A 95,001-nucleotide genomic window follows, 5' to 3' on the forward strand; every position below is an offset into this window, starting at 1 on the left:
TCCGTGCCTTTCATGAGCTTCTGCAACGTGCCTCTGCACCACGCTGTGGGCACCTCGGCGGCCCTCGGCTTTCCCATTGCCGTGGCCGGCGCCCTGGGCTACGTCATTGGCGGCTGGGGCCGGCCCGACCTGCCCGCCCTCTCTCTGGGCTTCGTGAACCTCTGGGCTCTGCTGGGCCTGGCTGCGGCCAGCTTTCTTACCGCGCCCCTGGGCGCCAGATTGTCGCATTCCCTGCCCACCGCAAAACTCAAGCGCGGCTTTGCCTGCTTTTTGATCCTTGTCGCTCTGAAAATGTTGTGGGGCATTTTGTAAGCCAGGCATGCAACTTTATACCTACAACTCTAAGCTGGCCGAATCTGTCTGGTGGAACCTGCTCTTGCTGACGCTGGGTTCCCTTCTGATGGCCGTCTGCATTCAGTGCGTGGCCGCGCCCCATGACTTCCTGGCCGGGGGCGTCATGGGCGTGGCCCTGCTCATCGCCTATTGGAGCGACACACTCACGCCTTTGCTCTGGTATATGCTGCTCTGCCTGCCCATCTACATTGGCGGCTGGTTCCTCGTAGGGCGGCGTTTTCTGCTGTACACGGCCTACGGCACGTTCTGCACCACGGCTTTCGGGATGTTCATCAACTTCCAGATTCCCCTTTCCGCCGAAATTTACGCCGCGGTGGTGGGCGGCGTGCTGCACGGCGCCGCCGGGGGCATCATGCTGCGCACTCTGGGCAGCGGCGGCGGCACGGACATTATCGCCGTGCTGCTCAAGGAACGCTGGAGCATCCCTATCGGACAGTTCAACTTCATCTTCAACGCCCTGCTGTTTCTGCTGGGCGCGTTCCGCCTTTCTCTGGATATTATCGTGGCCTCCATGCTGATGATGTTCATCTCCTCCAACACGCTGGAGTATGTGCTGGGCATGTTCAACCGGCGCAAGCTGGTGATGATCATTTCCGACCACGGCGAAGAAATCAGCGAAGCCATCCTGGTTACGGAGCGTTTCGGGGCCACCATGCTGCGCGGCAAGGGGGCCTATTCAGGATCAGACCGCGAAATCCTGCTCACAGTCACCAGCAATGTGGCCCTCAGGCGTCTGGAGAACCTGGTTTATGCCATTGACCCCCACGCGCTCTTCATTGTGGAAAATACCTTCTATGTGTCCGGCGGGCAGTTCGCGCGCCGAAATCACTGACAGGGGAGCGCATGGACGCCTCCATCCTGGCCATACGGGCCAAAACCATCGTGCCCCTGAGCGGGGAGCATCCGGCCAGGGGGGCGCGGCTTTTCGCCGCCCTGAAAAAAATTGACAATGCCGTGCTGCTGGTGAGCAACGGGCTGGTGGAGGATGTGCTGCCCTGGAAAAGCGCCCGCCTGCCCGCCGGCGCGCTGGTGCGCGATGTGGGGCCGGTCTGTCTGATGCCGGCCTGCGTCAACGCCCACGCCCACATCCAGCTTTCATGGCTGGCTGGGCGTACGCTCTGGGGCAAGGGCTTCGCGGCCTGGCTTGCCAGCATGATTCCCCAACTGGGCGCGGCCCCGGCCAGTGAAGTGGCCGCCGCCATTGAAAACGCCTGTGAAAGCCTGGCCGCCGCGGGAACCTCGCATGTGGGCGATGTGGGCGGCTCCCTGCGCGGCGCTCTGACCCTGGTGGATCGCAACTGTCGCGCCGCCGGCGTGGGCGTCAGCCATTTTTGCGAATGGTTCGGCTTCGGCCCGCCCTTTATGGACGACAAGGGCCCCTGGCCGCCGCGCTGCCGCGACGAATTGGCGGCGGCCACGGAGCTGGCCGGGCGTTGCGTCCCGGCCGGACACGCCCTTTACTCCACCGCGCCGGAAGCGCTGCGCGCCGCGCGGGAATACTGCGCCCGCAACAATGCCGTTTTCAGTTTTCACCTGGCGGAATCACCGGAAGAGAGCCAGTTGCTGCTCACCGGCGACGGCCCCCTGTATGACTGCTACGCGGGCGCGGTACTGCCCGATGGCTGGCGGCCGCCGGGCATGCGGCCCCTGGCCTACGCCGCCAGCCTGGGCCTGCTTGGGCCGGGCGCGCTGGCCGTGCATGGCGTTCAACTGGATGCCCAGGAAGTGGAGGCGCTGGCCGCCGGGGGCGCGGCCCTCTGCCTTTGCCCGCGCTCCAACCGCAATCTTGGCGTGGGCGCGCCGCCGGCGCGCGCTCTGATGGAGAGCGGCGCTCTGCTTTGCCTGGGCACGGACGGTCTGACCTCCAATACCGACCTGGATGTGCGTCGGGAAGCCGTCTACCTGCGCGAAAGCCTTGATGTGCCGCCCGAAGCCCTGATACGCCTGCTTACAGTCAACGGCGCGGCGGCTCTGGGCCTGAGCGACGCCGGGGTCGGACGCCTTACGCCGGGCGGCCCGGCGGCGTTCTGCATCCTGCCGGAGACCCTGACCTATTAGGGGCAGGCCCTATTACTGGCTGCCCCTTCATGCGGTTGCCCCGGGAGGGGCGGACACGCCTTGACAGGCGCACGCACAAAGCATATCAAAGTGCATCTTGCGCGCCCGTAGCTCAGTTGGATAGAGCGTTGGCCTCCGGAGCCAAAGGCCGTGCGTTCGAATCGCGCCGGGCGCGCCAAAATTCAGGGCGGCCAGCTTCGCAAAGCTGGCCGCTCCCTTATTGATGACAAACCCCGCTTTGCGGTGTTTGCGCCGTCTAAGACGCTTGCGCGGCTTGACGGAAAGACACGAAAATCAGTCGCTTATGGCGCGGCAAAGCCGCGACCTGCTCCTGATTTCCGGGGCTGCTGACCTCTGGCAGCAGCCTCAGGGCGGCCAGCTTCGCAAAGCTGGCCGCCCTGAATTTTGGCCTTCTGGCCGAAGAGGCGGGGCCTTCACCTGAATCTCTTTACAAAAAATAGTTGTTCAACACTGAGCGATCCGGCATGTTTTTCAGAGGCAGTTCCTCGCGAACCCGCCGCCAGTTGCGACTTTCCGCCAGGGTTTCCTCTGCCAGATCACGCAGGGCCATATAACTTTCCGCCAGGCTGAGACGATCCGTATCAATAATGCGGTCGGCTCGCGCGGGCTCGTCAAAAGCGTCGGAAACGCCGGTCAGCAAATCCATTTCACCGCGCGCGGCGCGGGCGTAAAAGCCTTTGGTGTCACGCTCCACCAGCGTACGCAGGGAGCAACGCACCCAAACTTCGCGGTACAGAGGAAGCTGGTCGCGGTTTTTCTGACGCATGCACTCATACGGGGTAATGGCCGCCACAATGCAGATTTTGCCCTGCGCGTGGGCCTGCAGCACATGCTCGCGCATGGCGTCGATATTGCGCAGACGGTCTTCAGGCCGGAAGCCGCCGAAGCCGAACTGACGACGGAAGCGGTCGCCATCGACGAACTCGACCTCATGGCCCTGCGCCTCCAGGTACAGACGCAGAAGAGAGCCCAACGTTGTTTTGCCGCTGCCGGAAAGCCCCAACAACCAGAGAATAGGCATCATGCGAACCTCGCTTTGACATGGTGGCCCGGCATACAGCCGAATGCCGTTGTGACCGAACTTGTTATTCGCATTATGCAAAAAAAGGGCCACAGCTCGATTTTTGTGGTGAATCAAGGTATTGCCCGGCGAACGCGCAAGGCGGGAGGAAGTTTTGACAGCCATGCGGTAAAAAGGGAGATTTTCCGCTCGCCGCCCGAAGCGCAGCGAAGGGCGGGGGCTGTCGCCACACGAATTCCCAAAAACAGGAATTTTTTGTACTGGCAAGAAAATGGGCGATTTCTGGCGGGAGTGCGCTCATGCACATGACCGACAAAAATCGCCCAGTGACGCGGCCAGCGCGAAAAAGACCGTTTTTGACGGATAATTTCCGCGCGGAATTCCGCGAAGAATTTTTCCGGGATCGTTCGCGAAAAAATGCGGTTTTTCACAAATGAACCCGGCTACGCCGCCGCAAAATTATTGCGGCTTTTGGAGTGTCCACTTTTGCAAGTAGACGCTAGAAACGCTTGATCACTATTTCGTTCAACGGGCGTTTGGGCACATGGTGCACGCCCTCCTCGTCACGCCAGTAGCTGAGGGAGCCGTCGGCGGGCACGGGAGCCAGCGCGCGTTTTTCCCTGGCCACGCCAAGGCCGAGCACCAAGGCGATTTTCATGCCGTCGGGCGCGCCCAGCAATTCCGGCACGGCCTTGTGATCAAAGACCTGGATGATGCAGCAGCCCCAGCCCCGGCTGGTGGCCGCCAGTTGAATGGTCTGGCAGGCGATGCCCGTATCGTAGCAGACCAGTTCCTTGCCGTTTTCGGGCACAAGCACGGCGATGAAGGCCGTGGGGCGTTCGCCGGGGTGGGGGCCCCCCCAGTCCTTGAGCGCGCCGGCCCAGCGGGTCAGGCTGAACAGTTTGCGGCAGGTTTCTCCCGGCCCCACCAGAATGAAGCGCAGTTCCTGGGCATTGCGGGCCGAAGGCGTCATGCGAGCGCAATCCGTCAGCCATTCCAGATCGGCCATGGTCAGGGGTTGGTTCTCTTCAAAACGGCGGCAGGTGCGGGCGGCTTTCACCAGTTCTTTGAAGTCCATATGCCGTACTCCTTGGTTTTAAGGTCACATGAAGCGCGGCGGCGGTCAGCTTTCCCCGCCGGAGGGCGGTACGATAGGCCGATCGCTTCGGCCTCACAGTGTTGCCAGCAGAAAGCACAACTGCCCAAGCTCAATGGCCGCGCCCAGAAAATCGCCGGAAAGCCCGCCCTGGCGACGGGCCGTGGCGGCCAGGCGGCGTGTGAGCCACCATTGCGCCCCAAGCAGAAACAGGCATTGCCACGGGCCGAGGCCCCACGCCGCCAGAAGGCAGACCAGCAAAAAGGCCGCCAGGCAGTACAGGCGACGCACGGCTGCGTCAACTCCGGCACAGGTCAGCCCGCCCAGAGAGGCGGGGTTATGGAACGGGGCGGACGCGGCCAGCCAGACCGCGCAGGCCCGGCCCCAGGCCGGAGCCAGGACGAGCAGCGGCCAGTGCCCGACCGCCAGATGCCAGGCCAGGGTCAGCCATTGGCCGCTGAAGACCAGCAGCAGGCTCAGCGCGCCGAAGACGCCCAGACGGCTGTCTTTCAGAATTTCCCGGAACCGCGCCCCGCTTGCGCCGCTGCCGCAGGCGTCACCCAGATCGGCCAGGCCGTCCCAGTGCAGACCGCGTGTGGTCCACAGCTCCAAAGCCAGCCAGAACCAGGCGGCCAGCGCAACGGCGAACCAGGCCGACAGGCCGGAAAAGAACGCCGCGCCCGGCGACGCAAAAAAAAGGCGCAGAAACAGCCAGGCAGCCATTGTGTACAGGCAGCCCAAAACCAGACCCACAGGGGCGAACCACGGCACGCAGGCGGCCAGAGCCCGCGCATTGCGGGGCCGGGGCGGCGCAAGGCGGCTCAGAAACGCCAGGGCATCCAGAAAACGGCCCCCGGCGCTGATCAGTCGCGCGGCGTGTGGCTTCAAAAACGGGCCTGGGTATGATTGAAGGCCAGCGCGTACAGATGGTGGAAAAAGTCCACATATTCCACATGAACGCGTTCCGGCGTCTTGATTCGCGAAGTGGTGAAATTGAGAATGGAGGTCAGGCCCGCGTCCACCAGATGCTGGGCCGCGCGCTGGGCCCGCTCTGGCGGGGTGGTGATGATGCCGATTTCAATGCCGAGTTCGGCCACCATGTTTTTGAGATCCTTGGTGCAATGCACCTCCAGGCCATGCACGATTTCACCTATCTTGAAGGGGTCGCAGTCAAAAATACCCACAATGTTGAAGCCGCGCGCGCGAAATTCGTCGTGGTTCAGGATGGCCTTGCCCAGGTTGCCCACGCCTATCAGGGCCATCCGCCATTCGCAGTCCACGCCCAGCGCCGACGTGATGGCCGCGATGAGCGAGGTCACATGATAGCCCACGCCACGGATGCCGAACTCTCCGAAATAGGCCAGATCCTTGCGCACCTGTGAGCCGTTGACGCCGCAGGCTTCGGCCAGGGGATTGGATGAGATGACTTCCACATCGTCACGGGCGAAATTTTCAAGCACCTGCACATAGGTGGCAAGACGCTGAATGGTGGCGCGGGGAATATGCTTGCTTTTGGGTTGCGTGGCCATGCCGATGCCTTTGCTGCTCGCAATGGATTTAAATAATTGCCTTGCGGAATAAAGTACTGCTCAGAATACTTGAAAACAAATCGCAATGCAAGCGGCCTCTCCCGTAAGCCTGACGAGGCGTGCGCGCCTTGCGACTGCGGCTTTGCGAAAAGCCAGAAGATATACGGCGCAGCATGTTCAGGGCCATAAAAAAAAAGGAGGCCGAAGCCTCCTTTTTTGTGACCGCGAAAAACGCGCTACGCGTAAGGGTTGGCGTAGAGCAGGATGAAGCTGATAACCAGAGCGTAAATGGCCAGTGATTCGATGAAGGCGAAGGCCAGAATCATGGTGCCGGTGATCTTGCCGCTCACGTCGGGGTTGCGGGCGACGCCTTCGCAGGCGCCCTTGAGGCCCAGGCCCATGCCGATGCCGCAGCCGAAAGCGGCGATGCCGATGCCCAGGGCGGCGGCCAGGCAGGTATAGCCCAGAGCGGCGGAATCAAGCTGGTTGGCGGCAAAAGCCATGCTGGCCAGGCCCAGCAGGGCCACGGTGTTCAAGGCGATCATCAAAAATTTGCGCATGAGAGCACTCCTTCCACTGGTTTATTGTTGGGTCGCGCGCGACCATTCCCCCAAAATGCGGGCAGTCATGGCCTTTTCGGGCCGCGTGCCCAGGCGGCCCGAGCTTTGCCCCCGCGGGGCGAAGCCCGTCCGTTTTAGTGTTCAGGGCCTTCCAGAGCGCCCTTGATGTAGAACATGGTCAGCATGAAGAACACAAAAGCCTGCATGGTCTTGCCCAGCAGAAAGAGGGCGTAGATGGGCAAAGTGCCCAGCAGGGGAGCCATGACAAAAAAGAGAATCATGACGATTTCCTCGCCCCGGATGTTGCCGAAAAGACGAAGGGAGAGAGAAACCGGCCGCGAAAGGTGCGAAACCACTTCCAGCGGGAGCATGAGCGGAATGAGAAATTTGGACGGCCCGGTGAACTGATGGATGTAATGGGCCTTCCAGCGCATCAGGCCCACGGCGTTGTAATAGACCAGCACAAAGAGCGCCATGCATACCGTGGTGTTCAGATTGGCTGTGGGCGCGTCGAAACCGGGGATCAGACCCATGAGGTTCATGCCGAAAATATAGATGAACATGCCGGCCAGCAGGGGAACGTATTTGCGCCCCACCTCGCCCATGGTCGAGCAGACGAAGCGCTCAATGGTGTCGATGAGCGCCTCGAAGAAATTTTGCAGACCTCCCGGCACAAGGGTCAGGCGGCGGCGCATGATGAAGGCCGCCACAAAAAGAACGGCCATGCAGACCCAGGAATAAAAGACGTGTTTGAATTCGATCACCTGTCCGCCCAGGGTGATCTCGTCCATGCCCATAAATGTGGAGAGCAATACCGGATGCGGCAAACCACCTGCCATGAGCCAGCCTCCTGTGTGAAACGAGCTGAACCGTGTTTTTCAAGACCGCGCGGCGGCATGCCCGCAGCCTTTCCCCCAAAAATGCCGCCCTGTCCGGCCCCCGCGTCGCGGCGTTCAACCCCGGCCGGTAGCGCCCCCTGCCTCGCGCGAAACCACGGCGAAGGTGAGCAGGGCCGTGACCGCCCCGGCGGTCAGGCCGCCCAGGATGGCCGTCACCGGCGCTTGCCAGACCGCCAGGGCCAGATAAAGCAGCCCGGCGAAAAGCAGCAGCCTGCCGCCCCAGCGCAAGAGCACGACACGCAGAAAAGCGGCGCTGTATTCGCCCAGGCCCGTGCGCAGAAAAAAGCGCGCCAGGCTCCAGAACGTCAGGGCCATGATGCCCAGGCCCACTCCAAACCACAAAAACCAGGGCGTTATGCTAAAGACGATGCCGCCGCACAGCAGAGAAAGGGCCGTCAGCAACACTTCGTTGCGCACCAGCGGCCGGATGACCGGATGGCGGACGCCCCGTCGCCAGAGCCAGGCATCAAGGCTGTGCATCATCGTTCGCAGCGCCCGCACGGCCATCACTCTCTCCGCGTTGTCGCGCTTTCGCCGCCCGCCGCGCCGCGTGAGCCTCATCCGCGGACGGCGTATGGGGGGGCGCGGCAAGGCCCTTGCGGCGGGCGTCTTCGACCGCCATTTTTTTCAAAAGATGCCGCGTGTCGCGGTAGACATTCAAAAAACCGGCGGCAATGCCCAGCAGAAGAAAGGCCAGCTTGCACCAGGGGCCTGTGTTCAGCCAGCTGTCCAGGCCGTAACCCATGGCAAAACCCACCAGCGGCCCGCTGACCAGGTGCAGACCAATGACCCCGGTGGTGGCCAGGGCTTCCATGCCGCTCTGTTGTTGTTTGAGAATGTCTTTGAATGACACCGCCGCCTCCGCCAATGTCAACGGCGCGTACATTCCGCACGCTGCAAAACCCCTAACGCTGTGTAAATTATCACAGCCCTGACGGCGCGTCAACGGCTTTGCGCGGAAACATTCGGCCTCTGCGCTCATTTTGTCGAGCGTTCAGGCCCGAAGCCGCCAGAGGCTGAGGCATTCCAGGTGCGGCGTATGCGGAAAAAGATCCACCCCCGTCAGGCGTTCCAGCCTGTAATGCTCCTGAAGCGTCTGGGCGTCCCGCCCCAGCGTGGCCGGATTGCAGGATATGTAAAGGATGCGCCGGGGGCGCAGCTTCAGCAGACTGGTCAGAACCCGCGGCGTCAGGCCGGCGCGCGGAGGGTCGGCCAGCGCCGTATCCCAGGCCGCGGCGCGGTCGCGCCGCGGCCGCTCCAGCAGGGCCGCCGCGTCTCCGGCCTCGTAACGGCAGTGATTCAGCCCGGCCCGCTCCGCATTGCGCCGGGCCAGCGCCACGGCGCGCCTGTCGTGCTCCAGGCCCAGCAGGCGCTCGAAGGCGGGCGCCTGCAACTGGCCCGGCGCGCCCACGCCGCAGTACAAATCCAGCAGAGATGAACTTTTTTTCACACAGTCGCTGCCGAGCGCCTCCGTGACCAGACGGGCCAGTTCCTGCGCCGCGGCGGTGTTGACCTGAAAGAAGGAGGCCGCGTCCAGACCGAACAGGCGGCCACCCAGAGGCAGGCGCAGCAGGGCGGCTTCGGCGTCTTCCCGCCCCTGTTCGTCCAGGCAGAGAACGCGGCGCTCCCCGGCCGCCAGAGCGTCGGGTCGTTGCCGTTCCTCATGAATGAAGGCGGCCACGGCCGGAAAGCGTTGCAACAGGCGTTCGCCCAGGGCGCGCGCCGCCGCCCGGCCCGCGGCGCCGCCGGCGCTGGTGACGCATAAGGCCCACCAGCGCGGCGCCGGGTCGTCGCCTTTTCGCCCGTGCCGCAGAATCAGAAAACGCCAGAAGCCATGCGACGCGGCGTCAGCCCCCGCGCCCCGTCCCGTATCGCGCCCCGTGTCGCGCCTGGGCGCGGGCGCGACATACGGCGGCAGGCCGCTTTCTTCCGCCATGTCGCGAACCGCCTCCAGAATGTCCCGCGCTCCGGCGGGCGGCAGAACGCAGCCCGGCACGGCCACAACCCCCGCGCCGCCGCGACGGCGCAGACCCAGCGCCATGCCGCCGTCCGCGCCCGGCCCGAAGGCGAATTCCATTTTATTGCGAAAGGCCGTGCGGGTCGGCGAAGGTTGCGGGGCTTCCCACGCCATGTTGAGCAGCGCGCGGTCCAGGCGTCCGATGCGGTGCAAGGCTTCCAGAGCCAGAGATTCTTTCCAGCGCAACTGCGCGGAATAGGGCATGATTTGCAGGGGGCAGCCGCCGCAGACCGACTGATGCGGACAGAGCGGCGGCACGGCATCCGGAGCCTGGCGCAGCACGTCCAGCAGGTCGGCTTCCAGCAGCCGGGCCTTGCGCCGGACAATCCGCGCCCGGACGGTCTGCCCCGGCAGCGCGCCGGCCACAAAGAGAACCGCGCCGCGTCCGCTGTCGCCGTTTTCCGTCATGCGGGCGATGCCGCGCCCGTCATGGGCCAGGCCGCTCACGGTCACAGTGAGAATATCGCTCATGCCGGCAGAATAGCAGCGTCGCCGCGCTTTTGCCAAGGCCGCGCGCAGGGCCCGCCTGAAATGATTGAGATCGGGCCTTGACATTTTTTGTCTGATCGGGCAGATATTCCTTTCTCTTTTTGGAGGTTGAGCATGTACGCGATTATCGAGACCGGCGGAAAACAGTACCGCGTCGAAGAAGGTTCCAAAATCGTTGTGGAAAAGCTCGCGGCCCAGGCCGGCAGCGACGTGACTCTGGATAAGGTGCTGATGATCGGCGGCGCGGATTGCAAGGTCGGCGCCCCCTATCTTGCCGGCGCCGCCGTGACGGCGGAAGTGGTGGAACAGGGGCGCGGCCCCAAGGTCATGGTGTTCAAGCGTCGTCGGCGCAAGGATTCCAAAACCTTGCGCGGGCATCGTCAGGACTGCACCACCATTCGCGTCAAAAGCATCAACAGTTAGGCTGCCGTTTCGGCGCGTGTCCGCTTTTTCCGTTTGCATCCGGCGGCCTCCAGGCAAGAGGCGGCGGGCGCGGACGAAAAATCCGACGGGCGTCCGGGCGCTTCAGCATTCAGGAGGCTATCATGGCTCATAAAAAAGCAGGCGGCTCTTCGCGCAACGGTCGCGACAGCGCGGGTCAACGTCGCGGCGTCAAGCGTTTCGGCGGTCAGCGTGTGCTGGCCGGCAATATTCTCGTGCGTCAGTTGGGCACCGTTGTGTACCCCGGCAATAACGTGGGCATGGGCAGAGACTTCACCCTTTTCGCCAAGGTGGAAGGTGTGGTGCGCTTTGAAAAATACATCCGCAAGCGCCGCGTGCTGACGCGCGTGCATGTGGAATCCGCCGCGCAATAGCCTCACGCTTACGGGTTTTTTTTCAGGGAAGAAGCCGTACTCTGGCGCGGCTTCTTCCTTTTTTGCGTTTTGGCGGGCATGCTGAAGCCGTTTGCCGCCGCGCGGCGGGCGGTTGCGGGCCATGCGCCGACGGGGCCGCCATGCTTCGCGAATCAGCTGAATCAGGCGGATCAGAGGGATGTCATGCGATTTGTGGATGAAGCGAAAATACAGGTTCGGGCGGGCAAGGGCGGTCACGGCTGCCTGTCCTTCCGGCGTGAAAAGTTTGTGCCGCGCGGCGGCCCGGACGGCGGCAATGGCGGCGACGGAGGTTCCGTATACCTGCGTGCCGACAGCCGTCTGCTCTCCCTTTATGATTTTCGCCTGAAGCGGCTTTATGAGGCCCGCAACGGCCAGCCCGGCCAGGGCGGCCAGTGCGACGGCAAAAAGGGCGAAGACCTGGTACTGGGCCTGCCGGTGGGCACACTGGTTTTTGCCGAAGGGCCGGAGGGCGAACGCCTGCTAGCCGACCTCAGCGAGCCGGACAGCCTTGTGCTGGCGGCGCGCGGCGGGCGCGGCGGCAAGGGCAACGAGCATTTCAAGTCCTCCACCATGCGCGCGCCGCGTTTCGCCCAGCCCGGCGAACCCGGCGAGGAACTGACCCTGCGGCTGGAGCTGAAGATTCTGGCCGACGCCGGGCTTGTCGGCCTGCCCAACGCGGGAAAGTCCACGCTTATCTCGCAAATCTCGGCGGCACGGCCCAAGATCGCGGCCTATCCCTTCACCACGCTCACGCCCAATCTGGGCGTGATGATTGATGCGGTGGACCCGGACAGGCGCATGGTCATTGCCGACATCCCCGGGCTCATTGAGGGGGCGCATGCCGGGCAGGGGCTGGGGCATCGCTTCCTCAAGCATGTGGAACGCACCCGCTTTCTGGTGCACATGCTGAGCATTGAGGATGTGGATGACGCGGACCCCTGGGCCGGATTTCAGCTGGTCAATGAGGAATTGCGCCATTTTGACCCGGCGCTGGCCGAACGGGGCCAGATTGAGGTGATCAACAAGGCGGATCTGGCGGAGCCGGAGCGCCTGGAGGCCCTGAAAGCCCGCGCCGAGGCCGATGGGCGGAGGATATTTTTCATCTCCGCGCGGGAGGGGCAGGGCCTGGACGCGCTAACAGACGAACTCTGGCGGCTGCGTGATGCGCTTGCCCGGCATGAGCCGCTGCTGCGCCTCCAGCGGGAAGAGGCGGAAGAGGACGAGGAATTTTCGGATATTGAGGTGATTTACACGCGCGAATGAGACATGCGAATCGGAAAGCGAGGCGGCCCCATACGCTTTTGGGGCGGCAAAAGAGCTTGAAAAAGCATGAACTTTCAAACAATGCTCTGCCCTGAGCGCGATTGCAGTGGAGGCGGCGATGGAAAGGCCGGAGGACTGGCGGCGGGAGCGGGCGCATGTGCTGGCGCATGCCCGCGTGGTGGTGATCAAGGTGGGCAGCGCCGTGCTGACCGACGCTCAGGGTCTCAGCCAGGCGGTGCTGGACGGTCTGGCCGGGCAGTTGGCCCGCTTGGCCGCGCCGGAAGAAGCTCTGCCTGACGGGCGGCGTCTGGTGCTGGTATCCTCCGGCGCGGTGGCCGCCGGGCGCGCGGCCCTGGCCGGGCGCGGCAGGCAGGCGGACACCACGGGCCTGGCGGCCCGGCAGGCGGCTGCTGCTGTGGGCCAGAGCCGTCTCATGCAGGCATGGGATGCGGCTTTTCACATGTATGGCGTGCCCACTGCCCAGGTGTTGCTGACCCGCGACGATCTGCGTTCGCGCCAGCGTTTTCTCAATGCCCGCAATACCTTTGCGGAATTGTTGCAGTGGCGCGTGCTGCCCATTGTCAATGAAAATGATACGGTATCGGTCAGCGAACTCAAATTTGGCGACAATGACTGCCTGGCCAGCCTGCTGGTCAACCTTACCGGCGCGGATTTGTTCATCAACCTGACCTCCGCGCCCGGCGTGCTGGCCGCCAACCCCCAGCGGGAAGTCGACGCGCCGGTGCTGGAACATATCGACGACGTGGCCGCCCTGGACCTCGGCCGGCTCTGTGGCGGCAAAACCTCGGCGGGCACGGGCGGCATGTATTCCAAGCTGCTGGCCGCGCGGCGCGCCGCCCAGATTGGCGTGCCCACCCTGATTCTGCCCGGTCGCGCCCCCGACGTGCTGGGCCGCGCCTTTGCGGCGGCGGGCGGCGGCCCCTGCGCGACGCCGCTTCCCGGAACCTGGGTGCGTCCGGCCGGGCATGCCATACCGCGCCGCAAATTCTGGTTGGCCTATCAATCGGAACCCGCGGGGGGGGTGTGTGTGGACGCCGGCGCGGCGCAGGCGCTGCTGCGCAAGGGCGGCAGCCTGCTGCCCGGCGGCGTGCGACAGGTGGAAGGCGCCTTCCAGAAAGGCGCGCTGGTGCGCGTGCTGCACGAAGGCCGCAGTCTGGGAGTGGGCCTTTCCAACTACAGCGCGGCGGATCTGAAAAAAATCATGGGCCTCAGGCGTCATGAGGTGGCGGCCATTCTGGGCGACGCCCATTATCCCGAAGTCATCCACAGGGACAATCTTTTGCTGGACGCGGCCGTATAGCCCCGGCCCGGGGCTGGAACCCAGACTTTTTCCTTTACAAAGAACCGCAGCGCGCCTAACATTTTTGCCCATGAAGTTATGTAAAGCCCATGCCTCGCGCCGCTCCGGGCTGCCGCTCGTGTTCCGGCCCGCCCGACCGCGCGTTGTTCTGTTCCCCGTTGGTTTCAGCGGGGCTTTTTTTTAACTTTCAGTCCACACGCCCATGAATACCGACAACCGCTATCACTGGCAGCACAAGGATCTGCTGGACGTGACCCAGTTGAGCGGCGAAGATGTCCGCCATCTGCTGGATCTGGCCGCCAGCTTTCAGGAAATCAACCGCCGTCCGGTCAAGAAGGTGCCCACGCTCAAGGGCAAGACCGTGGTGCTGTTCTTTGTGGAGAACAGCACCCGCACCAAGACTTCCTTTGACGTGGCGGGCAAGCGCCTTTCCGCCGACACCTACTCCCTGGCCAAGTCCGGTTCCAGTCTGAACAAGGGCGAAAGCCTCAAGGACACGGCCCTGACCTTGCAGGCCATGGGGCCGGATGTCATTGTCATCCGGCATTCCAGCAGCGGCGCGGCGGCCTTTCTGGCCGATCTGCTGCCCTGCGGCGTTGTCAACGGCGGCGACGGCTGGCACGCCCATCCCACCCAGGCCCTGCTGGACTGCTTCAGTCTGCGTCAGACCTGGGGCGACAGTTTCGCGGGCCGCAGCCTGCTGATTCTGGGCGACATCGCCCACAGCCGGGTGGCCCGCTCCAATGTGCATCTTTTGCATCTGCTGGGGGTCAAGGTGCGGCTCTGCGCGCCGCGCACCCTGCTGCCCGCCGGGGTGGAAAACTGGCCGGTGGAGGTTTTTTCCGACCTCGGGCGCGCGGTGCGGGATGTGGACGCGGTCATGTGCCTGCGCCTGCAGCTGGAGCGCCAACAGGCCGGACTGCTGCCCGATTTGGCGGAATATTCGCGCCGCTTCTGCCTGGGCGCGTCCCATCTGGCGCTGGCCCGGCCCGGCGCCAGGGTGCTGCATCCCGGCCCCATGAATCGGGGGCTTGAAATTTCCGATGAGATTGCCGACGCGCCCGCCAGCCTGGTGCTTGACCAAGTGGCCGCCGGCGTGGCCACGCGCATGGCCGTGCTCTATCTGCTGGCCACGCGCAATGACGGAGGAAACGCATGACGCTTTGCATCACAAACGCCCGCCATCTGGAAGCCCCGGTGGATTTGCTGGTGGACGGCGACAAGATAGTGACCATGACCCCGGCGGGCCATCATGCCGCGCCCGAGGGCAGTGAGCTGTTCGACGCGCGGGGGCTGGTGCTGATGCCCAGCTTTATCGACGCGCATGCGCACCTGCGCGAACCGGGCTTCGAGTACAAGGAAGACATCGCATCGGGCCTGACGGCGGCGGCCCGCGGCGGCTTCGGCGCGGTCATGTGCATGGCCAACACCAGGCCGGTCAATGACGCGGCGACCGTGACCCGCTTTATGCTGGAACGGGCCCGCCTGAGCCACCCGCACGGCCCGCGTCTGTACCCCATTGCGGCGGCCACTGTGGGGCTCAAGGGAGAGGAAATGGCCCCTCTGGCGGAGCTGAGGGACGCGGGCTGCGTGGCCGTATCCAACGACGGCCGCCCGCTGGAAAATGCCGAATTGCTGCGCCGCGTCATGGAATACGCGGCGGACCTTGAACTGACCCTGATCGACCACTGCGAAGACCCTCGCCTGGGCCGGGGCTGGCTGATGAACGAAGGAGACGTGAGCGGCCTTCTGGGCGTCAAGGGCCAGCCCGATGTGGGCGAGGCCGCGCAGGCCGCGCGCGATGTCATGCTGGCCGGATATCTGCGCCTGCCCGTGCATATCGCGCATGTCTCGAGCAAGCTCACCGTGGATGTCATTGCCTGGGGCAAGGCGCGCGGCGTCAGGGTCAGCGCTGAAACCTGCCCCCATTACCTGCTTCTGGACGAGAGCGCGCTCAGGGGGTACAACACCGCCGCCAAGGTCAGCCCGCCGCTGCGCCGCCCTGAAGACCGCGAGGCCCTGCGCCGCGCCGTGAAAGAGGGCGTCATTGATATGCTGGTTACGGATCACGCCCCGCACGCGGCCCATGAAAAGGAAGGCACGCTGGACGAAGCCCCCTGCGGCTTCACCGGCCTGGATCTGGCCGTGAGCCTGAGCTGGGGGCTGGTGCGCGAGGGCGTTCTGGCCGAGGCTGACCTTCAACGCCTCTGGTGCCGCGCCCCGGCGGAGATTTTTCACCTGCCCTGGAATGGCTTCGCCCCCGGCGATCCGGCGGATTTCTTTCTGCTGGACCCGGACGAGGTCTGGGCGCCCGGCCCTGAAACCATGCACTCCAAAAGCCGCAATACCCCCTTTCTGGGGCAGAGCTTGCGCGGGCGCGTCAAACATCACTGGCTCGGCGGCAGAATGCTGTTTTGAACCCGGCGCGACGCCGGATGACATCCATGAGGTTTTTCATGCCTGAATCCATGCTTGCCGTTTTGAAAGACCGCGGCCTGTTCCGCCAGCAGTGCCTGATCAACGGCCAATGGCGCGACGCGGACGACAAAAGCGCGCTGCCTGTGACCAACCCGGCCAATGAAAAACAACTGGGCGTCGTGCCCGGATGCGGCGCGGCCGAAACCCGGCGGGCCATTGAAGCCGCCTCGGCGGCCTTTCCGGCCTGGCGCGCGCTCACCCCCCTGCAACGCGGCGCGTACCTGAAGAGCTGGGAACAGGCCATCAGGGATAATCTGGAGGATCTGGCCAGGATTCTGACGCTGGAGGAGGGCAAGCCTCTGGCCGAGGCCAGGGGCGAAATTCTGCAGGGCGCGTCCTATCTGGGCTGGTACGCCGAGGAATGCCGCCGCATCTGCGGTGACGTGACGCCCCCGTTCCGGCAGGGCACGCAATGCCTCACCCGGCATGAGCCAGTGGGCGTGGCGGCGGCCATCACTCCCTGGAATTTCCCCTTCGCCATGCTGCCGCGCAAAACCGCTCCCGCCCTGGCCGCGGGCTGCACCATTGTGATAAAACCGGCGGGCCGCACGCCGTACAGCGCCTTGGCTCAGGCCGAGCTGGGCATGCGTGTGGGCATTCCCGCCGGGGTCATCAATGTGCTGACCGGTTCGGCGGCGGAGATCGGCGGTGAAATCGCGGCCAACCCCACAGTGCGCAAGGTCAGCTTTACCGGCTCCACCGAGGTGGGCAGGCGGCTGGCCGCCGACTGCGCGCCCACCCTCAAGCGCATGTCTCTGGAGTTGGGCGGCAACGCGCCCTTTCTGGTTTTTGATGACGCGGACCTCAAGGCGGCCCTTGACCTGGCGATGGCCTGCAAGTTTCGCAATGCCGGTCAGACCTGCATCTGCGCCAATCGCATTCTGGTTCAGAACGGCATCTATGAACGCTTTGTGGAAGGGCTGGCCGGGCGTATCAGGGCATTGCGCGTGGGCGACGGCCTTGACCCGGCCACGGACATGGGCCCGCTGATCAACGCCCGCGCCGTGGAACGGGTGGACGGGCTGGTGCGCGACGCCGAGGCCAGGGGGGCGCGCCTGCTGGTCGGCGGGCACGCCCACGCGCTGGGCGGCAATTTTTATGAGCCTACCCTGATTGCCGGCCTGAAGCGGGACATGCTGATTTTTCAGGGCGAAATTTTCGGGCCCGTGGCCGCGGTCATGCCCTTTGCCACGGAAGATGAGGCCGTGGCCCTGGCCAACGACACCACATACGGTCTGGCCTCCTATGTCTGCACCCGCGACCTGGCCCGTTCCTGGCGTTTGTTTGGCGCGCTGCAGTACGGCATGCTGGGCGTCAACGACGTTACCCTGGCCTCGGCCGAAACGCCCTTCGGCGGCGTGAAGTTCAGCGGTCTGGGGCGCGAGGGCGGCAGAGAGGGGCTGCTGGAGTATATGGAGACGCATTACCTGCTGCTGGGCGGTCTGGCGTAGGCGGAACGGCCTGATGCTGATTCGCCGCCCTGTGGTGGCCGGGCGTTTTTACCCCGCCGCCGCCGAAATTCTGGCGCATGAGGCGCGCGCATATCTGGAGGAAGGGGCCGCTTCGGCCGAAGGGGGCATGGCCGCCTCGCCCTGGGGCCTGATGCTGCCCCACGCGGGCCACATTTATTGCGGGCGCGTGCTGGGCGCGACCCTGGCGGGGGTGGCTCTGCCGCGCACCCTGGTCATTCTTTGTCCCAACCACACGGGACAGGGGCGGGCTTTGGGCGTCTGGCCCTCTGGCGCGTGGCTCACGCCTCTGGCCCCACTGCCCGTGGATGCCGAGCTGGCCGCCGCTCTTGTTGAAACGGACGGCGGCTTTGTGGCGGACACCCGCTGCCATCTGGGCGAGCATGCCATTGAGGTGATTCTGCCCTTTCTGCAAGTTGCGTCGGGCCCTGAGCGGCCTTTGCGCATCGTGCCGGTCTGCGTGGGCACGCAACGGGCGACGGCTTTGCGCGACGCGGGAAAGGCGCTGGCCGCCGTGCTGGCTGAGCGACAGAAAAAAGGGGAAGCAACGGGCGTCATCGTCAGCTCGGACATGAATCACTACGAAGATGAATGCCGCACCGCGCAGAAGGACGCCCTGGCGCTGGAGCGCGCCCTGGCCTGTGACCCCGAAGGTCTGCTGGCAACGACGGAGCGCGAGCGCATCAGCATGTGCGGGGCCGGGCCGCTGGCCCTGACCCTCTTTGCCGCCCGGCGGCTGGGCAAACCCAGAGCGGAATTTGTCATCCATGACACTTCGGCCGCCGTGTCGGGCGATACGGAGCGTGCCGTGGGCTATGCCGGCTTGCGTCTTTTCCTGTCCTGAAGGATGACGCTGCCGCCATCCGCAAGCCGCTGACGCGGCAACGGCCAGTGTGTACATGCCCTAGCCGGCATGGGCCCGCGCATGCTGCGCGGACTGGCGGCCCTGACGGGAGGCGCGCTGCCTGGCGCCTTTGCGGGCCTTGTGCTGTCCGTTGCCGACGGCCTTGCCCTGCCCGCGCATGTCGGGTCTGGCCCGCGCGGCTTGCTGCCGGGCCGCCTCGCGGGCGTTTTTGCGCGGGTTCAGGCGGTAGTTTTCCAGAGGCATCAGCGTCAGGGCGGCGGCCACCGACACAGCCTGATTGCCGCAGACCTGAAAGCCGGCGTCCAGCAGACGGCGGGCTTCGCTGCCGCGTACGCGATCATCGGGCGCGCCCAGAATCACGGCCAGCAGGCGCTTTTCTCCACGGCTGGCCGTAAAAATCAGATTATAGCCCGATGCGGTGATCCAGCCTGTTTTCAGGCCATCCGCGCCTGGGTACTGGCCCAGCAGAGGATTTTTGTTCCAAGAGATCCGCCCCTGATGGTTGAGCGCCTGGGTATTATGAAATCTGAGCGCCCAGGGGTAGGCCTTCAGATAGGCCCTGGCCAGGGTGAGCATGTCGCGGGCCGTGGTGTACTGCCCCTGGGCGGGCAAACCGTGCGGATTGCGGAAGCGGCTGTCGCGCATGCCCAGCCTGCGGGCCTTGACGTTCATCATGTTCACAAAGGCCGGGGCGGAACCGCCCACGAACTCGGCCACGGCCATGCTGGCGTCATTGCCGGAGGAGACGGCCATACCCATGAGCAATTCCTCCAGGGACGTCCTTTCGTTGTTTCTGAGCCCCATGCGCGAACCGCCGGCGCGCGCGGCGGCGCGGCTGACGCCCACCACGCTGTCAAAGGAGGCGTGCCCGGCGCTGATGTGATCCAGAGCCAGGAACATGGAGAGCACCTTGGTCAGCGATGCCGGGGGAATGCGCTCGTCGGCGTTCTGCTCAAAGAGAATGGCGTCGTTGTCCAGATCATACAGAATGGCTGAGCGAACGCTTACAAAATTGTGAGCCGGCGCGTCCGGCGCGGCGGCGCGGCCTGTTCCGGGAGGGAGCGCGGCCAGACAGAGCAAAGCGACAAGGAACAGCAGGCGGGCCGAGGCCCGGCGCGGCAGGGGACGGAGAATGCGCGGCATGGCAAACCTGTGGTACTGGATGCAAAATTGTTAGATAAATTCTAGATATGCCGTGTCGCGGCCAGGCGCAAGAAAATTTTGCCTTGCGGAAACATTTGAGAGGCCAGGCATGCCTTTTTGCCGGGAACGGCACGGGGCGAAAAGGGCCTTTTCACCGTCAGAAAGGCCCTGACCGGCGGACGGCTGGCTCTCCTCCCCGCCGGGCTTTTACTGAAAGGGCCGCCCCCAAGGACGGCCCTTTGTCAACAGCGGAATGTTCCGACGAAGAAAAGGCTTACCTGCCCAGCACTTCCAGCGTGGCCAGGGCGATCTGCAATTCTTCGTTGGTGGGAATGACCAGCACGGGAATTTTGCTGTCCGGCAGGGAGATGGTTCGCGCGCCGGGCTTGCGGGTGTCGTTTTCCTTGGGGTCCAGCTTGATGCCGAAGTTTTCCAGTCCGTCACAGACGGCGGCGCGCACGATGTTGTCATTTTCGCCGATGCCGGCGGTGAAGACCAGGGCATCCACCTTGCCTTCCAGCAGGAAGACGTAGGAACCCAGAGTTTTCTTGATGCTGCGCACCAGCATTTGCAGGGTCAGGGCCGCGCGCTTGTCGCCCTTGTCCACCTGGGCGTGCACGTCGCGCATGTCCGTATAGCCGCACAGGCCCAGCAGGCCTGATTTTTTGTTCATCAGGGTGTCGGCCTCGGCCGGGGAAAGACCCTTCTTTTCCATCACAAAGGGCACGATAGCCGGATCAATGCTGCCGCAGCGCGTGCCCATGATCAGCCCTTCCAGGGGGGTCAGGCCCATGCTGGTGTCAAAGCATTTGCCTTCCCGCACGCAGCTCATGGACGAACCGTTGCCCAGATGCATGGTGATGGAGCGCAGCTCGCCAAGGGGTTTGCCCAGGTATTCCGCCGTCTTGCGGGCAATATACTTGTGCGAGGTGCCGTGGAAGCCGTAGCGGCGTATCTTGAGTTCTTCATACAGTTCGTAGGGCAGGGCGTACATGTAGGCTTCCGGGGGCATGCCCATGCCGAATTCGGTATCGAATACGGCCACATTGGGCACGCCGGGGAAAAGCTTTTCGGCCACTTCAATGCCCATGAGATTGGCGGGATTGTGCAGGGGGCCAAGCAGGAAGCAGTCTTTGATGATGTCCTTGACGCGCTGATCCACCCGCACCGGGTCTGTAATGGATTCGCCGCCGTGCAGCACGCGGTGTCCGATGGCGAAAATTTCGCTCTTGTCCTTGATGACGCCGACTTCGGGATCGGTCAGCAAAGCGATGACCAGCTCCATGGCCTCCACATGGGTGGGAAAGGCCGCCTCGCGCACCAGCTTGTTCTCTTTATCCGTGTCAGGGGCGATCTTGTGGGTCAGGCGACCGCCGGCCTGGCCGATGCGCTCGGCAAGGCCGGAGCAGAGCACGCTTTGCGTGTCCATCTCCAGAAGTTGATATTTGCACGACGAGGAGCCCGCATTAATCACCAGTACTTTCATATGTCGTCCTTTTTCCTGCCTTGGCGTTGAGGGAAAATGCCCGCGCGGGCGCGTTTCGGCCGTCCCGCCGCGGGCCCTGCTCTGGCGCAGCGTTGTCTACTTCTTGTCTTTTTTTTCCGCAGCGGCCTGCACGGCGGTGATGGCCACCGTATTGACAATGTCCGGCACGGTGCAGCCGCGCGAAAGGTCGTTGACCGGCTTGTTCAGGCCCTGGAGCACAGGGCCGATGGCCACGGCCTGAGCGGCCCGCTGCACGGCCTTGTAAGTGTTGTTGCCGGTGTTCAGATCAGGGAAGATGAATACCGTGGCCCTGCCGGCCACCTTGCTGTCGGGCATTTTGGTTTTGGCCACTGTGGGGTCAATGGCCGCATCGTACTGCAGGGGGCCTTCCAGGGCCAGATCAGGGGCCATTTCCTTGGCTATTCTGGTGGCTTCCACCACCACGTCCACATCCGCGCCCTTGCCCGAGGTGCCGGTGGAGTATGAGAGCATGGCCACGCGCGGTTCAATGCCGAAAACTTCGGCGGTGCGGGCCGAGGCCACGGCGATTTCCGCCAGCTGCTGGGCCGTGGGATTGGGATTCACCGCGCAGTCGCCGAAGGCCAGCACGCGGTCTTTGAGGCACATCAGAAATACCGAGGAAACCACGGAATAGCCCGGCTTGGTCTTGACGAACTCAAAGGCCGGGCGGATGGTGTGGGCCGTGGTGTTCACCGCGCCGGAAACCATGCCGTCGGCGTCGTTCTTTTTGACCATCATGGTGGCGTAGTATGTGGCGTCGCTCATCACGTCGCGGGCGTGTTCCAGGGTAATGCCCTTGGCCTTGCGCAACTCGTAGTAGGTTTGGGCGTACTCGTCGAATTTGGGCGAGTTCACCGGGTCGATAAGCGTGGCCTTTTCGACTTCCAGGCCCAGTTCGCTGGCCTTCTGGCGGATGGCGTTCACATTGCCCAACAGAATGATGTCGGCCACATCCCGGCGCAGCAGAATATCCGTGGCGCGCAGGATGCGCTCTTCCTCGCCTTCGGCCAGAACAATGCGCATCTTGTCGCTTTTGGCCCGCTCGATGAGTTCAAACTCAAACATCATGGGCGTCATGCGGCTGCTGCGCTTGCATACCAGACGGCTGGCGATTTCCTTGCCGTTGACATGATGCTCGTACAGGCCCAGCACCGTGTTGATCTTGCGCAGGTCGCCGGGTTCGATGAGTCCGTAAACCCCCTGCAGGGCCGTGATGGTTCTGTAGGTATGGTATTCGGTGAGCAGGATGGGCAGGGGCGCGCCGGTCCAGCCTTCGATGAGCTTGCATACTTCTTCCGACGGCCGCAGGCCGCCGGTAAGCAGCACGCCGGCGATGTCCGGCTTGGCCGAGGAGAGGCGCGAGGCGATGGCCGCCAGCAGAATGTCCGAACGGTCGCCGGGCGAGATGATCAGCTGGTCTTTGGCGATGTAGCGGAGAAAATTGTCCACATGCATGGCCGCCACCAGGTAGTCGCCCACCAGGGTGTCCATGCGGTTTTCTCCAAACAGCACCTCGGCGTTGAGCCCCTTTTTCACGTCGCCCATGGTGGCCCGGCCGATGGTGGGGTCATTGGGCACGGCGTAAATCAGGGCGGGATGCCCGTCTTCGCTGAACTGGCCGCGCAGCTCGTCCAGGTCTGTCTGGGAGAGCTGGCTGCGGTTGATGATGGTAGCCACCACGTCCAGCGAGTAAGGCTCCAGGCTGTCCATGGTCATTTGCAGAGACTGGCGAATCTCTTCGGCGCTGGCGTCGTCGCCGCTGGTCACCAGCATGACCGGGCAACCCAGGTTGGCCGCGATTTCGGCGTTCAGCTCAAATTCAAAGACCGGATCCTTGCCCAGAAAATCCGTGCCCACACAGAGAACAAAATCGTGTCGCAGAAGAATTTTTTTGAACTTCTGGATGATGTTTTCCAGCAACAGGTTGCGTGAACCCTGATTGATGATTTCACGCGCCTCGGCATGGGTGTAGGCGAAGGTGTCCGCATAATCCATGTTGATCTTGAAATGCTCAAGCATCAGATTGATGTCAGGATCGCGGTCGTCCAGTTGCGGTTCGTTGATGATGGGCCGGAAGAAGGCCACATTGCGCATGTGGCGGCTGAGCATCTGCATGGTGCCCAGGGCGATGGCGCTTTTGCCGGTCAGCGGCCCCGTAGCTGTGACGTAAAGTGCGTTGTGTTTCATAGGAACTCCTTGACCAGCGCCGGAAGCCGGCGACAACGGGGCTGGCGCGAGCGCGCCCCGTGATGTGAAAAGGGGCGCGGCTTTTCCGCCGCGCCCTGTCTGTTTCGTCTGCCTTGCGCCGCCCGTGTGCGGGCCGCGCCTCATGTCTGCCGCCCGCGCGTCCGGCGGGCTAGCCCCGGACGCGCGACGGCCGGTTGCGCGTTGCTATTTCTCATCCACCTGGGGATAGGGCAGGTCAGCCAGCTGCTTGAGCAGGGCGTAACGCTCCGCATAGGCCTGGGCCAGATCGCTCTTCAGCCGCTTGGAGGCTTCGGGGTCGGTCTTGTCCAGAGAGGCGTAGCGGGTTTCGCCCGCCAGGAATTCGCCCAGATCGGCGCTGGGGGCCTTGCTGTCGAGCTGGAAGGGATTTTTCTTTTCCTTGGCGAGGTCGGGGTTGTAGCGGTACAGGGGCCAGTAGCCGCTCTGCACGGCCATCTTGGCTTCTTCCATGCTCTTGCCCATGCCCCTGCGCAGGCCCTGGTTGATGCAGGGCGCGTAGGCGATGATGATGGAGGTGCCCTTGTAGGCTTCGGCCTCGCGGAAGGCTTTGAGCACCTGCTGCTTGTCCGCGCCCATGGCCACGGAAGCCACATAGACGTAACCGTAGGTCATGGCCATGCGGCCCAGATCCTTCTTGCCGGTGCGCTTGCCCGCGGCGGCGAACTGCGCCACCGCGCCCAGGGGCGTGGCCTTGGAAGACTGGCCGCCGGTGTTGGAGTACACTTCGGTATCCATCAGCAGCACATTGACGTCATCGCCGGAGGCCAGCACATGGTCCAGGCCGCCGTAACCGATGTCATAGCCCCAGCCGTCGCCGCCGAAGATCCAGACGCTCTTCTTGGTGTAGAGATCGTCCATATCCCAGAGGTCCTGGGCCAGCGGGCTCGCGAAGCCGTCCAGATTGGCCAGAATCATCTCGCCGTACTTGCGGGAGCCTTCGGGGTCGTCCTTGTTGTCCAGCCAGCCCTTGAGGGCGGCCTTGAGCTCGGCGGAAGCGCTTTCGTCCTTGAGGGCCTCTTCCACGATCATGGCCAGGCGGTTGCGGCGCTGCACATAGGCCAGGCCCATGCCGCAGCCGTATTCGGCGGCGTCTTCAAACAGGGAGTTGCCCCAGGCCGGGCCGAAGCCGTCCTTGTTGGTGCAGTAGGGCGTGGTGGGCGAAGAGGCGCCCCAGATGGACGAGCAGCCCGTGGCGTTGGCGATGAGCATGCGTTCGCCGAAGAGCTGCGTAAGCACCTTGACGTAGGGGGTTTCGCCGCAGCCGGCGCAGGCGCCGGAAAATTCATGCAGCGGCTGCTGAAGCTGCGAACCCTTGAGGGTGTCGCGCGGCAGCAGATTGTCCTTGAGGCTGACATGCTCTTCGGCAAATGCCAGATTGGCTTTCTCGGCTTCCATCTGGCTGTCCAGCGGCTTCATGACCAGAGCCTTTTCCTTGGCGGGGCAGACTTCGGCGCAGGAACCGCAACCCAGGCAGTCTTCGGGATAGACCTGAATGCGGAACTTGAGGCCCTTGAGCTCCTTGCCGATGGCGTCCTTGGTTTCAAAGCCGGCGGGCGCGCCTTCCAGCTCCGCCTCGGAGGCCACCACGGGCCGGATGGCGGCATGCGGGCAGACAAAGGAGCACTGGCAGCACTGGATGCAGTTGGCCGCCTGCCATTCGGGAATATTGATGGCCACGCCGCGCTTTTCGCAGGCCGTGGTGCCCAGGGGCACGAGGCCGGCGGGCTCCATGGCCGAGACGGGCAGCTTGTCGCCCTGCTGGGCCAGGATGGGCCGCACGATGTCGCGGATGTAGTCATCGTCGTCGCAGTGGCAGACCACCGCGCCTTCGGTGGTGTCGGCCCAGGAGGCGGGGTACTTGATCTCTTCCAGAGCGCCGCTGGCCTTTTCGACGGCCGCGATGTTCATGTTCACGACCTTGTCGCCCTTGAGGCCATAGGTCTTCTGGATGGATTCCTTGAGCAGCTCCACGGCCTTGTTGAAGTCGATGACGTTGGCCAGCTTGAAGAAGGCCGTCTGCATGATCATGTTGATGCGGCCGCCGAGGCCCACTTCCTGCGCCACTTTCACGGCGTCGATATTGTAGAATTTCAGCTTCTTGCGGGCGATGGTCCGCTTCATGGAGGCGGGCAGGTGCTTCTCCATGTCGGCCAGTGACCAGTTGGAGTTCAGCACGAAGGTGCCGCCTTCCTTCACGCCTTCCAGAATGTCGTACATGGTCACATAGGCGGCCTTGTGGCAGGCGATGTAGTCGGCCTGGGTGATCAGGTAGGAAGAGGTGATGGGCTGCTTGCCGAAGCGCAGGTGCGAAACGGTGAAGCCGCCGGACTTCTTGGAGTCATAGGCGAAGTAGGCCTGGGCGTACATGTCGGTGTTGTCGCCGATGATCTTCACGGCCTGCTTGTTGGCGCCCACGGTGCCGTCCGCGCCGAGGCCGAAGAACTTGCACTGCACGGTGCCGGCGGGCACGGTGTCGATTTCCTCTTCCACATCCAGGGAGAGGTGGGTCACGTCGTCGTTAATGCCCACGGTGAAGTGGTTCTTGGGCTGGAGGCCCAGCATGTTGTCAAACACGGCCTTGGCCATGCCCGGCGTGAAATCTTTGGAGCCCAGACCGTAACGGCCGCCCACGATGGTGGGGGCTTCGCCCTTTTCGAGGAAGGCGGTGCAGACATCCTGGTAGAGGGGTTCGCCCAGGGCGCCGCATTCCTTGGTGCGGTCCAGCACCGAGATGCAGGTCGTGGTGGCCGGAATGGCGCGCAGCAGGTGCGCGGCCGAGAAGGGACGGAACAGGCGCACCTTGACCAGGCCCACGCGCTGGCCGAGGCCGTTCAGGTAGTTGACCGTCTCCTCGACCACCTCACAGGAGGAGCCCATGCTGATGATCACGCGGTCGGCTTCCGGATGGCCCACATAATCAAAGAGGTGGTATTTGCGGCCCGTGATGGACTCCACCTTCTTCATGTTTTCAACCACGATGCCGGGCACGGCGTCGTAATAGAGGTTGGAGGCTTCGCGGTTCTGGAAGTAGATGTCGGGGTTCTGGGCGGTGCCGCGCACATGGGGGTGTTCGGGGTTCATGGCGCCGGCGCGGAACTCGGCCACCTTGTCCCAGTTCACCAGGCTCTTGATGTCTTCGTAGTCGATGACTTCGATTTTCTGCACTTCATGGGAGGTGCGGAAGCCGTCAAAGAAGTGGCAGAAAGGCAGGCTGGCGTCAATGGCCGAAAGGTGGGCCACCAGGGCCATGTCCATGCACTCCTGCACCGAGGAGGCGCAGAGGAAGGCGAAACCCGTCTGGCGGGCGGCCATCACGTCCTGATGGTCGCCGAAAATGGACAGGGCGTGGGAAGCCAGGGCGCGGGCCGCCACATGAAAAACGCCGGGAAGCAGTTCGCCGGAGATTTTGTACATGTTGGGGATCATCAGCAGCAGACCCTGGGAGGCCGTGTAGGTGGAAGTCAGCGAACCGCCGGCCAGCATGCCGTGCACAACGCCCGCGGCGCCGGCTTCGGACTGCATTTCACGCACGATGACCGTCTGGCCCAGCACGTTCTTGCGGCCCCTGGCGGCCATTTCGTCCATCACCTCGCCCATGACCGAGGAAGGCGTGATGGGGTAAATGGCCGCTGTCTCGGAGAGCGCGTAGGCAATGTGCGTGGTGGCGTTATTGCCGTCCATGGTTTTCATTTTAGCCATCTGTTCCTCCTTGGCGCCGCGCTGGCGCGCAATGTTGTTTCCGTATCGGCTCCGGGCCGCCACGAACGACCCGGCAAGGCGCGTGATCAATGAAAAAACCGCGCAAAAGGCAAAGCGCCTTCGGCGTCGGGGCGCCGCCCGCCGTTCTGTGAATCATGCTGGGGCGTGTGCCGCGGGATGAGACAGTTTAACTGATCCGCCCCTGTTCGTCCACAGAAGATTGCCCTGGCGGGCGCTTGTCGCCCGGTCGGCGGGCCGCGGGCAGGCGGGCCCGGTGAAAGCCGGATATGCCTCGGATATGCCTCTTTGCCCCTGACTTCAGACAGGAAGCCTAGCATAAAATTGTTTGATTGAACAGTTAAAAAGCGTGGCGATTGTGAAAAATATTTCTCTTGCCGCCCGTGGTCGGGCGGCTTGGAAACGCGGAGGCGGGGGCACGGACGACACGCGGGGGCAAAAGAGGCGGCAAGGCGGGAAAAAAGGGCCCCGCGCCGTGTTCCTGAGGCGCGGAACCCGTGAATGCCGGACGCGGGTCGCGTCTTACGGTTTCAGGCCCATCTTGGTCACGGCCTGCATGCCGCCCGTGGAGTTGACCACATCGGCGACGCCGTTGCGGGCCAGGATCAGCAGGCTGTCATAGGCGCGCAGGCCCGTATTGCAGATGAGGGCCACCGGCCGGTCTTTGGGCACTTCGCCTGCCCTGGCCGCCATTTCCTCCAGCGGAATGGAGTGCCATTCCGGATGTTCGGCCTGCACGGCCTGGCCGGCCTTGGCCGGGCGCGCGTCAATAAAGAACACATGGTTCTGGCCGCGATTTTTCCACAGCTCCATAAATTCGTCGCCGGTCACGGGCCTGAAGCGCCCGGACAGCACATTGTCCGCCACGTTGGCCACCACGTTGACCACGTCCATGGCCGAGGCGAAGGGCGGCGCGTAGGAAATTTCCAGGTTGGAAATGTCCTCCACCGTGGGTTTGGCGTATTGCAGCACGCCAGCCACGGCGTCCACGCGGGCCTTGAGGGCGTCGCCAGCCGAGCAGGCCCCCTGGATGCCCAGCACGCGGCGGGTGGGCTTATCCACCACCAGTTCCAGGCTCATCATGTTCTTTTCAGGGTAAAAGTGGGCGCGGTCCAGTTGTTCCACGCTGACGCCAATGGCGTCAAAGCCCTCCTTCCGGGCGCGCTCCACGGTAAGGCCCGCGCCGCAGAAGGACAGGCCGAACAGTTTCACCGCCCAGGTTCCCACATAGCCGGGGAAGGTGGCGTCGCCGCCCGCCAGATTGGTGCCGATGACCCGGCCCTGGCGGTTGGCCATGCTGCCCAGGGGCAGATACCCCGGCTTGCCGGTGATGATGTTTTTGATGCACACGCAGTCGCCGCCCGCATAGATGGCCGGGTCGGAGGTGCGCATGCGCTCGTCCACCACCACCGCGCCGAAGGGGGCCACTTCAAGCCCCGCATCCTTGGCCAGTTGCCCGTTGGGGATGAAGCCGGCGGCGAAAATCACAAGCTGGGCGGGCAGTTCGCGCTTGTCCGTGACCACCTTGGCCACCGCGCCGTCCTTGCCCTCCAGCCTGAGCACCTTCTCTGAAGCGTAGACCCGCACCTTGTGGCTTTCGCAGTCATGCGCGGCCATTTTCGCCAGGGAATGAGAAAGCACGCCCGGCAGAATCTGATCCATCATTTCCACCACGCTGACCTTGACGCCCCACATGTCGGCCAGGGCCACGGCCGCTTCCAGGCCGATGAAGCCGCCGCCCACGATGACGGCCTCGCTGACCTTGCCCTCCTGGCAGGCCGCGCGAATGGCGCCGGCGGCCTCCAGGCGGGTGAGCGAAAGCACGTTGCCCAGGTCTTTGCCCTCCACCGGCGGCACGCGCGGGCTCGCGCCCGTGGCCAGCACCAGTTTGTCGTAAGGCAGTTTTTCCTCCCCGCCGCTGACAACATCCCTGACCAGCAGGGTTTTGGCCGCGCGGTCAATGGCCAGGGCGCGGGTCTGGGTGCGCACGGTAAAGCCCTTCATGGCGCGGAAAAACGCGGGGTCGCGCAATGTGTGGTAGGGCGTGGAGCGCAGGTCGTCCAGATTCTGGATTTCGCCGGAAACATAATAGGGGATGCCGCAACCGCCGTAGGAGATGTAGACGTTTTCATCCACAAGGGTCACTTCGGCGTCGGGCATCAGCCGCATGCAGCGGGAGGCGGCTTTGGGCCCCAGGGCCACGCCGCCCACAACAACAATTTTTTCAGCCATAAGAACACTCCTGATATTTATAGATGCTGCCACAGACGCTACAGCCAGCGGGCGAACGGCATGTCAGCGCCCCCGGTAGCGGCGCTGGTCGCCAACCCGCACGGTTATCCGCGTATTGTCCATGTATTCCAGCAGAGCGATGAGATATTTGCGGGACAGGCCCAGCATTTCCTTCAGGCCGCCCACATCCAGGTTTTCATGATCGGCGAACCAGCGGCGCACCTGTTCCAGAACGCCGCCCAGCGCGACGCCGTCATAATAAAGGCCGTCCCTCACCCTGACCAGAGCGCCCTCCTCGCAGAGCAGGCGCAGCACGGGCGCGGCCTCCTTGGCGCTGACGCCCAGCTCTTCCAGCGCATCCTTGAGGTTGGGCGGGGTAAGGCCCGCGCGCTGGTGGGCTTCCAGCAGGCGTTGCCGCAGGCCGGCCTGATCCGCCGCCAGGGTGACTTTATGCTCCGGCAGGCGCAGGCCCTCGCCTTCCACGGCCAGCCGGCCCTGCCTGAGGGCCGCGTCCAGCAGCTTCTGAATCAGTCGCGGCGGCAGATTTCTGCCCCAGCCGGCCCACAGGGCGTTGCGTGAAAAGGCCGGTTTGAGCGGATCCTTGCGGTGCAGGTCCGCCGCGCGCGTCAGGCAGGCCGTCAGCAGATCCGTGAAGGCCGTCTGGCTGATCCAAAGGCGGCTCTCCCTGTCCCAGCAGAGAGCCTCGCCCCTGGAAGACAGCAGATTCAGGCCGGATTCCAGGGCGGACGCGGACAAGGCGGTGAGCGCCTTGAGCCGGGCCTCGTCGGCCCCCTCCCTGCCGCGCAGCAGCAGAACGGCGCGAACCAGGGCCGCGCGCTCCTCGGCCTTGCCGTTGCAGGCGCGCTCGTGCAGGCCGGGCAGGCTTTGCAGCAGGTTCAGCTTGTCGGTCAGCGCCGGATCCTTGCGGCGCAGCTCCGGCGGCAGAGGGCTGACCAGCGTGCCTCCGGCCACGGTACGCAGGGGCGAATAGGCCCGCAATACGCAATGATCGCCAAACACGCCCACCATGTCTTCGGCAAAACGCGCTTCGGCCAGGGCGGTTTCACCGGGGGCCAGCCTGTCGCGGTCGCGAAAAACCACGCGGGCCGGGCATTCGCGCGTGCCATGGTGAAAATGTATTTCCACCCGCTGGCGCAAGGGCCGCGGGGCGGAGGCAAGACAGGTCAGGCGAAGCAGCCAGCGCCGGGAGGGAAAAAGCTCGCCGGGCCGGGCCAGCACAAAACCGCGCTCGATTTCCGTGACTTCCAGGCCCTGCACGTTGACCGCGCAACGCTGGCCCGCGTCCACCGCGTTTACGGCCCTGCCATGCCGTTGCAGGCCGCGCGCGCGGGTGGGCAGGCCCGGCGGCATGAAGCAGGCTTCATCCCCGCTGTGAACCGTGCCGGAAATCACCGTGCCGGTAATGACCGTGCCGTGCCCCTTCATGCTGAACACGCGGTCCACGGGCAGACGAAAAATGTCGCCGCGCCGTCGCGGCGGCGTCTCGGCGGCGCATCGCAAAATGTGGGCCCGGAGGGCGTCCACGCCTTCGCCCGTTGTCGAGGAGACGGGAAAAACAGGCGCGTTTTCCAGAAAGCTGCCTTGCAGAAAGCGCTGAATGTCCTCCCTGACCAGGGCGAGCCAGTCGGGCTCGACCATATCGGTTTTGGTCAGGGCCACAAAGCCGTCGCGGATGCCCAGCAGAGAGCAGATTTCAAGATGTTCGCGGGTCTGGGGCATGACGCCCTCGTCCGCGGCGATGACCAGCATGACCAAGTCCACGCCCGCCGCCCCGGCCACCATGTTTTTGACGAACCGCTCATGGCCGGGCACATCCACAATGCCCAGACGTTCGCCGCCGGGCAGATCCACCCAGGCAAAGCCCAGTTCAATGGTGATGCCCCGGCGCTTTTCCTCTTCCAGGCGGTCGCAGTCGATGCCGGTGAGGGCGCGCACCAGAGATGTCTTGCCGTGATCAATGTGTCCGGCCGTACCCAGAATGACTGCCATAGTTGTCGCTCCTGTCCCGACCGCGCCGTATTCAGGGTCAGCATACACCGGGGCATGCGTCATTGCAAGCGGGGATGGAACAACAGCAATTGATTACAGATATTTTTTGACATCAGCCATGCACTGTCTGGCGCGGCGGCCCCTGCGCCGCTGAACGCGGGCATTTGCCAGCCCCCTGCTTTTATGGGAAAAGCAGAAGACCGGATGAAGAACGGCAAGGAGAAGAAAAACATGCGCGACATTCTGGTGGGCGTCAGCGGGGCCAGCGGCATGCCCCTGGCTTTGTGCGTGCTGCGCGGGCTGGCCGCCATGCCGGATGTGCGAACCCACTGCGTGGTTTCACAGGGCGCGCGCGCCGTGCTGCGCGCCGAATGCGGGGCCGGGGCGGAGCTGCTGACCGCGTGCGCCGAGCATTCATATGAGCCGGACGATCTGGCCGCCGGGCCGGCCAGCGGCTCCTGGTGGTACGGCGACGAGCCAGCGGCCATGCTGATTGTGCCCTGCTCCATGGGCACACTGGGCGCGCTGGCTTCCGGAGCCACGGGCAACCTGCTCCAGCGGGCGGGCGATGTGGCGCTCAAGGAGGGCCTGCGCCTGGTGCTGGTGACGCGTGAAAGCCCTCTTTCGGCCGTGCATCTGCGCAATATGCTGACCCTGCGTGAGGCCGGGGCCGTCATCATGCCTTTTTCTCCCGGTTTTTATCTGCGGCCGCGCAGTCTTGAGGAGATGCTTCTTCAGACCAGCGGGCGCATTTTTGATCAACTGGGTCTGGCGCACAATCTGACGCGCTGGGCTGAAAAATGCATTGAAAATGAGGCAAGAGCATGAGCGAAATTACCTGGTACGGCCATTCGGCCTTTAAAATCAGCGCCCCACAGGCGCATGTGCTTGTTGACCCCTTTTTCGCGCCCGCTTCCGGCGTGACTGTGGAAAGTCTGGGAGCCGTGGACCTGGTGCTGGTCACGCACGACCACGGCGACCATGTGGGCGAAGCCGCGCCAATCTGCCGCGCGACCGGAGCCATGTTGGGAGCCGTCGTGGGCACGGCGTGCAAACTGGCGCAAGCCGGCGTGCCCGAAGCGCAGATACTTAACGGCATTGGCTTCAACATGGGCGGAACCATGGAGCACAAGGGCATCAGGGCCACCATGACCCAGGCTTTCCATTCCAGCGATTCCGGCGCTCCGGCGGGCTACATCATTGAAATGCCCGACGGTCTCGTGGTTTACCACGCGGGCGACACCTGCATTTTCAGCGGCATGGAACTCTGGGGGCAACTTTATTCCATTGATGTGGCCCTGCTGCCCATTGGCGGCGCGTTCACCATGGACGCCCGCCAGGCCGCTCTGGCCTGCAAGCTGCTGGGCTGCAAATCGGTCATTCCCATGCACTGGGGCACTTTTCCTGTGCTGGCGCAGAGCACTGAGGATTTTCAGGCGCAACTGGCCAGGGTCTGCCCCGGTTGCGACTGCATGGCCATGCGGCCCGGCCAGAGCCTGTCCCTTGCATGAGCGGCGCATGCGTTCCATTGCCGCCGCCGCTTCCGCCGTCATGGAAAAAACGCCCCTGATGACGCCATCGCGGAGCAAGCCCGCGACTTGCGCTTATCATGACTCGCGCGCAAAGGCAGGAGCGACTTTTCACGTTGAAAGGCCCGCAGCGCGACAGGCAGGCCGTTCCGCCGCCCAGGCCGCGCCGGTCTGCGGGCCTCCCGCGCGGCTTCTGGATGCGAATGTGACCGGGCGGCTTCACCAGAGCATAATCCACGCCCGCCATATTTTTGCGCTGATATTGATAATAAATCTTATCTTGTCAGAAGCCGCCAAATGGGGTAGGCTGACCTTCCATTGAAGCAGCAATAGCGGAGCGAGGCATGGCCTGCAAAAAAAATATCTCTGTTTATCTCATCGCGTTTTGTCTCTTTCTGGGCGGCGTGGGTTATCTGGCCTATTCCGGCTTTTCGGAAAACAGCGTTTATTTTCTGAATGTGTCCGAGGCCAAGGCCGCCACGCCGGAAAAGCTGACCGCCGCCCGCCTGTTTGGCACTGTGGCTTCGCAGGGCATTGAAAAACACCGGGGAGGGCTGGGCGTCACCTTCAGCCTTGAAGACAAGGACAACGCCAGCCAGACCATCGTGGTCAGCTACAGCGGCGTCGTGCCTGACACCTTCAAGCCCGGGGCGGAAGTCATTGTGGAAGGGGGCATGGGGTCGGAGGGCCGCTTCACGGCCAAAACCCTGATGACCAAATGCCCTTCCAAGTACCAGAAAGAAAACCGCACCAGCTAGCCCACGCGGCCAGGCGCCCCCAGGGGCGCTCCGCGGTCCCGCCGCGAAGCCCGCCCGGGCCTCGCGCCCCTCATGCACGCGTTAAAGGAGCCACATGTACGTTTTTGCCTATGCCATGCAACTTCTGGCCCTGCTTTGCGCCCTTGGCGGCGGCGGCATGGCTTTGCTCCAGCTCTGGCAGGGGCGCGGCGACAGCCCGCGCCTGGCGGAAAAAGCCCACTGGCTCATCAGCGGCGCGCTGCTGCTGGCGTCGGCCCTGCTGCTGCACGCGCTCTTCTGGCATGATTTCAGCCTGCAATATGTGGCCAGCTACACGGACAGGATTCTGCCGGTCTTCTACCGCCTGACCGCCTTCTGGGCCGGTCAGCCCGGCTCCATGCTCTTCTGGGCGCTGGCCGTGGCCCTGAGCGGCAGCATTTTCGCCTGCACCCGGGCCTGTCGCCGCCTGAGCCCCGCCACCCGCCTCTGGTACTGGACCTTCTTTTACACAATCATGGCCTTTTTCACCCTGATTCTGACCAACTGGAGCAACCCCTTCCTGATGCAGAGCCCGGCCCCGGCTGACGGCAACGGGCTGAACCCCCTGCTTCAGAATCCGGGCATGATTTTTCACCCGCCCCTGCTCTTTCTGGGATACGGCGGTTTTACCGTGCCCGCCTGTCTGGCCCTGGCCCAGGCGCTTTCCCACGGGAAGGACAGCGAAGGGCCCTGGTTTCGTCTGACGCGGCCCTTCATCATCCTGGCCTGGCTTTTCCTTACGGCGGGCATCGTGCTGGGCGCGTGGTGGGCGTATATGGAGCTGGGCTGGGGCGGCTACTGGGCGTGGGACCCGGTGGAAAACGCCTCCCTGATTCCCTGGCTCATGGGCACGGCCGCCCTGCACACCCTGATCGTTGAAGAACGGCGGGGCAAGCTGGGCCGGGTCAATGTCGCCATGATGTCCCTGACCACGGTATCGGCCTTTTTCGCCACCTATCTGGTGCGCAGCGGGGTCATTGATTCGGTGCACGCCTTTGGCGACGGCAGCGTGGGCACGCCCCTGACCGTTTTTGTGCTGGCCGGGCTGGCGGTCACCTTCTGGGCGGCCTGCGCGGCCCCGCGCGAGGGCGGGCCCCTGGCCGGGCTGGACAGCCGCGAGGGTTTGCTGACTCTGGTGGCCTGGGTGCTGCTGGCTCTGGCGGCCATTATTCTGACCGCCACCATGTGGCCGGTGATCAGCAAGCTCTGGACCACAGCCCCGCGTGGTCTGGACGCCAATTTTTACAACCGGGTCTGCCTGCCCCTGGGCGCGCTGCTGCTGGTCATGATGGCGGCCTGCCCCTGGCTCGGCTGGAACGGCGGCCTGCGCGACAAGGGGCGTTTTTTCGCCGTGCTGGGCGCCTTTGCGGCCGCCGCCGCGGTCATCTGGGCGCTGGGCTACCGCCGGCCCACGGCTCTGCTGAGCGCATCCGCCGCCATTGGCATTGCCCTGGGCGTGGCGCTGCTGCTGGCTGACAGCGCCGTCCGCCGCAGGCCCGCCAGCCTGGGCGCGCTGGGCGCGCATCTGGGGCTGGCCCTGGCCGCGCTGGGCATCGCCTTTTCCGGCCCGTACACGCAAGACAAGGAAATGCTGCTGGCCAAGGGCCAGAGCGAACAGGTGGGCGGCTATGTCGCCACTCTGCTGGACATTCAGGACGGCCGCCAGCCCGGTTACGAGTATATCGCGGCCCGCCTGCAAATCAGCAAGGACGGCAAAACCCTCGGCGTCATCGCGCCGGAACGCCGCATATACGACAAGTTCGGCAACATGCAGTTCTCCGAGGTGGATGTCATTCCGGGCCTCGGCAATGAGATTTACGGCTCCCTGCTGGGGCTGGACGAGGATTTGCGCGTGCTGGTCAAGGTCAGCGTGGAACCGCTGGTCAACTGGATATGGATCGGCGGCGCGCTGATGTGCCTGCTGCCCCTGCTGGGCCTGCGCCGCCGGGCTTTCCCTACGGAAAAGCCCGAAGACAGCGGCGGGCCGGATGACGGCAGGCCCTGAAGCCGGGAGGCCCGCCCATGCTTGAGCTTGACCGCGTCGCCAAACTCTACGGCGCCAAAGTGATCTTCAAGAATGTGAGCTGCGCCTTCACGGCGGGCAGCGTCTCGCTGCTGGTGGGCGCCAATGGCGCGGGCAAGAGCACCCTGATGCGGATCATGGCCGGGCTTTCCCGACCCAGCGCGGGCAGCGTGCGCCTGGCGGAATCCGGTCGGGGCGCGGACGGCCCGCGCCTGGGCTATCTGGGGCATGCCACCTTTCTTTATCCCGGCCTCACGGCTCTGGAAAATCTGGCCTTTTGGCGCGCGGCTCACGGTCTGCGCCTGTCCCAGGCCGATCTGGCGACCATGCTGGAGCGGGTGGGGCTGGCGGCTCACGCCCACGAGCGCGCGGGCGTTTTTTCGCGCGGCATGGCTCAGCGTCTCAATCTGGCGCGCGTGCTCATGCTGGAGCCGGAACTGCTGTTGCTGGACGAGCCGGGGGCCGGCCTGGACGCGGCCTCTCTGGCGCTTCTGCGCCGCGAGATAACGGCCGCCCGCCAGCGGGGGGCCTGCGTGGCGCTCATCAGCCATGATCTGGCCGGGGATGCGCCCCTGGCCGACCGCCTGCTGCTTCTGGCCGACCGCAGGCTGGCCTATGACGGCCCGCCGGCGGCCTTTGCCGGTTTTGACGCGCCCGCTGACGCTGGCGAGGAGGCCGGCATATGCTGCGCCTGACCCTGGCCGTGGCCCGCAAAGACCTCGCCCTGACCCTGGCCAGGGGCAGCGGTCTGATTCAGGCGCTTTTGCTCGGTCTGCTGCTGCTTTTTGTGTTCAGCCTGTCGCAGGGCATCGGCGAACGCCTGAGCCCGCAGGCCGCGGCGGCGGTGTTCTGGCTGAGTTCGGCCTTCTGCCAGGTGCTGATATTCAATCAGCTCTATGCGCTGGAAGAGGTCAACAACGCCCGCCTGGGCCTGCTGCTTTGCCCCGCGCCCATTCAGGGCGTCTGGCTGGGCAAGGCGCTGGCCGGCCTGCTGCTTTTGCTGCTGGCCCAGGTCATCTTTTTGCCCGCGTCCGTCATTTTTCTGGGGCAGGAGATTGGCGGGCCCCTTCCGCCGGGTCTGGCGGTTCTGCTGCTGGCGGATGTGGGCATGTGCGCCCTGGGTTCGCTGCTGGGGGCTTTGGCGCAGGGCCAGGCGGCGCGCGAGTCATTGCTGAGTATCGTGCTTTTTCCTCTGCTCACGCCCCTGCTGCTTGCCGGCATCGGCGTGGGCGCGCAGACCTTGGGGGCCGCCTCGCCGGACGGGCCGGGCGGCTGGCTGGGCGTGGCCTGCGCCTTTGACGCGGTTTTTGTGGGGACCGGGCTGCTGTTGTTCAGCTTTATTTACACGGGGGACGAATAAATGCCGCAACTTCTGGCCCTGCTGGGCGGGCTGGCCTTTGCCTGCTGTCAGTGGCTGATCTATGTCTACGCCCCGGAAGAGGCCACGCTGGGACTGATCCAGAAGATTTTCTACATTCACCTGCCTCTGGCCTGGTGGGCGCTGATCAGCTTCTTTGCGGTCTTTTTGGGTTCCGTGGCCTATCTGCTGCGCCGCAGCGCCGGCGCGGACAGGCTGTGCGCCGCCGCCGCCGAGGTGGGCGTGCTGTTCAGCGGCCTGGCGCTGATCACCGGCATGCTCTGGGCGCGTAAATCCTGGGGCGTCTGGTGGACCTGGGACCCGCGTCTGAGCACCACCCTGATCATGTGGTTCGTCTATGCGGGCTATCTGGTGCTGCGCGGTCTTGACCTGCCGCCGCAGCGCAAAAGCCTGGTCTGCGCGGTGGTGGGCGTGGCGGCCTTTCTGGATGTGCCGCTGGTCTTTGTTTCAGCCCGCATCTGGCGCTCCATCCATCCGGCGGTATTCGCCGCCGAAGGCGGAGGGCTGGAGCCGGAAATGAGGCTCACGGTCATCGCCTGCGCGCTTTCCTTCGGCCTGTTCTGGGGCGGGCTGGTCTGGCTGCGCAAACGCCAGCTTGACCTGCGCGCCCGACTTGAGGCGCTGGCCGTCCGCGCCGACAAGTCCGCCGCCTAACGCGCTTTTCACGGAGGATATATGGATACCCTTGCCTGGATCATCATCGCCAACGCCGCCGTCTGGATCGGCCTCGGCGCGTACCTGGCCTTTCTGGCCGCGCGGCAGCGCGCCCTGGCCGCCCGCCTGAGCCAATGGGAGACGCTCAATCATGACTGATCTGCCCAAGCTCAACGGCCCGGCGCGCGCCCTGGTTCTGTTGCTGGCCCTGGCGCTGGCCGCCATGCTGGCGATTTCTCTGGCGGAGCGTTTTCGCAATCCGCACCTTACCGTGCAGGTTCGACAGACGCCCCAGGCTCCCGCGGGCATGGGCGACGCCGTGGGCGCGCTCATGCAGGAAGTGGCCCAAAACCCCAAAAACATGGAGGCCATGATCCGCCTGGTTGAGGCCCTGATGAGCGTCCAAAACTGGGAAGCCGCAGAAACCTTTGCCCAGCGCGCCATGACCCTGAACCTGAACAACCCCCAGCCCGTTTATCTGCTGGGCGTCATCAGGCACAATCAGGGCAGACACAAAGAGGCCGCCGAACTTCTGGAAAAGGTGGCCGTCATGCGCGACAGCGCCTCGGTGCGTTACAGCCTGGGCGTGCTCTACATCCATTTTCTCAACGATTCCAGGCGCGGCGTGGAGCATCTGAGCGCGGGGCTGCGCGACCCCGCGGCCAGCGAAGAGCTTAAGAAGGGCATCCGCGAAGAGCTGGAAAAAGCCCCCCCGCCGCATGTGGATGAGGCCGGCGCGACGCCGGAGCCGGGGCCGCGTACGCAAACGGCCAGGCCCGCCACGGGCGGCAAAAAGGCCAAGGACGGCGGCGGAAAGGCCGCGCGCCCCTGACCTCGCCCCTGTTCCGTTGTCAGGCCCGCTCCTTGTTCACAAGTTGCGGGCTTGCCTCTTTTTTTCTCAGGTTGTAGGTTGACCGCAAAAAGCATGGACATTTCCCGACCGGCTGGCGTCCTTCAAGCCTCCGGCGTCGTACTGACCAGCACTGAGGAGCATATGGCCCGCCGCAAAAGCAAGAAAAGCCCCAAGCCCGCGCCTGTGAGCGGCGCGCCAGGCGTCGCCGTTTCCGCGTTGCGGGACTGCCCAGACACGCCCCGGACAAGCGCGCCCTCCGGCATGGTGCGCAAAAGCTCCTGCCTCATGGGCATGCTGCTGGCTCTGGCGCTGGGGCTTTGTCTGGGCAGTTTGCTGCCCGGCCTGCTCACGGATCGCGCCCCGAACGGGCCCCCGGCGTCTCCCGCGCCGCAGGCGGCCCGCCCCGCGCAGGAAAATCCGCAGCCCATCCCTCAGGAATTGCTCCAGAAGATCAGCGAGCTGGAAAAAGCCCTGCAAAACAGTCCCGAAGACGCCGCGCGCTGGGCGGCTCTGGGCAATCTGTATTTTGACGCGGGGCAGGTCCGGCAGGCCGTTGCGGCCTATGAGCGATCCTTGGCGCTCGCGCCGGGCAATCCCGACGTGCTTACGGATCTGGGCATCATGTACCGCGAGAGCGGGGCTTACGAACAGGCCGTGAACAGCTTTCGCAAGGCGACGGACGCCAGCCCCGGCCATGAAAACGCCCTGTTCAACGAAGGCGTGGTGCTCTATTACGATCTGCACCGCAAGGAAGAGGCCACGCGGGCCTGGCAGCGCCTGCTGAAGGTCAACCCCGGCGCCCGCTCGCCCGATGGGCAGCCGGTGTCCGAGATGATCAAGCATCTGCATTAGGGTGAACTGCCTTTGCAAAAGGCGTGAGCTTCCGGCCGGTCGCGAGTTCGGACGTCCGTGCCGGGTGAGCCTGAAAACGCGTTTTTCGGGCGCTTGCCCCGCTCTGCGGGGAAATGCGACGCCGCTTTTGAAAGTGTGGCGTTCAAAAGCAAAATACTCTAGTGTCCAATTGCAAAAATTCTTCGCAGAATTCTGCGCAGAATTTTTGCAATCGGACGCTATATCCGTTGCGCCGCAGGCGAGCAGCGCAGAAAGGCGAAACGCCTCCGCGGCGCCGCGGAAAGCCAGCTCACATGACAGGCGGAAACATTATGGCATACCTTCTTTCCGGCACGGCCCGCCTTCGGGTTCTGCCCGTCGTTTTTCTGTTGTGCGCGCTCTGCCTCGGCTGGAGCGGGGATCCGCAGGCCCGGGCCATGCTGCCCGCGACGCCGGGCGCGCCCAGCGCCCCTCTTTTGCCCTATCTGGACTATCTGCTGGATGAAACCGGCACCCTGGATGTGGAGGAGGCCGCCGCCGCGGACAAAGCCGGAGAATACCGCCCCCTGGCCCTCAAGGCGCTGCCTCGCGCAAGCGGGGTCGTGTGGCTGCGCTTCACGCTGGCCCCCCTGACCGGAGACGCCAGGCCCGCCACCCTGCTGCTGGATATGGGCGAAAGCGTGCCCGGCATGCCCCTGCTTTACGAGCCTGTGGTCAACAGCCTGAGCGGGGCGCCGGAGTGGCGCGAATCCGCCCCGGCCCAGCGTAATGTGCTGCTCCTGCCTGAAGCGGACAAAGAGGCGCAGACGTGCTATATCCGTCTGGACGGTCTGCCCGGCCTGTGGTTTGCGCCCATGATGCGCACGCCGCAAAACGCCGCCGGCAACTGGGGCGGCCTGTCGAGCACGGCGGCCAGCCTGGCCCTGGGCGTGGTCATGCTGCTCTGCCTTTTGCGCGGCCTGTCCGAAAAAGGCCAGTGGCGCGTCTGGACGGCCCTGTATGTGGCCGTTGCGCTGGCCCAGGGCATCATGGGCATGCCCGCTTCCGGCTCCGGCCATATCGGGCTGGGCCAACTGGGGGCCGTGCTGGCGCCGGGCATGGCCCTGATGCTGCTGCCCCATGTGGGCCGCCATTTGATGCGCACGCGAGAGCGCTCGCGCGTGCTGGACATCCAGTTGCTGCTGCTCTCTTTGCCCGGCGCGGCCCTGGCCCTCCTGCCCCTTCTGCCGGACTTCGCCTGGCTGACCCGCTATCTTGACCTCTGGCCTCTGGGCGCCCTGATTTTCGTGCCCACCGCGCTGGGGGCCTGGATCATGGGCCTGGGCGGGGCCAAGCGTTTTCTGCTGGGCTGCCTGCTGCCGCCGCTTTTTGTGGCCTGCGGCATTCTGGGGCTGGACAGCGGCATTGCTGACGCCAATTTGCTGGCTTCGACCCCGCTTTGGGGCACGGCGCTCAGCGCGTTGCTCATCGCCGCCACCAGAGCGCCGCACGACATGGCGGCGGAACAGCCCGACGCGGATACAGCGGTCGAAAAGACGCAAGCCGGGCCTGACGACGCCATCACGCTGGATCAGCCGCTGGATGACCCCAATCTGCGTCTGGCGCCTCCGGCCATGCCCGCATCTGTTCCCCCGTCAGCGCCGGACGGCGCGGAAGATGCGCGGGCAAACGCGCCGTCTCCGCTGCCGGAAAGTCTCGCCCCCAACCCGCTGGAAAACGCCCTGCGTTCGCCCCTGGATCGCCTGATGCGCGAAGGCGCGGCCCTGGGGCATTGCTCTCTGCCTCCGGCGGTGCGCCAGTATGCGGAAAACATGCTGGACGCGGCCCGTGAAATGGCCGATATCATCAGCAACCCCCGGCAATCGGAGAGGCAAGACGGCGCGACGGAAGGCGTCGCGCCCTTCAACCTTCAGCACCTGATGCGCGAAGCCCATGACGCCGTGGCCCCGGCGGCGGAAAGCGCGGGCATCGGCCTGGCCTGGTATATGCCGCCCCATCTGGGCCATATGTACGAGGGCGCGGGCGCAACCCTGAAAGAAACGCTCTGCCTGCTGCTGGAAAGCGCCGTGCGCGCCACCCGGCATGGGGCCGTGCATTTTTCGGCGCGTCGCGTGCCTGAAAGCGCCGACGCCGGCCATCTGCTCTTTACGGTTACTGACAGCGGTTCGGGCATGCCCCCGCAGGATCGTTCCAGCCTGGCGCTGACGCGCGCCTGGGAGCTGGCCGGCGCGCACAAGGGCTTTCTGGGCGTGGAATGCAGCCCGCACGGAGCCGCCATAGCCTTTACCCTGCATCTCAAATGTCTGGAGGCCGATGAAAGCGAGGCCGCGCCCGATGCGCGCGGGCAAGCCCTAGTGCTGGTCGCGGCGGAAAACGCTCTGGATCGCCAGACCCTGACCCGGATGCTGGCGAACCTGCCCTGCCGCAGCGCCGAGGCGCGCAGCCTCGCCGAGGCCCTGCAACTGCACCGGGCTGAAGCCGCTCTGCTGCTGGTGGCGCAGGGCCGGCTGGCCTCGCCTCTGGCGGGCGACATGCTGCGCCAGTTCCGCGCGGCGGCCGATGAGGCGGGTTTGCCTTTGTTCAAAGCCCTGGCCGTCACGGAAGACGACAGCCAGTGGGATCAACTGGCTGACGCCGGCTTTACCCACGCCCTGGTGGAGCCTGTGGACGGTGAAGCCCTCTGCCAGACCGTGCGGGAAATTCTGGAGGCCGCGTCGGCTGAAGGCAGGTTCCATGCTGAAGACGCCCGCGCGTCCGCCGCCGGCGCGCGGCAATCTGACGCGGAGAAAACCTCCCCCGCGCGCGACGTCGTTGCCGCTGACGCCAGCCAGGCGGCCGCAGGGGCCGCCGGTCGGCCGCCTTTGCCGGATCTGTTCGGCAGTGACGACAAGCACGGCGCTTCACCCCTGAAAATCCCCAATCTCACCGCCCTGCCCGATCTGCTGAGTTTTGCGGAATCCCTGCGTGACCCTCTGCCCGGCGCGGGAAGCGGCGGGAAAGAACGCAAAGCTGAAGACGGGCCGTCCAGCGGGCTGCCGGAAAGCGGGACTTCTCTTCCGGCTATGGATCCGCCCCCGGCTGAGGCCGCCCCGGCCCCCGGCCGCGGTCAGGACGCCCCCCCGACCGCCGCGCCCATGCCGGAAGACGGCCCGGCGGACTCCCCTGCCCCGGACGCTCCGGCAGATGAGCAGCCCGATGCCGCAGCGGAGGCCTTGGAATGCGGCGGGGCGGATGCCGCTTCCGACATTGCGGATGTTGCTGCGCGGGAAGAGTTCTCCGCCGTCGCCGGATTGGAAGGCCCGGTCTGGAGCGGGGAAGACCCGGCGGAGACGGCGGACGCCGTTTCGGATCATGCCGCGTCCGCGCGGGGAAAGCGGGCCGAAAAGCCTGAAGAAAACCATGCGGAGGCCGCAAGCGCCGCTGTGGCGGAAACTGTGCGGGACGAGGCAGAAAGCGCGCCGCAAGCCGAGTCGAAAGCGGTCGCCGACACGCCGGCATTTGCCGCTGAAGAGGGCGCTTTTATGGCTGGGGTCGATGAATCCGGCGAATCCCTTCCGCTAGTCGCGTCTGAAGCGATGGAGGCAACAACGGCCGCAGCGGACGAAACGTCCGCGCCAAACCCCGCCCCCGCACAGGCGGCGACGCCGGAAGCGCCGGAAGAATCCACGCCGGCGGAAGCGCCCCGCAAGACGGCCTTTCAGCCCGTTGGCTTTGCCGCGCGGCCAGGCGCGACCATTGTTCCCGTTCGCGCCAAAAACGCGCCCGCGCCCGAAGCCAGGGCAAACGCGACAGCCGGCGCGGCCGTCTACACCAGCCCCAGCCTGAACGCCCCCGGCGAGTGGGTGGGGGAACCCATGCCCATTGGCAGTCCCCTGGCCGGCCGCCGGCAGGAGCGGGACAGGGAAGCCGCCCCCCGGATGGAAAGCCCGTTCCGGCGGAACGGCTCTCACGATGCGCCAAAAAGCGTCTATACCAGCCCTGGCCTGCGCGCCCCCGGCGAGTGGGTGGGCGAGCCCATGCCCATTCCCCCCAAACCGGCCCCCGCGCCCTCCTCTCCCGTGACGAGGGAGGCGCAGACAACGCCGCTCTCCCGGCCTGAGCCGCCGGACACTCCCGCGGCCGCGCCATCCGCAAACGATGACGCCGCGCTGGAGGAACGCGCTTCGGGTAATTCCATCATGGACTTTATCGCCGGCGCTGAACCCGTAAAAAAAGACGCGCCTTCCCTGGCGACCCTTGTGGCGGAAGTTTCCGGCCCGGCGCGGCCCGCGACGCCCGTTCCCGCGCCGCCTCCGGCGGAGCCGGCAAACGCCGCCCCGGCGGCTTTCGCATCCGCGCCGGATTCCGCAAGCGCGCCGCGTGTTTCGCAAGCCGCCCCGGATGAAACCATCCTGCGGCTGGTGGAGCGCCTGGACGCGGCCATGGAGGACGCCCAGCGGGCCTTCCAGAGCCGTCACGGCTCTCTGGTGGGCGAGGCCGCCGGGCGCATCGCCGCTGAATCGGACGCCTTCGGCTTTCGTGTGCTGGCCCGCATGGCCCGTTGCGTGGAACAGGCCGCCAAGGCCAACGACATGAACGCGCTCAAAGATCTGCTGCCCGAACTGGCCGTGGCGGTGGAACGCAACCGCATTGCGTTGACCCCGCGCAGGTGAGGGGGCGCCTGAAGCGTTTTGCCATGAAACGCTCCCCGCTTCAGTTCTTACGTCGCCAGCAAGCGAAAAAACGCGCTTTCCCGCTTGCTGGCGACGCGCTCGCCCGCCCTCGCCCTTGCCTGAGCGAACGCCTTTTTCAATGGCGGGCTCTAACTGTGTCTCTGAATCTGGAGCGGCCTGAAACCCGCCGTGAGGCGGAAGGTAAATCCCATGTCGCACACTATCCGCCGCCGCAAGGTTGTGGCTGTTGTTCAGGCCCGGCTGGGTTCCAGCCGCCTGCCCCTGAAATCCCTGCTCTGCCTGCGCGACCTGCCGGTCATCGACTGGGTGACGCGGCGTCTGGCGCAAGCCCGCCGCCTGGATGGAATCATGGCGGCCGTGCCGGACACGGAGCTGGATCAGGCCCTTCTGGACCATCTGCGCCGGCGGGGCGTGCCCTGCATGGCCGGGCCGGAAGACGACGTGCTGGCCCGCTTCTGTCTGGCGGCCCGGCAGGCGGAGGCCGACCTTGTGGTGCGTGTCTGCGCGGACAATCCCCTGATCTGGGGCGAGGCCGTGGATCGGCTGGTGGCGTTCTATGAAACGGCGGGCTGCGATTACGCCTACAATCATATTCCGCGCCATAACCGCTGGCCCGACGGCCTGGGGGCCGAAATTCTGTCGCGCGACCTGCTGGAAAGACTGGACGCCGAGGCCGGGCAGACCTCGCAACGGGAACACTGCCTGAATTACATCTGGGATAATGCCGACAGTTTTCGCATTGCCACCTTTGATCCGAAAGAGAACTGGCTCTGCCGCCCGGATATCAAGCTGGATATGGACCGGCCCGAAGACTTCCGGCGGCTGGCCCTGCTGCCCCTCACGCCGGACATGGACGCGCGGGCCATTGTGGAGGCGTGCGGGAAACCTCAGCCCCAGAGCGCCCGGCACTGACACCGCAAGATGCGGCCGCCCGGGAACAAGCGCCGCTCCCGCTTTACATCCGCAGTGATCCGGGCTAGCTTGAAACCCATGAACCTTCTGCGCAAAGCTCTGCAACGGTGTCGAACCCCAAGCAATACCATCAGTTGTCTCTGCCTGGAAACCATGCGCCTCTGGGGCGTCTGTTTCGGCACCCTGCGCCTGCGCTGCAAGGCCGCTCTGCTGGGCGTTTCCCTGGGGCCTGGCGTGCGCGCCCACGGCCCCGTGGGCCTTTTGCGCTGGCCGGGCGGCAGCATCAGCATCGGCGCGCGAGTCATCATGACTTCCTCCTGGCGGCGGGCCTCGGCCGCCAGCCTGAGAGCGCCCGTGCGGCTGCGCGTCTTCGGGCCGGGCGCGTCCATTGAGATCGGCGAAGAGACAGACCTGAACGGCACCTCCATCACCGCGCGTTCACAGCGCATCCGCATCGGTCGCAGCGTCATGCTGGCGCCCAACTGCGTCATAGTGGATTCCGACTTTCATGCCCTGTGGCCGCCCGAAGCGCGCAAGACCAATCCCGACTATAAGCGGGATGCGCCGGTCACAATCGGGGATTACGCCTGGATCGGCATGAACTGCCTGATTCTCAAGGGCGTGAGCATTGGCGAGGGGGCCATGATCGGCGCGGGCAGCGTGGTCACGCGCGATGTGCCGCCCTTTTGCCTGGCCGCGGGCGCGCCCGCGCGCGTGCTGCGCCGCCTGGGGCCGGAAGACGAAAAAAAGCGCGCGCCAGGCCCCCAGCCGGCCGGGAGCCTGACATAGACCTTACGGCGGCCCGGCCTTCGGGAGTGGGCGAATACATCGCCGCGCTGCTGGCCTCCGCGAAACTGGGCCATCAGGTCACGCATCATCGGCTGCTGCCCGGCGCGGAACCCGTTTTCGCGCCCAACCGCCTGCCCTGGCCGCGTGCCGTGGAACGGCTGCTGGAGGAGCGCGGCATCCGCTTATACAGCCATCAGGCTCTGGCCACGGATCACATCCGCGCCGGGCATGCCGTGGTGGTGGCCACCCCCACAGCCAGCGGCAAAAGCCTGATCTACAATCTGCCCGTGCTGGAACGCCGCCTGCACGACCCTGAGGCGCGGGCTTTGTATCTTTTTCCGCTCAAGGCCCTGGCCCAGGATCAGCTGGCGGCCTTCGCGGCCCTGACCGCCGCCTGGCCCCAGGCGGCCCGGCCCGCCGCCGCGCTGTACGACGGCGACGCCAGCGACCACTTCCGGCGCAAGATTCGGCGCGACCCGCCTACGGTGCTGGTCAGCAATCCAGAAATGCTGCACCTGGGCATTTTGCCCCACCACGAACAGTGGGCCGCCTTTCTGGCGGGCCTGAGCTTTGTGGTGGTGGACGAGGCCCACACCTATCGGGGCGTGTTCGGGGCGCACATGGCTCAGGTTTTCCGGCGGCTGAACCGGCTGGCCGGGCGCTACGGCGCCCGGCCCACCTATGTGCTCTGCACGGCCACGGTGGGCAACCCCGGCGAGCTGGCGACCGGGCTCATCGGCATGGACGACGCTACAGGCCACGGCCAGGCCGCGCCGGTGGTCATTGATCAGTCCGGCGCGCCGCGCGGGCCGCGGCATTTCGTTTTTCTCAACCCTGAGCAAAGCCCGGCCACGGCGGCCATTGATCTGCTCAAGGCGGCGCTGGCCCGCAATCTGCGCTCCATCGTTTACTGTCGTTCTCGCCGGATGACAGAGCTGATCAGTCTTTGGGCGGGCAGCCGATCCGGCCCGTACAAGGAGCGTATTTCCGCCTACCGCGCAGGTTTTTTGCCTGAAGAGCGCCGGGCCATTGAAGCCCGCATGGCATCGGGCGAACTTTTGGCCGTGGTCAGCACCAGCGCTCTGGAACTGGGCATCGACATCGGCGGCCTGGATATCTGCATTCTGGTGGGCTATCCCGGCACGGTCATGGCGACCCTCCAGCGCGGCGGGCGGGTAGGCCGGGCGCGGCAGGAGTCGGCGGTCATTGTGGTGGCCGGGGAAGACGCCCTGGATCAGTATTTTGCCCGCAATCCCGATGACTTTTTCAGCCGACCGCCGGAAAAGGCGGTGGTCAATCCAGACAACGAAGTCATCCTGGCCCGCCATCTGGAATGCGCGGCCGCCGAACTGCCCCTGGCCGCTGACGACCCCTGGCTGCGCTCGGCGGGCGCGCGCCGGGCCGTGCGCGAGCTGTGCGCCAAAGGTCTGCTGCTGCAATCCGCCGACGGCGCGCAATGGCTGGCCGCGCGCAAACGGCCCCAGCGCCTGGTGGACCTGCGCGGCACGGGCCAGAGCTACAGCATTGAAAATCAGGACGGCGCGATAATCGGCTCGGTGGACGGTTTCAGGGCCTGGCGCGAGACGCATCCCGGCGCGGTCTACCTGCACCGTGGCCGCACCTATGTCATTGAAGAGGTGGAGCCTGGCCGGGCAAAAATTCTGGCCAGAGAGGCCAGGGTTTCCTGGTTCACGCGCACCCGCGGCCAGAAAAGCACGGATATTCTGGAAGAGACGGAACGCCGCCCCCTGGGCCGGGCTCTGGTCTGCCGGGGCAGACTGCGCATCACCGAGCGGATTACCGGCTACGAAAAACGATCCGCCTCCGGCAACCGCCTGCTGGGCATTGTTCCACTGGACGCGCCGCCCCAGGTTTTTGAAACCGAGGGCCTCTGGTATGTGATTCCAGACGGCATCCGCCTCAGCCTGGAAGAGCGCTTCCTGCATTTCATGGGCTCCATCCATGCGCTGGAACATGCCGTCATCGGTCTGCTGCCCCTTCAGGTCATGGCCGACCGCAATGACTTCGGCGGCATTTCCATCCCCCTGCATCCCCAGGTGGGCCTGCCCTGCGTTTTTGTCTACGACGGCCTGCCCGGCGGCGCGGGCCTCACCCGTCAGGCCTTTGCCGGCGCGCGCGACCTGCTGGAAGCCACCCGCCGCGCCGTGAGAGCCTGCGCCTGTGAAGAGGGCTGCCCCTCCTGCGTGCACTCGCCCAAATGCGGCTCAGGCAACCGGCCCATCAGCAAACAGGGCGCGCTGGCCTTGCTGGATGCGCTGCTCGCGCCGGGCAATGAAGGTGAAACGCTTTTCCGCAAGCTGCGCGTCAGCCCGCCCCCGGAACGGCGGGAACTTCAGGAAACGCGTCGGGCAAATCAGGGGAGCATGCCTGCGGCCACACGTCCGCCGCGGCCGGAACATGAGGAACGCATGGACAAGACTTCCGTCGCGCAGGGGCTCACGGCGCATGCTCCGACGCCGCCCCGGCATTATGTGGTTTTTGACGTGGAAACGCGGCGTTCCGCCGCCGAGGTGGGCGGCTGGCACAAGGCCGGGCAAATGGGCGTAAGCGTGGCCGTGCTTTACGACAGCCTGGCCGACGAGTATTTTTCCTACAGCCAGGACGCGTTGCCCGGCCTGTTCGACCGCCTGCGCGCCGCCGATCTGGTGGTGGGCTTCAACAGTCTGCGCTTTGACTACGCGGTGCTCGCGCCCTTTGCCCCCTGCGCGCTGCGCGACCTGCCCAGTCTGGACCTCTTGCAGCGCGTGCAGGAACGTCTCAATTACCGGGTTTCGCTTGACAATCTGGGTCAGGCCAGCCTGGGGGAACCCAAAAGCGCCGATGGCCTGCAGGCCCTGCGATGGTGGAAGGAAGGCCGCTGTGAAGAAATCGCGGCCTATTGCCGTAAGGATGTGGAGCTGACCCGCCGCCTCTACCTCTTCGGGCTGCGTGAAGGCTATCTGCTGTTCAGCAACAAGGCCGGACAACGCGCGCGCGTGCCTGTGGATTTTCGGAAACGGCCATGAACGAATGTCTGCGGGCGCGACCGGGCGCGCTCTGGCTAACGGCTGCCCGCCTCGACCCCCACGATGGTCTGGCCCCTGGCCCGCACCTGCGCGTTCTGGCCGCAGGCGGCCAGCAGCATTGCCAGGCAAAGCAGCGGAATCAGACGGCGAGTCCAGTTACGCATGCGGTTTCTCCTGCGAAATACGGGCGCCGGCGGGCACGTCGTCGGTAATCCAGACATTGCCGCCGATGACCGCGCCGGAACCGATGGTCACCCGTCCCAGAATGGTGGCCCCGGCATATACCGTAACATTGTCCTCCAGCACCGGATGCCGGGGAATGCCCTTGGTCAGGGTGCCGTCGGCATTTTTGGGAAAAGACAGCGCCCCCAGCGTCACGCCCTGGTACAGGCGGCAACCGCGCCCCAGAACGCTGGTTTCGCCGATGACCACGCCTGTGCCGTGATCGATGAAGAAATCTTCGCCGATGGTCGCGCCGGGGTGAATGTCAATGCCCGTGCGCGAGTGGGCCATTTCGGAGATGATGCGGGGAATCACCGGCACTTTGAGCCTGTAGAGCACATGCGCGATGCGGTGGTGCAGCATGGCGCGCATGGAAGGATAGCAGAAAATTGTCTCGCCGGGGCTGGTGGCCGCCGGGTCGCCCTCATAGGCGGCCTGGGCGTCGCCCGCCAGCAGGCGGCGGATTTCGGGCAGGCTCTCCATGAAGCCCAGAGCCTCGGCAGCGCCCCTGTTTTTGCAGGCCGCGCAGGGCTCGGACGCCTGCCCGCCCTCGCAGGAAAAGCAGAAGCCGCGCATGATCTGCTCGCTCAGCAGGTGATAAATGGAATCCAGATTGGCCGAAAGATGATAGCGCATGGATTCGCGCCGTACCCTGGCGGGGCCGAAATAGCCCGGAAAGATGGCCGCGCGCAGACGTTCCATGATTTCCCGCAGCGCGTCCAGCGAAGGCATGGCCGCGCCCTGGGCCGGACGGTGCCAGACAATATCCAGAGAGGATGGATGGCAAAGACGTTCCACCACCGCATCCAGTTCCGGCATGGTCACGGCCTTGTCGTCATAATTTTTGCTCATGGGCGATATCCTGTTGTTTTTCCTCTTGTACACGGCCTGCGGCCCGCCCGCAACGGCTTTGCCGCCACCGGCGGAGTTCGCGCCGGAGCAGGCCGGGGGGCGGGCCCGCCGGCCGCATTTGCCCGTCCGGCGCGAGACGTGTATGCTGAGGATTGAGGAATTTATCCGCAACGCGACAAAAAGGTTGAAACCGCTTATGAAGCAGGTTGTCATTCACACCGACGGCTCCTGCCTGGGCAATCCCGGCCCCGGCGGCTGGGCCGCCGTGCTGCGTCTGGAAGGCACGGAACACCGCAGGGAACTGTCGGGCGGCTTCCGCCTGACCACCAACAACCGCATGGAGATCACCGGCGTGCTGGAAGCCCTGGCCGCCCTCAAAGAACCCTGCGCGGTGGAACTGTATACGGATTCGCAATACGTCCGCAATGCGGTTGAAAGGGGTTGGCTCAAATCCTGGCAGAAAAAAAACTGGGTCAAGGCTGACAAAAAGCCGGTCAAAAACGTGGATCTCTGGCAAAGGCTGCTGCCCGAGCTGAACCGTCACGCGGTGCGTCTGCACTGGTTGCGCGGGCACACGGGCCACGCCGAAAACGAGCGCTGTGACGCGCTGGCGCGCGCCTTTGCCGGGCAGAGGGGCCTGCCGCCGGACCCCGGCTTTCGGCCTGAAAACGTCTGACGCCGCCGCGCCATGCTGCCGAACCCCGACGCCCCTCTTTCCCTGGCAGCCCTCTGGCATGCCCTGTTCTGGCCCATGCTGCGCCTGCTGCTGGGGCTGGCCGCGGGCCTGCTTGTCGCCAACCTGCTGGAGGCCCTGCGCTGGACGCGCCATCTGGCCCGCCTGGCCGCGCCCCTGGCCCGCGCGGCCCATCTGCGCGACGTGGCCGGGGCCTCTTTTTCCCTGGCTTTTGTTTCGCCGGCGGCGGCCAACGGCCTTTTATCCGACAGCCATGCGGCGGGCGAGATATCGAGCCGCGAACTGATGCTGGCCAATCTTTTCAACAGCCTGCCCGCCTATCTGGTGCACGCGCCCACCATTTTTCTGCTGACCTGGCCGGTGCTGGGCGCGCCCGCCGCGCTGTATGTGGGCCTCACCCTGCTGGCCGCCGCCGGGCGCACCGGCTTTACCGTGCTGCTGGCGCGCCGCCTGCTACCGCCGCCCGCGCCGGGCCGCCTGGTCTGCAAGACAGGCGATACGGCGCGAACGGACTGGGGCGCCGCCCTGCGCAAAGCCTGGGGGCGTTTTCTCCGCCGTCTGCCCAAACTCGTGTATTTCACGGCGCCGGTCTATGTGCTGATGTACCTTTTGCAGCGCTACGGCTTTTTCAGCCTGGCCGAGGCATGGCTGGCCGCGCATATGGGCTGGCTTTCCTTTCTCAAGCCCCAGGCCATGGGCATCATCGCGCTGCATCTGGCCGCCGAACTGGGCGCGGCGCTGGGCGCGGCGGGCAGCGTGCTGCAGGCCGGCGGGCTTGCGCCGCGCGATGTGGTTCTGGCCCTGATGGTGGGCAACATATTGTCCACCCCCATGCGGGCCATCCGGCATCAGTTGCCGTCCTATACGGGTTTTTTCCGGCCGGCTCTGGCCCTGCGCCTGGTTCTGGCCAACCAGGGATTGCGCGCCGCCAGCATGGCGCTGGCGACGCTGCTGTACTATTATCTGTCATGAAAGGGAGCGCGCGTTCAGGCTCAAAACCGCAACGGAACGGCCTGTCGCCCCTCCACGGCACGGCGCGAAGCATGCTCATTCCTTGTGGGCGCAACGGAGAAAACAGTATGCCGATATCTGAAACGGAAACACGGATGCGAATCGTCAGACCGGAACATGCGGGGGCGCGCGTGACGGTGCGCGTGCAGCCTGAAGAGAGCCTCCTTTCCCTGCCCCGGCCCAAAACCGCCCGGCAATTGCTGGAGGCTCTGGGTCTGGCCGAGGAAAGCGCCCTGGTGGCCCGACAGGGCCAATTGCTCACGCCTGACCGCCGCATCTGGCCGGGCGATGAACTGCTCGTGCGCAAGGTGGCCTCGTCGGGCTAAGGCGCATTGCATTCGCTTCCGGCGGTCGCGAGAGCTGGCCGCCGCGCGTCGGCCCCGCCCCGGCCTTCGGAATCCGCTTTCGACCCCCAGAACATAAGGAGGCGCGCCATGCCCCGTTTTGCCGCCAATCTCACCATGATGTTCACGGAACTGCCCTTTCTTGACCGCTTCAGCGCGGCGGCGGATCAGGGTTTTCAATGGGTGGAATATCTTTTCCCCTACGAATTTGCGCCTGAGCATCTGGCCCGCGCGCTGGAGCGCAACCGGCTCAGGCAGGCCCTGTTCAATCTGCCGCCCGGCGACTGGGCGGCGGGGGAACGCGGCATGGCCTGCCTGCCCGACCGGGAAAAAGACATGGATGCCGCACTGGAGCGGGCATTGACGTATGCGGCGGCCCTGCATTGCCCGCGCGTGCACCTCATGGCGGGCAACCGCCCCCCTGGCGTCGACGCCGCGCGCCTGGAACAGACCTATCTGGGCAATGTCCGGCGGGCCGCCCAGCGTCTGGCCGACGCGGGGCTGGAGCTTTGCCTCGAACCCATCAACCACTACAGCATGCCGGAGTATTTTCTGCGCACCCAGGAGCAGGCCGCCGCGTATATTGAGAGGCTGAACCTGCCCAATCTGCGCCTGCAATTCGACTTTTTCCATTGCCAGATGGAGCAGGGCAACGTATCGGGCCGCTTGCGGCGCTTTTTTCCGCTTATCGGGCACTGCCAGCTGGCGGGCGCGCCGAACCGGCACGAGCCGGATCAGGGCGAGCTCAATTATCCGCATCTGCTGGCGCTGCTGGATGAACTCGGCTACCAGGGCGTGGTGGGCTGCGAGTACAATCCGGCGGGCAGAACCGAGGACGGGCTGGGCTGGATACGCCCCTGGGGCGTGCTTCCCGGTCGTTGCCGGGCGAGCTGAACAGACGTTTTCCCATATGTGAAGGAGGATGCTATGCCGCAACGGACATACGCGGTCGTGGGCCTGGGGGCCATCGGCCTGGGCATGGCGCAGTCTCTGCTGCGCGCGAACCTGAAAACCATTGGCTGCAATCGCGGCCCCAAACCCCTGGCGGCCTTCGCCGCCGGCGGCGGGCAAACCACCCATGCCCCGGCGGAAGCCGCCGCCCGTGCGGATGTGCTTTTTCTGGCCGTGGTCAACGCCGCCCAGGCGGAGGATGTGCTCTTCGGCCAGGGCGGGGCGGCCAGGGCCATGCGGGCGGGGGGTCTGGTGATCAACTGCGTCACGGTCAAGCCCGCCTTTGCCGTGGACATGGAGCGGCGTCTGGCCGGACTGGGCCTGCTGTATCTGGATGCGCCGGTTTCCGGCGGCCCGGCCCAGTCCGCCGCCGGAAAGCTGAGCATCATGGCCTCTGGTTCGCCAGACGCCTTCGCCAAAGCCGAAACCGGCCTGAAGGCCGTGGCGGCCGTGGTTCACCGCCTGGGCGACGAAGCGGGCAAGGGTTCCGCCATGAAGGTGGTCAACCAGCTGCTGGCGGGCACACATATCGCCGCAGCCGCCGAGGCCATGGCTCTGGGCCTGCGCATGGGCCTGGACGCCGGGGATGTCTACAAGGTCATCACCAGCGCGGCGGCCAATTCCTGGATGTTTGAAACCCGCATGAAACATGTGCTCAGCGGCGACTACACGCCCCTGAGCGCGGTGGATATCTTTGTCAAGGATATGGGCATCGTCAGCGAAACCACACGCGAGCAGGCCATGCCCGCGCCATTGGCCGCCGCCGCGCTACAGCAGTTTGTGGCCGCGCAGGCGCGGGGTCTGGGGCGCGAGGCCGATGCGGCGGTGATCAAGACCTTCCCCGGCATAGAGTTGCCGTCCAAAAACGGCTAAAGGCATTGGCTCCGGCGGGCACGGCTTTTGAAATGGTAACATTTCAAAAGCAAAAAGCTCTGGGGTCAGGCTTGCCCGGCGACGCCGCACCCCCTCATGCTTCCTGGCCGGCATCCCGCCGGGCAAAGCTGTAGCCGGCCTCCAGGGCCTGGGCGTTGACCGGAATCAGTCTGGAGTAATGCGCGCTGACCACGCGCTTGAGCGCCTCTTGCACCGCCGCCAGCGGCAGAGCGTCCGTAGCCTTGAGCCAGGCCCCCAGGGCCACCATGTTGGCCAGCTTCACATTGCCCAGCCCATGGGCCATGTCATTGGCCGGAATGCAGACGCTGCGCAGCCTTTTGTCCAAAAGGCCCTCTCTGATCAGCGAGGCGTTGACGACCTGCACGCCGTCCTTGCGCAAGCGCGGCTGAAACTTGTCCAGCGACGGTTCGTTGAGCACAATGACGGACATGGGTTCACGCACCAGGGGCGAAGCGATGGGGCGGCTGTCCAGCACCACGGTGCAGTTGGCCGTGCCGCCGCGCATTTCAGCGCCGTAAACAGGAATGAAGCTCACTTCCAGGCCGTGCTCCATAGCGGCCTGCGCCAGCAGATTGCCGATCAGCATCACCCCCTGACCTCCGAAACCGGCCATGATCACGTCCTGATACTCAGCCACGGGGAGCCTCCTTGGCCTGTCCGGCGTCCGCCGGCCCGGTCGCGGTCGCGTCCTTGAACACGCCCAAGGGAAAGACCGGCATCATCGCCTCGGCGATGCGCCTGTTGGCCGCCACCGGGTCCAGATGCCAGTTGGTGGGGCACCCCGAAAGCAGCTCCACAAAACCGAAGCCCAGACCGTCGAGCTGCGCTTCAAAAGCCTTGCGCATGGCCCTTTTGGCCGCGAGCACATGCTTGACCGAATCCAGGGCGCAACGCTCGGCATAGGCCACGCCGTCAAGCTGCGCCATGATCTCGGCCAGACGCACCGGCCCGCCCTCATTGCTCAGAGAGCGGCCCTGGCATGTGGTGGTGGTTTTCTGACCCACCAGGGTGGTTGGGGCCATCTGCCCGCCGGTCATGCCGTAGACCGTATTGTTGATGAAGATGGCGGTGATCTTTTCGCCCCGGTTGGCCGCGTGCAACGATTCGGCCAGACCGATGGCGGCCATGTCGCCGTCGCCCTGATAGGTGAACACCACAGCGTCGGGCCTGGCCCGGCGCACCCCCGTGGCCACGGCGCAGGCCCGACCGTGCGGCGCCTCCAGGCCATCCACATTGAAGTAATCATAGGTAAAGGTCGCGCAGCCCACCGAGGCCACCAGTATGGCCCTGTCGGCCACGCCCAGTTCATGCAGCACTTCGCAGACCAGACGGTGGGCGATGCCGTGATGGCAGCCGGGGCAATAGTGGGTGGGCCTTTCGTTGAGAACAGGGGTGACGTCAAACGCCAGGCGTTCGCCCGGCCGCGGCCGCAGCGCGTCGGCTGATTCTGAAAGCCGGTTCATGATTCTTTCTCCTTGAGAACCCGGAGGATGGGCTCCGTCAGCTCGTCCGCGCCGATGAACAGGCCGGGCATGACCCCGTGCCAGGAGACGGCGGCCTTTCCGCTGAGCGCCAGAAGCACGTCTTCGACCATCTGGCCGGTATTCTGCTCGATAACCAGAAAGCGCCGTCCCGGCGCCAGGGCGCGCAGGGCTTCAGCGGGAAAGGGGTAAAGGGTCACGGGCCGGAACAGACCCGGCTTATGCCCCTCGGCGCGCAAACGGCGGATGGCGCCGCGCGCGATACGGGCCACGGAACCGAAGGCCACCACGATCAGTTCGGCGTCATCCGTATCCGTCTGCTCAAAGGCGCATTCCGCGCGCATGGCCGCGTATTTTTCCATCAGCAGGCGGTTGCGCCCGGCCAGAGCCCCCTCGGCCAGATACACTGATTTGAGCAGACGCGGGGCCGCGCCTTCGCCGCGCCTGCCATAACCCTCCAGCCGCCAGTCTCTGGACAGCGCCCGGACGGCTTCGGGAGGCAGGGCGTCTTTGGGCGGCTCGCGGCGCACGGGCTCCTTGATCTGGCCCACAATGGCGTCGCCCAGCACCATGACCGGGTTGGCGTATTTGAAGGCCAGGGCGAAGGCCCGGAACATGAGGTCGTAGCACTCCTGCGCCGTGGCCGGGGCCAGCACCAGATTGCGGTGGTCGCCGTGCCCGCCGCCCTTGACCGCCTGAAAATAATCGCCCTGAGAGGGGCCGATGTCTCCCAGCCCCGGGCCGCCGCGCTGCATGTTGACGATGACGCCCGGCACATGACTGCCGGCCATGTAGGAAATGGCCTCCTGCATCAGCGAGATGCCGCAGCCGGAGGACGATGTCATGGCCGGGACGCCGCAGGCCGCCGCGCCCAGCAGCATGTTGGAGGCGGCCACTTCGCTTTCGGCCTGCACGAAAGACCCGCCACGCTCCGGCAGCAGCACGGAGAGAGCCTCGGGGATTTCATTCTGCGGCGTGATGGGATAGCCGAAATAGCAGCGGCAGCCCGCGTCCACCGCGCCGAAAGCCACGGCCTCATTGCCCTTGATCAGCACGCGTTCCGTCTGGGGCGCGCTCATGCCGCGCCCCCTGTTGACGAGCTTTTGCCCTTGACGCTTCTGAAAACCCGGATGGCCGCGTCCGGGCACATGACGGCACAGGCGGCGCAGCCCGCGCACTGGCCGTCCATCAGCATAATTTCATATCCCTGGCGGTTAAAGCGGCCCGACGGGCGGATAATATGCACGGGGCACGCCTCCACGCAGAGACGGCAGCCCTTGCAGCGCTCTTCCAGAAAAACTATTCGCGACATATGTTTTTTGCGCTCCTTGCGGCGTCTTCGCCGGCATTGCGCCCGCAACGGACGGGGCCGGAGAGTTGGCCGGGCTATTTGATAAGCATGGCGTCCCCATAGGAGAAAAAGCGGTAGCCCCTGGCCACGGCTTCGGCATAGGCGGCCAGCGTGCGCTCACGCCCGGCAAAGGCTGAAACCAGCATGAGCAGCGAAGACTCCGGCAGGTGAAAGTTGGTCAGTATGGCGTCCACCACGCGGAAGCTCCTGCCGGGATAGAGAAAAATGTCTGTCCAGCCCGTATAGGGCTGCACCCGGCCGCAGAGTTCGGCCACACCCTCCAGGGCCCGCACGCTGGTGGTGCCCACGGCCGCCACGGGGCGGCCCCTGGCCCTGGCCCTGGCCACGGCCTCGGCGGTGGCCTCCGGCACTTCCACATATTCGCGGTGCATGCGGTGGCCGCGAATGTCTTCGCCGCGCACCGGGCTGAAGGTGCCGTACCCCACATAAAGGGTCACTTCGGCCCATTCAAAACCCCGCGCCTCCAGTTTTTCGCGCATGGCCGGGGTAAAATGCAGGCCGGCCGTGGGCGCGGCCACGGAACCGCTTTTGTCGTCCCTGGCGTAGATGGTCTGGTAGCGGCTGCCGTCCTCCTCGCCGTCGGCGCGCTTGATATAGGGCGGCAGGGGGATGTGCCCGGTGGCCGCGAAGGCCTTGCCCAGATCGCCCCGCCAGGCCAGACGCACCCGGCGTTTGCCGAAGGGGCCGGATTCCAGCACCGTGACGCGAATGCCCGCGCCGAAGGCAAGGGTTTCGCCCTCGCGCACGCTGCCGCCGCAGCGCACCAGCCCTTCGGCCTCCGCGCGAAAGGCGTCCGCGCCGCTGGCCTTGTCTGGCGCGGCCCGCTCCATGACCAGGGGCAGGGGCGTGAGCAGCAGAAATTCCACCTTGCCCCCCGTGGCGCGCAAGCCCAGCAGACGGGCCTGGAGAACGCGCGAATTGTTGGCCACGATCAGCGCGTCGGGCGGCAGCAGGTCGGGCAGATCACCGAAGGCGGCATGGCGCAGTTCGGAGCGCGGATCAGCAGCGCCCTCGCGCGGCATGACCAGCAGGCGCGACGCGCCGCGTTCTTCCGGGGGAAACTGGGCGATCTGCTCCGGCGGCAGATCAAAACGGTAGCTGCTCAGAAAAAAATCGGCTTCTTCGGGGGTCATGGCTGCGGCGGCCCTCGCTGCTGCGCCCGGCCCGCCGCCGGGCTTGTCAGGGCGCGGCGGAGAGGCTAGGCTGTGTTCCTGAACCCGGACGGCCTGAGCGTCCGGGGCAAGGAGTATAGCCATGCGACGCACGCTTGTCACCCTCACTTTGGGGCTGGTTCTCGCCGCCGCCCAAGGCTGCGCCTCCGTGGGCGTCGGCAATCCTTTTTCCAATGATCCGCTCACCGGCGGCGTGGACGCGGCGTCCAGCCATCTGCTGGGCGTGCCCCTGCCCGCCGGCATGCAGCGCTACGCCTCGCACGGCTATATGAATTACGGCGCCGGCGGGGGCCGCGAGGGCCTGGAAACCCTGCGCGGCAATGTGGACGCCGCGCAGGCGGCGCAGAGCATGTTCACGGCCCTGCAGGGGCAGGGCTGGCAGTTGCGCCTCTCTCTGCGCAAGGGGGACCGCTCACTCTATTTTTACGACAAGGGCAACAGCCTGGCCGTGCTGGCTTTTCGCCGCCAGACCGTACTGACCATCCTTGAAATCTGGACGGGAGAGCGCCTGCCCGACGGTTCGGCCCTCAGCCTGCCCGGCGCCGCGGAAAACGGCGTCGAATTGCCCGCCGAGGAATACCCTCCCATCAGCGACGCAGCGCCGGGAGGGCCAGCGCCGGGCGCCACCGAACACTGGGGCGGGGGCGTCGATCAGGGCGGCGGCCCCGGCGCTTCCGGCTTGCAGGAGCGCAATCTGTGAACCGCCCGCCCGTGTCGTTTGCCGCGCCGTTTGACCAGAGCACGCGCTTTGCCCTCAAGCGCCTGCATCTGGGCGTCTGCGGTTCGGTGGCCTGTTACCGGGCCGCGGATCTGCTGCGGGCCTGGCTCAAGATGGACATCCATGTTTCGGTCACGCTCACGGACGGCGCACGGCGTTTCGTCACGCCCCTCCTTTTTGAATCGCTGGGCGCGCTGCCGGTCTATGGCGGCATGTTCGATCAGGGGCAGGATATTTTCGCCCATCTGGAACCGGGGCAGCGCGCCCAGGCCATGATAGTGGCTCCGGCTTCGGCCGACGCTCTGGCGCGTCTGGCCCACGGCGCGGCTTCGGACATGCTGGCGGCGCAGGCCCTGGCTTTTGACGGTCCCCTGGTTCTGGCCCCGGCCATGAACCCGCGCATGTGGAAGCACCCGGCCACCCAGGCCAATGTGGCCCTGCTGAAGCGACGCGGCGCGCGTTTTGCGGGGCCGGACTGCGGCGGCACGGCCTGCGGCGACGAAGGCCGGGGAAGGCTGGCGGCCCTGCCCGAAATTTTTCTGGCCGCCTTGCGGGCTCTGGCCCCGCAGGACATGGCCGGGCTGAAGGTCATGGTCACGCTGGGGCCCACGCGCGAGGCCTGGGACGGGGTGCGCTTCTGGTCCAATCCCTCCAGCGGTCTGATGGGCGCGGCCCTGGCCGTCTGCGCCTGGTTGCGCGGCGCCGAGGTGGCGGCCGTCTGCGGGCCGGGGGTCACGGCCTTTCTGCCGCGGGGCGTGCGCCGCTTCGACGTGACCGGCGCGCGCGAAATGCGCGACGCGGCGCAAAGCCTCTGGCCGGATATGGATATGGGCATGTTCACGGCCGCCGTGGCCGATTTTTCGCCCGACCCCCCGGAAGGCGGGCGCGGGCTCAAATTCAAGAAATCCGAGGCGCCAGAAGGCTTCAGCCTGCATTTCAGCCCGAATCCGGACATCCTGCAAAGCCTGGCCGACGCGAGCCGCCCCGGCCAGAAAGTGCTGGCTTTCGCGGCGGAAACCACCCCGGACATGGACGCCCTCTTGCCTCTGGCGCGCGCCAAGCTGCGCCGGAAAAAGGCGAACCTGCTGGCGGCCAACCGCGTCAACGCGCCGGGCGGCGGCTTTGGCGCCTCCACCAACAGCATGGCCGTGGTTGACGCGCGCGGTCGCGAGGAGATCTGGCCCTCGCAAGGTAAGGCCGATGTGGCCTGGGAGCTGTGCTCATGGCTTTTGCGGATATGAATCCGCTGGGCGCGCTCTGGCAAGGCCACGGCCTGCGTTGCCTGCTGCTGCCCGGCGATGTCCCGCCGGAGCGCTCGTTCAGCGCCGTCTTGCCGCAGCCGGCGCGCCGGAATCCGCCACCGGGCCGCCCGCTTCATCCGGCTGAGCCGCGTCGTCCGCCACGCGTGGAGCGCGCCCCCGCCCCGGCGCGGGCTGTCGCCGAGGCGGATCGGCCCGCGCCCTCCACAGCCGCCCGGAACGACGGCCGCTGGCGGCCCCTGCCGCCGCATGCGTGGTCCGCGCCCTGGCAAGAACGTCTGGCGGCCACCCGGCCCGGGCTGGTGGTCTGGACCTACTGGAATCTCGGTCGGGATATCTGCGACGCCGGAGGGGGCGACAGGCAACGCCAGGAGCGACGCGCCTTTCTGCAACGCCTGCTGGGCGATCTGGCCCATCCGGCGGGCACCCACACCTTCTGGCCCGCCTGTCTGCCCGCCCAGACGGAAGGGGCGGACGCGGCGGGCGCGGACGGCTTTGCGCCCCATGCCGACGCCTTTTGGTCCGGCGTGCGTCAGCTGGGCGCGCGCGGCGTGGTGGTCATGGGCTCGGCGGCGACCAGGGCGCTGGCTCTGCCGGCCGGTCTGCGGCCCCTGCAACAGACTCGCCATCACGGCCATCTGGTCTGGGTGCTCTGGGATGTGGAATATCTGCTGCACGAAGAGCGGCGTTACACGGCCATGCTGGCTTTTTTGCGGCAGGCCCTGCGCCAGGTGGTTCGGGCCTGACAGACGGTCGGGCGGGCGCGCCTGGGGCAAGCCGTCGCTTGGGAGGATGAGGAAAAACTTTTTCGCGCCGGCAGTTGAAACGCAGCCCGGTGTTTTTCAACGGGGCCAGAATCTGGGGAAATGTAAAAATGTTCATAGCTATCGGCCTGATGCTGCTGGGCATACTGCTGGGGCGGCTTTTGCGGGGGCGGAGCTGGCTTGGCGCGCTGAACCGCTGCATATCGCCCGCCATCATGCTGCTGCTTTTTTTTCTGGGCGTGGCCGTGGGCGGCAATGAGGAGCTGATGCGCAATCTGCCCCTGCTGGGCGGCAAGGCCCTGCTGCTGAGCCTGGCCGGCGTGGCCGGTTCTCTTTTCTGCGCGGCCGCGATCCGGCGCTGGTTCCGCGATTTTCCCCCGGTTCACGGCGCTGAGGGTTCTGCCCAGCCGCCGCGCGGCGGCTAACGAGCCGGAGCGTCCCCCCATGTCTGGAAGCCTGCTCATTCTGGCCTTTTTCGGCGCGGGGCTGGGGCTGGCCCGGCTGGGCCTGATCCCCCGCTATTTTGTGGAGCATGACCCCACCCTCCAGGTGCTCTGGCTGCTCATGGCCCTGGTGGGCCTGTCCATCGGCTCGGACCGGCGGCTGGGCGAAATTTTGCGCACACTGCGTCCGCGCGTGCTGCTGGCGCCGCTGGCCACCACTGTGGGAACCTTCGCGGGCGTGGCGGCGGCCAGCCTTTTTCTGACCTACAGCCTGGCGGACTGCCTGGCCGTGGGCGCGGGCTTTGCCTATTATTCCCTGTCTTCCATTTTCATCACCCAGTACAAGGGGGCTGAGCTGGGCACCGTGGCCCTGCTCAGCAATATTTTACGCGAAATCCTGACCCTGGTGGGCACGCCGCTGCTGGTGCGCCTGCTGGGGCCGCTGGCCCCCATTGCCTGCGGCGGGGCCTCCACCATGGATACCACTCTGCCCGTCATCGCCCGCCACGCGGGCCGGGACTGGGTTTTCATCTCCATCGTGCACGCCATGGTTCTGGACTTCAGCGTGCCGTTCTGGGTCATTTTTTTCTGTAGCCTGTAGCCCGGCGGCGGGGCGCTTCGACCACTTGCCGGATGCTGAAAAAACCGTAATTCTTGTGAAAACACGTCAGCCCCGCGGAGGAAAGCCATGCCCCGGATGCGTTCGGCCAAACAGCAACTGAAGCGATATTTGCAGAGTCCGCAATGGCGGGAGCATCTGCATGACATCGCCGCGGGCGGCGCGACCCATGTGGGGCCGCTTTTTTCCTTTCTGCCGCTGGATTCGCAGACCATGCACCGGGCCGCCGTCGCCCTGGGGCTGACCACGGCGCGCCTGGCCGAAGACGAGCCCGAGGCGGCCCGCAACATCATCCGCCGTTTCATGTGGCATCTGAACGAGGAGTCCGGCAACATCGGCTGGGGCATTCCCGAAGCCTTCGGCGAAAGCCTGGCCGCCAGCCCCCTTCTGGCCGGGGATTTTCACCGGGTGCTGATCTCCTACATCATTAACCTGGGCCGGGACGACAATTATTGCGACAACGACATATTGCGCCGTTCCTGTTACTGGGCCGTCGGCCGTCTGGCCAGGGCCCGGCCCCAGCTCTGCGCCGCCGCGCGCCCCTGGCTGCGCAAGGGGCTGGACGACAAGGACGTGATCTGCCGGGGCATGGCCGCCTGGGCTCTGGGCGGCCTGCCGCCGGATATCATGGACGCGCCCGCTCTGCGCCGTCTGGCCGCCGCCGGGCACGACGAATGCTGCGAGCTTTTCGACGGCGACAGGATTCATGAAAAAAGCGTGAGCGATCTGGCCCGCGAGACTCTGGCGCAAATCGCGCCCGCCGGCGCGGCATAGGCAGAAGCCGCCCGCGCGAACGCCGGCGCGGCGTGGACTTTGCCGGGCTTTTCGCCTAAAATTTTCTTTTTTCGTACCCCGCAGCCCTTGCAGGACACGCCATGCCCACACAGGATCGCATTCGCAATTTTTGCATCATCGCCCATATTGATCACGGCAAATCCACCCTGGCCGACCGCATTCTGGAACTCACGCGGGTGGTCAGCGCGCGCGAAGCCCGACAGCAGTATCTGGACAAGATGGATCTGGAGCGTGAGCGCGGCATCACCATCAAGGCCCAGACCGTGCGCATCCCCTATGTGGCCGCCGACGGGCTGGAATACGAGCTCAATCTCATCGACACGCCCGGCCATGTGGATTTCAACTACGAGGTCTCACGCTCCCTGGCGGCCTGCGAGGGCGCGCTCCTGGTGGTGGACGCCACCCAGGGCGTGGAGGCCCAGACCCTGGCCAATGTGTATCTGGCGCTGGATCACGACCATGAAATCATCCCGGTGCTGAACAAGATTGATCTGCCCAGCGCCGAGGTGGATCGCGTCAAGGCCGAAATAGAAGAAAGCATCGGCCTTGACTGCGCCGACGCCCTGCCGGTTTCGGCCAAGACCGGCATGGGCGTGGATGCGGTGCTGGAAGCCGTCGTGCAACGCCTGCCCGCGCCCCGGGGCGATCCTGACGCGCCGCTCAAGGCCCTGATTTTCGACTCGTGGTACGACAGTTATCAGGGCGTGGTGACGCTGTTCCGGGTGATGGACGGCGCGGTGCGCCTGGGCGACCGCGTCCGGCTGATGAGCACGGGCAAGGAATACGAGGTGCTGCGGCTGGGCGTGTTTTCGCCCGAAGCCACAGACGTGAAAGAACTGACCGCCGGCGAAGTGGGCTTTTTGTGCGGCTCCATCAAAGAGCTGGGCGACGCCCGCGTGGGCGACACCCTCACCCTGGCCGGCAACCCGGCCCGCGAGCCTGTGCCCGGCTTCAAGGAAGTCAAGCCCATGGTTTTCTGCGGGCTTTATCCCACAGAGTCCGACGAGTACGAAAGCCTCAAGGCCGCCCTGGAAAAGCTTCAACTCAACGACGCGGCCTTCAATTTCGAGCCGGAGACCTCCCAGGCTCTGGGTTTCGGCTTCCGTTGCGGCTTTCTGGGCCTGCTGCACATGGAGATCATTCAGGAGCGCCTGGAACGCGAATTTGAGGTGGGTCTCATCGCCACCGCGCCTTCGGTGGTCTACAAGGTGGACACCGTGGACGGCAAAACCCTGGAGATCGACAACCCCAGCCACCTGCCGGACCCGACCAGAATACGCGCCCTGTATGAACCCTATGTGAGCATGGACATTCATGTGCCCAACGAATATGTGGGCAATGTCATGAAGCTTTGCGAGGAAAAACGCGGCGCTCAGAAAAATCTGCACTATCTGGCCGCCAACCGCGTGGTGGTGACCTATGAAATGCCCTTTGCCGAAATTGTCTACGACTTTTTCGACCGGCTCAAATCGGCCACGCGCGGTTACGCCTCCATGGATTATCAGCCCGTGGATTACCGCGATTCCGATCTGGTTCGCCTGGACATCATGCTCAACGGCGAGCCAGTGGACGCGCTGGCCGTCATTGTGCACCGCGACAAGGCCTATGCCTACGGCCGTTCCCTGGCTCTCAAGCTCAAGCGCACCATCCCGCGCCAGCTCTTTCAGGTGGCCATTCAGGCGGCCATCGGCCAGAAAATCATCGCCCGCGAAACCGTCTCGGCTTTCCGCAAGGACGTTACCGCCAAATGCTACGGCGGCGACATCACCCGCAAGCGCAAGCTGCTTGAAAAACAGAAGGAAGGCAAAAAACGCATGAAGCGCATGGGCAATGTGGAATTGCCGCAGGAGGCTTTTCTGGCCGCCCTCAAGGCGGGCGACGACTAGTGTCCGCTTGCAAAAAAGCAGACATTACAAAACCCGCGAGTGAGCGAAAAACCACGTTTTTTCGCCAACGATCCTGAAAGATTCCGCGCGGAATTTTTGCAATCAGACACCAGGCATAATGTTCAACAACTTGTTCCCCCGCGCCGCCGCGTTGACAAATCCGCTTCCCGTACCTTGGCGCGGCGCGCGAGTTCAGGCGCAATACACTCGAAAGGAGCGCATGCCGTGAAAATTCTTGTAACCCCCCGTTCCTTCGGCAAAAACAATCCCGAACTTTTTGACGCCCTGCGCGACGCCGGGCTGGAGGTCGTCCGCAATGACAGCGGCGGCATACTCTCCGAAGAAGCCATCAAGGAAAAACTGGCCCCGTGCGAAGGCGTCATTCTGGGCGTGGACCCCATGAACGCCGCCGTGCTGGCCGCGGCCCCGAAGCTGCGAGCCATTGCCAAGTACGGCGTGGGCCTGGACAATATTGATCTGGAAGCCTGCAAGGCGCGGGGCATTGCCGTTTCGCGCACTGTGGGGGCCAACAGCAATGCCGTGGCGGACTACGCCCTGACCCTGATGCTGGCCGTGGCCCGCAAGGCGACGCTTATTGACCGGCGCTGCCGCGAAAGGGACTGGAGCAAGATCACGAGCATTGACCTTTACGGCAAAACCCTGGGCATTGTGGGGCTGGGGGCCATCGGCAAATGCGTGGCCCGCCGGGCGCGCGGTTTTGACATGAAAATTCTGGCCCACGACGTGGCCTGGGATGAGGTCTATGCCCGTGAAAACGGCATTGAACGGGCCGATGTGGATCGCATTTGCCGCGAGGCCGATTTTATCAGCCTGCATACGGTACTCACGGAGGAAACCCGCAACCTGATCGACGCCGGGCGGCTGGCCGCCATGAAAAAGACCGCGGTGCTCATCAATACGGCACGCGGCGGGCTCATTGACGAGGGCGCGCTGCTGGCCGCCCTGCGGGAAGGGCGCATCCACGGCGCGGGTCTGGATGTTTTTGAGCGGGAGCCACCGGCGGACCCGGCCTGGTACGCGCTGGACAATCTGGTCATGGGCTCGCATTGCTCTTCTTCCACCGCCGGCGCCACCGAACAGATGGGGCGCATGGCCGCGGGCAATCTGCTGCGCGATCTGGGCCTGCGCTGAACGCGCGTTTTACGGTCGCCGGGCCAGCAGCTTGGCGGCAAAGGCCGCAGCGCCGAACCCGTTGTCAATATTGAGCACAGCCACGCCGGGCACGCAGGAGCAAAGCATGGTGGAAAGGGCCGCGAAGCCGCGCGCGCCCACGCCGTACCCCACCGAGGCGGGCACGGCCAGCACCGGCGCGGGGGTAAGCCCCGCCAGAATACCGGGCAGGGCCCCTTCCATGCCGGCCACCGCAATAATCACCCTGGCGCTGTGCAAAGCCTTCAGGTGCGGGCTCAGGCGGTGCAGCCCGGCCACGCCCACATCGGTGACGCAGCCGCAGTCGTAGCCCCAGAACGTCAGCGCGCCGAAAGCCTCCAGGGCCACGGGCATGTCCGCCGCGCCGGCGGAAAGCACCAGGGCTTCTCCGCCGGAAGGCCAGGGCGGGGTCATGCGCCGGCTCATGTTTTCCGGGCCGCCCAGAGAAAACAGCCGGGCTTCGGGCCAGTGCAGACCCGTGGGAAAGCGCTCACGCAACGACCGGGCCTGATCCGGCGCGACGCGGCTGACCAGCACCGGCCCATGACGGGAAAGACCTTCCACCGCGGCCAGCAGAACGGCCTCGCTCTTGCCCTGGGCGAAAACCACTTCCCCCAGGCCGGCGCGAAGGGCGCGCTGCGGGTCAAGATTCAGGCCGTGCAGCGTGTCCTGCGCGGCTGCAAAACCCAGTTGCTCCACTGCCTTGTCAGGCTCAAGGCCGCCTGCGGCCACCTGAGCCAGAATATCTCGAATGGCGCTTTCTTGCATAAGGCCTGTATACGCCAGGCCATGTCCGTTGTCAGCTTTTTTCCCGGAACTCGCGCCGTAATTCGGTTCAGGGCCGAATTGTGAAGCACGCTCGCCCAAAAACGCGCTCCCTGGCGCACTCATGGGCCTTCGCGCCGCGTCGAATCTCGTCGGCGCCGGCGGTCATGTCGTGCGAAGCATGAAATGACTTCCAGTCATCAGGCTGGGTTCAGGCCATGCTGTTGCATTGTGGCACGCGACACGATACAAAAAAGCCCATGTCAACCCGCCGTCTCCTCTTTCTTGCTCCGGCCCAGGCCATAACCGCCATCTTTCCGCCCTTGCGGGATGCCGGCTATGAACTGGGCATCGCCGAAAACCTCAAGGGCGCCTCGGTATTTATCCGCAAATCCGGCCCCGGCGTGATTTTCGCGCGGCCCACCCTGCCCGGCTTTCGGGTGGAAGACCTTCTGGCCGTGAGCGCGGAAGACCCCAATTTTCCGCCGGTCATCGTCACCACCGACAAGGGCAGCCCGGAAGAAGCGGAACGCCTGCTCAGCCTGGGCGCGCGCGATTACTGGCTGGAGCCTCTGGATGTGGAACGCATCATGGCCGTGGCCCGCGAACCGCGCAAGAGCGCGCCCGTGCCGCCTTCCAGCACACTGGGCGGGCACAGGCCGCAGTATGCCGAGGGTCAGGGCGGCCCGCGCATCGTGGGGCGGCATCCGGCTATGGCCAGGGTATTGCAGTTGGCAAGGCAGGTGGCGGCCTCCAAAGCCACGGTGCTGATTACCGGCGAGTCGGGCACGGGCAAAGAAATGTTCGCCCGCTACCTGCACGCCATGAGCAAACGGGCGCGCGGCCCCTTTGTGGCCGTAAACTGCGCGGCCCTGCCCGAACACCTGCTGGAAAGCGAACTGTTCGGCCACGAAAAGGGCGCTTTTACCGGGGCCATCGCCCGCAAGCTGGGCAAGTTTGAGCTGGCCACGGGCGGAACCCTGCTGCTGGACGAAATTTCAGAAATGGACATGGCCCTGCAGGCCAAGCTGCTGCGCGTGCTTCAGGAAGGCGAGATCGACCGGGTGGGCGGCGCGGAAACCGTGCGGGTGGATGTGCGCGTGCTGGCCACCACCAACCGCGATCTGGAAGACTGGGTCAAACAGGGCAGGTTTCGTCAGGATCTGTACTTCCGGCTCAATGTCATTCCGCTGCGCCTGCCCTCCCTGCGCGAGCGCGGCGATGACGTGCTGGAACTGGCCCGCTTTTTTGTTGACATGTATGCGCGCGAGTACAGGTTGCCGCCCGCGCCCCTGAGCGACGCCGCGGTGAGCTGGCTGAGACAGTATGAGTTTCCCGGCAATGTGCGCGAACTGCAAAATCTTATGGAACGCGCCGTGCTGCTGGCCAACGGCCGCCCGGTGGAGCCCCGCCATTTTCTGCTGGAAAACGATGCCTGGCCCCTGTTTGAGGAAGACGCGCCGGAGGTTGCGGGCGCAAGCGCCGCCGAACCGGCCGTGACGGCGGCCGCCGCGAGCGCCGCGCCGGCGGGCCCGGCGACGCCCGCAAGCGGGGCAACGCCGGAGGCTGCCGCGGGGCAGTTTGCCGGGCCCGTGATTCCGCTGCATGAAATGGAGCGAATCATGATCATCAAGGGCCTGGAAGCCACTTCCGGCAACCGCACCCAGGCCGCCGAACTGCTGGGCATTTCCGTGCGCACGTTGCGCAACAAGCTCAACGAATACCGCTCCCTGGGCCATCCCGTTGACTGACGGCCCTCGGCCTTTTGCCTTCCTTTCTTCCATAACAAAGCCCGGTTTCCGCATAACGCGGAAACCGGGCTGCTGTTGGGGCCCCGCCGGAGACGACGAGGTTTTTTGCCCCCCGGCGGGTGTGCCCCGCCCGCCGGGGCATCCCCGTCCCGCGCACAGGATCGGAGACGGGGATGTCCTTGGCCGCCGCGCCGCGCGTGGTTTGCGCTCGGGACATGGGAGGGCGCGGCGCGGCGACTTTTGGAACACGCTTTAGGCGCTTTCGTACAGGCGCGTCATGACAAATTCACGATGGCCCAGGGCCTCGGCGCTGGTTCTGCGGCCGTTGCAGGTGCGAATCATCATGTCAAGCAGCTTGTCGCCGGCCGCGTTCAGGTCATATTCGCGCTGAAGCAGGCCGGTAACATCCACATCGATATGCTCGCTCATGGTGCGCACGGTGCGGGGATTGGCCGACAGTTTGATGACCGGCAGAATGGGATTGCCGATGACATTGCCCTGGCCCGTGGGGAAGAAGTGAACCACAAAGCCGGAGGCCGCCGCCAGAGTAACCATTTCCGCCGCGGCGGATGAGGAATCCATAAACCAGAGCCCAGGCCCGGTGGGGCTTTCGGCCTTGTCCAGGCAGCCAATCACCGGCGCCTTGCGGCCGATTTTCTGGATGTTGCCCAGGGCCTTTTCCTCAATGGTGGTCAGGCCGCCCTCAATATTGCCCTTGGTGGGCTGGGAATCACAAAGGTCATTGGTTTTGTGGTCGTCCACCACCTTGGCGTAGCGGTCGAAAAAGTACATGAACTTTTTCTTCACATCCTCGTTGACGCAACGCGCGGCCACCAGATGTTCGCCGCCGGTGATTTCAGTGGTTTCGCCGAACAGGGTGGTCGCCCCGGCCTCCCAGAGCTTGTCAAAGGCGTTGCCCACCGTGGGGTTGGAGGCGATGCCCGACGTGGTGTCCGATTCGCCGCATTTGCAGGATACCCAGAGCTCCTTGATGTCGCATTCCACGCGCTGGTAATCCGAGACCTGCTGGAGAAATTCCTTGGCCTTGCGGGAGGCCGCGGCAATGGTGTTCAGATCGCCGTTCTTTTCAATGGAGAACCCGGCCACGGGCTTGCCGGTTTTGGCGATGCCGTCGACAATCTGCTGCGTCCAGACCGGCTCAATGCCGATGACCACCACGGCCGCCACATTGGGGTTGCAGCCCGCGCCGATCAGGGTTCTGAAATGCAGGTCCAGGTCTTCGCCGAATTGCAGGCGGCCATAGTGGTGCGGCAGGGCCAGGGTGCCCTTGATGTTGTTTTCCACCGCCTGGCAGGCCGCGTTGGACAGGTCGTCCAGAGGCAGCAGAATGACGTGATTGCGGATGCCCACACGGCCGTTTTCTCGTCTGTAACCCCAGAATTTTCTGTTCATCGCTCTACCACCTCTTGGTTTTGACGTTGTGCACATGCAGATGTTCGCCCTGCTTGATGGGTTGCACCACCTTGCCGATGTCCGTGCCGTATTTGATGACCGTGTCGTTGACCGCGAAATTGTGCAGGGCCACCTTATGGCCGATGGGGATGTCGTCCAGAATCTTGAAGGTGACCAGTTCGTCCTCCTGCATGATCCAGCCGGTGCATTCCTGCCCCTTTTTCAGACCTTCCACGACCACAACGCCCACGCCGTCGCCTTTTTCGTGAACAACAAAATCAACGCCCATATGTCCTCCAGAAAGGTTGCGCATGCTCCGGCCGCCACGCATGCCGCTGTTCGGAAAATATCCGCCCTGGCCGGCGGGCATGGATCTCTGCCTACAACACGCCGAGTTTGGCGTAGATGCCGGGCAGTTTTTCCCTGATGCTTTCATTGACGCGCTCGTAGAGGTGCACGCCGTGACTGTCCATAGCCACGGTCAGCGGCCCGAAGTTCTTCACCCGGAAACGGTAAAGTGCTTCTGGGTGCAGCTCTTCAAAGTAGACCTGCTCCACCTCTTCAATCTGTTCGGTTTCCAGAGCGGCCGCGCCGCCCACAATGGCCAGATACACGGCGCCGTATTTTTTCATGGCCTCCAGGCTGTCCTGATACAGGCCGCCCTTGCCGATGATGGCCCGCACCCCGTACTGGCCGATGAGCCCGGGCGTGAAGCGCTCCATGCGGGTGCTGGTGGTGGTTCCCACGCAGATTTTTTCCCACTTGTCGCCGTTTTTGCGCAGGCTGGGCGCGGTGTGGATGCAGGGCATGCCCGCCAGACTCACCGGCGGGGGATTGTTGTGGTCGAAGATGTGAATCTGTGTCAGGTCGCGGATGCCGAACAGAGGGCCGTCAAAGTAGACGATATCCCCGGCGTGCAGGCCCCGGATGACCTCTTCGGAAAAAGGCGACGTGAGATGGTGAACTTCGCTCATGGTTGCCTCCTTAGTATCCGTAAGCCACCTGGCCGGCGGGCGTGATGACGGCGCGGGCCCGGCGCGCGGGCCAGCACTGGGTGTTCACGGCCACGGGGTTCTGGGTGATGTGGGTATAGGCGCTCTCAATGTGCACGGCCAGGCAGGACACGTCGCCGCCCAGGCCCATGGGGCCGCGCCCCGTGGCGTTGATGGCCTCTTCCAGCTCTTCTTCCATTTCAGCCAGCATGGGATCGGGGTTGCGCTGGCCCACGGGTCGGGCAATGGCGTCCTTGGCCAGTTTCATCACCAGGTCGGCGGTGCCGCCCAGGCCCACGCCGATAATGCCCGGAGGGCAGGGGTTGGCGCCGCTTTCAATGACAGCGTCCAGAATGAACTTCTTCACGGCCTTGATGCCGTGCTGGGGGTAGAACATCTTCATCTGGCTCATGTTTTCCGAGCCAGAACCCTTTGGAATCATTAAAATATCCAGGTTTTCGCCGTCTCCGTCAAAGTCAAAGTAGGTCACGGGCAGGCCGGGCCCCACCGAAGTCTGGGGATTGACCCGCGTGATGGTGTGGGTGGCGCTGCTGCGGAAGGGAAATTCCTGCGTGGCGCGTTTGGCCCCCTCATAAAGGGCGGCCTTGATTTTGGCGCCGTTCCAGGCGTAGGCCGAGCCGATGCGCACCTTGTAAATGGGCAGGCCCGTGTCCTGACAGAGCAGCGTCTTTTTTTTGTCCGCGATTTCAATGGCCTTGAACATGGCTTCGAAAACACTGCGGGCGGCGGGCTTGGTTTCCCTGTCATAGGCTTTTTTCAGGGCCGCGCGCACATCGGGCGGCAGATCGCAGAGCGCCTTGATGTAGCATTGCTTGGCCGCTTCTTCCACGATGGCGTAATCAAAGGTATCCATACAGATTTCCTCCTTAGGAAGCGGGCGCGGCGGTCGCCTCGGCGCCTGCTTGCTGCTCGGGTACGGCCCGCCCGGTTTTTTCCGTTCCCAGAATCTCGCTGACCGGTTTCGTCACGGGCTTGGCGTCCCTGAAATCCAGGGACAGCAGGAAGGCCGCCATGTCCTTGAGCTGTTCGGGCGTCAGGTCATAGGCCGGCATGGTGGACGAAGCGTATATCTTGAGCGGATTTTTGATGTAATCCGCCAGATACTGCTCGTTTCTGCCTTTTCTGACCATATTGCTCATGTCCGGCCCGGTGCGATGCCCGCCCTTGCCCATGATGTTGTGGCAGTAGGAGCATTCGCGCTCCGCATACAGGAACATGCCGCGTCGGGCCTGTTCGCTCATGGGCTTGTCCGGCAGCGTCAACAGCTTGTTGTAGGGCGCGGCCTCGGAGTAGGCCATAAGCGTGAGGTAAACGATGCAGACCATGAAGGTGGCGGCCACAGCCAGAGACACGGGCCTGTTGCCCACGCCCTTGAGCCTGCTTTCGCTGAAAAAGGGCACGCCGAAGAGCATGACCAGGCCGCCGCCGAAGAGAAAGAGACTGCCGATCATCTCCCAGGAGCCCGTGAAGTAGGTCAGCAACTGGAAGAGCCACATATAATACCATTCAGGCCGGGGCAGATAGTCGGGAATGAAGGTGCCGGCCCTGGCTTCCACATGCGGCGGGGCATAGTTGGCGGCCAGCAGCAAGCCCGCAAAGACAAGGCCGAAGGCCAGGGTGCTGCGGTGGATGTGTTCGGGGTAGAAGCGGTAGGGCTTGCCGTTGGAAGGCGGCAGAACCTCGCCGGCCAGACGCTCGCGCGGGTCGGAGATATTGTGGATGCGAATCAGATAGATGTGCACGGCCATGAGCAGAAGCAGACATGCGGGCAGAATGAGGGTGTGCACGGAATAGAAGCGCGAAAGCGTAAAGCCCGATATGTCGTTGCCGCCCAGGATGAAGCGGGTGATGTAATTGCCCACGCCGGGATACTGGTTGGGAATATTGGCCCCCACCACCGTGGCCCAGTAGGCTTTCATGTCCCAGGGCAGCAGGTAGCCGGTGAAGCCCAGACCCAGAGTGACCAGAAAAAGGCAGACGCCGGTGAGCCAGGTGAGCTGGCGCGGTTTGGCGTAAGAGCCGTGCATATAGGTCACCATCAGATGGCAGAAGACCAGAAAGACCATCAGGCCCGCGCCCCAGTGGTGCACGCCGCGCAAAATCTTGCCCAGGGGCACTTCATTGCTGATGTACTGCACGGAATCCCATGCCTTGTCCGGCGACGGCACATAATAAAAGGCCAGAATCATGCCGGTCGCCACCAGGACAATGAAAGTCAGCGCGCAGAGGGTGCCCAGCACGGCGCTCCAGCCGGTGCGGTCCGGCAGCCTTTTGTACAGGAATGGCTTGAGATACTTGTCCCAGCCGATGTCGTTCCGGAAGCTCATTAGACCACCTCCACCTTAAGAATGCCGTTTTCCAGCTTCCAGGGCAGCCGGGGCAGAGGCGACGGCGGCGGCCCGGCGATGACCTTGCCGTCCCGGTCAAACGCCCCGCCGTGACAGGCGCATTTGAAGCGCCGGGAAAGTTCGTCCCAGCTCACGGCGCAGCCCAGATGCGGGCAACTGCTGCTGAAACAGATGAAATCCTGCTCCGAATCGCGGCGCACCAGCACGGGCACTTCCTTTTCCTCAGAGTGGAAAGCCTGGGTGCGCTTGTAATGCAGGGTTACGCTGGTGATGCCGCCCACCGGAAAGTCCTTTTCCGCTCCGGCTTCCACCCACTGGCTGGGCTGATCGCCCAGCGTGGGGCCCACGGCGCTGACGCCCAGCACCGTGCCCAGAGAAGCCACAATGCCCGCTCCCACCAGCCCGCCGGCTCCCTTGAGGAAGGAGCGACGGGAAGCGTCATGGGCCTGGCAGGCGCATGAATCAACGGCTTGCGCCTCCCTGGCCGGCTCCTTCTTTTCAGCCAGCTCGGCGGGATGCGGCGGCAGAGGTTTGACGGACTTGAGGTTTTTCAGGGCCAGGCGCTGAATATACTTGATGGCGCGCGTGCCGCTGATGGATTTGGGGCAGACCTCGGTACAGTTGAATTCGGTGCGGCAGTTGTAGCAACTGTCCAGAGCTTTGGTCAGGCGGGCCTCAAAGAGCGCGTCGCGCTCGTCGGCCAGCAGGGTAAAGGCGCGGTTCAGGGCCGCCGGGCCGCAATACCCCTCGTGGTTGTCCACCATGGTGCAGCTCGACACGCAGCAGCCGCAGGCAATGCAGTCTGTGGCCATGCCGATGTCCACGCGTTTCTGGTCGTCCGGCCTGATAACGTAGGGTTCGTCGCGTTTTTCCTTGGGTTCAAAGAAGGGCAGCGCGTCTTCATACTTGGCGAAAAACGGCCCCATATCCACCACCAGGTCCTTGATGACGGGAAAATGGTTCAGGGGCCGCAGGGTGATATCCTGCCCGGCGGGCAGGTCACAGACATTGGTTTTGCAGGCCAGGCCCTCGCGCCCGTTGATGACCATGCCGCAGGAACCGCACATGTTCACGCGGCAGGCGAAACGGAAGGCGATGCTCGGGTCCTGTTCCTTCTGGATGCGCAGCAGCACGTCCAGAATGGTGGTGGTGTCGGGATCGGGAATGTCCAGGCTATAGCTCAGGAAACTCCCTTCCCCGCCCTTTTCCGGGTCATAGCGGAATATCCTTACCGTGCGCGTATTGCTAGATTGCATGGCTTCCTCCGTTTAGTAGATGGCAAACCATGCGATCAGCGCGGCGGTAAGCCCCAGGCCCAGCGTCCAGGGCACCAGGCGGCGCGCCGAACTTATCTTGGCAAGGTTGAAGTCAAGCAAAATGACGCGGATGCCCAGCGAGGCGTGCAGGGTCACGGCCAGCAGCAGAAGAAACTGCACATAGGGCTTGTAGGTGAAACAGAGGTGCAGAATCAGCAGCAGCACGATAAAAACGGCGCTGACCCGCTGCAGCAGCCAGGCCCACATGCCCACATGCGCGCGCCCGCGCCGGTACGGATCAATTTCCCCCCACTGCATGGGCTTTCTGTAGTCAAGTTCGGGCGTATTCATCATTTCCCCCATTGTTTGCGTGTGGAAACTTATTTTTTGTGTTTCTGGCAGGCTTCAAGCGACTTGTGCTTGAAGACCACTTCCCGCTTTTCAAAGAGCGGCAGTCCGTCCTCGCCGCGCCACATGAAGGTGTTGAACAGACCGTAGTCGTCGCGCTGTTCCGGGAAATCCTCACGGGTATGCGCGCCTCTGGTTTCCTGACGCTGCAGGGCGGAAGTCGCGGCCATAACGGACACGTCAATCATGTTCAGGGTGTCCAGATGGGTATTGAACTGCATGTTGTAGGCCCGCTTTCCGTGCACGCCGGCCCGTTCCACATCCTGGCGCAGCGTGGCGAAATCGGTAAGGGCCTCAGCCAGGGCGGATTCTTTGCGCACCACGCCCACCTTGACCCAGTTGGTCTCCTGAATTTCACGGCGGTTGTCGAAAGGCGAGGAGCCGCCCTTGCGGCTGAACGGTTCGCTGATGCGGGCCGCGGCTTCTTTGGCCATGCCCGGCGCGCTGTCCTTGATGCGGCGGTTTTCCGGCTTGGAGAGATAGGCCGCAATGGATTTGCCGGCCAGACGGCCGTACACGCAGGATTCGCCGATGCCGTTGCCGCCCAGGCGGTTGGCGCCGTGCACGCCGCCGGCGTCCTCGCCGGCCACGAACAGCTTGTCCAGAGAGGCCCGGCAGTCCACGCCGATGGCCGCTCCGCCCATGAAAAAGTGGGCCGAGGGCGATACGGGCACCATGCCGTGGGCCAGGTCGTACTTGAACTGGGCGCAACGCTCGGCCATGCCGGGAAAGCTTTTGAGCACGAAATCCGCGCCGAGGTGGGCCGCGTCAATGCGCACGCCGCCTTCGGGGCAGGCCCGCCCGGCCATCATTTCCAGGTAGGCGGAGCGGCTGACCACGTCGCGGGTGGCGCGCTCGGCCACGTCCGGCGCGTATCTGAGCATGTAGCGTTCGCCCTCGCCGTTGTAGAGGTGGGCGCCCGCGCCGCGCAGGCCCTCTTCCAGCAGGGCCCCGGCCACCACACTGCCGGGAATGATCAGGCCCGTGGGGTGAAACTGGATCATTTCCATATCGCGCATCAGCGCGCCCGCCCGATAGAGCATGGCGATGCCGTCCGCGGATTTTTCCGGGCCGGGGGCGTGAAAACGATACTGGGTGGGGCCGCCGCCCGTGGCCACCAGAGTGGCCGCTGCCTCCACGGTAATGAAGGCGCCGGTGCGCATATTGTAGAGCAGCGCGCCGGTGACGGTGCTTCCCTCGGCGTCCAGCAGCAGTTCCACGGCGCGGGTTTCTTCCAGCACCGGAATCCGGCGTTTGAAGATCTGTTCCGTGGTGCGGCTGATGATTTCGATGCCCGTCAGGTCGCCCTTGTGCACCGTGCGGTCAAAACACTGCCCGGCAAAGGCTTTCTGATGAATCTGTCCGTCCGGGCGGCGGTCGAAAAAACAGCCGCAGACGGTTTCCAGTTCCTTGACCGTGGGGGTGGCCTGTTCCACCAGAGCCAGGGCCAGGTCCTGATCATTGATGTACTGACCGCCCTTGAGCGTATCCATGAGGTGTTTTTCATGGGAGTCGCCGGGGTCAAGCACCACGTTAAAACCGCCCTGAACCATGCGGCTGCAGCCGCCCTTGCCCTTCAGCGCCTTGGTGGCGATGAGGATGTTCAGGTCAGGATCCGCGTCATGGGCGTAAATGGCGGCCAGTTGCGCCGCCGCGCCCATGCCCAGCACCAGCAAATCCACTTTGTAGTCCGCATTCATAAGATTTCCCCTGTAAGACATTGCGGCAGCTGCGTTGCCCTGAATCAGCAAAGATCGCGCCAGTTATCTTTCAGTTTATAACATATTGAATTTTCACCATTTATATAAACCACTGCCATTGGCGCCCTTGCTGTCCGCCCAAATAAGAGCTTTTTACAGCCCTCGTTTGGGCAAAAATGCCCGAATTCCCGTTATGGCATAAAAGGCCACACGCGCGGGATAATCAGCACGGAAAGAGCAAACGCCACGATCTGCCAGAAAAAGCCGTAACGCACATAATCCCCGAAGGTGTAGTTGCCCGGTCGCAGCACCAGCGTGTTGGAGGGCGTGGCGATGGGCGTCATGAAGCAGGCCGCGGCGTTCATGGCGATGCCCATGACAAAGGGCAGGGGGCTCATGTGCGCGCCCAGGGCGATGGGGATGACCAGGGGCACCATGATGGCCGTGGTGGCCGTGTTGGACATGATGTTGGTCAGTACGGCAGTCACCAGCATGAGCGTGCAGAAAAGCACATAGGGGTCGGACACATGGCTGACGACAAAATCCGCAATCAGCTTGGCCGCGCCGGATTTGTTCATGGCGAAGCTCATGGAGAGCATGCCCGCGAAAAGCCAGACGGTGGTCCAGTCAATGCCGTCCTGGGCCTGCTTCAGGCTCATGCAGCGGGTCAGGATGCAGAGCATGGCCCCCAGCATGGCGGCGGAGGTCAGCGGAACCAGCCCCGTGGCCATGCAGATGATGACGAGAAAATAAATGCCGCCCGCGATCCACATGTGCACGCCGCCGTCGGGAATTTCAATTTCCTTGAGTTCGGCCACGTCCTCACGGGCCGGCGGAATCAGAAAACGGGGGAACAGGGCGAAAAGAGCCGTGCCGATCAGCGTCAGCGGAATGCCGTACCAGGCGAATTCAAAGAAGGCGAACTGCCCGTATTCCGGCGCCATTTTGGCCAGAATGCCGTTGGCCACCATGCTCGGCGCCTGGCCCACCAGCGAGATGCAGCCGCCGAAACTGGCCGCGTAGGCTGTGGGCAGAAGGATGCGCGAAGGCGAAAGGTGCGCCTTGCGGGCGATGGAAATAATCATGGGCAGGGTGATGGCCGTGACGCCGGCATTGTTCAGAAAAGCCGACATGAAGGCGATGAGAAGAATGGCGAAGACCAGAAGGCGGGTTTCGCTCTGGCCGGCCTTGCTGATGATCATGGTCGCCACACGCTGGGCGAAACCTGTGGCGAAGGTGGCCTCGCCCAGCATGAACAGGCCCACAATGGTCAGTATGCTGGTGTCGCCAAAACTTACCCAGGCCTCCTTGACCGTGATGACGCCCAGGGTGGAGAGCGCGCAGGGCACCAGTATGGAGGTCACGGCCAGCGGTATCCATTCCGTGAAAAAAAGCACCGCGGCCACAATCAGCACGCCAAACACAATGTAGACATGCGGCATGTTGATGGCCTGCGGCGGTGACGCGCCCGCGCAGGCCATCCCAGGCAGAAACAGAACCAAGAAAGGCAGAACGGCAAGGAGTTTTTTCATGAGCTTTCTCCGTGGGTAAGGGTGGAGTCCCGAGCAGCAAAAATGAGGTGATGCTTGTATGAAAATAAAATCTGATTCAATCAGACGCATAAAGAGACAGAAGTAAGAAATATGAAGCAGAGAACAATTTTTCTGAATAGCGCATGATTGCATTTTTTATTGATAATATTTCCGAAATACGAGCCAAGCAGTATTACTGGAACGGCTGTAAGTACCCTGAGTAATGATTCAATGCTTAGAATATCAATATATATATACGATATTGTCTTGCAGATATTGGTGATGAAGAAAAGAATGATGGTGGTGCCCACAAAAACGCGCCGGTCGCGCGCGGCCGTGATAAGATACAGGGACCAGACAAGCCCCCCGGCATGGGCCAGCACTGTGGACAGGCCGCCCAGAAACCCATACGCGTATGCGCCCAGCTTGCGGTCGGTCTCGCCGCCCGCGCAACGCGCGTTGAGCCCGCTGACAAGCCTTTTCAGCGCGACGGCCGGCGGAAAGCCGGGCCAGAGCAGGCTCAGCGCGTAGCACGCGCCGAACAGGCCCACGCAGACGCGGAATGTCCTCCCCGGAATCAGCGGCAGCAGCACGACGCCCAGAACCAGCCCGGGCAGGGCGGCCAGAAAAAGGCGCCCCAGCTCCACGCGGGGCAGCCATTGCTTCCAGTAATAGCGCAGGCCGATGACATCCGAGACCAGCATCATGGGAGCGCCCAGACCCAGGGCCACTTTGGCGGGAAAGGCCAGCGCCAGGGTGGGCAGCAGAAAAATGCCCGCCCCCACGCCGACGCCTGTTTTGATGATGCCAGAGAAGAAACCCGCGAGAGCGATGATGATAATGTCCGACGTGAGCACAGTCATACCTCGCACAGGTCAAGAGTCATGATTTGCCCTTAAAACAATAACATAATAATAATAATAATAATATAAGTTATATTATAATATCTATTGCTATGCGGCGTATTATACTGTCAATGGAAAAGCGATTTGTTGTTTGGTATAAGCAAACCCTGTGCCATATCAGAGCCATCCGGTAATCATGTGGACTTATTATTCTTTTTTTCACAATACTGATTGTGCTTTCAATGAATGGGCGCAAGATGTGGGCGCTTTTGCTGGCATTTCAGTAAAAATGTCCTTATACGGGCAAAGGAGAAGAAGTCATGCCGGAACGGAATAACGACGCCTGTCTGGGCAGCCCCCTGCTGGCCGCGGCCCAGATCATCCATCGCCTGTCCAGGCTGGTCGCGGGCAATACGGACCGCAGCGGGCTTTTCAACTTTCTTTCCAAGGAGTTTCGCCTGCTCTTTCATTATGACCGCTTCAGCATCAACCTCTATGACGCCGAGCGCGAGTTTCTCAACTCTTTCGCCTCGGCGGACGGCACGGTGGTGGAGATGTTCTCCAACACGCGCATTGCCCATGATACCGTGGCCTGGCAGGCCATCCAGAGCCGCAAGCCCGTGGTCATCAATGATTTGGCCTCGCGGGGCTGGGGCGGCGGCGCATCAGCCCTGGCCGCCGCGGGGCTCAACGCCACCATCGTCCTGCCCCTGATTCTGAACCGGGAGGTCATCGGCACCCTGCACGTCTCTTTTGTGCGCCAGCCGGACAATGTGGCGGCGCTGCTGAATTTTCTGCTGGAGCTGACCCCGGTGCTGACCATTTTTCTGTTTGTGGTGCTCACCGAAGAGCGCCGGGCGCGGGACAAGGCGGCGCAACGGGCGGCGCTGAACCCGGCGGACGCGGGCGAGGCGGACGGCAGCGCCACGCGACTGGTGGACCGTCTGCTGGAAACCCAGGACATGGCCGGGGTCATGTCTGTGGCGCGCAAGGTGGCCAAGCTGCATATCCCGGTGCTGATCGTGGGCGAAACCGGCACGGGCAAGAGCATGCTGGCCCGCTGGCTGCACCGGCGCAGCCCCCGGCGTGGGGAAAACTTCATCAAGGTGAACTGCCCGTCCCTGGCGCCCACCCTGTTTGAAAGCGAAATGTTCGGCTACGCCAAGGGCGCTTTCACCGGAGCCTACGCCAAGCGCATCGGCAGAATAGAAATGGCCCAGAACGGCACGCTGTTCATGGATGAAATCGGCGAGCTTTCGCCGGACATGCAGAGCAAGCTCCTTCAGGTCATGGAGGAAAACTCCTTCGAGCGGGTGGGCGAGGCCCGCTCCATCGGCGTGGACATCCGCGTGCTGTCCGCCACCAATATTGATCTGGAAAAGGCCCTGGCCGAAGGCCGGCTGCGGCGCGACCTTTTTTACCGCCTGGCCTCGGTCATCCTGCGCCTGCCGCCGCTGCGCCAGCGCAGAAACGACATCCCCATTCTGGTGGAACACTTCATCGGCCAGTTTTCCCGGCAGTGGGATCTGCGCCCGCCGCGCCTGACCGCCAATGTGCTGCGCAACCTTTGCGAGCACGACTGGCCGGGCAATATCCGCGAACTGCGCAATGTGGTCAGCCGTATTTTGCTGCACTCTCTGGACGCGGCCGTTACCGAAGGTTTTGTGCGCGAGGTTCTGCACGAGTGGGAAAGCCCGTCAGCCCCCGCGCCCGGCGCGCCGGCGTCACCGCCCGATGACGACCTCCCGCCGGCCTCGCCCCCGAAGCGGGCTTTGCCCTCGCTGGAAGAGAATGAACGGGCCCATATTCTGGAGGCCCTGCGCCTGACCGGCGGGCGGCTGTCCGGCCCGCGCGGGGCCGCAGCCCTGCTGGGCGTGCCCCGCTCCACCCTGCAACACCGCTTGCGCAAACTGGGCATTACCGTATAGCCCCGCAACGGGCGGCGCGCACGCGCCTCAACGGCGGGGCCGCAGCTTTTCTTGAGTTTCGGCGCAAAGGCGCTTATACTTCCGTTTCTGTCAGCGCCCCCGTTTTCGGCGAATACCGCCGGAAAAGGGAGGACAATTCGGCATTTCGGAGTACGCATGCTTGATTATATCCGTTCCAACGCGCAGTCTTTCGGCGTCAAGGCGGCCTTTGGCGTCATCATTCTGGTCTTTGTCTTCTGGGGCGTGGGCAGCTTCAATGACAGGGATTCCATCAACGTGGCGGCCGTGGTCAATGGCGACCCCATCCTGGCCCAGCAGTTCGAGCAGGCCTATCATAACGCGGAGGAATCGCTGCTGCGCGGCAACCCCGGCATCACCCGCGAACAGCTCAAAGAGCGGCATCTGGGCCGCCAGGTGCTGCGCGACCTGATTCAGCGGACGCTGCTGCTTCAGGAGGCCGCGCGCGTCGGCATCAGCGTGACCCCGCTGGAACTGCGCCAGGCCGTGGGCGGCATCAGGGCCTTTCAGGACGCTCAGGGTCGCTTTGACCCGGAGGCCTATGCCCGCGTGCTGGCCGCCCAGCGCATCAGCCCCGCCCAGTATGAAAAAGACATGAGCGACCAGCTGCTGCGCGAAAAAATATTCGCCCTGATTACGGCGCCGGCCTGGGTGGACCCCGATGAAGCGCAAAACCGCTACAACTTTTTGGGGGAACGCCGCGTGGCGGACTACATCTTCATTCCGGCCGCCGGCTTCGTCGCTGACGCCAAAGTGTCGGATCAGGAAATCAGCGCCTATTATGACGCCCACAAGCAGGATTTCGCCATCCCGCCCAAGGTGGATGTGGCCTATGTGAGCGTGTCGCCCGAAACGCTGATCACGCCGGAAAGCGTCAGCGAGGCGGATGCGCGACAGTGGTATGAGGCCAACAAAAAGCGCTTTGAAGAGCAGGAACAGGTCAGGGCCGCGCATATTCTGGTGCCTCTGGCTGACAACGCGCCGGCTGAGGCGGAAAAAAAGGCCCGCGAGGATGTGGCGCAAATTCAGGCCGAACTCAAGAGCGGCAAGAGTTTCGCGGATGTGGCCGACGCCCGCAACGGCCCCAATGCGGCCGGCCCCGGCGGCGCGCTGGGCTGGATCACGCACGGCAAGACCGTGAAGCCCTTTGAAGACGCCGCATTCGCCCTGGAAGCCGGGCAGATTTCCGGGCCGGTTCGCAGCCCCTTCGGTCTGCACATCATCAAGGTGGAAGAAAAGAGGCCCGGCGGCCTCAAACCCTTCAAAGACGCGCTTCAGGAGGCGCGCCAGGGGCTGGCGCAAGAGCGGGGCGCGGACAGGCTGCACGATGTGCTGGACAGCCTGATTGAAGACAACATCCTGGGCAAGCCCCTGGCCGAAAGCGCGGCCCGTTTCGGGCTGAAGGCCGAACAGAGCGGCCTGCTCAGCCAGAGTGAGGCTGAGCAAAAGCTGGGCGTGACCCCCGGCGGGGCAGCCGCCCTCATCGCCGCGACGCCGGGCGCGCCCGTGGATACGGCCCTGGAAGCCGGCGACGCGTATCTGGTGGCCAGGGTGGTCAAAGCCGAGCCAGGCTCCATTCAGCCCCTCAGCGCGGTGAAAGAGGCCATCGCGGCCAGGCTGACCGCCGAAAAGGCCCTCAAGGCCGCTCTGGAAAGCGCCTCGGCCCGCCGCAAGGAACTGAAGGACGGCCCCTTGCCCGGCGCCCTGAAAGCGAGCCTGAACATCAAAACGGCTCCGGTTATGGGGCGCGGCGACAACCTGGCGGATTTCGCGCCAGACGCGGCCCTCTCCGAAGCCATTTTTGCGGCCAGACCCGAAACCTGGCTGCCCGCGGCCTATGCCGCGGAAGGCAAAAGCGAAGGGCCGGGCGCCCTGCTCTGTCGCGTGGCCGCCGTGCGGCCGCCCGATCCGCAAGAGTGGGACAGCGCGCGCGATCTGATGACCGGCAGCGTGTCCCGCGAACGGATGGACGGCCTGTACCAGCTTTTCATGCAGAATCTGGCCTCCAGGGCCAAGGTGGAGATATTGAACCCGAATATCGTGGATCGCGTGAACATGTAGCGCGCCTCGCGCAAGCCGGGCCGAGCCGGGGCGGTCTTGTGCCGGATGCGCCCGGCTTCAAGGACGGTTTCTGGCCCCTTCAAGGCCCCTTTCGCGCCGCGCCGGGTTCTTGTCCGGCGCTGGAAGTCATTTCTGCGAATCATGAAGCGTGAACACCTCGCCATGCGCGGGGTTTTGCCGGGAGAAACAGCCTATGTGCGGCATTATCGGTTATGCGGGGCATCGGCCCGCCGTGCCCGTGGTGGTGGAGGGCCTGCGCCGTCTGGAATACCGCGGCTATGATTCCGCCGGTGTGGCCTTTGTGCGTCAGGGCGGCCTGCGCGTGATGCGGGCCAAGGGCAAACTGGCGGCCCTGGAGGAAAAGCTGGCGCGGGAGCCGGTTTCCACAGCCACCTGCGCCATGGGCCATACCCGCTGGGCCACGCACGGCGTGCCGGCAGAGCGCAACGCCCACCCCCATCTGAGCAATGACGGTTCCCTGGCGCTGGTGCATAACGGCATCATTGAAAACTATCAGGAAATCAAGGCCGAGCTGGCGGCCAAGGGCTATGTTTTTCATTCCGAAACCGATACGGAAGTGCTGGTCAATCTCATTGCCGAACGCCGCAAAAGCGAATCCGACCTGCTGCACGCCTTCGCGGCGGCCCTGCGCGAGGCCCACGGGGCCTACGCGGTCTGCCTCATGGACAACGCCGAGCCGGAAACCATTTACGCCGCGCGCATGTCCGCGCCGCTGATCTTCGGCCTGGGCACGGGTGAAAATTTTGTGGCCTCGGACATTCCGGCCTTTCTGCCGTATACCCGGCGGGTGATCTTTCTGGAGGACGGCGAAATAGTGCGGGCCACACCCGCGCGCCATGAGATTCTGCGCCTGTCGGATCTCACCCCTGTGGAACATGAGGCGCAGACAATCCAGTGGGACATGCAGGCCGCGCAAAAGGGCGGCCACCGCCATTTCATGCTCAAGGAAATTTTTGAGCAGCCGCGCGTGATCAGCGACGGCCTGACCGGCAGGGTCAACGCCGCGCGCGACGCGGCCCTGCTGCCGGAACTGGACGCCCTGCCCGCGCCGCGCCGCCTGCATATCGTGGCCTGCGGCACCTCGTACCATTCAGGGCTCTGGGGCAGGCATCTGCTGGAGCACTGGGCCGGGGTTCCGGTGCAGGTGGAAATAGCCTCGGAGTTTCGCTACCGCGACAGCCTGCTTCTGAATCAGGAAGAGATGGCGCTGGTCATCAGCCAGAGCGGCGAAACCGCCGACACCCTGGCGGCCCTGCGGGTCGCCCGTGAGCGCGGCGTGCCGGTGCTGGGGCTTTGCAATGTGGTGGGTTCTTCCATCGCGCGCGAATCCTCGGCCGTGATCTACACCCAGGCCGGGCCGGAAATCAGCGTGGCCTCCACCAAGGCCATGTGCAGCCAGATGCTCACCCTGGCTCTGATGGCCCTGTACTGGGGCGGCCGCCGGAACATCCTGCCCGAAGCGCGGCGACGTGAGCTCATCGGCCTGCTGGAATCCCTGCCCGCCCTTCTGGACGACCACCTGCCGGCCATGCACGACAGGGCCCGCGAGCTTTCGCGCAAATACGCCCAGGCCCGCGATTTCTTCTATCTCGGCCGTGGGCACTGTTACCCCCTGGCTCTGGAAGGGGCGCTCAAACTCAAGGAACTGTCCTACATCCACGCCGAGGGCTATGCCGCGGGCGAAATGAAGCACGGGCCCATCGCGCTTATTGATCCGGCCTTTCCCACCTTTGCCCTGGCCCTGGACGACGCGCTTTTTCCCAAGGTCAAATCCAATATTGTGGAAGTGCAGGCCCGGCAGGGCAAGGTCATCGCCCTGACCAATCCGGGGCTGGAACTGGCTGTGGACGACCCCTGGATCATCCCCGCCCTGCCCGTGCCCCTGGCCGCCTTCATGGCCCTGCCCGCGCTCCAGCTTTTCAGCTATGAAATGGCGGACTATCTGGGCAAGGATGTGGATCAGCCGCGCAATCTGGCCAAAAGCGTCACTGTGGAGTAAGAACGGCCGGGTCATGACCAGAACCCGCAGTGCGGGCCGGGAACCTTCTTGCCCGCGCAGGCGCGATGGGCTATCCTGAGCGCATGCGTTCCATGCCGCCATCTGCGCCGAAACTCTTTTTGCCCGCTGATCTTTACGGCGTGACGGGCTGGCCCCTGGCCCAGACCCTTTCCCCGCTGCTGCACAACACCGGTTTTCAGACCCTGGGCATTCCGGCGGTCTATCTGCGCTGGGAAGTGCCGCCGGAGCGCCTGCCCGCCTTTGTGGACAGCGTGCGCCTGCTTGGCGTCAAGGGCTGCTCGGTGACCATTCCGCACAAGATGGCCCTCTTGCCCCTGCTGGACAGGGTCAGCCCCCAGGCCGGGCTGGCCGGCGCGGTCAACACCATCTATTGGGACGGCGCGGCCCTCTGCGGCGAAAATACCGACGTGAGCGGTTTTCTGGCCCCTCTGGCGGGCATGCCCCTGGAAAATATGGACGCCCTGCTGCTGGGCGCGGGCGGCGCGGCCCACGCCGTGGCCGCGGGGCTGCGTCTGCGGCGCTGCCGCAAGGTCTTTGCGGCCACGCCCTCCAACCGCAGCCATCTGCCCCTGGCCGAGCGCTTCGGTTTTACGCCCGTACCCTGGGAGCAGCGCCACGATGTGCCCGCCGGCCTGATCATCAATGCCACGCCTCTGGGCATGCGCGGCAAACATGAGGGCGAAAGCCCCTATGATTTCAGCCTGTCCGCCCCCGTCCGCGCGGCGGGCGTCACAGGCGCGGCCAGCGGAGACGCCCGCGTTGACACGGCTCCCGTCGCTTACGATATTGTGTACAATCCGCTGGAAACCCGTTTTCTGCGCGAGGCGCGCCGGGCCGGGCGACGTTGCGTCACGGGCCTGGAGATGTTTTTCGGCCAGGGCGACGCCCAGTTCCGGCTCTGGACCGGCAGGCCCCTGCCCCCCGAAGCCCGCCGCAATCTGGAAAAGGCGCTGTACGGCGCGCCATGACGCACACTCACACCACAGGGCGCATCCATGAACATTCTGATCCTGCACGGCGTCAATCTGAACATGTTCGGCAAGCGCGACCCGGCCCATTACGGCACGGCCACGCTGGCGGACATCAACGCGGCCCTGACGGGCCTGGCCAAAACGCTGGGCGCGGGCCTCGTCGCCTTTCAGACCAATCATGAAGGTGAAATGGTGGAGCGCATCCACCGCATCCCCGAGGAAGACATCCAGGCCGTGGTCATCAACGCCGGCGCCTGGACCCACTACAGCCACGCCATTGCGGACGCCCTGGCCATTCTGAGCGTGCCCGTGGTGGAGGTGCACATGTCCAACGTGCACGCGCGCGAAGCCTTTCGCCACAATTCCGTGCTGGCCCCGGTCTGCGCGGGCAGCATCGCGGGATTTGGCGTAAACAGCTATCTTCTGGGGCTGCGCGCCGCCTGCGACATGGCGCAAAGGGCGCCGGCAGAAAAAAAATAACTTGATATTTTTTGATATGGGCAGACCCCAGTGTCTCATTGCAAAAATTCCGCGAAGAATTTTTGCGGGATCGTTCGCGAAAAAACGTGGTTTTTCGCGAATGAACCCGGCTACGCCGCCGTAAAACCCCGCGGGTTTTGCAGTGTCCGCTTTTGCAAGCAGACACTAGATTTTTGGCCTATTCTCCTGTAGACACAAAAAAAAATTTAACTTTTCCCGCTTCTGTCCGTCAGCTTCTAACCAGAGAGTTGCCATGAACGACGCCATTAACCTGAGCCGGATGCGCGACGCCGCCTTTACGGCGGAAGTGGAGGCGCAAAGCGGCCAAAACGTGTCCACCTGCTACCAGTGCGGCAATTGCACGGCCGGCTGCCCGGCGGGTTTCGCCTATGACCGGCAGGTCAACCAGATCATGCGCGGCGTGCAGCTCGGCCTGAAAGACGAGGTGCTCAACTCGCGCTCCATCTGGATGTGCCTGTCCTGTTCCACCTGTTCGCTGCGCTGCCCCAACAATATAGATGTGGCGGCGGTCATGGAAACCCTGCGCCACATGGCCCGCAAGGAAGGCCGGGTGGCCGTGCCCAAGGTGGAGAAGTTCTGGTTTTCCTTTCTCGACACGGTGCGCGCCTTTGGCCGCTCCTATGAAATCGGCACAATGGCGCTGTACATGATGCGCTCCATGCGCCTGTTCACGGATCTCGACCTCGCGCCCGAAGCGCTGAAAAAGAAAAAGCTGGGCTTCAAGCCCCACGTCATTCCCGGCGGCGCCGACGCGGTGGCCCGGATCATGCAGCGCTATAAAGAGCGCGCCAGGCGCGAGGGGGTGCGGCCATGAAGTTTGCCTACTATCCCGGCTGTTCCGCCAAGGGTTCTTCGGCGGATTATGAAAAATCCACCCAGGCCGTGTGCGCGACCCTGGGCCTTTACCTTGAGGAACTGCCGGGCTGGAACTGCTGCGGCTCCACCCCGGCCCATGCCGTGGACGCCGAGCTTTCCGCCGCGCTCTGCGTGCGCAACCTGGATATCGCGGCCCGCGAGCAGGTCGAAACCGTGCTGACGCCCTGCCCCAGCTGCCTTTCCAACCTGCGCCACGCGGCCAGGCGCATGGAAAATCCGCGGTTTCGCGCGCGCGTGGACGAGCTGCTGGACAGCCCGGCGGCGGCGGCGCGCCTTCCCGAAGTCACCTCGGTGATGCAGGGCCTCGCGCGGGTTTACGACGCCAGCGCCATTGCCGCGCAGGTGAAAAAAAGCCTCAAGGGCGTCAGGCTGGCCGCCTATTACGGCTGCCTCATGAGCCGCCCGCCCGAAATCATGAATTTCGGCGACCCGGAAAACCCCACGCTCATGGAAAGCCTGCTCTCCGCCTGTGGCGCGGAAATGGTGGATTTTCCACTCAAGACCGCCTGTTGCGGCGCGTCATTCGGCATTCCGGAACGGGCCATGACCGCGCGCAATTCGGGCCGCATTCTGGAGCTGGCCACCCAACTGGGCGTGGATGCCGTGGTGGTGGCCTGCCCGCTCTGCCAGATGAATCTTGATCTGCGCCAGAAGCAGGCCGCCAAGGAGGCTGACGCCTTCTTCCGCATGCCCGTGCTCTACTTCACGCAGGTGATGGGCCTGGCCTTCGGCATTGCGCCTGAACATCTCGGGCTTGAAAAACTCCGCGTCAGCGCCGATGAACTGCTGCGCAAGATCGACGCGCAGGCCGGCGAAGGAGACAGATAATGAGAATAGGCGTCTTTATCTGCCATTGCGGCAGCAATATCGGCGGCACTGTGGACTGCGCGAAAGTGGCTGAAATCGCCCGCGGTTTCCCGGATGTGGTGTATGCCGACGACCCCATGTACACCTGCGCCGAGCCGGGCCAGGCCGCCATTGAGGCGGCCATACACGAACACAGGCTGGACGGCGTGGTGGTGGCCTCCTGCACGCCGCGCATGCACGAGCCCACCTTCCGCCGCACTGTGGAGCGGGCCGGGCTCAACCGCTACATGTTTGAAATGGCCAATATCCGCGAACATGTCTCCTGGATCGGCCGCGACAAGGAAGCCAATACCAACAAGTCAGCCGAGCTGGTGCGCCTGGCTGTGGAAAAGCTGCGCAACAACAAGCCCCTGACGGCCAAATCCTTCGACGTGACCAGAAAGGTGCTGATCATCGGCGGCGGCGTGGCGGGCATCCAGGCCGCGCTGGACTGCGCCGACGGCGGCGTGCCCGTGATTCTGGTAGAGCGCGAAGCCACCATCGGCGGCAAAATGGCCAAACTGGACAAGACCTTTCCCACGGTGGACTGTTCGGCCTGTATTCTGGGCCCCAAGATGGTGGACGTGGCCCAGCACCCCAACATCACCCTCTACGCCTATTCGGAAGTGGAGGACATTTCGGGCTATGTGGGCAATTTCACGGTGAAAATCCGCAAGAAGGCCACCCATGTGGACTGGAGCAAATGCACCGGCTGCGGGGCCTGCACCGAAAAATGCCCCAGCAAAAAAACGCCCGACGCCTTCAATGAATTTACCGGCCCCACCACGGCCATCAGCATCGCCTTTCCGCAGGCCATTCCCAAAAAGGCGGTCATCAACGCCGCGCACTGCCGTCAGCTCGTCAAGGGCAAATGCGGCGTCTGCGCCAAGGTCTGCCCCACGGGCGCCATCAGCTACGACATGCAGGATGAAATCGTCACCGAGGAGGTGGGCTCCATCGTGGCGGCCACGGGCTATGACCTCATGGATTGGAGCGTGTATGAGGAATACGGCGGCGGCAAGTACTCCGACGTGATCACTTCGCTTCAGTACGAGCGCATCATGTCGGCCTCCGGCCCCACGGGCGGGCATATCGTGCGGCCTTCCGACGGGCGCGAGCCGCAGAAGGTGGTCTTCATCCAGTGCGTGGGCTCGCGCGACAGGTCCGTCGGCCGCCCCTACTGCTCCGGCTTCTGCTGCATGTACACCGCCAAACAGGCCGTGCTGACCAAGGATCACATTCCCACTTCCCAGTCCTACGTCTTTTACATGGACATCCGCGCGCCGGGCAAGATGTATGACGAGTTCACCCGCCGGGCCGTGGAGGAATACGGCACGGAATACATCCGCGGCCGCGTTTCGCGTATTTACCCCGACGGCAACGGGCAGTATGTGGTCATGGGCGTGGATACCCTGCTGGGCGAACCTGTGGAAATCAGGGCCGACCTGGTGGTGCTGGCCGTGGGCATCGAGGCCAGCAAGGGTTCGCCCCAGCTGGCCGAAAAGCTGCGCATCTCTTACGATCATTACGGCTTTTTCATGGAAAGCCATGTGAAGCTCAAACCCGTTGAAACCAATACCGCCGGCGTATTCCTGGCCGGCGTTTGTCAGGGGGCCAAGGACATTCCGGCCTCCGTGGCCCAGGGTTCGGCGGCGGCGGCCAAAGTGCTGGCCCTGTTCGCCAGGGACAAGCTGGAGAGCGACCCGCAGATAGCCCAGGTGGACATCCGCCGTTGCGTGAACTGCGGCAAGTGCATCCGCTGCTGCCCCTTCGGGGCCATCAAGGAAGTGGAAATCCGGGGCGAAGGCAAGGCCCAGGTCATTGAGACTGTCTGCCAGGGCTGCGGCCTGTGCACGGCCACCTGTCCGCAGGGCGCCATCCAGCTCTCACACGCCACCGACAACCAGATTCTTGCGGAGGTGAACGCGCTATGCCAGTGCTGAAAGGCAAAGAACTGCGGATTGTGGGTTTTCTCTGCAACTGGTGCTCTTACGGCGGCGCCGACACGGCCGGGGTCGCCCGCGCCGGGCAACCCACGGATCTGCGGATTATCCGTGTGCCCTGTTCGGGCCGCGTTGACCCGCTCTTTATCGTCAAGGCCCTGCTCAACGGCGCGGACGGCGTGCTGGTTTCCGGCTGCCACCCGCGCGACTGCCACTACGCCGCGGGCAACTTCTATGCCCGCCGCCGTCTGGAAGTGCTCAAGCAATTTCTGCCCGTGCTGGGCATTGACGACCGGCGCTTTGAATACACCTGGGTTTCGGCCTCGGAAGGGCAGCGCTGGCAGCAGGTGGTCACGGTATTTACCGAGCGCATCCACAAGCTGGGCCCCGCGCCCCGTCTGGAAGACGCCGAACCCCTGCTGAAAATCGCCGACATGGCCCTGACCGCGTTGCGTCCCCTGGGTACCGGGCAGACGGCCGCCCTGGATCAGCTCAAGGAGGCCATCAAGGCCAAACTGCCGGAGCTGGATTGCGTCATCGGCTGGCGGCAGGGCTACGACGGCGCGCACACCGTGCCGCTGTTCATGAAAACCCCGGAAGATGTGGACAAGCTGGTCTGGGGGCCCTTCAACGTCAATAACCCCGCCGTCTACCTGCCCTCGTTCAAGGGCAAGAAGGTGGGCATTGTGGTCAAGGGCTGCGACTCGCGCTCGGTGGTGGAACTGCTGCAGGAAAACCTGATCAGACGCGAAGACGTGACCATCTTCGCCCTGCCCTGCGAAGGCACGCTGGACATGGCGCGGGTCAATCAGGAGCTTGGACGCTACAGCAAAATCGACAAGGTGGCCTATGACGAGGCCGGCGTAACCATAACGGCCGACGGCAAGGAGCGCCGCTTCTGCATGGCCGACTTCGCGCAGGGCAAATGCTACGGCTGCACCACGCCCATGGCCGTGCTGGCCGACGCCCGCGCGGGCCAGCCGGTCAGGGTTGAGCCCGGCCCCTACACGCCGCCGGAGCTGGCCCTGCTGGACTCCATGAGCCTTGAAGAGCGCATGGCCTTCTGGCGCGGCCAGATGGAGCGTTGCCTGCGCTGCTACGCCTGCCGCAACGCCTGCCCCATGTGCGTCTGCCGTGATTTCTGCGTCTCCGACAGCCGCGACCCGCACTGGATGAGCCAGGAGGACAGCACGCGCGAAAAACTCTTTTTCCAGACCATCCACGCCCTGCATCTGGCCGGGCGCTGCACGGGCTGCGGCGAATGCCAGCGGGCCTGCCCGGTGGGCATTCCCATCCTGGCCCTGCGCCAGCAGATAGCCCGCGCCGTGGGCCAGCTCTTTGACTACAAGGCCGGTCTTGATCCCGCCGCCGTGCCGCCGCTGCTGGGCTATGAACTGGAAGAAAAGAACATTCATGAGAGGGACTGGAAATGAGCATGACCCGCTTTGTCACATCCGACGGCCTGCCCGGCTTTCTGGCCTTCCTCTCGCAAGATGGCCGGCGCGTGCTCGTGCCGGTGGAAAAACCGGCCAACAAGCGTTCCGTGGTCTTTGAGCCGTGGAGCAAGGGCATGCCCTTCACCCTTGAAAAGGCCACCGTGCCGCCCAAGGCCGCCGTACTGCCCCAGAGCGAAACCCTGGTGCGCTACAAAAAAACAAAAGACCCGGAAAATCCCGAACGCGTGACCATCAGCCTGGACGACAGCATCGAGGCTCAGCCCACGGTGGTCTTTGCCTGCCGCCCCTGCGACGCGCGCGGCTTTGCCGTGCTGGATCGCCCCTACATGCAAGGCCCCTTTGCCGACCCCTATTACAAGGCCCGGCGCGAGGCGCTCACAGTGATCGCCATCACCTGCCCCAGCGGCTGCAATACCTGTTTCTGCCACTGGGTAGGCGGCGGCCCCTCGTCGCCCGAGGGTTCGGATGCGCTGATGACCGAGGTGGAAGGAGGCTATGTGCTTCAGGCCGTGACGCCCCGGGGCGAGGCGCTGCTGGCGGCTTCGGGCCTGCCTGACGGCGCGGAACAGTTCCCCCTGGCCGAAGCGGCGCGCAAGGCCGCCTGGGCCACGCTGGAGCCCGCTCCGGCCATCAAGGACGCGCCTGAAAAACTGGCGGCCCTGTTCACCAATACGGAGTTTTGGCAGAACTGGACCGACCGCTGTCTGTCCTGCGGGGCATGCACCTATTTCTGCCCCACCTGTTACTGCTTCAGCATTACGGACGAAGGCGAGGGCCTGAGCGAAAAAGGCGGACGCCGCCTGCGCAGCTGGGACAACTGCATGTCCTCGCTGTTCACCCGCGAGGCCAGCGGTCACAACCCGCGCATGCTCAAGGCTTTCCGCATGCGCAACCGCGTATCGCACAAGTTCTCCACCTATCCTGAAAACTGGGGGGCTTTCTCCTGCAACGGCTGCGGCCGCTGCATCAGCAACTGCCCCGTTTGCCTGGATATCCGCGCCATAGTGCTTGCCGCGCTCAACGCAGACCAGGCCACCGCCGAGTAGAGGAGCTGACGCATGGCTACCAAGAAAACTTCCGGCAAAGCCAAAACCGCATCCAAGGCGGCCCCCAAGGCCGCGCCCAAAACCGCGCCCAAGAAAGCTCCCGGAGAGGCCACGCCCAAAAAGAACGTGACGCCCAAGCCCAAGGCCGCCGCGCCCGTGACCGCTCAGCCGGTTTCACCGGCCGTGCGCCCGGACGCGAAGCTTGTGGCGCGTGAAGAGCGCGCGCCCGTCATACGGGAAGAAGGCGAACTGGCCGTCAGGGAAAGCGCCGCGCCCGCCACGGTGGAAACGCCCGCCGCAGCTCCGGCTTCGGCCCCCAAAACCAGGGGCAAATCCGCCGGGTCTTCCCAATCGCCCGCCAGGGCCAGGGGCATGCTGCGGGAAATCCCGCCCAGGCCAAAGCCGCAGGGCAATCCCTACAAGCCCATGCCCGCCACAGTGGCCGAAGTCATCCAGGAAACCGGCAACATCAAAACCCTGCGGGTCATTCTGGACAACCCCGAAGACATGCAGTCCTTCACCCATGAGCCGGGTCAGGTGGGCCAGCTTTCGGTGTTCGGCGCGGGCGAGGCCACCTTTGTCATCAATTCCCCGCCGTCCATGAAGGAGTATCTGCAATTCTCCGTCATGCAGGCCGGTGAAGTGACCGCCGCCATCCACCGCGTATCGCCCGGCGACAAGGTGGGCGTGCGCGCGCCCCTGGGCAATTTCTTTCCCTACAACGACTGGAAGGGCAAGAACGTCTTCTTTGTGGGCGGCGGCATCGGCATGGCCCCCATTCGCACCATCATGCTGCACCTGCTGGAACACAAGGCGGATTACGGCAAGATCAGCCTGCTCTACGGGGCGCGCACGCCGCGCGACATGGCCTACAGCTATGAGCTGGACGACTGGCTGCGCCGCCCCGATCTGGACTGCACCCTGTGCATTGACGCCCCCTTTGAGGGCTGGAAGCACAAGGTGGGGCTGATCCCCAATGTGCTGCTGGAGCTGAACCCCGACCCGGCCAATTGTGTGGCCGTGCTCTGCGGGCCCCCGATCATGATCAAGTTCACGGCGCAGGCCCTGCAAAAGCTGAACTTCGCGCCGGAAAACATTGTCACCACCCTGGAAAAACGCATGAAATGCGGCATCGGCATTTGCGGGCGATGCAATATCGGCGGCCGTTACGTCTGCGTGGACGGGCCGGTGTTTACCTGGAAGGAATTGCAGAACCTGCCGCCGGAGCTGTAGGCCGTCAGCCGCCTGCGCGCCCTGCCGGGGATGCGGTCGTCGGAAATTGCCCGGCGGCCGCTTTTAGCGCCTGTTGGCAGGCGCGGGCTTGTGGATAATGAAAAAAATGCGTTGCTTCAGCCAAGGAGAAAGAATGAAAAAAATGCTTCTTCTCTGCTGCCTTATGCTGAGCCTGCCTGTGGCGGCCCGGGCGGCGGACGAAAAAATTGACCCGGCCACCTATATTTGCGCCGAACTGGTGGCGGCCAGCGTTTCCGGCCAGCCGCCGCTGTTCGAGGGGCTGCAGATCGACGGCTACGCCGCCGCCGCGCAGGGGCAAACCGTGGCCGACCCCGCGATCATGGCCCCGCTGCTGGAGCAGGTCTATGCCGCCTGCCAGGCCAAGCCCACGGAAAAGATGCTCACCCTCTGGCAGGAGGCCCGCAAAAACCATCCCGCGCCCGACGACAGCCCCTGGCGCGCGGACAAAACCACCTGCAAACAGTACAGCGACAACGAAGACGACGGCAGCGGTTTTGTAATCTGGCTGGACGGCTATAACCGCCAGAAGAGCGGCAAGCCCGGTTCGGTGCTGGAAAGCGACGCCGCTCTCAACGCCTATCTGGAGGCCTGCGCCAAAAAGCCGGAAAGCCTGATGCTCGACGTCATGCGGGAAAGCCTCAACTAGTGTCTAATGGCAAAAATTCCGCGCGGAATTCCGCGAAGAATTTTTGCGGGATCGTTCGCGAAGAAACGTGGTTTTTCGCAGATGAACCCGGTCGCGCCGCCGCAAAACCCTTATGGATTTTGTAGCGTCTGCTTTTGCAAGCAGACGCTAAGGAATCTTGCTGATGAAAATATCTGTAAGACAGATATTTTCATCAGCTTTCGCTGCATTTCGGGGAAAGCGCGGCTTTTCGCCTTATTACGGCGCGGGCGTCTGCTCCCGCTTCGCTCCAGCCGTTGCGACGAAGAAGCCGCGGATGGAGACGGCAATCAGCTACCGCGACAGGCGGCCACCGGAACCGCTGGCGCTCTCCGTAAGCAGGCAGGGCTTGTTAACGGCTACCGCCGCCGGAGCGTTTACGCAACTCCATTGCGAAAACGCTCCTGAACAAATTGACTTTCATATTTTACAAATCTGAAAGTCTGCGACGCCCCGCAGCAAAGAAATGACAGAGCGTTTTGCCGAAAATGGGCAAAACGCTCTGTCAAAGTATCCCCAAACGCTGTGGGCCGCGGTGCGAGCGCCGTTTGTCAGTGTGCTGCGCCGCCCGTCTGATGTTGCGCGGAAAGGGCGGCGTCTGCGCCTAAAAATTTCTGGGCTTGCAGAGAATCTCGTTGATCTTTGTTTCCAGAATATTGTTGGCGTGCGCCGGATGCATGACAACGGCGGTATCAGCCCCTCTGCCGCTGCCCGCCACCACAATGACTTCCTCGCCGTATGGAATCAGGCCCGCGTCCAGCGCCATAACCGCAATCTCAACGCAAACTTTGACGCCCTGCCCCAGCATGCGCAGAGCGTCAGCCATAAGTTCCACCGGGCTTATGCCGCCATGTTTTCTGCTGATGCCCCGTTCGGCGCCGCTGAGCGCATGGGTGGCGCTCAGCACCCGAATGCCCGCGCGTTCCAGCTCTTCCCTGACCGCATCCGTCATCTTCGCCCTGCCCGGCTCCCTGAAGCCGTAGGCATAGGTCACGCAGACCACCTTCGCCGCGCCGACCCCGGCAAAAAGCCTGGCCGTATCGCCGCTGCCGCTGGCCACCACAACATGCCGGATATTTCTTTCCGCCGCGGTTTTTGTGGCCATATCCACACACGCTCTGGTATTGGCCGCGCCCTTTTCCTCAAAATACATTGCAGACCT

At 64.3% G+C, this 95,001-nt stretch carries 87 protein-coding genes and 1 tRNA gene (1 of these 88 cut by a window edge); 53 read left to right on the forward strand and 35 right to left on the reverse strand.

What is annotated here, in order from left to right; all coding sequences use genetic code 11:
- The 4 genes from ACQRA4_RS01065 to ACQRA4_RS01080 all read left to right on the forward strand — a co-directional run.
- Positions 1-312 carry the end of a sulfite exporter TauE/SafE family protein gene (locus tag ACQRA4_RS01065; RefSeq protein WP_427821222.1) on the forward strand. It extends 486 nt beyond the left edge of the window, so only the last 312 of its 798 coding nucleotides appear in the window; its start codon lies beyond the left edge, outside the window; it ends in the stop codon at positions 310-312.
- A 7-nt stretch (positions 313-319) separates the two neighbouring features.
- Positions 320-1,186 (forward strand): YitT family protein, encoded by an 867-nt coding sequence (locus ACQRA4_RS01070; protein ID WP_427821223.1) that lies wholly within the window; start codon positions 320-322, stop codon positions 1,184-1,186.
- An 11-nt stretch (positions 1,187-1,197) separates the two neighbouring features.
- Complete coding sequence (locus tag ACQRA4_RS01075) at positions 1,198-2,412, forward strand: amidohydrolase family protein (protein WP_427821224.1); 1,215 nt, start codon at positions 1,198-1,200, stop codon at positions 2,410-2,412.
- Positions 2,413-2,513: 101 nt separating this feature from the next.
- Positions 2,514-2,590 (forward strand) — tRNA-Arg (locus ACQRA4_RS01080).
- 270 nt (positions 2,591-2,860) lie between these two features.
- Here ACQRA4_RS01080 and ACQRA4_RS01085 read toward each other — a convergent pair.
- From ACQRA4_RS01085 to ACQRA4_RS01130, 10 genes are all read right to left on the reverse strand, one after another.
- Complete coding sequence (locus tag ACQRA4_RS01085; RefSeq protein ID WP_427821225.1) at positions 2,861-3,457, reverse strand: adenylyl-sulfate kinase; 597 nt, start codon at positions 3,455-3,457, stop codon at positions 2,861-2,863.
- 110 nt (positions 3,458-3,567) lie between these two features.
- A complete protein-coding gene (locus ACQRA4_RS01090) occupies positions 3,568-3,885 on the reverse strand; it encodes a hypothetical protein (protein ID WP_427821226.1) in 318 nt (105 codons plus the stop codon).
- A 68-nt stretch (positions 3,886-3,953) separates the two neighbouring features.
- On the reverse strand, positions 3,954-4,532 hold the full coding sequence (locus tag ACQRA4_RS01095) for a nitroreductase family protein (RefSeq protein WP_427821227.1): 579 nt from the start codon (positions 4,530-4,532) through the stop codon (positions 3,954-3,956).
- Between the two features lie 93 nt (positions 4,533-4,625).
- Positions 4,626-5,438, reverse strand: a complete 813-nt coding sequence (locus tag ACQRA4_RS01100; protein WP_427821228.1) for an adenosylcobinamide-GDP ribazoletransferase — start codon at positions 5,436-5,438, stop codon at positions 4,626-4,628.
- Positions 5,435-6,079, reverse strand: coding sequence for a redox-sensing transcriptional repressor Rex (locus tag ACQRA4_RS01105; RefSeq protein WP_427821229.1), 645 nt, complete (start codon positions 6,077-6,079; stop codon positions 5,435-5,437). Before ACQRA4_RS01105 ends, ACQRA4_RS01100 begins: the two co-directional genes overlap by 4 nt.
- A gap of 236 nt (positions 6,080-6,315) precedes the next feature.
- Positions 6,316-6,639 carry an ATP synthase F0 subunit C gene (gene atpE, locus ACQRA4_RS01110; protein ID WP_008682519.1) on the reverse strand — a complete coding sequence of 108 codons (324 nt, stop codon included), beginning with the start codon at positions 6,637-6,639 and terminating at the stop codon, positions 6,316-6,318.
- A 134-nt stretch (positions 6,640-6,773) separates the two neighbouring features.
- Complete coding sequence (gene atpB / locus ACQRA4_RS01115) at positions 6,774-7,478, reverse strand: F0F1 ATP synthase subunit A (protein ID WP_427821230.1); 705 nt, start codon at positions 7,476-7,478, stop codon at positions 6,774-6,776.
- Positions 7,479-7,592: 114 nt separating this feature from the next.
- Complete coding sequence (locus ACQRA4_RS01120) at positions 7,593-8,021, reverse strand: hypothetical protein (RefSeq protein ID WP_427821231.1); 429 nt, start codon at positions 8,019-8,021, stop codon at positions 7,593-7,595.
- Complete coding sequence (locus ACQRA4_RS01125) at positions 8,005-8,391, reverse strand: AtpZ/AtpI family protein (RefSeq protein ID WP_427821232.1); 387 nt, start codon at positions 8,389-8,391, stop codon at positions 8,005-8,007. Before ACQRA4_RS01125 ends, ACQRA4_RS01120 begins: the two co-directional genes overlap by 17 nt.
- 141 nt (positions 8,392-8,532) lie before the next feature.
- A complete protein-coding gene (locus ACQRA4_RS01130; protein ID WP_427821233.1) occupies positions 8,533-10,026 on the reverse strand; it encodes a class I SAM-dependent RNA methyltransferase in 1,494 nt (497 codons plus the stop codon).
- Between the two features lie 132 nt (positions 10,027-10,158).
- Between ACQRA4_RS01130 and rplU the strand changes: the two genes are divergently transcribed.
- The 8 genes from rplU to amrB all read left to right on the forward strand — a co-directional run bounded on the left by rplU (position 10,159) and on the right by amrB (position 18,255).
- Positions 10,159-10,467 (forward strand): 50S ribosomal protein L21, encoded by a 309-nt coding sequence (rplU, locus tag ACQRA4_RS01135; protein WP_297828335.1) that lies wholly within the window; start codon positions 10,159-10,161, stop codon positions 10,465-10,467.
- A gap of 122 nt (positions 10,468-10,589) precedes the next feature.
- The gene (rpmA, locus tag ACQRA4_RS01140; protein WP_427821234.1) at positions 10,590-10,859 is read left to right on the forward strand and encodes a 50S ribosomal protein L27; all 270 of its coding nucleotides are present in this window, start codon (positions 10,590-10,592) and stop codon (positions 10,857-10,859) included.
- Positions 10,860-11,042: 183 nt separating this feature from the next.
- On the forward strand, positions 11,043-12,143 hold the full coding sequence (gene obgE, locus ACQRA4_RS01145) for a GTPase ObgE (RefSeq protein ID WP_427821235.1): 1,101 nt from the start codon (positions 11,043-11,045) through the stop codon (positions 12,141-12,143).
- 118 nt (positions 12,144-12,261) lie between these two features.
- A complete protein-coding gene (gene proB, locus ACQRA4_RS01150) occupies positions 12,262-13,464 on the forward strand; it encodes a glutamate 5-kinase (RefSeq protein ID WP_427821236.1) in 1,203 nt (400 codons plus the stop codon).
- Positions 13,465-13,666: 202 nt separating this feature from the next.
- A complete protein-coding gene (locus tag ACQRA4_RS01155) occupies positions 13,667-14,623 on the forward strand; it encodes an aspartate carbamoyltransferase catalytic subunit (protein ID WP_427821237.1) in 957 nt (318 codons plus the stop codon).
- Positions 14,620-15,882, forward strand: coding sequence for a dihydroorotase (locus ACQRA4_RS01160; RefSeq protein WP_427821238.1), 1,263 nt, complete (start codon positions 14,620-14,622; stop codon positions 15,880-15,882). The genes ACQRA4_RS01155 and ACQRA4_RS01160 overlap by 4 nt, the downstream gene beginning before the upstream one ends.
- Before the next feature lie 38 nt (positions 15,883-15,920).
- Positions 15,921-17,393, forward strand: coding sequence for an NAD-dependent succinate-semialdehyde dehydrogenase (locus ACQRA4_RS01165; RefSeq protein ID WP_427821239.1), 1,473 nt, complete (start codon positions 15,921-15,923; stop codon positions 17,391-17,393).
- Between the two features lie 13 nt (positions 17,394-17,406).
- On the forward strand, positions 17,407-18,255 hold the full coding sequence (gene amrB, locus ACQRA4_RS01170) for an AmmeMemoRadiSam system protein B (RefSeq protein WP_427821240.1): 849 nt from the start codon (positions 17,407-17,409) through the stop codon (positions 18,253-18,255).
- Positions 18,256-18,315: 60 nt separating this feature from the next.
- Here amrB and ACQRA4_RS01175 read toward each other — a convergent pair whose 3' ends face one another.
- The 6 genes from ACQRA4_RS01175 to selB form a co-directional block, all read right to left on the reverse strand.
- The gene (locus tag ACQRA4_RS01175) at positions 18,316-19,419 is read right to left on the reverse strand and encodes a D-alanyl-D-alanine carboxypeptidase family protein (RefSeq protein WP_427821241.1); all 1,104 of its coding nucleotides are present in this window, start codon (positions 19,417-19,419) and stop codon (positions 18,316-18,318) included.
- 274 nt (positions 19,420-19,693) lie between these two features.
- Complete coding sequence (locus ACQRA4_RS01180) at positions 19,694-20,905, reverse strand: acetate kinase (protein ID WP_427821242.1); 1,212 nt, start codon at positions 20,903-20,905, stop codon at positions 19,694-19,696.
- A 96-nt stretch (positions 20,906-21,001) separates the two neighbouring features.
- A complete protein-coding gene (gene pta / locus ACQRA4_RS01185; protein ID WP_427821243.1) occupies positions 21,002-23,113 on the reverse strand; it encodes a phosphate acetyltransferase in 2,112 nt (703 codons plus the stop codon).
- Between the two features lie 204 nt (positions 23,114-23,317).
- On the reverse strand, positions 23,318-26,851 hold the full coding sequence (nifJ, locus tag ACQRA4_RS01190; RefSeq protein WP_427821244.1) for a pyruvate:ferredoxin (flavodoxin) oxidoreductase: 3,534 nt from the start codon (positions 26,849-26,851) through the stop codon (positions 23,318-23,320).
- A 540-nt stretch (positions 26,852-27,391) separates the two neighbouring features.
- Positions 27,392-29,101 (reverse strand): FAD-dependent oxidoreductase, encoded by a 1,710-nt coding sequence (locus ACQRA4_RS01195; RefSeq protein WP_427821245.1) that lies wholly within the window; start codon positions 29,099-29,101, stop codon positions 27,392-27,394.
- 63 nt (positions 29,102-29,164) lie between these two features.
- Positions 29,165-31,111, reverse strand: coding sequence for a selenocysteine-specific translation elongation factor (gene selB, locus ACQRA4_RS01200; protein WP_427821246.1), 1,947 nt, complete (start codon positions 31,109-31,111; stop codon positions 29,165-29,167).
- A 231-nt stretch (positions 31,112-31,342) separates the two neighbouring features.
- On the opposite strand from selB, the gene ACQRA4_RS01205 reads away from it, so the two are divergent.
- The 14 genes from ACQRA4_RS01205 (at position 31,343) to ACQRA4_RS01270 (ending at position 48,555) form a co-directional block, all read left to right on the forward strand.
- The gene (locus tag ACQRA4_RS01205) at positions 31,343-31,939 is read left to right on the forward strand and encodes a UbiX family flavin prenyltransferase (protein WP_427821313.1); all 597 of its coding nucleotides are present in this window, start codon (positions 31,343-31,345) and stop codon (positions 31,937-31,939) included.
- Positions 31,936-32,622 carry a metal-dependent hydrolase gene (locus tag ACQRA4_RS01210; RefSeq protein WP_427821247.1) on the forward strand — a complete coding sequence of 229 codons (687 nt, stop codon included), beginning with the start codon at positions 31,936-31,938 and terminating at the stop codon, positions 32,620-32,622. Before ACQRA4_RS01205 ends, ACQRA4_RS01210 begins: the two co-directional genes overlap by 4 nt.
- A gap of 362 nt (positions 32,623-32,984) precedes the next feature.
- A complete protein-coding gene (locus tag ACQRA4_RS01215) occupies positions 32,985-33,398 on the forward strand; it encodes a cytochrome c maturation protein CcmE (protein ID WP_427821248.1) in 414 nt (137 codons plus the stop codon).
- A gap of 94 nt (positions 33,399-33,492) precedes the next feature.
- Positions 33,493-35,421, forward strand: a complete 1,929-nt coding sequence (locus tag ACQRA4_RS01220; RefSeq protein ID WP_427821249.1) for a heme lyase CcmF/NrfE family subunit — start codon at positions 33,493-33,495, stop codon at positions 35,419-35,421.
- Positions 35,422-35,438: 17 nt separating this feature from the next.
- Complete coding sequence (gene ccmA / locus ACQRA4_RS01225) at positions 35,439-36,134, forward strand: heme ABC exporter ATP-binding protein CcmA (RefSeq protein WP_427821250.1); 696 nt, start codon at positions 35,439-35,441, stop codon at positions 36,132-36,134.
- Positions 36,122-36,799 carry a heme exporter protein CcmB gene (locus ACQRA4_RS01230; RefSeq protein ID WP_427821251.1) on the forward strand — a complete coding sequence of 226 codons (678 nt, stop codon included), beginning with the start codon at positions 36,122-36,124 and terminating at the stop codon, positions 36,797-36,799. Before ccmA ends, ACQRA4_RS01230 begins: the two co-directional genes overlap by 13 nt.
- Positions 36,800-37,471: a cytochrome c biogenesis protein gene (locus tag ACQRA4_RS01235; protein WP_427821252.1), complete on the forward strand. Its 672-nt coding sequence runs from the start codon at positions 36,800-36,802 to the stop codon at positions 37,469-37,471.
- 21 nt (positions 37,472-37,492) lie between these two features.
- Positions 37,493-37,630 (forward strand): CcmD family protein, encoded by a 138-nt coding sequence (locus ACQRA4_RS01240; protein ID WP_427821253.1) that lies wholly within the window; start codon positions 37,493-37,495, stop codon positions 37,628-37,630.
- Positions 37,623-38,303, forward strand: a complete 681-nt coding sequence (locus tag ACQRA4_RS01245; RefSeq protein WP_427821254.1) for a tetratricopeptide repeat protein — start codon at positions 37,623-37,625, stop codon at positions 38,301-38,303. Before ACQRA4_RS01240 ends, ACQRA4_RS01245 begins: the two co-directional genes overlap by 8 nt.
- A gap of 162 nt (positions 38,304-38,465) precedes the next feature.
- Entirely contained in the window at positions 38,466-39,176 is a 711-nt protein-coding gene (locus tag ACQRA4_RS01250; RefSeq protein WP_427821255.1) for a tetratricopeptide repeat protein, read from the forward strand.
- Between the two features lie 311 nt (positions 39,177-39,487).
- Positions 39,488-43,807, forward strand: a complete 4,320-nt coding sequence (locus ACQRA4_RS01255; RefSeq protein ID WP_427821256.1) for a response regulator — start codon at positions 39,488-39,490, stop codon at positions 43,805-43,807.
- Positions 43,808-44,017: 210 nt separating this feature from the next.
- Positions 44,018-44,740 carry a cytidylyltransferase domain-containing protein gene (locus ACQRA4_RS01260; protein ID WP_427821257.1) on the forward strand — a complete coding sequence of 241 codons (723 nt, stop codon included), beginning with the start codon at positions 44,018-44,020 and terminating at the stop codon, positions 44,738-44,740.
- A 78-nt stretch (positions 44,741-44,818) separates the two neighbouring features.
- Positions 44,819-45,529, forward strand: a complete 711-nt coding sequence (locus tag ACQRA4_RS01265) for an acyltransferase (protein ID WP_427821258.1) — start codon at positions 44,819-44,821, stop codon at positions 45,527-45,529.
- Between the two features lie 26 nt (positions 45,530-45,555).
- Complete coding sequence (locus ACQRA4_RS01270) at positions 45,556-48,555, forward strand: DEAD/DEAH box helicase (RefSeq protein WP_427821259.1); 3,000 nt, start codon at positions 45,556-45,558, stop codon at positions 48,553-48,555.
- A 35-nt stretch (positions 48,556-48,590) separates the two neighbouring features.
- Here the strand turns inward: ACQRA4_RS01270 and ACQRA4_RS01275 are convergent, their stop codons facing one another.
- A complete protein-coding gene (locus ACQRA4_RS01275) occupies positions 48,591-48,719 on the reverse strand; it encodes a hypothetical protein (protein WP_427821260.1) in 129 nt (42 codons plus the stop codon).
- The gene (epsC, locus tag ACQRA4_RS01280) at positions 48,712-49,629 is read right to left on the reverse strand and encodes a serine O-acetyltransferase EpsC (RefSeq protein WP_427821261.1); all 918 of its coding nucleotides are present in this window, start codon (positions 49,627-49,629) and stop codon (positions 48,712-48,714) included. The genes ACQRA4_RS01275 and epsC overlap by 8 nt, the downstream gene beginning before the upstream one ends.
- Before the next feature lie 196 nt (positions 49,630-49,825).
- Here epsC and rnhA point away from each other — a divergent pair, with 196 nt between their 5' ends.
- The 5 genes from rnhA (at position 49,826) to ltnD (ending at position 53,502) form a co-directional block, all read left to right on the forward strand.
- Positions 49,826-50,305: a ribonuclease HI gene (gene rnhA, locus ACQRA4_RS01285; protein WP_427821262.1), complete on the forward strand. Its 480-nt coding sequence runs from the start codon at positions 49,826-49,828 to the stop codon at positions 50,303-50,305.
- 12 nt (positions 50,306-50,317) lie between these two features.
- Positions 50,318-51,295 (forward strand): hypothetical protein, encoded by a 978-nt coding sequence (locus ACQRA4_RS01290; RefSeq protein ID WP_427821263.1) that lies wholly within the window; start codon positions 50,318-50,320, stop codon positions 51,293-51,295.
- A gap of 107 nt (positions 51,296-51,402) precedes the next feature.
- Positions 51,403-51,660 (forward strand): hypothetical protein, encoded by a 258-nt coding sequence (locus tag ACQRA4_RS01295; RefSeq protein WP_427821264.1) that lies wholly within the window; start codon positions 51,403-51,405, stop codon positions 51,658-51,660.
- Positions 51,661-51,768: 108 nt separating this feature from the next.
- A complete protein-coding gene (otnI, locus tag ACQRA4_RS01300) occupies positions 51,769-52,572 on the forward strand; it encodes a 2-oxo-tetronate isomerase (protein WP_427821265.1) in 804 nt (267 codons plus the stop codon).
- A gap of 33 nt (positions 52,573-52,605) precedes the next feature.
- Positions 52,606-53,502: an L-threonate dehydrogenase gene (gene ltnD / locus ACQRA4_RS01305; RefSeq protein WP_427821266.1), complete on the forward strand. Its 897-nt coding sequence runs from the start codon at positions 52,606-52,608 to the stop codon at positions 53,500-53,502.
- 94 nt (positions 53,503-53,596) lie between these two features.
- Here ltnD and ACQRA4_RS01310 read toward each other — a convergent pair whose 3' ends face one another.
- The 5 genes from ACQRA4_RS01310 to queA form a co-directional block, all read right to left on the reverse strand.
- Positions 53,597-54,160, reverse strand: coding sequence for a 2-oxoacid:acceptor oxidoreductase family protein (locus tag ACQRA4_RS01310; protein WP_427821267.1), 564 nt, complete (start codon positions 54,158-54,160; stop codon positions 53,597-53,599).
- Positions 54,153-54,986, reverse strand: a complete 834-nt coding sequence (locus tag ACQRA4_RS01315) for a thiamine pyrophosphate-dependent enzyme (protein ID WP_427821268.1) — start codon at positions 54,984-54,986, stop codon at positions 54,153-54,155. Before ACQRA4_RS01315 ends, ACQRA4_RS01310 begins: the two co-directional genes overlap by 8 nt.
- The gene (vorB, locus tag ACQRA4_RS01320) at positions 54,983-56,083 is read right to left on the reverse strand and encodes a 3-methyl-2-oxobutanoate dehydrogenase subunit VorB (protein WP_427821269.1); all 1,101 of its coding nucleotides are present in this window, start codon (positions 56,081-56,083) and stop codon (positions 54,983-54,985) included. Before vorB ends, ACQRA4_RS01315 begins: the two co-directional genes overlap by 4 nt.
- Positions 56,080-56,316, reverse strand: coding sequence for a 4Fe-4S dicluster domain-containing protein (locus tag ACQRA4_RS01325; RefSeq protein ID WP_427821270.1), 237 nt, complete (start codon positions 56,314-56,316; stop codon positions 56,080-56,082). The genes vorB and ACQRA4_RS01325 overlap by 4 nt, the downstream gene beginning before the upstream one ends.
- A gap of 74 nt (positions 56,317-56,390) precedes the next feature.
- Positions 56,391-57,509, reverse strand: a complete 1,119-nt coding sequence (gene queA / locus ACQRA4_RS01330) for a tRNA preQ1(34) S-adenosylmethionine ribosyltransferase-isomerase QueA (protein WP_427821314.1) — start codon at positions 57,507-57,509, stop codon at positions 56,391-56,393.
- Between the two features lie 121 nt (positions 57,510-57,630).
- On the opposite strand from queA, the gene ACQRA4_RS01335 reads away from it, so the two are divergent.
- From ACQRA4_RS01335 to ACQRA4_RS01370, 8 genes are all read left to right on the forward strand, one after another.
- Positions 57,631-58,248, forward strand: a complete 618-nt coding sequence (locus tag ACQRA4_RS01335) for a hypothetical protein (RefSeq protein WP_427821271.1) — start codon at positions 57,631-57,633, stop codon at positions 58,246-58,248.
- Positions 58,245-59,507 (forward strand): bifunctional phosphopantothenoylcysteine decarboxylase/phosphopantothenate--cysteine ligase CoaBC, encoded by a 1,263-nt coding sequence (gene coaBC / locus ACQRA4_RS01340; RefSeq protein ID WP_427821272.1) that lies wholly within the window; start codon positions 58,245-58,247, stop codon positions 59,505-59,507. Before ACQRA4_RS01335 ends, coaBC begins: the two co-directional genes overlap by 4 nt.
- The gene (locus ACQRA4_RS01345; protein ID WP_427821273.1) at positions 59,489-60,271 is read left to right on the forward strand and encodes a hypothetical protein; all 783 of its coding nucleotides are present in this window, start codon (positions 59,489-59,491) and stop codon (positions 60,269-60,271) included. The genes coaBC and ACQRA4_RS01345 overlap by 19 nt, the downstream gene beginning before the upstream one ends.
- A 128-nt stretch (positions 60,272-60,399) precedes the next feature.
- Positions 60,400-60,714, forward strand: coding sequence for a LysO family transporter (locus tag ACQRA4_RS01350; RefSeq protein WP_427821274.1), 315 nt, complete (start codon positions 60,400-60,402; stop codon positions 60,712-60,714).
- 19 nt (positions 60,715-60,733) lie between these two features.
- Positions 60,734-61,333, forward strand: coding sequence for a lysine exporter LysO family protein (locus ACQRA4_RS01355; RefSeq protein WP_427821275.1), 600 nt, complete (start codon positions 60,734-60,736; stop codon positions 61,331-61,333).
- Positions 61,334-61,420: 87 nt separating this feature from the next.
- Positions 61,421-62,125: a DVU0298 family protein gene (locus tag ACQRA4_RS01360; RefSeq protein ID WP_427821276.1), complete on the forward strand. Its 705-nt coding sequence runs from the start codon at positions 61,421-61,423 to the stop codon at positions 62,123-62,125.
- A gap of 101 nt (positions 62,126-62,226) precedes the next feature.
- The gene (lepA, locus tag ACQRA4_RS01365) at positions 62,227-64,032 is read left to right on the forward strand and encodes a translation elongation factor 4 (protein WP_427821277.1); all 1,806 of its coding nucleotides are present in this window, start codon (positions 62,227-62,229) and stop codon (positions 64,030-64,032) included.
- Positions 64,033-64,257: 225 nt separating this feature from the next.
- Positions 64,258-65,184, forward strand: coding sequence for a phosphoglycerate dehydrogenase (locus tag ACQRA4_RS01370; RefSeq protein WP_427821278.1), 927 nt, complete (start codon positions 64,258-64,260; stop codon positions 65,182-65,184).
- A gap of 9 nt (positions 65,185-65,193) precedes the next feature.
- Here the strand turns inward: ACQRA4_RS01370 and larB are convergent, their stop codons facing one another.
- Positions 65,194-65,970, reverse strand: coding sequence for a nickel pincer cofactor biosynthesis protein LarB (gene larB / locus ACQRA4_RS01375; RefSeq protein ID WP_427821279.1), 777 nt, complete (start codon positions 65,968-65,970; stop codon positions 65,194-65,196).
- A gap of 257 nt (positions 65,971-66,227) precedes the next feature.
- Between larB and ACQRA4_RS01380 the strand changes: the two genes are divergently transcribed.
- Positions 66,228-67,718: a sigma 54-interacting transcriptional regulator gene (locus ACQRA4_RS01380; protein WP_427821280.1), complete on the forward strand. Its 1,491-nt coding sequence runs from the start codon at positions 66,228-66,230 to the stop codon at positions 67,716-67,718.
- Between the two features lie 252 nt (positions 67,719-67,970).
- Here ACQRA4_RS01380 and ACQRA4_RS01385 read toward each other — a convergent pair whose 3' ends face one another.
- From ACQRA4_RS01385 to ACQRA4_RS01430, 10 genes are all read right to left on the reverse strand, one after another.
- Positions 67,971-69,131 carry a UxaA family hydrolase gene (locus ACQRA4_RS01385; RefSeq protein WP_427821281.1) on the reverse strand — a complete coding sequence of 387 codons (1,161 nt, stop codon included), beginning with the start codon at positions 69,129-69,131 and terminating at the stop codon, positions 67,971-67,973.
- 4 nt (positions 69,132-69,135) lie between these two features.
- Positions 69,136-69,420 carry a UxaA family hydrolase gene (locus tag ACQRA4_RS01390; RefSeq protein ID WP_427821282.1) on the reverse strand — a complete coding sequence of 95 codons (285 nt, stop codon included), beginning with the start codon at positions 69,418-69,420 and terminating at the stop codon, positions 69,136-69,138.
- A 91-nt stretch (positions 69,421-69,511) separates the two neighbouring features.
- Complete coding sequence (locus tag ACQRA4_RS01395; protein ID WP_427821283.1) at positions 69,512-70,105, reverse strand: FumA C-terminus/TtdB family hydratase beta subunit; 594 nt, start codon at positions 70,103-70,105, stop codon at positions 69,512-69,514.
- Positions 70,106-70,115: 10 nt separating this feature from the next.
- Entirely contained in the window at positions 70,116-70,997 is an 882-nt protein-coding gene (locus ACQRA4_RS01400) for a fumarate hydratase (RefSeq protein ID WP_427821284.1), read from the reverse strand.
- A gap of 13 nt (positions 70,998-71,010) precedes the next feature.
- The gene (locus ACQRA4_RS01405) at positions 71,011-72,471 is read right to left on the reverse strand and encodes a cytochrome b N-terminal domain-containing protein (RefSeq protein ID WP_427821285.1); all 1,461 of its coding nucleotides are present in this window, start codon (positions 72,469-72,471) and stop codon (positions 71,011-71,013) included.
- A complete protein-coding gene (locus tag ACQRA4_RS01410) occupies positions 72,471-73,748 on the reverse strand; it encodes a 2Fe-2S iron-sulfur cluster-binding protein (protein ID WP_427821286.1) in 1,278 nt (425 codons plus the stop codon). Before ACQRA4_RS01410 ends, ACQRA4_RS01405 begins: the two co-directional genes overlap by 1 nt.
- A 12-nt stretch (positions 73,749-73,760) precedes the next feature.
- Entirely contained in the window at positions 73,761-74,102 is a 342-nt protein-coding gene (locus ACQRA4_RS01415; protein ID WP_427821287.1) for a succinate dehydrogenase, read from the reverse strand.
- A gap of 26 nt (positions 74,103-74,128) precedes the next feature.
- Positions 74,129-75,856, reverse strand: a complete 1,728-nt coding sequence (locus ACQRA4_RS01420) for an L-aspartate oxidase (RefSeq protein WP_427821288.1) — start codon at positions 75,854-75,856, stop codon at positions 74,129-74,131.
- Positions 75,857-76,047: 191 nt separating this feature from the next.
- The gene (locus tag ACQRA4_RS01425; RefSeq protein ID WP_427821289.1) at positions 76,048-77,388 is read right to left on the reverse strand and encodes an SLC13 family permease; all 1,341 of its coding nucleotides are present in this window, start codon (positions 77,386-77,388) and stop codon (positions 76,048-76,050) included.
- An 80-nt stretch (positions 77,389-77,468) separates the two neighbouring features.
- Positions 77,469-78,251 (reverse strand): sulfite exporter TauE/SafE family protein, encoded by a 783-nt coding sequence (locus ACQRA4_RS01430; protein WP_427821290.1) that lies wholly within the window; start codon positions 78,249-78,251, stop codon positions 77,469-77,471.
- A gap of 302 nt (positions 78,252-78,553) precedes the next feature.
- On the opposite strand from ACQRA4_RS01430, the gene ACQRA4_RS01435 reads away from it, so the two are divergent.
- The 13 genes from ACQRA4_RS01435 (at position 78,554) to ACQRA4_RS01495 (ending at position 94,278) form a co-directional block, all read left to right on the forward strand.
- Entirely contained in the window at positions 78,554-80,161 is a 1,608-nt protein-coding gene (locus tag ACQRA4_RS01435) for a sigma 54-interacting transcriptional regulator (RefSeq protein WP_427821291.1), read from the forward strand.
- A 156-nt stretch (positions 80,162-80,317) separates the two neighbouring features.
- Positions 80,318-82,240: a SurA N-terminal domain-containing protein gene (locus tag ACQRA4_RS01440; protein ID WP_427821292.1), complete on the forward strand. Its 1,923-nt coding sequence runs from the start codon at positions 80,318-80,320 to the stop codon at positions 82,238-82,240.
- Positions 82,241-82,433: 193 nt separating this feature from the next.
- Positions 82,434-84,260, forward strand: a complete 1,827-nt coding sequence (gene glmS / locus ACQRA4_RS01445; protein WP_427821293.1) for a glutamine--fructose-6-phosphate transaminase (isomerizing) — start codon at positions 82,434-82,436, stop codon at positions 84,258-84,260.
- Between the two features lie 92 nt (positions 84,261-84,352).
- Positions 84,353-85,249 carry a shikimate dehydrogenase family protein gene (locus ACQRA4_RS01450; RefSeq protein WP_427821294.1) on the forward strand — a complete coding sequence of 299 codons (897 nt, stop codon included), beginning with the start codon at positions 84,353-84,355 and terminating at the stop codon, positions 85,247-85,249.
- Positions 85,250-85,276: 27 nt separating this feature from the next.
- Positions 85,277-85,732, forward strand: a complete 456-nt coding sequence (aroQ, locus tag ACQRA4_RS01455; protein ID WP_427821295.1) for a type II 3-dehydroquinate dehydratase — start codon at positions 85,277-85,279, stop codon at positions 85,730-85,732.
- A 253-nt stretch (positions 85,733-85,985) separates the two neighbouring features.
- Complete coding sequence (locus tag ACQRA4_RS01460; protein WP_427821296.1) at positions 85,986-86,567, forward strand: 4Fe-4S dicluster domain-containing protein; 582 nt, start codon at positions 85,986-85,988, stop codon at positions 86,565-86,567.
- The gene (locus tag ACQRA4_RS01465) at positions 86,564-87,457 is read left to right on the forward strand and encodes a CoB--CoM heterodisulfide reductase iron-sulfur subunit B family protein (RefSeq protein WP_427821297.1); all 894 of its coding nucleotides are present in this window, start codon (positions 86,564-86,566) and stop codon (positions 87,455-87,457) included. The genes ACQRA4_RS01460 and ACQRA4_RS01465 overlap by 4 nt, the downstream gene beginning before the upstream one ends.
- Positions 87,457-89,418, forward strand: coding sequence for a 4Fe-4S binding protein (locus tag ACQRA4_RS01470; RefSeq protein ID WP_427821298.1), 1,962 nt, complete (start codon positions 87,457-87,459; stop codon positions 89,416-89,418). The genes ACQRA4_RS01465 and ACQRA4_RS01470 overlap by 1 nt, the downstream gene beginning before the upstream one ends.
- Entirely contained in the window at positions 89,406-90,851 is a 1,446-nt protein-coding gene (locus tag ACQRA4_RS01475) for a hydrogenase iron-sulfur subunit (protein ID WP_427821299.1), read from the forward strand. Before ACQRA4_RS01470 ends, ACQRA4_RS01475 begins: the two co-directional genes overlap by 13 nt.
- Positions 90,848-91,921 carry a 4Fe-4S dicluster domain-containing protein gene (locus ACQRA4_RS01480; protein ID WP_427821300.1) on the forward strand — a complete coding sequence of 358 codons (1,074 nt, stop codon included), beginning with the start codon at positions 90,848-90,850 and terminating at the stop codon, positions 91,919-91,921. Before ACQRA4_RS01475 ends, ACQRA4_RS01480 begins: the two co-directional genes overlap by 4 nt.
- A 372-nt stretch (positions 91,922-92,293) precedes the next feature.
- Entirely contained in the window at positions 92,294-93,154 is an 861-nt protein-coding gene (locus ACQRA4_RS01485) for an FAD/NAD(P)-binding protein (RefSeq protein WP_427821315.1), read from the forward strand.
- Between the two features lie 133 nt (positions 93,155-93,287).
- Complete coding sequence (locus ACQRA4_RS01490) at positions 93,288-93,821, forward strand: hypothetical protein (RefSeq protein WP_427821301.1); 534 nt, start codon at positions 93,288-93,290, stop codon at positions 93,819-93,821.
- Between the two features lie 163 nt (positions 93,822-93,984).
- Complete coding sequence (locus ACQRA4_RS01495) at positions 93,985-94,278, forward strand: hypothetical protein (RefSeq protein ID WP_427821302.1); 294 nt, start codon at positions 93,985-93,987, stop codon at positions 94,276-94,278.
- A gap of 165 nt (positions 94,279-94,443) precedes the next feature.
- Here ACQRA4_RS01495 and ACQRA4_RS01500 read toward each other — a convergent pair.
- The coding region (locus ACQRA4_RS01500) for a pyruvate kinase alpha/beta domain-containing protein (protein ID WP_427821303.1) at positions 94,444-95,001 on the reverse strand (558 nt) is incomplete at its 5' end.

This window comes from Desulfovibrio sp. SGI.169 (assembly GCF_050313595.1).
Classification (GTDB): Bacteria; Desulfobacterota; Desulfovibrionia; order Desulfovibrionales; family Desulfovibrionaceae; genus Desulfovibrio.

Bases quoted from the DNA above. Each gene is read 5' to 3' on its own strand.
- ACQRA4_RS01070 (WP_427821223.1), top strand. From the start codon at position 320: ATGCAACTTTATACCTACAACTCTAAGCTGGCCGAATCTGTCTGGTGG.
- ACQRA4_RS01075 (WP_427821224.1), top strand. From the start codon at position 1,198: ATGGACGCCTCCATCCTGGCCATACGGGCCAAAACCATCGTGCCCCTG.
- ACQRA4_RS01085 (WP_427821225.1), bottom strand. From the start codon at position 3,457: ATGATGCCTATTCTCTGGTTGTTGGGGCTTTCCGGCAGCGGCAAAACA.
- ACQRA4_RS01095 (WP_427821227.1), bottom strand. From the start codon at position 4,532: ATGGACTTCAAAGAACTGGTGAAAGCCGCCCGCACCTGCCGCCGTTTT.
- ACQRA4_RS01105 (WP_427821229.1), bottom strand. From the start codon at position 6,079: ATGGCCACGCAACCCAAAAGCAAGCATATTCCCCGCGCCACCATTCAG.
- atpE (WP_008682519.1), bottom strand. From the start codon at position 6,639: ATGCGCAAATTTTTGATGATCGCCTTGAACACCGTGGCCCTGCTGGGC.
- atpB (WP_427821230.1), bottom strand. From the start codon at position 7,478: ATGGCAGGTGGTTTGCCGCATCCGGTATTGCTCTCCACATTTATGGGC.
- ACQRA4_RS01120 (WP_427821231.1), bottom strand. From the start codon at position 8,021: ATGATGCACAGCCTTGATGCCTGGCTCTGGCGACGGGGCGTCCGCCAT.
- ACQRA4_RS01130 (WP_427821233.1), bottom strand. From the start codon at position 10,026: ATGAGCGATATTCTCACTGTGACCGTGAGCGGCCTGGCCCATGACGGG.
- rplU (WP_297828335.1), top strand. From the start codon at position 10,159: ATGTACGCGATTATCGAGACCGGCGGAAAACAGTACCGCGTCGAAGAA.
- rpmA (WP_427821234.1), top strand. From the start codon at position 10,590: ATGGCTCATAAAAAAGCAGGCGGCTCTTCGCGCAACGGTCGCGACAGC.
- obgE (WP_427821235.1), top strand. From the start codon at position 11,043: ATGCGATTTGTGGATGAAGCGAAAATACAGGTTCGGGCGGGCAAGGGC.
- proB (WP_427821236.1), top strand. From the start codon at position 12,262: ATGGAAAGGCCGGAGGACTGGCGGCGGGAGCGGGCGCATGTGCTGGCG.
- ACQRA4_RS01155 (WP_427821237.1), top strand. From the start codon at position 13,667: ATGAATACCGACAACCGCTATCACTGGCAGCACAAGGATCTGCTGGAC.
- ACQRA4_RS01160 (WP_427821238.1), top strand. From the start codon at position 14,620: ATGACGCTTTGCATCACAAACGCCCGCCATCTGGAAGCCCCGGTGGAT.
- ACQRA4_RS01165 (WP_427821239.1), top strand. From the start codon at position 15,921: ATGCCTGAATCCATGCTTGCCGTTTTGAAAGACCGCGGCCTGTTCCGC.
- amrB (WP_427821240.1), top strand. From the start codon at position 17,407: ATGCTGATTCGCCGCCCTGTGGTGGCCGGGCGTTTTTACCCCGCCGCC.
- ACQRA4_RS01175 (WP_427821241.1), bottom strand. From the start codon at position 19,419: ATGCCGCGCATTCTCCGTCCCCTGCCGCGCCGGGCCTCGGCCCGCCTG.
- ACQRA4_RS01180 (WP_427821242.1), bottom strand. From the start codon at position 20,905: ATGAAAGTACTGGTGATTAATGCGGGCTCCTCGTCGTGCAAATATCAA.
- pta (WP_427821243.1), bottom strand. From the start codon at position 23,113: ATGAAACACAACGCACTTTACGTCACAGCTACGGGGCCGCTGACCGGC.
- nifJ (WP_427821244.1), bottom strand. From the start codon at position 26,851: ATGGCTAAAATGAAAACCATGGACGGCAATAACGCCACCACGCACATT.
- ACQRA4_RS01195 (WP_427821245.1), bottom strand. From the start codon at position 29,101: ATGGCTGAAAAAATTGTTGTTGTGGGCGGCGTGGCCCTGGGGCCCAAA.
- selB (WP_427821246.1), bottom strand. From the start codon at position 31,111: ATGGCAGTCATTCTGGGTACGGCCGGACACATTGATCACGGCAAGACA.
- ACQRA4_RS01205 (WP_427821313.1), top strand. From the start codon at position 31,343: ATGCGCGACATTCTGGTGGGCGTCAGCGGGGCCAGCGGCATGCCCCTG.
- ACQRA4_RS01210 (WP_427821247.1), top strand. From the start codon at position 31,936: ATGAGCGAAATTACCTGGTACGGCCATTCGGCCTTTAAAATCAGCGCC.
- ACQRA4_RS01215 (WP_427821248.1), top strand. From the start codon at position 32,985: ATGGCCTGCAAAAAAAATATCTCTGTTTATCTCATCGCGTTTTGTCTC.
- ACQRA4_RS01220 (WP_427821249.1), top strand. From the start codon at position 33,493: ATGTACGTTTTTGCCTATGCCATGCAACTTCTGGCCCTGCTTTGCGCC.
- ccmA (WP_427821250.1), top strand. From the start codon at position 35,439: ATGCTTGAGCTTGACCGCGTCGCCAAACTCTACGGCGCCAAAGTGATC.
- ACQRA4_RS01230 (WP_427821251.1), top strand. From the start codon at position 36,122: ATGCTGCGCCTGACCCTGGCCGTGGCCCGCAAAGACCTCGCCCTGACC.
- ACQRA4_RS01235 (WP_427821252.1), top strand. From the start codon at position 36,800: ATGCCGCAACTTCTGGCCCTGCTGGGCGGGCTGGCCTTTGCCTGCTGT.
- ACQRA4_RS01240 (WP_427821253.1), top strand. From the start codon at position 37,493: ATGGATACCCTTGCCTGGATCATCATCGCCAACGCCGCCGTCTGGATC.
- ACQRA4_RS01245 (WP_427821254.1), top strand. From the start codon at position 37,623: ATGACTGATCTGCCCAAGCTCAACGGCCCGGCGCGCGCCCTGGTTCTG.
- ACQRA4_RS01250 (WP_427821255.1), top strand. From the start codon at position 38,466: ATGGCCCGCCGCAAAAGCAAGAAAAGCCCCAAGCCCGCGCCTGTGAGC.
- ACQRA4_RS01255 (WP_427821256.1), top strand. From the start codon at position 39,488: ATGGCATACCTTCTTTCCGGCACGGCCCGCCTTCGGGTTCTGCCCGTC.
- ACQRA4_RS01260 (WP_427821257.1), top strand. From the start codon at position 44,018: ATGTCGCACACTATCCGCCGCCGCAAGGTTGTGGCTGTTGTTCAGGCC.
- ACQRA4_RS01265 (WP_427821258.1), top strand. From the start codon at position 44,819: ATGAACCTTCTGCGCAAAGCTCTGCAACGGTGTCGAACCCCAAGCAAT.
- ACQRA4_RS01275 (WP_427821260.1), bottom strand. From the start codon at position 48,719: ATGCGTAACTGGACTCGCCGTCTGATTCCGCTGCTTTGCCTGGCAATG.
- epsC (WP_427821261.1), bottom strand. From the start codon at position 49,629: ATGAGCAAAAATTATGACGACAAGGCCGTGACCATGCCGGAACTGGAT.
- rnhA (WP_427821262.1), top strand. From the start codon at position 49,826: ATGAAGCAGGTTGTCATTCACACCGACGGCTCCTGCCTGGGCAATCCC.
- ACQRA4_RS01290 (WP_427821263.1), top strand. From the start codon at position 50,318: ATGCTGCCGAACCCCGACGCCCCTCTTTCCCTGGCAGCCCTCTGGCAT.
- ACQRA4_RS01295 (WP_427821264.1), top strand. From the start codon at position 51,403: ATGCCGATATCTGAAACGGAAACACGGATGCGAATCGTCAGACCGGAA.
- otnI (WP_427821265.1), top strand. From the start codon at position 51,769: ATGCCCCGTTTTGCCGCCAATCTCACCATGATGTTCACGGAACTGCCC.
- ltnD (WP_427821266.1), top strand. From the start codon at position 52,606: ATGCCGCAACGGACATACGCGGTCGTGGGCCTGGGGGCCATCGGCCTG.
- ACQRA4_RS01315 (WP_427821268.1), bottom strand. From the start codon at position 54,986: ATGAACCGGCTTTCAGAATCAGCCGACGCGCTGCGGCCGCGGCCGGGC.
- vorB (WP_427821269.1), bottom strand. From the start codon at position 56,083: ATGAGCGCGCCCCAGACGGAACGCGTGCTGATCAAGGGCAATGAGGCC.
- ACQRA4_RS01325 (WP_427821270.1), bottom strand. From the start codon at position 56,316: ATGTCGCGAATAGTTTTTCTGGAAGAGCGCTGCAAGGGCTGCCGTCTC.
- queA (WP_427821314.1), bottom strand. From the start codon at position 57,509: ATGACCCCCGAAGAAGCCGATTTTTTTCTGAGCAGCTACCGTTTTGAT.
- ACQRA4_RS01335 (WP_427821271.1), top strand. From the start codon at position 57,631: ATGCGACGCACGCTTGTCACCCTCACTTTGGGGCTGGTTCTCGCCGCC.
- ACQRA4_RS01345 (WP_427821273.1), top strand. From the start codon at position 59,489: ATGGCTTTTGCGGATATGAATCCGCTGGGCGCGCTCTGGCAAGGCCAC.
- ACQRA4_RS01350 (WP_427821274.1), top strand. From the start codon at position 60,400: ATGTTCATAGCTATCGGCCTGATGCTGCTGGGCATACTGCTGGGGCGG.
- ACQRA4_RS01355 (WP_427821275.1), top strand. From the start codon at position 60,734: ATGTCTGGAAGCCTGCTCATTCTGGCCTTTTTCGGCGCGGGGCTGGGG.
- ACQRA4_RS01360 (WP_427821276.1), top strand. From the start codon at position 61,421: ATGCCCCGGATGCGTTCGGCCAAACAGCAACTGAAGCGATATTTGCAG.
- lepA (WP_427821277.1), top strand. From the start codon at position 62,227: ATGCCCACACAGGATCGCATTCGCAATTTTTGCATCATCGCCCATATT.
- larB (WP_427821279.1), bottom strand. From the start codon at position 65,970: ATGCAAGAAAGCGCCATTCGAGATATTCTGGCTCAGGTGGCCGCAGGC.
- ACQRA4_RS01380 (WP_427821280.1), top strand. From the start codon at position 66,228: ATGTCAACCCGCCGTCTCCTCTTTCTTGCTCCGGCCCAGGCCATAACC.
- ACQRA4_RS01385 (WP_427821281.1), bottom strand. From the start codon at position 69,131: ATGAACAGAAAATTCTGGGGTTACAGACGAGAAAACGGCCGTGTGGGC.
- ACQRA4_RS01390 (WP_427821282.1), bottom strand. From the start codon at position 69,420: ATGGGCGTTGATTTTGTTGTTCACGAAAAAGGCGACGGCGTGGGCGTT.
- ACQRA4_RS01395 (WP_427821283.1), bottom strand. From the start codon at position 70,105: ATGAGCGAAGTTCACCATCTCACGTCGCCTTTTTCCGAAGAGGTCATC.
- ACQRA4_RS01400 (WP_427821284.1), bottom strand. From the start codon at position 70,997: ATGGATACCTTTGATTACGCCATCGTGGAAGAAGCGGCCAAGCAATGC.
- ACQRA4_RS01405 (WP_427821285.1), bottom strand. From the start codon at position 72,471: ATGAGCTTCCGGAACGACATCGGCTGGGACAAGTATCTCAAGCCATTC.
- ACQRA4_RS01410 (WP_427821286.1), bottom strand. From the start codon at position 73,748: ATGCAATCTAGCAATACGCGCACGGTAAGGATATTCCGCTATGACCCG.
- ACQRA4_RS01415 (WP_427821287.1), bottom strand. From the start codon at position 74,102: ATGATGAATACGCCCGAACTTGACTACAGAAAGCCCATGCAGTGGGGG.
- ACQRA4_RS01420 (WP_427821288.1), bottom strand. From the start codon at position 75,856: ATGAATGCGGACTACAAAGTGGATTTGCTGGTGCTGGGCATGGGCGCG.
- ACQRA4_RS01425 (WP_427821289.1), bottom strand. From the start codon at position 77,388: ATGAAAAAACTCCTTGCCGTTCTGCCTTTCTTGGTTCTGTTTCTGCCT.
- ACQRA4_RS01430 (WP_427821290.1), bottom strand. From the start codon at position 78,251: ATGACTGTGCTCACGTCGGACATTATCATCATCGCTCTCGCGGGTTTC.
- ACQRA4_RS01435 (WP_427821291.1), top strand. From the start codon at position 78,554: ATGCCGGAACGGAATAACGACGCCTGTCTGGGCAGCCCCCTGCTGGCC.
- ACQRA4_RS01440 (WP_427821292.1), top strand. From the start codon at position 80,318: ATGCTTGATTATATCCGTTCCAACGCGCAGTCTTTCGGCGTCAAGGCG.
- glmS (WP_427821293.1), top strand. From the start codon at position 82,434: ATGTGCGGCATTATCGGTTATGCGGGGCATCGGCCCGCCGTGCCCGTG.
- ACQRA4_RS01450 (WP_427821294.1), top strand. From the start codon at position 84,353: ATGCCGCCATCTGCGCCGAAACTCTTTTTGCCCGCTGATCTTTACGGC.
- aroQ (WP_427821295.1), top strand. From the start codon at position 85,277: ATGAACATTCTGATCCTGCACGGCGTCAATCTGAACATGTTCGGCAAG.
- ACQRA4_RS01460 (WP_427821296.1), top strand. From the start codon at position 85,986: ATGAACGACGCCATTAACCTGAGCCGGATGCGCGACGCCGCCTTTACG.
- ACQRA4_RS01465 (WP_427821297.1), top strand. From the start codon at position 86,564: ATGAAGTTTGCCTACTATCCCGGCTGTTCCGCCAAGGGTTCTTCGGCG.
- ACQRA4_RS01470 (WP_427821298.1), top strand. From the start codon at position 87,457: ATGAGAATAGGCGTCTTTATCTGCCATTGCGGCAGCAATATCGGCGGC.
- ACQRA4_RS01475 (WP_427821299.1), top strand. From the start codon at position 89,406: ATGCCAGTGCTGAAAGGCAAAGAACTGCGGATTGTGGGTTTTCTCTGC.
- ACQRA4_RS01480 (WP_427821300.1), top strand. From the start codon at position 90,848: ATGAGCATGACCCGCTTTGTCACATCCGACGGCCTGCCCGGCTTTCTG.
- ACQRA4_RS01485 (WP_427821315.1), top strand. From the start codon at position 92,294: ATGCTGCGGGAAATCCCGCCCAGGCCAAAGCCGCAGGGCAATCCCTAC.
- ACQRA4_RS01490 (WP_427821301.1), top strand. From the start codon at position 93,288: ATGAAAAAAATGCTTCTTCTCTGCTGCCTTATGCTGAGCCTGCCTGTG.
- ACQRA4_RS01495 (WP_427821302.1), top strand. From the start codon at position 93,985: ATGAAAATATCTGTAAGACAGATATTTTCATCAGCTTTCGCTGCATTT.